The 82,789-nt window shown below is 63.5% G+C and carries 71 protein-coding genes and 2 pseudogenes; 52 read left to right on the plus strand and 21 right to left on the minus strand.

Annotation, left to right across the window (positions count from 1 at the left end; all coding sequences use genetic code 11):
* Positions 1–259 precede the first annotated feature (259 nt).
* From hsdR to JQ574_RS28195, 4 genes and pseudogenes are all read left to right on the plus strand, one after another.
* A pseudogene (gene hsdR, locus JQ574_RS28185) lies at positions 260–1,898 on the plus strand (EcoAI/FtnUII family type I restriction enzme subunit R).
* Position 1,899: 1 nt separating this feature from the next.
* Positions 1,900–2,022, plus strand: coding sequence for a hypothetical protein (locus JQ574_RS35580; protein WP_283813784.1), 123 nt, complete (start codon positions 1,900–1,902; stop codon positions 2,020–2,022).
* A 58-nt stretch (positions 2,023–2,080) separates the two neighbouring features.
* The gene (locus JQ574_RS28190) at positions 2,081–3,355 is read left to right on the plus strand and encodes an N-6 DNA methylase (RefSeq protein ID WP_249119652.1); all 1,275 of its coding nucleotides are present in this window, start codon (positions 2,081–2,083) and stop codon (positions 3,353–3,355) included.
* Positions 3,352–5,073: a restriction endonuclease subunit S gene (locus JQ574_RS28195; protein ID WP_212209959.1), complete on the plus strand. Its 1,722-nt coding sequence runs from the start codon at positions 3,352–3,354 to the stop codon at positions 5,071–5,073. Before JQ574_RS28190 ends, JQ574_RS28195 begins: the two co-directional genes overlap by 4 nt.
* A 97-nt stretch (positions 5,074–5,170) precedes the next feature.
* Here the strand turns inward: JQ574_RS28195 and JQ574_RS28200 are convergent, their stop codons facing one another.
* From JQ574_RS28200 to JQ574_RS28210, 3 genes are all read right to left on the minus strand, one after another.
* Positions 5,171–6,172: an adenosine kinase gene (locus JQ574_RS28200; RefSeq protein ID WP_212209961.1), complete on the minus strand. Its 1,002-nt coding sequence runs from the start codon at positions 6,170–6,172 to the stop codon at positions 5,171–5,173.
* Positions 6,173–6,340: 168 nt separating this feature from the next.
* On the minus strand, positions 6,341–7,411 hold the full coding sequence (locus tag JQ574_RS28205; protein ID WP_212210036.1) for a HAMP domain-containing sensor histidine kinase: 1,071 nt from the start codon (positions 7,409–7,411) through the stop codon (positions 6,341–6,343).
* A gap of 41 nt (positions 7,412–7,452) precedes the next feature.
* Complete coding sequence (locus tag JQ574_RS28210) at positions 7,453–8,241, minus strand: alpha/beta fold hydrolase (RefSeq protein ID WP_212209962.1); 789 nt, start codon at positions 8,239–8,241, stop codon at positions 7,453–7,455.
* Between the two features lie 350 nt (positions 8,242–8,591).
* Here JQ574_RS28210 and JQ574_RS28215 point away from each other — a divergent pair, with 350 nt between their 5' ends.
* The 17 genes from JQ574_RS28215 (at position 8,592) to trmB (ending at position 25,649) form a co-directional block, all read left to right on the plus strand.
* Positions 8,592–10,427 (plus strand): cation:proton antiporter, encoded by a 1,836-nt coding sequence (locus tag JQ574_RS28215; RefSeq protein ID WP_212209969.1) that lies wholly within the window; start codon positions 8,592–8,594, stop codon positions 10,425–10,427.
* Positions 10,428–10,474: 47 nt separating this feature from the next.
* On the plus strand, positions 10,475–12,034 hold the full coding sequence (murJ, locus tag JQ574_RS28220; RefSeq protein ID WP_212209971.1) for a murein biosynthesis integral membrane protein MurJ: 1,560 nt from the start codon (positions 10,475–10,477) through the stop codon (positions 12,032–12,034).
* 53 nt (positions 12,035–12,087) lie between these two features.
* A complete protein-coding gene (gene trpS / locus JQ574_RS28225) occupies positions 12,088–13,140 on the plus strand; it encodes a tryptophan--tRNA ligase (protein ID WP_212293623.1) in 1,053 nt (350 codons plus the stop codon).
* Between the two features lie 93 nt (positions 13,141–13,233).
* Positions 13,234–13,728 (plus strand): universal stress protein, encoded by a 495-nt coding sequence (locus tag JQ574_RS28230; RefSeq protein WP_192736286.1) that lies wholly within the window; start codon positions 13,234–13,236, stop codon positions 13,726–13,728.
* Between the two features lie 200 nt (positions 13,729–13,928).
* Positions 13,929–14,498, plus strand: a complete 570-nt coding sequence (locus tag JQ574_RS28235; protein WP_212209975.1) for a NifU family protein — start codon at positions 13,929–13,931, stop codon at positions 14,496–14,498.
* A 144-nt stretch (positions 14,499–14,642) separates the two neighbouring features.
* Positions 14,643–15,338 (plus strand): tRNA (adenosine(37)-N6)-threonylcarbamoyltransferase complex dimerization subunit type 1 TsaB, encoded by a 696-nt coding sequence (tsaB, locus tag JQ574_RS28240; RefSeq protein WP_212209977.1) that lies wholly within the window; start codon positions 14,643–14,645, stop codon positions 15,336–15,338.
* Positions 15,338–15,829, plus strand: a complete 492-nt coding sequence (rimI, locus tag JQ574_RS28245; RefSeq protein ID WP_212209978.1) for a ribosomal protein S18-alanine N-acetyltransferase — start codon at positions 15,338–15,340, stop codon at positions 15,827–15,829. The genes tsaB and rimI overlap by 1 nt, the downstream gene beginning before the upstream one ends.
* 50 nt (positions 15,830–15,879) lie before the next feature.
* Complete coding sequence (locus JQ574_RS28250) at positions 15,880–16,329, plus strand: Fur family transcriptional regulator (RefSeq protein ID WP_212209981.1); 450 nt, start codon at positions 15,880–15,882, stop codon at positions 16,327–16,329.
* 5 nt (positions 16,330–16,334) lie between these two features.
* Positions 16,335–17,003, plus strand: a complete 669-nt coding sequence (locus JQ574_RS28255; protein ID WP_212209982.1) for an HAD family hydrolase — start codon at positions 16,335–16,337, stop codon at positions 17,001–17,003.
* Positions 17,004–17,180: 177 nt separating this feature from the next.
* Positions 17,181–18,599 carry a tRNA (N6-isopentenyl adenosine(37)-C2)-methylthiotransferase MiaB gene (miaB, locus tag JQ574_RS28260; protein WP_249119653.1) on the plus strand — a complete coding sequence of 473 codons (1,419 nt, stop codon included), beginning with the start codon at positions 17,181–17,183 and terminating at the stop codon, positions 18,597–18,599.
* A 4-nt stretch (positions 18,600–18,603) separates the two neighbouring features.
* Positions 18,604–19,659, plus strand: coding sequence for a PhoH family protein (locus JQ574_RS28265; RefSeq protein ID WP_212209984.1), 1,056 nt, complete (start codon positions 18,604–18,606; stop codon positions 19,657–19,659).
* An 83-nt stretch (positions 19,660–19,742) separates the two neighbouring features.
* A complete protein-coding gene (gene ybeY / locus JQ574_RS28270) occupies positions 19,743–20,267 on the plus strand; it encodes an rRNA maturation RNase YbeY (RefSeq protein WP_249119654.1) in 525 nt (174 codons plus the stop codon).
* 1 nt (position 20,268) lies between these two features.
* Complete coding sequence (locus JQ574_RS28275; protein WP_249119655.1) at positions 20,269–21,384, plus strand: hemolysin family protein; 1,116 nt, start codon at positions 20,269–20,271, stop codon at positions 21,382–21,384.
* Entirely contained in the window at positions 21,381–22,991 is a 1,611-nt protein-coding gene (gene lnt, locus JQ574_RS28280) for an apolipoprotein N-acyltransferase (protein ID WP_212209990.1), read from the plus strand. Before JQ574_RS28275 ends, lnt begins: the two co-directional genes overlap by 4 nt.
* A gap of 248 nt (positions 22,992–23,239) precedes the next feature.
* Positions 23,240–23,656: a helix-turn-helix domain-containing protein gene (locus JQ574_RS28285; RefSeq protein WP_212209992.1), complete on the plus strand. Its 417-nt coding sequence runs from the start codon at positions 23,240–23,242 to the stop codon at positions 23,654–23,656.
* A 119-nt stretch (positions 23,657–23,775) separates the two neighbouring features.
* Positions 23,776–24,909 (plus strand): M20 family metallopeptidase, encoded by a 1,134-nt coding sequence (locus tag JQ574_RS28290; RefSeq protein WP_212209993.1) that lies wholly within the window; start codon positions 23,776–23,778, stop codon positions 24,907–24,909.
* Entirely contained in the window at positions 24,906–25,649 is a 744-nt protein-coding gene (gene trmB, locus JQ574_RS28295; RefSeq protein WP_212209994.1) for a tRNA (guanosine(46)-N7)-methyltransferase TrmB, read from the plus strand. Before JQ574_RS28290 ends, trmB begins: the two co-directional genes overlap by 4 nt.
* Positions 25,650–25,848: 199 nt before the next feature.
* Here the strand turns inward: trmB and JQ574_RS28300 are convergent, their stop codons facing one another.
* A complete protein-coding gene (locus JQ574_RS28300) occupies positions 25,849–26,931 on the minus strand; it encodes a DUF2336 domain-containing protein (RefSeq protein ID WP_212209995.1) in 1,083 nt (360 codons plus the stop codon).
* A gap of 336 nt (positions 26,932–27,267) precedes the next feature.
* Between JQ574_RS28300 and rimP the strand changes: the two genes are divergently transcribed.
* From rimP to JQ574_RS28345, 9 genes are all read left to right on the plus strand, one after another.
* Positions 27,268–28,044: a ribosome maturation factor RimP gene (rimP, locus tag JQ574_RS28305; RefSeq protein WP_212209996.1), complete on the plus strand. Its 777-nt coding sequence runs from the start codon at positions 27,268–27,270 to the stop codon at positions 28,042–28,044.
* A 3-nt stretch (positions 28,045–28,047) separates the two neighbouring features.
* Positions 28,048–29,661, plus strand: coding sequence for a transcription termination factor NusA (gene nusA / locus JQ574_RS28310; RefSeq protein WP_192736271.1), 1,614 nt, complete (start codon positions 28,048–28,050; stop codon positions 29,659–29,661).
* Between the two features lie 75 nt (positions 29,662–29,736).
* Positions 29,737–30,417: an RNA-binding protein gene (locus JQ574_RS28315; protein WP_212209997.1), complete on the plus strand. Its 681-nt coding sequence runs from the start codon at positions 29,737–29,739 to the stop codon at positions 30,415–30,417.
* A gap of 63 nt (positions 30,418–30,480) precedes the next feature.
* Positions 30,481–33,126, plus strand: a complete 2,646-nt coding sequence (gene infB / locus JQ574_RS28320; protein ID WP_212209998.1) for a translation initiation factor IF-2 — start codon at positions 30,481–30,483, stop codon at positions 33,124–33,126.
* 184 nt (positions 33,127–33,310) lie between these two features.
* On the plus strand, positions 33,311–33,727 hold the full coding sequence (rbfA, locus tag JQ574_RS28325; RefSeq protein WP_212209999.1) for a 30S ribosome-binding factor RbfA: 417 nt from the start codon (positions 33,311–33,313) through the stop codon (positions 33,725–33,727).
* Positions 33,724–34,863: a tRNA pseudouridine(55) synthase TruB gene (gene truB / locus JQ574_RS28330; protein WP_212210000.1), complete on the plus strand. Its 1,140-nt coding sequence runs from the start codon at positions 33,724–33,726 to the stop codon at positions 34,861–34,863. The genes rbfA and truB overlap by 4 nt, the downstream gene beginning before the upstream one ends.
* Before the next feature lie 2 nt (positions 34,864–34,865).
* Positions 34,866–35,135: a 30S ribosomal protein S15 gene (gene rpsO / locus JQ574_RS28335; protein WP_074272228.1), complete on the plus strand. Its 270-nt coding sequence runs from the start codon at positions 34,866–34,868 to the stop codon at positions 35,133–35,135.
* Positions 35,136–35,452: 317 nt separating this feature from the next.
* Positions 35,453–37,612, plus strand: a complete 2,160-nt coding sequence (pnp, locus tag JQ574_RS28340) for a polyribonucleotide nucleotidyltransferase (RefSeq protein WP_212210001.1) — start codon at positions 35,453–35,455, stop codon at positions 37,610–37,612.
* 201 nt (positions 37,613–37,813) lie between these two features.
* A complete protein-coding gene (locus tag JQ574_RS28345) occupies positions 37,814–38,566 on the plus strand; it encodes a superoxide dismutase (protein ID WP_212210002.1) in 753 nt (250 codons plus the stop codon).
* Between the two features lie 84 nt (positions 38,567–38,650).
* Here JQ574_RS28345 and katG read toward each other — a convergent pair whose 3' ends face one another.
* Entirely contained in the window at positions 38,651–40,792 is a 2,142-nt protein-coding gene (gene katG / locus JQ574_RS28350) for a catalase/peroxidase HPI (protein ID WP_212210003.1), read from the minus strand.
* 102 nt (positions 40,793–40,894) lie between these two features.
* Between katG and JQ574_RS28355 the strand changes: the two genes are divergently transcribed.
* The gene (locus tag JQ574_RS28355) at positions 40,895–41,833 is read left to right on the plus strand and encodes a LysR substrate-binding domain-containing protein (protein WP_212210004.1); all 939 of its coding nucleotides are present in this window, start codon (positions 40,895–40,897) and stop codon (positions 41,831–41,833) included.
* A 276-nt stretch (positions 41,834–42,109) separates the two neighbouring features.
* Entirely contained in the window at positions 42,110–42,706 is a 597-nt protein-coding gene (locus JQ574_RS28360) for a glutathione S-transferase family protein (RefSeq protein ID WP_212210005.1), read from the plus strand.
* 113 nt (positions 42,707–42,819) lie between these two features.
* Here JQ574_RS28360 and fabB read toward each other — a convergent pair whose 3' ends face one another.
* Positions 42,820–44,043 (minus strand): beta-ketoacyl-ACP synthase I, encoded by a 1,224-nt coding sequence (fabB, locus tag JQ574_RS28365; RefSeq protein ID WP_212210006.1) that lies wholly within the window; start codon positions 44,041–44,043, stop codon positions 42,820–42,822.
* A 79-nt stretch (positions 44,044–44,122) separates the two neighbouring features.
* On the minus strand, positions 44,123–44,650 hold the full coding sequence (gene fabA, locus JQ574_RS28370; protein ID WP_192736260.1) for a 3-hydroxyacyl-[acyl-carrier-protein] dehydratase FabA: 528 nt from the start codon (positions 44,648–44,650) through the stop codon (positions 44,123–44,125).
* Between the two features lie 383 nt (positions 44,651–45,033).
* Here fabA and irrA point away from each other — a divergent pair, with 383 nt between their 5' ends.
* Positions 45,034–45,489 carry an iron response transcriptional regulator IrrA gene (irrA, locus tag JQ574_RS28375; RefSeq protein WP_283813786.1) on the plus strand — a complete coding sequence of 152 codons (456 nt, stop codon included), beginning with the start codon at positions 45,034–45,036 and terminating at the stop codon, positions 45,487–45,489.
* A 149-nt stretch (positions 45,490–45,638) separates the two neighbouring features.
* Here the strand turns inward: irrA and JQ574_RS28380 are convergent, their stop codons facing one another.
* Positions 45,639–46,166, minus strand: a complete 528-nt coding sequence (locus JQ574_RS28380; RefSeq protein ID WP_212210007.1) for an SH3 domain-containing protein — start codon at positions 46,164–46,166, stop codon at positions 45,639–45,641.
* Positions 46,167–46,594: 428 nt separating this feature from the next.
* On the opposite strand from JQ574_RS28380, the gene JQ574_RS28385 reads away from it, so the two are divergent.
* The 3 genes from JQ574_RS28385 (at position 46,595) to JQ574_RS28395 (ending at position 48,573) form a co-directional block, all read left to right on the plus strand.
* On the plus strand, positions 46,595–47,596 hold the full coding sequence (locus JQ574_RS28385) for a D-glycerate dehydrogenase (RefSeq protein WP_212210008.1): 1,002 nt from the start codon (positions 46,595–46,597) through the stop codon (positions 47,594–47,596).
* Positions 47,597–47,616: 20 nt separating this feature from the next.
* Positions 47,617–48,288, plus strand: coding sequence for a uridine kinase (locus JQ574_RS28390; protein WP_212210009.1), 672 nt, complete (start codon positions 47,617–47,619; stop codon positions 48,286–48,288).
* A 138-nt stretch (positions 48,289–48,426) separates the two neighbouring features.
* Positions 48,427–48,573 (plus strand): bacteriocin, encoded by a 147-nt coding sequence (locus tag JQ574_RS28395; protein WP_212210010.1) that lies wholly within the window; start codon positions 48,427–48,429, stop codon positions 48,571–48,573.
* 132 nt (positions 48,574–48,705) lie between these two features.
* On the opposite strand, the gene JQ574_RS28400 is transcribed toward JQ574_RS28395, so the two are convergent.
* Positions 48,706–49,626, minus strand: coding sequence for a LysR family transcriptional regulator (locus JQ574_RS28400; protein WP_212210011.1), 921 nt, complete (start codon positions 49,624–49,626; stop codon positions 48,706–48,708).
* A gap of 121 nt (positions 49,627–49,747) precedes the next feature.
* Here JQ574_RS28400 and JQ574_RS28405 point away from each other — a divergent pair.
* The 3 genes and pseudogenes from JQ574_RS28405 (at position 49,748) to JQ574_RS28415 (ending at position 51,660) form a co-directional block, all read left to right on the plus strand.
* Positions 49,748–50,749, plus strand: a pseudogene (locus JQ574_RS28405) (aldo/keto reductase).
* A gap of 146 nt (positions 50,750–50,895) precedes the next feature.
* Positions 50,896–51,108, plus strand: coding sequence for a hypothetical protein (locus tag JQ574_RS28410; RefSeq protein ID WP_192736254.1), 213 nt, complete (start codon positions 50,896–50,898; stop codon positions 51,106–51,108).
* Positions 51,109–51,225: 117 nt separating this feature from the next.
* Complete coding sequence (locus JQ574_RS28415) at positions 51,226–51,660, plus strand: hypothetical protein (RefSeq protein WP_192736253.1); 435 nt, start codon at positions 51,226–51,228, stop codon at positions 51,658–51,660.
* Positions 51,661–51,679: 19 nt separating this feature from the next.
* On the opposite strand, the gene JQ574_RS28420 is transcribed toward JQ574_RS28415, so the two are convergent.
* Entirely contained in the window at positions 51,680–52,480 is an 801-nt protein-coding gene (locus tag JQ574_RS28420) for a molybdopterin-synthase adenylyltransferase MoeB (protein ID WP_212210012.1), read from the minus strand.
* A gap of 138 nt (positions 52,481–52,618) precedes the next feature.
* Between JQ574_RS28420 and JQ574_RS28425 the strand changes: the two genes are divergently transcribed.
* Positions 52,619–53,992 carry a serine protease gene (locus tag JQ574_RS28425; protein ID WP_212210013.1) on the plus strand — a complete coding sequence of 458 codons (1,374 nt, stop codon included), beginning with the start codon at positions 52,619–52,621 and terminating at the stop codon, positions 53,990–53,992.
* A gap of 7 nt (positions 53,993–53,999) precedes the next feature.
* On the opposite strand, the gene ggt is transcribed toward JQ574_RS28425, so the two are convergent.
* Complete coding sequence (gene ggt / locus JQ574_RS28430; RefSeq protein WP_212210014.1) at positions 54,000–55,676, minus strand: gamma-glutamyltransferase; 1,677 nt, start codon at positions 55,674–55,676, stop codon at positions 54,000–54,002.
* A 49-nt stretch (positions 55,677–55,725) separates the two neighbouring features.
* Complete coding sequence (mutM, locus tag JQ574_RS28435) at positions 55,726–56,610, minus strand: bifunctional DNA-formamidopyrimidine glycosylase/DNA-(apurinic or apyrimidinic site) lyase (protein ID WP_212210015.1); 885 nt, start codon at positions 56,608–56,610, stop codon at positions 55,726–55,728.
* A 79-nt stretch (positions 56,611–56,689) separates the two neighbouring features.
* Here mutM and ubiE point away from each other — a divergent pair, with 79 nt between their 5' ends.
* The 12 genes from ubiE to JQ574_RS28495 all read left to right on the plus strand — a co-directional run bounded on the left by ubiE (position 56,690) and on the right by JQ574_RS28495 (position 74,501).
* Positions 56,690–57,451 carry a bifunctional demethylmenaquinone methyltransferase/2-methoxy-6-polyprenyl-1,4-benzoquinol methylase UbiE gene (gene ubiE, locus JQ574_RS28440; RefSeq protein WP_212210016.1) on the plus strand — a complete coding sequence of 254 codons (762 nt, stop codon included), beginning with the start codon at positions 56,690–56,692 and terminating at the stop codon, positions 57,449–57,451.
* Positions 57,448–59,022, plus strand: a complete 1,575-nt coding sequence (gene ubiB / locus JQ574_RS28445; RefSeq protein WP_212210037.1) for a 2-polyprenylphenol 6-hydroxylase — start codon at positions 57,448–57,450, stop codon at positions 59,020–59,022. Before ubiE ends, ubiB begins: the two co-directional genes overlap by 4 nt.
* Positions 59,023–59,077: 55 nt before the next feature.
* Positions 59,078–60,541 (plus strand): bifunctional phosphopantothenoylcysteine decarboxylase/phosphopantothenate--cysteine ligase CoaBC, encoded by a 1,464-nt coding sequence (gene coaBC / locus JQ574_RS28450; protein WP_212210017.1) that lies wholly within the window; start codon positions 59,078–59,080, stop codon positions 60,539–60,541.
* A complete protein-coding gene (gene dut / locus JQ574_RS28455) occupies positions 60,538–60,996 on the plus strand; it encodes a dUTP diphosphatase (RefSeq protein WP_212210018.1) in 459 nt (152 codons plus the stop codon). The genes coaBC and dut overlap by 4 nt, the downstream gene beginning before the upstream one ends.
* Positions 60,997–61,147: 151 nt before the next feature.
* Complete coding sequence (locus JQ574_RS28460) at positions 61,148–63,667, plus strand: PAS domain-containing sensor histidine kinase (protein ID WP_212210019.1); 2,520 nt, start codon at positions 61,148–61,150, stop codon at positions 63,665–63,667.
* A complete protein-coding gene (gene tsaE / locus JQ574_RS28465; protein ID WP_212210020.1) occupies positions 63,664–65,181 on the plus strand; it encodes a tRNA (adenosine(37)-N6)-threonylcarbamoyltransferase complex ATPase subunit type 1 TsaE in 1,518 nt (505 codons plus the stop codon). Before JQ574_RS28460 ends, tsaE begins: the two co-directional genes overlap by 4 nt.
* 89 nt (positions 65,182–65,270) lie before the next feature.
* Positions 65,271–65,597, plus strand: a complete 327-nt coding sequence (locus tag JQ574_RS28470) for a PilZ domain-containing protein (RefSeq protein WP_212210021.1) — start codon at positions 65,271–65,273, stop codon at positions 65,595–65,597.
* A 124-nt stretch (positions 65,598–65,721) separates the two neighbouring features.
* The gene (locus tag JQ574_RS28475; protein WP_212210022.1) at positions 65,722–66,444 is read left to right on the plus strand and encodes a nucleotidyltransferase family protein; all 723 of its coding nucleotides are present in this window, start codon (positions 65,722–65,724) and stop codon (positions 66,442–66,444) included.
* Between the two features lie 210 nt (positions 66,445–66,654).
* Positions 66,655–69,801: a double-strand break repair protein AddB gene (gene addB / locus JQ574_RS28480; protein WP_212210023.1), complete on the plus strand. Its 3,147-nt coding sequence runs from the start codon at positions 66,655–66,657 to the stop codon at positions 69,799–69,801.
* Positions 69,795–73,325 carry a double-strand break repair helicase AddA gene (gene addA / locus JQ574_RS28485; protein ID WP_212210024.1) on the plus strand — a complete coding sequence of 1,177 codons (3,531 nt, stop codon included), beginning with the start codon at positions 69,795–69,797 and terminating at the stop codon, positions 73,323–73,325. The genes addB and addA overlap by 7 nt, the downstream gene beginning before the upstream one ends.
* Positions 73,326–73,393: 68 nt before the next feature.
* Positions 73,394–73,714 carry a thioredoxin gene (trxA, locus tag JQ574_RS28490; RefSeq protein WP_192736238.1) on the plus strand — a complete coding sequence of 107 codons (321 nt, stop codon included), beginning with the start codon at positions 73,394–73,396 and terminating at the stop codon, positions 73,712–73,714.
* A 310-nt stretch (positions 73,715–74,024) separates the two neighbouring features.
* Positions 74,025–74,501 carry a DUF2231 domain-containing protein gene (locus JQ574_RS28495; protein ID WP_212210038.1) on the plus strand — a complete coding sequence of 159 codons (477 nt, stop codon included), beginning with the start codon at positions 74,025–74,027 and terminating at the stop codon, positions 74,499–74,501.
* Here the strand turns inward: JQ574_RS28495 and JQ574_RS28500 are convergent.
* The 9 genes from JQ574_RS28500 to sppA form a co-directional block, all read right to left on the minus strand.
* Positions 74,498–75,238, minus strand: coding sequence for a metallophosphoesterase (locus JQ574_RS28500; protein WP_212384097.1), 741 nt, complete (start codon positions 75,236–75,238; stop codon positions 74,498–74,500). The genes JQ574_RS28495 and JQ574_RS28500 overlap by 4 nt on opposite strands.
* A gap of 96 nt (positions 75,239–75,334) precedes the next feature.
* Positions 75,335–76,702: a folylpolyglutamate synthase/dihydrofolate synthase family protein gene (locus tag JQ574_RS28505; protein WP_212210026.1), complete on the minus strand. Its 1,368-nt coding sequence runs from the start codon at positions 76,700–76,702 to the stop codon at positions 75,335–75,337.
* Complete coding sequence (gene accD, locus JQ574_RS28510) at positions 76,699–77,640, minus strand: acetyl-CoA carboxylase, carboxyltransferase subunit beta (protein ID WP_192736235.1); 942 nt, start codon at positions 77,638–77,640, stop codon at positions 76,699–76,701. The genes JQ574_RS28505 and accD overlap by 4 nt, the downstream gene beginning before the upstream one ends.
* Positions 77,641–77,795: 155 nt before the next feature.
* The gene (gene trpA, locus JQ574_RS28515) at positions 77,796–78,632 is read right to left on the minus strand and encodes a tryptophan synthase subunit alpha (protein WP_212210027.1); all 837 of its coding nucleotides are present in this window, start codon (positions 78,630–78,632) and stop codon (positions 77,796–77,798) included.
* The gene (gene trpB / locus JQ574_RS28520; RefSeq protein ID WP_212384098.1) at positions 78,629–79,858 is read right to left on the minus strand and encodes a tryptophan synthase subunit beta; all 1,230 of its coding nucleotides are present in this window, start codon (positions 79,856–79,858) and stop codon (positions 78,629–78,631) included. Before trpB ends, trpA begins: the two co-directional genes overlap by 4 nt.
* Positions 79,855–80,514 (minus strand): phosphoribosylanthranilate isomerase, encoded by a 660-nt coding sequence (locus JQ574_RS28525; RefSeq protein ID WP_212210029.1) that lies wholly within the window; start codon positions 80,512–80,514, stop codon positions 79,855–79,857. Before JQ574_RS28525 ends, trpB begins: the two co-directional genes overlap by 4 nt.
* 64 nt (positions 80,515–80,578) lie before the next feature.
* Positions 80,579–80,971, minus strand: coding sequence for a lipopolysaccharide assembly protein LapA domain-containing protein (locus tag JQ574_RS28530; RefSeq protein WP_212210030.1), 393 nt, complete (start codon positions 80,969–80,971; stop codon positions 80,579–80,581).
* Positions 80,972–81,124: 153 nt separating this feature from the next.
* On the minus strand, positions 81,125–81,430 hold the full coding sequence (locus JQ574_RS28535) for an integration host factor subunit beta (RefSeq protein WP_192736230.1): 306 nt from the start codon (positions 81,428–81,430) through the stop codon (positions 81,125–81,127).
* A 172-nt stretch (positions 81,431–81,602) separates the two neighbouring features.
* Positions 81,603–82,583, minus strand: a complete 981-nt coding sequence (gene sppA / locus JQ574_RS28540; protein ID WP_212210031.1) for a signal peptide peptidase SppA — start codon at positions 82,581–82,583, stop codon at positions 81,603–81,605.
* Between the last annotated feature and the right edge of the window lie 206 nt (positions 82,584–82,789).

Consider the following 82,789-nt stretch of genomic DNA (forward strand, 5'->3'; position numbering starts at 1 on the left):
GGCGCGCCCCGCGCCAGCCTTGAGGCCGGCCGATCGCCGGTTTACTTCAGCACAGTTGCTCTGAGTGGGACGGGATGCGGAGGATGTAATCGGTGATTTGGGGGTGGCGTCAAGGATTATTTCTGGAAATCGTAATTAGTCGGCGCCCCTAATCTAGGCAACTACCAACTGATGAGGCGCGGCGCTTCGCTCGCGTTGCATAGTGGGCTTGGGTCGCTATAGTGAAAACTACAAGAAGCCGTTGGGCGACAAGGGGAAAATGAACAAGCGGGGCCTCACCGAACGCGATATCTGTACAAAATTCATCCTGCCTGCCGTCAAGCGCGCGGGCTGGGACGAAATGTTGCAGGTTCGGGAGGAGGTTTACTTCACCAAAGGCCAGATCATCGTCCGCGGCAAGCTGGTGACGCGCGGAAAAGCGAAGAAGGCTGACGTCGTCCTCTATTACAAGCCGAACATCCCGATCGCATTGATCGAGGCCAAAGATAACAAGCACAGCGTCGGCGACGGCATGCAGCAGGGCCTCGACTATGCGGCGACGCTAAATGTTCCGTTCGTCTTCTCGTCGAACGGTGACGGCTTCCTGTTCCATGACCGTACAAGCGCAAGTGGTATCAAGGAATCGAACCTCGGCCTTGATGACTTTCCATCGCCCGCCGATCTCTGGGCGCGCTATTGCGCATGGAGGGGCATCAACACCGAGGCCGAACAGATCGTTCTTCAGGATTACTACGACGACGGCAGCGGAGAGGCAAAACGCTACTATCAGGTCAACGCAATCAACGCGACAATCGAAGCTATCGCCAAAGGCCAGGATCGCGTCTTGATCGTGATGGCGACCGGGAGCGGCAAAACGCGGACGGCGTTTCAGATAATCTGGCGGCTGTGGAAGGCCGGCCGCAAGAAACGCATCCTTTTTCTCGCCGATCGCAATGTGCTCATCGACCAGACGATGATGAACGACTTTCGTCCATTCGGCCCGGTAATGGCGAAGCTCTCGACCAACGCCAAGACAATCGAACGGCAGGACGGGACCGAAGTCGATTTGACCCTGGCACTCGACAGGAAGCGCCGGATCGATACCGCATTCGAGGTCTATCTTGGACTTTACCAAGCCATTACCGGACCTGAGGAGCACCAGAAGCTCTATAAGGAGTTCTCGAAGGAGTTCTTCGATCTGATTGTTATCGATGAGTGTCACCGCGGTAGCGCGGCTGCGGACTCGGCATGGCGGGAAATCCTTACCCATTTTTCCAGCGCCACGCAGCTCGGCCTTACCGCCACACCGAAAGAAACTGAGTACATTTCGAACACCGACTATTTCGGCGAGCCGGTATTCACCTATTCGCTCAAGGACGGGATCAGCGACGGGTTCCTAGCGCCGTACAAAGTCATCAAGGTTCATATTGATCGCGACGTGGAAGGCTACCGCCCGCAACTGGGCCAACTCGATCGTTCCGGCGCGGAGGTCGAGGATCGGATCTACAATGCCAGAGATTTCGACCGAACCCTGGTGCTGGATGACCGTACCAAACTAACGGCCCGGAAGATTACGGAGTTCCTCAAGGAAAGCGGCGACCGTTTCCAGAAGACCATCGTTTTCTGTGTCGATGAAGAGCACGCCGCGCGGATGCGGCATCCGCGAACGAGCCGATAACGTCAAGAAGCGAGACGTGTTCACCAAATATGGCCCGCAAGCGCGCGCCGTGCTTGACGCCTTGCTCGAAAAATACAGTGACGAAGGCGTTCTTGGTCTCGACGACACCAACGTGCTGAGGGTAACACCCTTCACCACCATGGGCAGCGTCGTTCAGCTCATCAACGCGTTCGGTGGCAAGCAGGGCTTTGAAAAGGCCGTCCGTGAACTGCAGGGCGCTCTCTATCAGGAAGTAGTTTAGGATGATCGTTCGTACCACCGTCAAATCCATCCAGGACATCATGCGCCAGGACGTCGGCGTCGATGGAGATGCGCAGCGCATCAGCCAGTTGACCTGGATGTTCTTCCTGAAGATCATCAGATGATCAGGATCAGGAACTGGAACTGACGAGAGACGGCTACCGTTCGCCGCTACCGAAGAAATTGCAATGGCGCAATTGGGCGGCGGACCCCGAGGGCATCACCGGCCAAGCACTACTTGATTTCATCAACGATGAACTTTTCCCCGCGCTCAAGGGGTTGCCGCTTTCAACAAAGCCAGGCGACCGACGTCGCGTCGTGCGCGATGTGTTCGAAGACGCCTACAACTACATGAAATCCGGCCAGTTGCTTCGGCAGGTGGTCAACAAAATCAATCAGGTCGATTTCAACAATCTCGACGAACGCCGCCACTTCGGCGAATTCTACGAACAATTGCTGAACGACCTGCAATCGGCCGGCAATGCGGGTGAATATTACACGCCGCGCGCCGTCACCGCCTTCATGGTCGACCGCATCGACCCGCGTCCCGGCGAAACCCTGTTTGATCCCGCCTGCGGCACCGGCGGCTTTCTCACCTGCGCCATCCGCCACATGGAGACGAACTACGTCAAGACGCCCAAGCAACACGAAAAAATGCAGGGCGCGTTGCGAGCGGTGGAGAAGAAGCAACTTCCGCACATGCTCTGCGTCACCAACATGCTACTGCACGGCGTCGAAGATCCGAGCTTCGTACGCCACGACAACACGCTGGCCCGACCGCTGATTTCTTGGAGCAAGGATGAGCGCGTCGATATTGTGCTCACAAATCCGCCATTCGGAGGTCGCGAGGAAGACGGCATCGAGAACAATTTCCCGACCTTCCGAACCAAGGAGACGGCCGATCTGTTCCTTGCTCTGATAGTTCGCCTGCTCAAGGCAGACGGCCGCGCCGCCGTAGTGCTGCCCGATGGCACGCTGTTCGGCGAGGGCGTCAAGACGCGGCTCAAGGAACACCTGATGGAGGAGTGCAACCTTCACACCATTGTTCGGCTGCCCAATTCGGTGTTCAAGCCTTATGCGTCTATCGGCACCAATCTCTTGTTCTTCGAGAAGGGCGCACCGACAAAAGACATCTGGTTCTACGAACACCGCGTGCCAGAAGGCCAGAAAGCCTATTCGATGACCAAGCCGATCCGGCTGGAGTATTTCCAGGACTGCATCGATTGGTGGGGTGGTAACGAGCGGAAGGGGCGCAAACAGACGCCTCAAGCATGGAGGGTGAACGCAGAGGATATTAGGGCGCGCGGCTACAACCTCGACGTCAAGAATCCGCATAGCGTGGCTGATGACCACGGCGACCCGGAAACGCTGCTGGCCGATCTGGCGAAAGCCGAGGCCGAGGCCGCGGGCTTGCGCAATCAGTTGAAAGCAATCTTGGCCGAGGCACTCGCCCGATGAATGCTAAACGCCTGTTGGCGCATTATGAGCAGATCGCCGATGCGCCGGATGCCATTGCCCACCTGCGCCGCTTCATTCTCAATTTAGCCGTGCGCGGCAAGCTCGTGCAGCAAGACTCGACCGAGGAGCCGGCGTCGGAATTGCTGAAGCGGATTGCGAACGAAAAAGCGCGGCTTGATCGAAAGGAGCGCACGAAGCGCGAATCGAGAAACCTCATTGACGATGCAGAGCCCGTTGTACTCCCGAAGGGATGGGCATTAGCACCGCTGGCAGACCTCGTCACAGTCCTGAATGGCCGTGCTTACAAACAGCATGAACTACTGAGTGCCGGCATGCCCGTTCTTCGCGTGGGCAATCTGTTTACGTCGGATCGTTGGTATTACTCAACTCTGCAGCTAGAGGAAGACAAGTATTGTGACAAGGGCGATCTGATTTTTGCTTGGTCGGCCTCGTTCGGCCCATTCATTTGGAGTGGTGAGAAGGTCATCTACCACTATCATATTTGGAAGCTTCCGCTTCATAGCGAAGCCGACCTCAACAAGCTCTATCTATACAACTTTCTTCTTCAAAAGACGCGCGAGATCAAAGAGGCTGGTCACGGCATTTCGATGATCCACATGACAAAGGAGAAGATGGAACTAATTCAAGTTCCGCTCCCACCTCTAGCCGAGCAACACCGCATCGTCGCCAAGATCGATGAGTTGATGGCGTTGTGCGATCAGCTGGAGGCGGCGCGGGCAACCCGCGAGGCGGTGCGCGACAGACTAGCGGCGGCGAGCCTCGTCCGCCTCAACGCGCCGGAGTGCGAAACTTTTCAAGTAGACGGCCGCTTCGCCCTCGACGTGCTCCCCGCCCTAACCGCGCGTCCCGACCAGATAAAGCTACTCCGCCAAACCATCCTCAACCTCGCCGTTCGCGGCAAACTCGTGACGCGGAATGCGGAGGACGAACCCGCGGCGGAATTGGTGAAGCGAATCGCGAAGGAGAAGTTACGGCTGCTTAACGCGGGTGAGATCAAGAAAGAGAAGGCAGTTGATCTGATTACGAGTGAGAATCAGCCATTTGATCTTCCGCAAGAATGGTCGTGGGTGCGCCTTGATTCTCTCTCGCGGCTGATCACTAAGGGGTCATCTCCGAAGTGGCAGGGCGTCGACTACGTGAACGCTGATGAAGGAATTCTCTTCATCACCAGTGAAAATGTCGGGAACCAGCAGCTTAGGAAATTGGATGATCTGAAGTATGTCGAAAGCCGCTTTCGCGATATCGAACCAAGATCAATGTTGAAGCGTGGCGACATTCTGATGAATTTAGTCGGCGCTTCCATTGGGCGTACCGCGGTTTATGATTTGGATTTGGAGGCAAACATCAACCAAGCAGTAGCACTAGTCCGCTTGGTCGAAATTTCAGAAGGACCATTGGTTCGGTATCTCCTACAATACTTCAACTCGCCAGCGGCGATTGACTTTATGCTCGGTTCGCGGGTCATCACCGCACAACCAAATATGAGTCTGGCCGATGCGAGAAAGTTTCCAATTCCCCTCCCACCCCTCGCGGAACAACACCGTATCGTCGCCAAGGTCGATACGCTGATGGCTCTGTGCGACCAGCTGGAGGCGAGCCTCGCCGCCACCGCCGCCACTCGCCGCCGCCTGCTCGAGGCGCTGCTGGCCGAAGCCCTAGCGCCGACGGAGGCTCGCAAATACGAAGCTGCAGAATGAACTACCCGCTCAAGTTTGCCGATTAGACGTCCAAGACGCGGATGCCCGGGTCAAGCCCGGGCATGACGGGCTGAGAGGTCACGGCCTCCTAGAAAGCCTAAACCGGCAACCCGTTCTTCTGCGCCAATTCCTTCAGCGAAACCTGCGGCCTTGCGCCGATGTGCTGGATCACCTCAGCCGCCGCGAGGGCGCCGAGGCGGCCGGAATTTTCGTGGCCGGCATTGCGGACGAGGCCGAACAGGAAACCGGCGGCGAACAGATCGCCGGCGCCTGTCGTGTCGACGAGTTTCGTGATCGGGAAGGCCGGCACCGCGACGACGCCGTCCCTGGACGCCACGACGCAGCCCTTCTCGCTGCGGGTGACGATGCCGAGTTTGGTGTCGGCGCGCAGTTGTTTTAGCGCGGCATCGAAATCCGAAGTTTCGTACAGGGATTGCAGTTCGGCCTCGTTGGCGAACACCAGGTCGACGGTGCCCTTGCGCATCAGGTCGAGAAATTCGTCGCGGTAACGGCCGACGCAGAACGAATCCGACAGGGTCAGCGCGACCTGACGGCCGGCGCCATGGGCGATGGTCGCCGCCTTGACGAAGGCTTCCTTGGCGTTTTTGGGATCCCAGAGATAGCCTTCGAGATAGATGATGCTGGAGGCCGCAATCTGCGCCGCGTCGATATCGTCGGGCATCAATTCCTGCGCCGCACCGAGATAGGTGTTCATGGTGCGCTCGCCGTCCGGCGTCACCAGGATGTAGGAACAGCCGGTTGCGGGGCCGCCGCTTGCCGCTTTGGTTTCGAATGCGACGCCGGCGGCGCGGATGTCATGGGTGTAGAGGCCGCCGATCTGATCGTCGCGCACCTTGCCGACATAGGCGGCGCGCGCGCCGAGATTGGCGATGCCGACGATGGTGTTGGCGGCCGATCCCCCGGACATTTCGGTGGCCGGGCCCATATCGGCGTAGATCGCCGTGGCACGCGCCTCGTCGATCAGCGCCATGCCGCCCTTGGTCATGCCATGGCGGCCGAGAAAGGCCTCGTCGGTCTGCACCAGCACGTCGAAAATCGCATTGCCGATCCCGAGAACGTCATATTTTGCGTCGGCCATCTCACCGTCCTGTTGCAGCCATCATGAAGGGCGGGGCCTATCACGGCTGGCGCAAGGCGTGAACCCATAAATGGCGTGAATCGATAGATTCAGGTGGGCCGGCCGATATCCGCTTTGCACGATAAGAGGGCCGTATCCGCCGGGAAGTCAGGCCGCCAACGAAGGGCGCTATCGCAGCGGCATGACAAAGGTGAAGCGGGTTTCCTCCGCCGTCGATGTCACGTTAAGCGAACCCTCGTGCGCCTTTGCGATCTGCGACGCGATGTGCAGGCCGAGGCCAAGGCCCTGCCGGCTGGCGCGAACCTCGCCGCGGAAGAACGGCTCAAACAGCTTCTCCATTGCGGCCTCGGGTATCGGCTCGCCGCCGTTGGCGACCGACAATTTGAACAGCCCGTCCTCCGTCACCGCGCGGACGCGCACCGGCTCGTTGGTCGCGCCGTGGCTGAGCGCGTTGCCGACCAGATTGGAAACCAGCTGTCCAATCCGGATTCGATCGCAATTGACGGGAGCGTCGATGGCATAGACGGCTTCGATCTGGCGCCCCGGCGACGACAGCCGCAATTCGTCGATCACCTGATGCAGCATCTGTTCCACGGGTGCGTTGGCATTGCGGGCCAGGACAATGCCGCCGCCGAGCCGCCCTCGCGCAAAATCGAGCACGTTGTCGATCAGCCCGGCCATCCGCATCACGGTGGTCTCCAGCATCGCCAGGATCTGGTGCTGCTTTTCCGTGGTCGCGTCCCGTCCCAGAATGCGCGCGCCGGCGCTGATCGATGCCAGCGGGTTGCGCAGGTCATGCCCCAGCACCGCGATGAACTGCTCGCGCAATTCGGAATTCTCACGCTCGCGCGCAAGGCCCGTGGCGGCCATGTCGCGCGCTTCCAGAAGCCCCCGCTCATATAGTCTTCGATCGACGGCCTTGATCAGGGCAATGCGCGTGAACAGGGTCTTTCCGCCGGCATCCCGGCCATCGGTGGCGCTCGCAATCATCTGCAGATGCTCGCCGCTTGCTGTCACCATGTCGATGGCGAAGCCGTCGAAGAAGCCCTGCATCCTGAGCAGCGGCGCGATGTGGGTTTCGTAGTAGATGCGGCCCGCCATGTTGAGGAAGCCAGAGAGCGGCTTGCCGATCATTTGATCTGATGTGTGGCCCGTCCAGCCAAGCAGCGTCCGGTTCACACGCGCGATACGGCCGTTGGTCAGCAGCGTGACATAGCCGCAGGGGGCATTGTCGAACATGTCCTCGAAATCATCGATGCGGGGACTGTCCACCGCGCCACTCAGACGAACGTCTTCATGGCGGCGATCACTTCGTCGGGAGCGCTCAAATTGGGGCAATGCCCGGTAGCCTCCAGTATGATGAATTCGCTGCCCGGAATGCCGCGGTGAACAAACTCTCCAACCTCCTTCGCGGCGATGATGTCCTCGCTGCATTGTAATATCAGCGTTGGAATATCGACCTTGGCCAGGTCGGCACGATTGTCCGATTTGAAGGTGACGCGGGCGAACGCCTTGGCGATTTCGGGATCGGTTCGGCAGAAGCTGTTGGTCAGCTCTTCGCCGAGTTCAGGGCGATCCGGATTGCCCATGATCGCCGGCGCCATCTGGGCCGACCATCCCATGTGGTTGGAATCAAGAAACTGCAGTAGTTCCTCGATCTGCTGTTCGCTGAATCCGCCGACGTAACCGTCGTCGTCCATGTACCGGGCGGAAGGTCCGACCATGACAAGCTTGCCAAACATGCCGGGCGCCTTCTGCACCGCCAGCGCGCCGATCATGCTGCTCACCGAGTGCCCGACGAAAACGGCATCCTTCATCCCGAGTTCGCGGCCGATCTCGACGACGTCGTCGGCATAGCCCGCAAGCGTCGCATATTTCGATTTGTCGTAGGCCTTGAGGTCGGAGCCGCCGGCGCCGACGTGATCGAACAGCACGGTCTTGAAATCTTCCGCGAAGGCCGGCTCCACAAACCGCCACATGTTCTGGTCGCAGCCAAAACCGTGGGCGAAGACCATCGCCTTCTCACCCGTCCCGCGGACGCGGACGTTATTTCGTGCAACGACGCTCATATCCTGCACCCGTCTGCCATTCGCCGCGAGGCTATCACCATTGCTTCCGCGCGCGCCACTCACCCCGGCGGACAGCAATCGAATGAGTTCGCGCTGGATTGCATGGAACCCGAGACCCCTGACGTAAATGCTGTTGGACGCCCGGTGCCCGATCGTCACAAGGTCAGCCAGCGGTCGTAACCCCATACAACTTCAGATCGGCAGGCCGATGTCCGCTTTGAAGCGCCGGGCTGACTCAATGCCGGACCAGCGCCATTGCCGCCGGTTGTCTCACCCAGCCCTGACTTGCACATGCACACCCCATTTGATCCAGTACGGCGAGCGCATCGGACCAGCGCAGGGAGCAATGAGTGGCCGCGCAGTTCAACATCGATGCCTATAGCGACGCGCTCGTCCTGCTGGGGACGGCCGGCATTGTCGTTCCCATGGTGCGCCGCTTTGGGTTTAGCCCCGTGCTCGGCTTTCTGGCCGCGGGCGCGCTGCTCGGCCCGCTCGGACTGGGCTCGCTGATCCACGCGTTCCCGTTCTTGTACTGGCTTACCGTCGTGGATGCCAAGAACGTGGCCGGGATCGCCGAACTCGGCGTCGTCTTCCTGCTGTTTCTCATTGGCCTCGAGCTGTCCTACGAACGTTTGAAGGCGCTGCGCCGCCTGGTGTTCGGCCTCGGCAGCCTGCAGTTCATCCTGACGACGGCCGTGATCGCCGGCATCGCGGCCCTGTTCGGCAACCCCTCCGCCGTATCGATCATCCTCGGCGCCTGCCTTGCGTTATCCTCGACCGCGATCGTCATCGAGGTGCTTTCCAACCAGGGCCGGCTTGGCACCACGGCAGGCCGAACCAGCTTCGCCATTCTGCTGGCGCAGGATCTGGCGGTCATTCCGGTCCTGGTCTTCATCTCCATCCTGGGCAAAGGCTCGGGCAGTTCGGTCGTGACCAGCCTCGCGCTCGCGCTGGTCAATGCCACCGTCGCCGTTGTCGCGATGGTCATCCTCGGACGTCTGTTGCTGCGGCCGCTGTTTCGGCTGGTCGCCGCCACCGGCGCCAGCGAATTGTTCGTCGCCGCCACCCTGTTCGTCATTATCGGCACCGGCGTCGCCGCCGCCATGGCGGGCCTTTCCATGGCGCTGGGCGCCTTCATCGCCGGGTTGCTGCTCGCCGAGACGGAATTCCGCAAGGCCATCGAAACAACCATCGGCCCTTTCAAGGGACTGCTGCTCGGCTTCTTTTTCTTTACCGTCGGCATGAACATCGACGTGCGCGAAATCGCACGCGAACCATTCTGGCTTGTTGCCTCCGTCATCGGCCTGATCGCCATCAAGGCCGTCCTGCTCACCGGCCTCGCCCGGACCTTTCGACTGCCCTGGCATGCGGCGATCGAAACCGGTCTGCTGCTGGGCCCCGGCGGCGAGTTCGCGTTCGTCGGCATCGGCCTTGCCACCTCGCTCGGCCTGATCAGCGCCAATGTGTCGAGCTTCACGCTCGCGGTGACATCGATCACGATGGCGCTGATTCCGGTGCTGGCCCTGGTCGCACGGCGGCTGGCGCCGAAGTTTCGCGAGCCCAAGGCGCTGGATCCCGAGCTCAGCGTTGCCCCGAGTGGAGGCGCCGGACACGCCATCGTCATCGGGCACGGCCGGGTCGGTGAGGTCGTCTGCTCCCTGCTCGGCCGGCACAGCTGTACCTATCTCGCCGTCGACAACGACGCCGATGCGGTCCCGGCCCAGCGCAGGAGTGGGCGCGAGGTCTATTACGGCGACGCGACAGACCCGGAATTTCTCAAGAGCTGCGGCGTGATGAAGGCAAAGGCCGTCATCGTAACGGTGGCCGCCAAGGACGCGATCGACGAAATCGTTCGTCAGGTACGCGCGCTGAGGGCGGATATCGTCATCGTCTCGCGCGCCCGCGATGCCGACCATGCACGCCACCTTTACGCGATCGGCGTTACCGACGCCGTGCCCGAAACCATCGAAGCCAGCCTGCAGCTGTCGGAAGCGGCGCTGATCGGACTGGAGCAGGCGATCGGACCGGTGATCGCCTCCATCCACGAGAAGCGCGATGAATTCCGGCGCGAGCTGCAGCAGGCGGCGGCAAAGAGCCCTGCCGAAACCACCCGTGCGATCCGCCCGAAAAGCTTTCGATCGCCCAGGACAAGGCAAGACCATCGCGGGCAAGCGCAGCCTGATTGAGGGCAGGCGGTAGCGCCAGCACGCCCAACCGCTGCTATAGAGACGCGATGATCCGCTCCTTCCTCACGGTATCGACGGGAACGCTGGCCTCGCGCCTGCTCGGATTCGCGCGCGATTCGCTGGTCGCAGCGCTGCTCGGCGCCGGCGCTGTCGCGGATGCGTTCCTGGCAGCCTTTCAACTGGTCAATGTGATCAGGCGCCTGCTTTCCGAAGGCGGGCTGAACGCGGCGCTGGTGCCGGCGTGGCTGCGCGTGCGCGAGACCAGTGGCGCGGTGGCGGCGGCCGCCTATGCGGGCCGCGTGCTCGGCACCGTCACGGCGGCGCTCTTCGTCGCCACCCTGCTGCTCGGATTGCTGATGCCATTCGTGATCATGGCGCTGGCGCCGGGATTTTCCGGCCATCAGACGCTGCAGCTTGCCGTCGACAATGCCCGCCTGATGCTGCCCTACCTCGCCTTTGCCGGGCCGGTGACGGTGATGATGGCGCTCTTGAACGCGCAAGGCCGTTTTGCGCTCACCGCGTTCTCGCCGCTGCTGTTCAATATCGCGTTGATCGCGGTCATGGCCGTGCTGCTGGCGTCGCGGCCAGGTGCCGTACTTGCCGCACAGATCCTCGCCGCCACCGTCGGCGTCGCCGGCCTGCTGCAATTGTCCATTCTGGTGCTGCGGCGTGGCGGAAACATCGCAACGCCGCTGCGGGTCTCGTTCGATGCGGAAATCCGCGGCTTTCTCGGCAAGGCGATCCCCGGCATGATCGCGAGCAGCACACCGCAATTACTGATGGTCGCTGGCGCGATCGTCGCCTCGTCATCACCCTCGGCGGTGTCGTGGCTCTATTTCGCCAACCGCCTGGTCGAGCTGCCGCTCGGCATCGTTGGCGTCGCCATGGGCACGGTGCTGATTCCGGAAATGACGCGCGCCCTGCGCGGCAAGGATCAGGCCGCGGTCGCGCATGCGCAATCGCGCGGCCTCGAACTTGCGGTCGGACTGGCGCTGCCGGCGATGCTGGGGCTGATCGTGCTGAGCGAGCCTGTCGTGCGCATGCTGTTCGAACACGGCGCCTTCACCGCGGATGACACCGCCGCGACGGCGCGCGCGCTGATGTGGCTGGCGCTTGGGCTACCCGCCAATGTGCTGGTCAAGGCGCTGTCGCCGGCGTTCTTTGCGCGCGAGGACACGCTGACGCCGCTGCTCGCGACGCTTTGGGGCGTGGTGTTTGCCATCCTCCTTTCCGTCCTGCTCGGCCACTGGTTCGGCGCCAGCGGCATCGCCGCCAGTCTCGCGATCGGGGCATGGAGCACCGCCTTCAGCCTGATCCGCAGGGGCGGCGAAACCTTTGGATTTTCGATCGACGCCGCCGCGCGGCGGCGGCTGCCCGGCATCCTTGCCGCCGCGCTGGCGATGGGCGCCGCCTTGTGGCTGGCGACGCGGTTCATGCCGGCCTTAGCGCCGGATGCCCACGGCCTGGTGCAGGCGATCATCCTGCTCCTCGTGATTGTCGGGGGTATTGCGACTTACGGCCTGTTTTTGCGGCTTTTCGGCATCACCGGATGGCGCGAGACGGTTAACGCGATCCGGCAAACCAAGCCCGCCGACTTGCGCGACTAAGCCTTAAATGGCAAACGAGCGCGCCAAACCGACAATTCGCAGGAAGCATTACCATGGCCATGGTTGAACGGGTTTTTTCAGGCGTCCAGCCGACGGGCAATCTGCATCTCGGCAATTACCTCGGCGCGTTCGTCAACTTCGTGAAGCTGCAGGAAACGCATAACTGCATCTATTGCGTCGTCGACATGCACGCGATCACGCAAGGGGTCGACGTCTGGGGCGGCCCGGCCGAACTGACGCGCTGCACCCGCGAGGTGACCGCGGCCTTTATTGCGTCCGGCATCGATCCGAAAAAGCATATCGTATTCAACCAGAGCCAGGTCACCGGTCATGCCGAACTGGCGTGGATCTTCAATTGCGTGGCGCGGATGGGCTGGCTCAACCGCATGACGCAGTTCAAGGACAAGGCCGGCAAGGATCGCGAGGCGGCCTCGGTCGGGCTTTACGATTATCCGGTGCTGATGGCCGCCGACATTCTGGTCTATCGCGCCACCCACGTGCCGGTCGGCGAGGACCAGAAGCAGCACCTCGAACTCTCCCGCGACATCGCGCAGAAGTTCAACAACGACTTCGGCGACTCGATCCGCGGCCATGGCTTTGGCGACGGATTGTTCTTTCCGCTGCCCGAGCCCGTGATCACCGGGCCCGCGACGCGGGTGATGAGCCTGCGCGACGGCACCAAGAAAATGTCGAAGTCGGACTCATCGGACAATTCGCGGATCAACCTGACCGACGACGCCGAGACCATCGCGGCGAAGATCCGCAAGGCCAAGACCGATCCGGAACCGTTGCCATCGGAGGAAAAGGGGCTGGAAGGCCGGCCGGAGGCCGACAATCTCGTCGGCATCTATGCGGGGCTGTCCGGCCTCAGCAAAGCCCAGGTGCTGGCCGAGTTCGGCGGCGGGCAGTTCTCCAACTTCAAGAACGCGCTGGTGGAACTTTGCGTCACCAAACTCGCGCCGATCGCCTCGGAAATGAAACGGCTGGTCGCCAACCCTGACCATGTCGATTCGATCCTGATCGACGGCGCCGAGCGCGCCGAGGCGATCGCCGCCGAAACCATGAAAGCCGCCAAGGACATCGTCGGCTTCATCCGCAAGCGGTAGTATCTGGCGTGATCACAGGATTTGCGACGGCGCTTGTCTGACACGGCTGCGCCGTGGCAGCATGCGTCGGTTTGGCGCAGCACCGGGACATGCATGACCACCCAGCGACGAAGCTACGAGACGGGTCACAAGCCAAAATGTCTTGTCATCGTTGACGACACCGCGGAGTGGGACCGCGCGGTCTACTATGCCAGCCGCTGGGCGATCCGGGTCGGCGGCGGCGTGGTGATGCTGCGCATCATCGAGATCGAGGACCAGAACCAGCAATGGCTGGGGGTCGCCGACATCATGCGCGCCGAAGCCGAGGACGCCGCCAATGAGGCGCTCGACCGCGCCTCCGGCCGGGCCAACGGCATTGCCGCGATCACGCCGGAGCGGGTGATTCGCGAGGGCAATCCGACCGAGCAGATCCTCGACGTGATCGACAAGGACGTCGATATCTCGATGCTGGTGCTGGCGGCCAATCCGGGCGCCGAAGGCCCCGGCCCGCTGATCGCCATGATCGCACAGGCCGCCGGCTCGTTCCCGATCCCGGTCACCATCGTCTCCGGCGACCTCAAGGACGCCGAAATCGACGCGCTTTCCTGAGCGAAATGAGGGAATTGCGCCAAGAAGGGCTGGTCTGCGCCCCTTGACCGTGCGTCGGCCGTTGCCATCTGCTAGAGCGAGGCTCTAGCTTTTTGTTTTTGACGCGTTTTCTTCACGCGAACCGGTACCCACTTCGCTCGAAAACGCTTTAGAGTAACCCCCACGCGCCGGCCTTGAACCGGCGACGCCGGAGAAATCAGATGTTTATCCAGACCGAAGCGACCCCTAACCCCGCCACCCTGAAATTCATTCCGGGCCGAACCGTGCTCGACACCGGCACGATGGAATTCGCCAACCGCGAAGCCGCCTCCCGCTCGCCGCTGGCCGAGCGGCTGTTCGACGTGCAGGGCGTCAAGAGCGTGTTCTACGGTGCCGATTTCGTCACCGTGACCAAGGACGACAGCGACTGGCAGCACCTCAAGCCGGCCATCCTCGGCGCCATCATGGAACATTATATGTCCGGCGAGCCGCTGCTGGCCGACGGCACCGCCGGCAATGACGAGGCGCTCGACGAGGAAGACGAGTTCTTCAACGAGGCCGATGCCGACACGGTGGCGACCATCAAGGATTTGATCGAGACGCGGGTGCGCCCCGCGGTCGCCAATGACGGCGGCGACATCACCTTCCGCGGCTTCAAGGACGGCGTCGTCTATCTCAACATGAAGGGCTCCTGCGCCGGCTGCCCGTCCTCGACGGCAACCCTGCAGCACGGCATCCAGAACCTGCTCAAGCACTTCGTGCCCGACGTGGTCGAAGTCCGGCCGATGTGAGCTGGCTGCGTAGGGTGGGCAAAGCGCAAGCGTGCCCACCACTGCTGATCGCGGTAAAGTACCGGTTGCCAGCAGCAGGATAAGAGGTGGGCACGGCGCGAAGTGCGCCTTTGCCCATCCTACGAAGCTGCTATAAACCTCTTCATGCTAATCCTCGCCATCGATACCGCGCTTGATGCCTGCGCTGCCGCCGTGCTCGATACCGACACGACGAAGATCATCGCGCAGGAATCGCAGGCGATGAAGCGCGGCCACGCCGAAGCCCTGATGCCGCTGATCGCGCGGGTGATGAAAACATCCTGCGTCGCGTTCACGTCACTCGACCGTGTCGCCGTGACCAAGGGGCCCGGCAGCTTTACCGGATTGCGTGTCGGCCTCTCGGCCGCCCGCGGCATTGCGCTGGCGGCCGGAAAGCCGGTGGTGGGATTGACGACGCTGACCGCTTACGCGGCGCCTTTCGTCGGCGAGAACAGCGAGCATCCGATCATTTCCGCGATCGATGCACGCCACGATCATGTGTATTTCCAGGTGGTCAGCGGCGACGGTGGTTCGCTGGTCAAGCCGAAAGTGGCGCCGATTTCAGAAGCACTCGAGGCCTCCCGCTTCGGAACGCCGCACCTGGTCGGCAACGCCGCGAAAATCCTCGCCGACCGCTGGCCATCAGATGCGCCGCCGCCGTTCAGGGTCGACGCGCAGCCGGCGCCCGATATCACCTGGGTGGCGTGGCTGGGCGCCGCGGTCAGCCCGGAAATGTCGCCGGCCAGTCCGTATTATCTGCGCGCGCCCGATGCCAAGCCGCCCAAGGACCCGCTGCCGCAAGCCTCGCAGCCGGCATCCTGATGGCCTTGCGATCCCTGTTTTCAAAATGGTGGCGCGGCGGCACCGCCGTGGTCGAACCGGCCAGCCAGCGCGACGCGGCACGGCTGGCGCAGCTGCACGGCGCCTCGTTTCACCGTGGCTGGGGTGAAGGCGAGTTCGAGGCGATGCTGACCGAACGCAACACGCTGGTTCATCGCCTCCGGCAAGGGCGCAAGGTGATCGGGTTTGCGGTCTCGCGCATGGCCGCGGACGAAGCCGAAATATTGTCGATCGCGATCGATGCCGGCGAGCGCGGCCGCGGCCTGTCGCGCAATTTGCTGCTGACCCATCTTGGCCATCTCGCCGGCCGCGGCGTGCGTTCCATCTTCCTGGAGGTGGAAGAAAACAATCAGCCGGCGCGGCGGCTGTATGAATGGGCCGGATTCGGCGTCGTTGGGCGCCGCGAACGCTATTATCAGCAACCCGGCGGGGAGCAATTGAACGCTCTTCTGATGCGGCGTGACTTGTCGTAAACTGCGCGGGGTGGCAAAACACCCTGCCCTGCTCTCTAAGGCAAGACCATATGCCCGTCCTGAAATCCCCGCCCGCGCACAAGAATACCGGCATCGAGGCACGCTGCGCCGCCACCGGCATGCGCATGACCGAGCAGCGCCGCGTCATCGCGCGGGTGCTGGCGGATTCGGTGGATCATCCCGACGTCGAGGAACTCTACCGGCGCTGCGTCGAGGTCGACGACAAGATCTCGATCTCGACCGTGTACCGCACCGTAAAGCTGTTCGAGGACGCCGGCATCATCGAGCGGCATGATTTTCGCGAGGGCCGGGCGCGCTATGAGCAGATGCCCGACAGCCATCACGATCACCTGATCAACCTGCGCGACGGCAAGGTGATCGAATTCACCTCCGAAGAAATCGAGAAGCTGCAGGCCGAGATCGCCCGCCAGCTCGGCTACAAACTGGTCGATCACCGGCTCGAACTGTATTGCGTGCCGCTGGACGAAGATAAGTCCTGAAGCACTTGCCTCCTCAGCTCATCATTTTCGATTGCGACGGCGTGCTGGTCGACAGCGAAGTCATTTCATGCCGCGCGCATGCGGAGACGCTGACGCGCCACGGCTATCCGATCACGGCGGATCAGGTGCTGCAGCGGTTCCTCGGCGTTTCCGACCGTGAAGCGCGGTTGACGATCGAGAACGAGACGGGCCGCCAACTGCCCGATGATTTCGAAGCGCAGGTCAAGACGGCCACGTTGAAATTCTATGAGGGCGATCTGCAGGCAATTCCGCATATCGGCGAAGCGATATCAGCGATCACGCTTTCCAAATGTGTGGCGTCGAGCGGAACGCCGGAAAAAATCCGCCACGGTCTCACCTGCGCCGGGCTCTACGATCTTCTGCTGCCGCATATTTTTTCCGCCACGCAGGTCAATCGCGGCAAGCCTGCCCCGGACCTGTTTCTGTTCGCGGCCGAACAGATGAATATCCGGCCGCCTCAATGCCTTGTCATCGAGGACAGCGTGGCCGGCGTCACCGGCGGCCGGGCCGCCGGGATGACCGTGCTCGGCTTTCACGGCGGCAGCCATTGCGGCCCAGGTCATGCCGAATTGCTGCGTGACGCAGGCGCTGCGGTCACTTTCGGCGATATGCGGCAATTGCCCGATCTAATTGCGCGGATTGGGGTCGATTAGGGATGGTCATTCCGGGGCGCGCGAAGCACGAACCCGGAATCTCGAGATTCCGGGCTCAATGCTGTCGCATCGCCCCGGAATGACGGCTCTAAACCGCTGGATTTTCGGCCATTCAGGCTATATTTGACCCCAGACCGGGCGCCGCATGGGCGCCGACCAACCCCGCATTCAGGTTCCATGAAGCCGCCGCGCAAGCTGCATATCAAGTCATATGGCTGCCAGATGAACGTCTACGATGCGCAGCGCATGGTGGACACGCTGGCTGGCGAAGGCTTTGTCGAGACCGACAGCGCCGAGGATGCGGATCTCGTCATCCTCAACACCTGCCATATCCGCGAGAAGGCTTCCGAAAAGGTCTACTCCGAACTCGGGCGCTTGCGTGTCGCCAAGGATGAAGCCGCGCGAAACGGCCGCGAAATGCGCATCGCGGTCGCCGGTTGCGTTGCGCAGGCCGAGGGCGAGGAGATCATCCGCCGCGCGCCGACCGTCGACGTCGTGGTCGGCCCGCAGAGCTATCATCACCTGCCGCAGCTGCTCGCCCGCGCCAAAAGCCATGGCCGCGCGCTGGAGACCGAATTCCCGGTCGAGGACAAGTTCGGCTTTCTGCCGCCGCCGAAGCCCGCGGCGATCCGCGCGCGCGGCATCTCGTCGTTCGTCACCGTGCAGGAAGGCTGCGACAAGTTCTGCACCTTCTGCGTGGTGCCTTACACGCGTGGTGCGGAAGTCTCCCGGCCAGTTGCAAAAATCATCGACGACGTGATGCGGCTCGCCGACAATGGCGTGCGCGAGATCACGCTGATCGGGCAGAACGTCAATGCCTATCACGGCGAAGGCCCGGACGGACGAACCTGGCCGCTTGGCAGGCTGCTCACTCGCCTCGCCGAAATCCCCGGCATCGCGCGCCTGCGCTATTCGACCAGCCATCCCCGAGACGTCGATGATTCGCTACTGGAAGCGCATCGCGACCTGCCCGAACTGATGCCGTTCGTGCATCTGCCGGTACAATCGGGCTCCGACCGCATTCTGGCTGCCATGAACCGGAAGCATACCGCCGATGATTACCGCCGCGTCATCGACCGATTTCGCGCCAGCCGCCAAGATATTGCATTTTCATCGGATTTTATCGTCGGCTTCCCCGGCGAAACCGAGGGAGAATTTGCCGCCACCCTCGCGCTTGTCACGCAAATCGGGTACGCTGGGGCTTATTCGTTCAAATATTCGCCGCGGCCCGGCACGCCGGCGGCGGACATGCGGGAGACGGTGTCAGCGGCAGAAATGGACGAGCGATTGGGGCGGCTTCAGGAATTGATCGACAGCCAGCAATCGGCCTTCAACAAGGCCATGATTGGCAAGACTGTCGATGTGCTGTTCGAACGCGCGGCCCGCAACCCCGGCCAGATCGTCGGCCGCACCGCCTATCTGCAGCCCGCGCATGTGATGGCATCACCGGATATCATCGGAAAAGTGCTGCCGGTCGCCATCGACAGCCTGGAGCGCTACAGCCTGCTCGGCGAACTCGCTGGCGCCTCCGCGCGACCCACTTTATCGACGCTTTCACCCATGACCGATTCTTCTCAAGTAAACGCGGGAGCCTGAACCCTTGCCAAAAAGCGCATCGGATTCACCTTCGCTTGCTCCCAGCCGCAAATTTGATCGCGACATGCAAATACCGCCCGAAACCCAAGTCGTCATCGACTTCGACGACAACCGCGCCGCTTCCGCGCTGGTCGGCCCTTACGGGCAGAATCTCGCGCTGATCGAACGCCGGCTTGGCGTCGTCGTGGATTCGCGCGGCAATCACATCACCATCGCCGGGTCGCGCGACGGCTGCGACGCCGCACGGCGCGTCCTCGAAACGCTCTACGCCCAGGCGGTGTTGGGACAGGATCTGGCGCAGGGCGACGTCGAAGGCGCCATCCGCGCCGTGATCGCGCAGGGATCGCTGTTTGAATTCGACCCCAAGGCCGCCAAGAACGCCTTCGAGACCATCAATCTGCGCAAGCGCCCGGTGCGGGCGCGCACCGCCGCGCAGGATTCCTACATCCGCGCGCTGAAACGCAGCGAGATGGTGTTCGGCGTCGGCCCGGCCGGCACCGGCAAGACCTGGCTTGCAGTGGCGCATGCCGCGCAATTGTTCGAGCGCAAGGAAGTCGATCGCATCATCCTGACGCGGCCCGCGGTCGAAGCCGGCGAACGGCTCGGCTTCCTGCCCGGCGACCTCCGCGAAAAAGTCGATCCCTATCTGCGGCCGATCTACGACGCGCTGTATGATCTGATGGATGCGCGCGTCGTCGAGCGCGCGCTGCAGGGCGGCGAAATCGAGATCGCGCCGCTCGCCTTCATGCGCGGCCGCACGCTGACCAACGCCGTCATCATCCTGGACGAGGCGCAGAACACCACCTCGATGCAGATGAAGATGTTCCTGACCCGGCTTGGCGAGAACAGCCGCATGATCATCACCGGCGACCCCTCGCAGGTCGACCTGCCGAATGGCCAGACCTCGGGACTTGCCGAGGCCGTCAAGCTGCTCGACGGCGTCGAGGGGATCGCGCAGGTGAAGTTCACCGCCGAAGACGTCATCCGCCATGAACTGGTGGCGCGGATCGTCGCCGCCTATGAGGGCTTGCCGCAAAAACCGGCGACCGGCAGATCCTGATGGCCAGACCTTTGGCTTTGGGCCCGCAGCAGGCGGGCCCGGGCCGCAACCTAAATGCTGGACTGCAAAACCCTGGAACGAAATTGTCTTCCGTCCACCCCGTAACCGAAGTCCTCGTGGTCGCCGATTGCTGGCAGACCGAGCCCGACGCCGAGGCGGTGATCCATCGCGCCATCAACGCCGCCGCTGAAATCGCCGATGCCGATGTCGGCGAAGCGGAACTGGCAGTCATGCTGACCGACGATTCCGGGATTCGAACCCTGAACAGCAATTGGCGCGGCATCGACAAGCCGACCAATGTGCTATCGTTTCCGGCGTTGCAGCCGACCGGTGCGGGAACGCCCGACGATGCACCGCGCATGCTCGGCGATATCGCCATCGCCTATGAGACGACGCGCAAAGAGGCCGACGACGAACAAAAACCGTTCGATCACCATCTCAGCCATCTTGCGGTGCACGGGTTCCTGCATCTGATCGGCTACGATCACGAAAAAGACGACGACGCCGAAGCCATGGAGAGTCTCGAGCAGGAGATCCTCGCGCAGCTCGGCATTCCGGATCCGTATGCGGATCGCGATCCCCATGCGGACCGGGAGCGGATGGACTGACATGCCGGACTCCGACCCTACCCACGACAATCCGCGCAACATGCCCAACCTTCCGGCCGTGGTGCAGGAAGGCGAGGTGCTGCGCCCGACAGCGGAGAACTGGCTGACGCGCGCGATCCGCACGCTGTTCGGCTGGAAGCCGGGATCGGTCCGCGCCGATCTGCAGGTCGTGCTCGATGCCTCGACGCCGGACGAGGTGGGCTTTTCCGCCATCGAGCGCACCATGCTGCGCAATATCCTCGGGCTGCACGAACGGCGCATCGCCGACGTGATGGTGCATCGCGCCGACATCGTCGCGGTCAAGCGCGACATCCCGCTCGGCGAATTGATGAGCCTGTTCGAAAGCGCGGCGCATTCGCGCCTCGTCGTCTACAACGAAACCCTCGACGACCCCGAGGGCATCGTGCACATCCGCGACCTCCTGGCGTTCATGACCGCGAAGGCGCGCATCGGCGACACCACCAAGGCCAAGCGCAAGAAACCTTTCCCCGCGGGCCTCGATATGCGCGCGGTCGATCTGGCGCAGCCGCTGGCGGACGCCAACATCATCCGCAAGCTGCTCTTCGTGCCGCCGTCGATGCGGGCGATCGACCTTCTGGCGCAGATGCAGGCCTCGCGCATCCATCTGGCGCTGGTGGTCGACGAATATGGCGGCACCGACGGGCTGGTGTCGATCGAGGACATCGTCGAACAGATCGTCGGCGAAATCGACGACGAACATGACAGCGACGAGCCGCCGGCGATCGTGCGGCAGGCGGACAATTCATTCATCGCCGATGCCCGCGCCAGCCTCGAGGACGCCCGCTCGGTGATCAGCGAGGATTTCATTGCCGGCGAGGACGAAGAGGTCGCAACCCTTGGCGGCTATCTGGTGTCACAGGTCGGCCGCCTGCCGCTACGCGGCGAGATCATTTCAGGCCCCGGCAATTACGAAATCGAAGTGCTCGACGCCGATCCACGGCGGGTCAAGCGGCTGCGCATTGCCGTCCGCAAGGAACGGCCCGCCCCCCGCACGCAGCGCGAAAGCCGGCGCCGCGAAGCTGCGCCCGACCCCAATGCGCCGCAGGCCAATGACAACGCGCCGCCATCGTCCAGCGATGGAGCCGGCTCGCAGTGATTCCCGCCAGCAAACTTCGCACCGCCGGTCTTGCGATCATCCTGGCCTGGGGATGGAAGCGCGCGGCCCTTGCGCTGGTGGCCGGCGCATTGTCGGCGCTGGCGATGGCGCCATTCAATGCATGGCCGGTGCTGTTCCTGACCTTTCCGGTCGCGGTCTGGCTGATCGACGGCGCCGGTGCGGGGCGATGGCGCGGCGTGCCGGCGGCCGCGATGTCGGGCTTCTGGTTCGGGCTCGGCTATTTCGTCGTCGGACTTTACTGGATCGGTTACGCCTTCCTGGTCGATGCGCCAACGTTCGCCTGGCTGATGCCGTTCGCGGTGCTGGGCCTGCCGGCCTATCTCGCGCTGTTCACCGCGGCAGCCTTTGCGCTGGCGCGCCTGCTCTGGACCCGCGACGCTTCGCGCCTGCTCGCGCTCGCGATCAGCCTGACGATAACGGAGTGGCTGCGCGGCCATCTGCTGTCGGGATTTCCCTGGAATTCGTTCGGCTACGCGCTGTCGGAGCCGCTGGCGCTGGCCCAGACGGCATCGCTGATCGGGCTGTGGGGGATGACGTTCCTCACGGTGGCGATCTTCGCAAGCCCGGCGGTCCTGATCGATGGCACCTCGCGGGGGCGAAAACCCTGGCTCGCGCCGGCGGCGGCGCTCGGCCTGCTCGCTGTCATGGCCGTGTTCGGCGCCATCAGGCTGTCGCTGCAGCCGACCGTGCTGACAAAGGTCAAGCTGCGCATCATGCAGCCCAATCTGCAGCAGGACGTCAAATTCAATTACGCCGCCAAGGCGGAGGTGATGCAGAAGTATCTGACACTGTCCGATCGGGCTTCGGGGCCCCAATCGACCGGCGTCAGCGACGCAAACATTTTGATCTGGCCGGAATCGGCGTTCCCGTTCTTTTTGACCCGCGAAGCCGATGCGATGGCGCAGATCGCCGACCTGCTGCCGAGGGGGACCGTGCTGATCACCGGCTCGGTGCGTGCGCCCGACCTCCCGCCGGGCGTGCGAGTGACGCGCGCCTACAACTCGATATATACGATCGACCATGACGGCAGCGTGCTGTCGGTCTACGACAAGCTGCATCTGGTGCCGTTCGGCGAATATCTGCCGTTCCAGGGCCTGATGGAAAAACTCGGCTTCGTGCAGTTGACGAGGGTCCAGGGCGGGTTCATCCCGGGCACCCGCCGCCGCGCCATGGAAATACCGAACGCGCCGCGCGCTCTGCCCCTGATTTGCTATGAGGCGGTATTCCCCGGAGATATAACGACAGGGGACGAGCGCCCGGGCTGGATCATCAACGTCACCAATGACGGCTGGTTTGGAATTTCGACCGGTCCCTATCAGCATCTGCAGCAGGCGCGCCTGCGCGCCATCGAAGAAGGCCTGCCCGTTGTTCGTGCAGCCAACACCGGCATTTCAGCCGTGATCGATCCGTCGGGGCGCATTGTCGCACGGCTCGGCCTTGGTATTGAAGGCGTGCTGGACGCCAACCTGCCAACGGCTTTGTCGCCGACGATTTACGCGCGGCTTAGAGACATTCCAGCGGGCATGATGGTGGCTGTTGCGTTGCTGCTGGTCGCCCGGCGCCGCTTTGCGAGGCGAAAAGCCTAAAGTTTTGCATACTGCCGGTGTTGCGGTCGCCGCAAAAACTCAACCTGCGCCAATCCACTAACTAGTTGACAGACCGACCGCGTAATTCGCATTCTGGGTTCCGCAACCAAAAACAAGAACCAGTCAGTTCATTGCTCAAATTGTCCGCAGTTCAACCCGATCCTCCGAGCAGGATTTGACGGTACCGGCGCCTGAGGCATACTCCGCTATGCCTCATTCCCCGGCGCGCAATCCCAGGAGTGTTGGAGATGTCCACCAAAGCGCCAGACCCTGTTGACAAATATGTCGGCAGCCGCGTTCGCATGCGACGCATCATGCTGGGCATGAGCCAGGAAAAACTCGGCGAGGCATTGGGCCTCACCTTCCAGCAGGTTCAGAAATACGAGAAGGGCACCAACCGGGTCGGCGCCAGCCGCCTGCAGCGGATCTCGGAAATCTTGCAGGTACCGGTTTCGTTTTTGTTCGACGGCGGGCCGAGCGGTGCTGTTAATGCCGATGGCTTCAGCGAATCCGGTTCGCCCGCCTACGTTGCCGACTTTCTCGCCACTTCCGAAGGCCTGTCGCTGACGCGGGCATTTACGCGCATCACCGACGCCAAAATGCGCCGCAGTATCGTCGAACTGGTCGAACAGATCGCCGCGCGCGAAGGCCCCGACCAGCGCTGATTCAGCTGCCATCACCGGATGTTCCGATTGACGCGCCCGCCGGCGCGAGCGCATGACATTGGCTGAAATTGCTTGGACCGAAAATCCTTGGCCCGAAATTCCTTGAAGGCAAAGCGCTGATGACCGGAACCACCGCCAATCCGTTTGATTCCAGTTCGATCCTCGACGGCATCCGCCGCTGGGTCGAAATCGAGACGCCGACCGAGGTGCCCGCACAGGTCAACAAGCTCGCCGACCTCGTCACTGACGGCTACCACGACCTGCCCGCGACCGTTGAGCGGATCGCAGGAAAGGACGGATGCGGCGATCATGTGGTCGCGCGTTCGTCATGGGGGCAGGACGCGCCGGGCATCCTAGTGCTGAGCCATCTCGATACCGTGCATCCCTTGGGATTCATCGAGCGGCTGCCGTTCAAGATCGAGGGCGACAGCGTCTTCGGTCCCGGCATTTATGACATGAAGGGCGGCGCCTATCTCGCCTACCATGCCTTTCGCCAGATTTGTGCGGACGGCGCGCGATCGCCGCTCGGCATCACCCAGATGTTCGTCTCCGATGAAGAAATCGGCAGCCCGACGTCGCGTGCCCTGATCGAGACGGAGGGGCGCAAGGCCAAGTATGTGCTGGTGACCGAGCCTGCCCGCGACGGCGGCAAAATCGTCACCGGACGCAAGGGCGTCGCGCGCTTCGAAGTCTTCATCAAGGGCGTGCCGTCGCATGCCGGCACGCGGCCAGAGGACGGCCGCAGCGCCATCCGCGAACTCGGCAACGTCATTCAGACGCTGGAGGCGATGAACGACCTCAAGCGTGGCGTGTCCGTCAATGTCGGCGTCGTCAGGGGCGGCACCAAGCCAAACGTGATCGCAGAGGAGGCCTATGCCGAAGTCGACATGCGCGTGCCTGGCATTGCCGAATCCGACGAGCTGGTGCCCAGGATCCTCGGCCTGAAATCACGCACCGAGGGCGTCAGCGTCACCGTCACCGGCGAACTGAATCGCCCGCCTTACGAAAAGAGCAACGCCGGTGCGGCGCTTTATGAGCACGCCAAAACGCTGGCGGCCGAAATCGGTTTCGATCTGGTCGACACCTTCACCGGCGGCGGCAGCGACGGCAATTTCACCGCGCCCCACACGGCGACGCTCGACGGCCTCGGGGTCGACGGCAAGGGCGCGCATACCCATTACGAGCAGATGTACATCTCCTCGATCGAGCCGAGGGCGCGGCTGCTGCACCGGCTGTACCAGACGCTGCGATGACGGTCTCACCCCGCGACATCGGCGATCGCGACGCGCCGCCGGATGACGGCGCCGCCGCGCATGCGCACGGCTCGTTCTTCGGCCGCCGCAAGGGCCACAAGCTGCGCATCCATCAGGCCGACCTGATCGACAATCTGCTGCCGCATCTGGCGCTGGATATCGGAAGCCCCGCGCCCGATGATCTCACCGACATCTTCGAGTCGAAGCCCGATGCTGTCAGGCTGGAAATCGGATTCGGCGGCGGCGAACATCTGATTGCCGAAGCGCAGGCGTTTCCCGATATCGGGTTCATCGGCTGCGAGCCCTATGTCAACGGCATGGCGAAAATCCTGACGCAGATCGAAGCCCACAACATCGGCAATATCAGGCTTTACGCCGGCGACGCCGCCGAATTGCTGGCATGGGCGCCGCCGCGATCTCTGGCGCGGATCGATCTGATCCATCCCGATCCCTGGCCGAAGCGCCGGCACTGGAAGCGGCGCTTCGTGCAGGACGCCACGGTGGCCGCGATGGCCCGCATCCTCAAGCCCGGGGCTGAATTTCGCTTCGTCAGCGACATCGACGATTACTGCGCATGGACGCTGGCGCATCTGCTGCGTTCGCCGGATTTTTCCTGGATGGCGGAACGTGCCGCCGACTGGCGCGAGCCGTGGAGCGGCTACACGATGACGCGCTACGGCCGGAAGGCCGAGCGCGAGGGACGTGTTGCGGCGTATTTGAGGTTTCGGCGGGTGGGTTAGGCCCGAGCAGTCAGATTTCGTCATGGCCGGGCATAGCCGTCTGAAGGACGGCGTCGCTTGCGCTCGCCTATGTCCCGGCCATCCACGTCTTGCCCATATAAGGAAGACGTGGATGCCCGGCAGTGCAGACAAGTGTACGTAGTCTGCACAAGGCAGACTACTATGGCCGGGCATGACGGCTAGGTAGTTGCAGGAAAACTCAAACCGTCGAACGGGTTTTCCAGAAGCCGACGACACGCTCGGCGGTCGTGGGCATCAGGCGCGCGAAATTCATGCGCGCGCTTTCGATATCGGCTGATGACGCCGTCCGGTTCGGACCCAGCCGGAGCAGGATCAGTGCGCGCACGGTGGCCCATTCGAGGCCGACCGCCTTGCCGGCGATCAGGATCGGATCGTAGCGGTCGCCGGCAATCAGCCGGTCGAGGGTCGTGATCTTCACGCCGGTCATCGCCGCCAGCGCGGCGACGGATTCCTCGTATTTGTTTGCCTTGGCGAAGTTGAGCAGCGCACTTTCGACCAGTTGGCCGTCGCGATGCAGTGCGAGGATCGTGCGCTGCGCCGCCTCGAAGTCGCGGCCGCTGTCTGTTCGTTCGACAGCGCCGGAGATTTCGTTGATCGCCCGCTTGATCGCCACCTGCCGCGCCGGCTTGACGACTGTGAACAGGCGGCGGCGGACCACATCGATCGTTCCGGCCAAAAGGTCTTTCAGTTGTTCGGCGGAGAGATCGTCGCGCTGGCCGATTTTGAGCGTCAGCACGCCGTCCTGGCCGGCGCGCTTGATCAAGGTCGAATAGCCGTCCGACGAGAACGCCGCACCGGCATTGCCCGCCGTGCGCCTGACGACATCGCGGTCGCCGCGCCGCACGATGACATCGGTAAGATCGGGAGAGAGCGTCGGCCGATCCGACATCGCCAGCAGATGGCCCTGGCCCTTCACGCTGGCGATTTCGACCAGGATGTTTTCGTCGATGACAGGCGAGCGCCGCAGCAGCGGGCCCGCGATGGCAATTTCGTCCTCATGGGCGAGCTGCCCGACCAGCCCGCGCGGCGCGTTGACAAGCAGCGACAGCCGCTCGGCGAGCTCGGCCCGCGCGGCAAGGTCGGCATGGGGGACCAGGCTGCTCAATACGCCGTCGAACAGATCGACGTGATCGGCGCCGAAATTGGCGGCCCCCTGCAGGAATAATTCACTGATCCGGCGCGCGGCATCGGCGCGGCGCTTGGGATCGCCGCCCCTGACGATGTCGTCCAGTCCTGGGATCAGCGTTGTCGCTGGCGTCATAAACCTATCCAAACCGGCCGAATTGGCTGGTTTTCGGCAATCTAGGTACCGTTCGTGAATGAAGGGTTAGGCTTTGGCCCGCTCGGTCAGGACTCAAAATCTCCCTTAACGGGGCGTGCAAGGCCTTGCCGGATTGCGGAAAAACCGCTATATCCGCCGCAACTTATGGTTCTCATACGATCGCGTATTGAGAGTGGGCCCTTCGGGACCCGCTCTTTTTTATTACCTGAACGAGCCCAGCCCAGAAGGGCCTCACGGCACGGTTCAGGGAACCGGCCGGATCCGGGTTAGACCCGGCCTAACCTCATGTAAGTAAAGACGCTTTTGATCCTGGACATGACCGAGCCAACTGCTGTTTCAGAGGATCTTGACCTGCTCGCCGAGCCGCGGCTCGTGGTCGAGCCGGGCGTCGCCGCGCGGGTTTCCGCCGTGGCAGGGCCGGTATTGCAGGGCATGGGCTACCGGCTGGTGCGGATCAAGATTTCCGGCGAGGCCGGCTGCACGGTCCAGATCATGGCCGAGCGGCCCGACGGCACCATGCAGATCGAGGATTGCGAGGCGATTTCGCGTGCGCTGTCGCCGGTGCTGGACGTCGCCGACCCGATCGAGCGCGCCTATCGGCTGGAAATCTCATCGCCCGGCATCGATCGTCCGCTGGTGCGCCGTTCGGACTTCGAACGCTATGTCGGTCATCTCGTGAAGATCGAGATGGCGCTCGCCCATCAGGGCCGCAAGCGCTTTCGTGGTACGCTGCAGGGCGTCGAGGGCGATGCGGTGCGGCTTCATCGCGATGACATCCGCGCGGACGAAGATGCCGACGTGCTGCTGGTGATGGAAGACATCGCCGACGCCCGCCTGGTTCTCACCGACGAGCTGATCGCGGAATCGATGCGGCGCGGCAAGGCCGCCGAGCGCGAGTTGCGCCAGAATCTCGGGCTCGAGCCGCCGCCCCCGCCGCACGCCAAGAAAAGCGATCCGGCCAAGAGCAACAAGCCGAAGCCCAAGACACTGAGCAAGCCGCTGAAGAAGCCGTTACCGAAGAATACCAAGAAACATCGCCTCGCCGCGCAAGGTTTGCCCGGCGGCGAATTCGATCCCACCGAAGGAGACTGAGCCATGGCAGCTGTCAGCGCCAATAAACTCGAACTGCTGCAGATCGCAGACGCGGTTGCCCGCGAAAAGTCGATCGACCGCGGCATCGTGATCGCGGCGATGGAAGACGCCATCGCGAAAGCGGCCCGCGCCCGCTACGGCAGCGAGACCGACGTTCACGCCGAGATCGACGCCAAGAAGGGCGAGCTGCGGCTGTCGCGCCACATGCTGGTCGTCGACGTGGTGGAGAATTCGTCGAACCAGATTTCGCTGGCCGATGCGCAGCGCGCCAATCCGGGCGCCCAGGTCGGCGACACCATCGCCGACACCCTGCCGCCGCTGGAATATGGCCGCATCGCCGCCCAGTCCGCCAAGCAGGTGATCGTGCAGAAGGTGCGCGAGGCCGAGCGCGACCGGCAGTACCAGGAATTCAAGGACCGCATCGGCGACATCGTCAACGGCATCGTCAAGCGCGTCGAATATGGCAGCGTGATCGTCGATCTCGGCCGCGGCGAAGCCATCGTGCGCCGCGACGAGATGCTGCCGCGTGAAGTGTTCCGCAACGGCGACCGCGTCCGCGCCTACATCTTCGACGTCCGCCGCGAAACCCGCGGGCCGCAGATCTTCCTGTCCCGCACCCATCCGCAGTTCATGGCAAAGCTATTCGCGCAGGAAGTGCCGGAAATCTATGACGGCATCGTCGAGATCAAGGCGGTGGCCCGCGATCCCGGCTCGCGCGCCAAAATCGGCGTTATTTCGCGGGATTCCTCGGTCGATCCGGTCGGCGCCTGCGTCGGTATGCGCGGTTCGCGCGTGCAGGCGGTGGTGAACGAACTGCAGGGCGAGAAGATCGACATCATTCCGTGGTCGCCCGATATTGCGACCTTCGTCGTCAACGCGCTGGCGCCCGCCGAAGTCGCCAAGGTCGTGATCGACGAAGACCGCGAGCGCATCGAGGTCGTGGTGCCCGACACCAACAACCAGCTGTCGCTGGCGATCGGCCGCCGCGGACAGAACGTGCGGCTCGCTTCGCAGCTGACCGGCTGGGACATCGACATCCTCACCGAGCAGGAAGAATCCGAGCGCCGTCAGGCCGATTTCGAGAATTCGACGCGGGTGTTCATGGAAGCGCTGAATGTCGACGAAGTGGTCGGCCAGCTGCTGGCGTCGGAAGGTTTCACCTCGGTCGAGGAACTCGCGCTGGTCGACGTCAAGGAACTCGCCGGCATCGAGGGCTTCGACGAGGAGACCGCCAACGAACTGCAGAGCCGTGCAAAAGAATACCTGGAACAGCTCGAGACCGAGCTGGAAAACAAACGCAAGGAACTCGGTGTGGATGACGCTTTGAAGACAGTACCCGGCGTGACCTCGAAGATGCTGGTCAAGTTCGGCGAGAACGACATCAAGTCGGTCGAGGATCTGGCCGGTTGCGCCACCGACGATCTGGTTGGCTGGACCGAGCGCAAGGAAGGCGCCGAGCCGACCAAGTTCCCCGGCATTCTCGACGCCAACGAAATCTCGCGCGACGATGCCGAGCGCATGATCATGCAGGCCCGCGTCATCGCCGGCTGGATCACCGAGGCCGATCTTGCCAAGCAGTCCGAGGCGGCGGAAGCCACCGAAGACCAGACGGCGTAACGCGCGTGTTCCGCAAAAGTGGACACCGGTTTTGCGCCAAGAACTCGCGCAAGTGGTAAAGGAGATGCCCCGCGCATGCTCGCCATGGTTGACCCCGATCTCGACAACGGACCGCGGACCGACAGGTCCGCGACGATGCGGATGTGCGCGGTCACCCGTGAGGTGCGCCCGATCGACGAACTGATCCGGTTCGTGGTCTCGCCCCAGGGCGAGGTCGTTCCGGATCTGAAGCGCAAGCTTCCCGGCCGCGGCCTGTGGGTCTTGGCATCGCGCCGGACCGTTGCGGAAGCGGTGCGGCGTAACCAATTTAGCAGGGGTTTCAAGCGCGACATCCGGGCCGCCGCGACCCTCCCCGCCGACACCGAGGCTTTGCTGGTTCGAAGCTGCACCGAGGCGCTGGCGATGGTCGCCAAGGCCGGCCAGGTCGTCTCCGGTTTCAGCAAGGTCGAGGGCGCGCTCCGGGGCGGGGAGGCCCAGGCCCTGATCCACGCTTCCGACGGGGCGGTCGACGGAATCCGCAAATTGGACGCGATCGCGCGGCAAAAGCGCGGAAATGCGGATGAATCGGCGGAATTTCCGATCGTCAATGTTCTGACGTCGGCAGAATTGGATTTGGCACTGGGGCGGTCAAATGTGATACATGCTGCCCTGCTCGCGGGCCCGGCGAGCAAGACGTTCCTGTCGCGCTGCCAGATCCTGGTCCGATACCGGATGGCCGATGACGACAAGACCGAAGGAAGCGGCCAGAAATTCTGACTAACAAGACTTGCTTTAACGACTGTGCGAATGCGCACAACGCAACAAGATTAGGACTGCTGAATGGTTGATACCAAAACGCCTGGCGACAAGACTTTGAGTGTCCCGACCAAGACCTTGACGCTCAAGCCACGCGTCGAGACGGGCACCGTACGCCAGAGCTTCAGCCATGGCCGGACCAAGCAGGTCGTGGTCGAGAAGCGCGGCAAGCGCCGCCTCGGCGGCGACGCGCCCGCCGGCGAAACCCATGCGCCCGAACCTGTCGTCGCCAAGCCGGCGCCGGTCGTCGCCAAGGCGCCAAGCCGTCCCTCCGCGCCAGCCGCACCCCGCGCCGGTTCCGGCGTGGTGCTGCGCACGCTGACCGAGGATGAACGCTCCGCGCGCGCCAGCGCCTTGGCCGATGCCAAGGTCCGTGACATCGAGGAACGTCGTCTCGCCGAAGAAGAAGCCAAGCGCCGCGCAAGCCGCGAGGGCATCGAGCAGGCCGAGCGCGAAGCCGCCGAAGCGCGCCGCAAGGCCGAGGAAGAACGTCACCGCATCGAAGAGGAAGCCAAGCGCAAGGCGGAAAGCGAAGCCAAGAAGCGATTTGGCGAAGCCGAAGCCAAGACCGCAACGACGACCGCACCCGGCACCACCACCACCGCGCGTCCCGCGGCCCGGCCGACGGCTTCGGCAGTGCCGCCCGCGCGCGCGCCGGGCGTCGCCGCCGACGCTTCCGATGAGGATGAAGGTCCGCGCCAGATCCGCCGTGGCCCCGGCGGCGCCATGCGCCCCGCCGTGCCGCCGAAGACGACCCACAAGCCCGGACCGCAAAAGGAACGCGGCCGCCTGACGCTGGTCACCGCCCTGGACGCCGACAATGTGCGCGAGCGTTCGATTGCCTCGTTCCGCCGCCGCACCCAGCGCCTGAAGGGGCATGCCTCGAACGAGCCGAAGGAAAAGATCATCCGCGAAGTGGTGATCCCGGAAGCCATCAATATCCAGGAACTCGCCAACCGCATGTCGGAACGCGCGGTCGACGTCATCCGTTTGCTGATGAAGCAGGGCGCGATGCACAAGATCACCGACGTGATCGACGCCGACACCGCGCAGCTGATCGCCGAGGAATTGGGCCATACCGTCAAGCGCGTGGCCGCGTCCGACGTCGAAGAGGGTCTGTTCGACATCGTCGACGATTCCACCGACACCGAACCGCGTTCGCCGGTCGTGACCGTGATGGGCCATGTCGACCACGGCAAGACCTCGCTGCTCGACGCGCTCCGCCATGCCAACGTGGTTTCGGGCGAAGCCGGCGGCATCACCCAGCATATCGGCGCCTATCAGGTGACCTCGCCGGAAAGCGGCAAGAAGATCACCTTCATCGATACGCCCGGCCACGCCGCGTTCACCGCGATGCGTGCGCGCGGCGCCAAGGTCACCGATATCGTGATCCTGGTGGTGGCGGCCGATGACGGCGTCATGCCGCAGACCATCGAGGCGATCAACCACGCCAAGGCGGCGAAGGTTCCGATGATCATCGCGATCAACAAGATCGACAAGCCCGACGCCAAGCCGGAGCGCGTGCGCACCGAGCTGTTGCAGCACGAGGTTCAGGTCGAGTCGTTCGGCGGTGAAGTCGTCGACGTCGAGGTGTCAGCCAAGAACAAGACCAATCTCGACAAGCTGCTGGAAATGATCGCGCTGCAGGCCGAACTGCTCGACCTCAAGACCAACGCGGAACGTCCCGCCGAAGGCACCGTGATCGAAGCCCGGCTCGACCGCGGCCGGGGTCCGGTTGCGACCGTGCTGGTGCAGCGCGGAACCCTGCGCATCGGCGACATCATCGTGGCCGGCGCCGAAATGGGCCGCGTCCGCGCCCTTATCAACGATCAGGGCGTGAACATCGATGAGGCCGGACCTTCGGTGCCGGTCGAGGTGCTCGGCTTCAACGGCCCGCCGGAAGCCGGCGACCGCCTCGCGGTGGTCGAGAACGAAGCCCGCGCCCGCCAGGTCACGAGCTATCGCGCCCACCAGAAGCGCGAAAACGCGGCGGCCTCGATTTCCGGCATGCGCGGTTCGCTCGAACAGATGATGTCGCAGCTCAAGACGTCGGGCCGCAAGGAATTCCCGCTGATCATCAAGGCCGACGTGCAAGGTTCGCTCGAAGCCATCCTGGGATCGCTGGAAAAGCTCGGCACCGACGAAGTTGCCGCTCGGATCCTGCATGCCGGCGTCGGCGGCATCTCCGAATCCGACGTAACGCTGGCGGAAGGTTTCAACGCCGCCATCATCGGCTTCTCGGTTCGCGCCAACAAGGAAGCGGCGGCTGCGGCCAAGCGCAACGGCATCGAGATCCGCTATTACAACATCATCTACGATCTGGTCGACGACATCAAAAAGGCGATGTCCGGCCTGCTCGCGCCGACGCTGCGCGAAACCATGCTGGGCAACGCGCAGATCCTGGAAGTGTTCAACATTTCCAAGGTCGGCAAGGTCGCCGGCTGCCGTGTCACCGACGGTACCGTGGAACGCGGCGCCAATGTGCGCCTCATTCGCGACAACGTCGTTGTGCATGAAGGCAAGCTCTCGACGCTGAAGCGCTTCAAGGATGAAGTGAAGGAAGTGCAATCCGGTCAGGAATGCGGCATGGCGTTCGAGAATTACGGCGACATGCGTGTCGGCGATGTTATCGAGTGTTATCGCGTGGAGACGATCCAGCGGAGCCTGTAAGTCTGAACCTTACGGCTTCGTCGGAAGACACTGTACTAGTTCGACGGCATGCCCGGTCAAAAGCGCGAAGCTAAGTCTTCGCATTTATGTTCCGGGCATCCACGTCCCTGAGAATTCAGCAGCAAGAAAGACGTCGATGGCCGGGAATAGCCCGGCCATCACCAATTATTTTCGAGAGACGGCCATGCCCCGCCACCACAGCAAGAGTTCCGCCCCCGGCGGCTCGCAACGCCAATTGCGCGTCGGCGAAACCGTGCGCCATGCGGTCGCCGATATTCTGTCGCAAGGTAGCGTGCATGACCCCGATCTCGAGGGTCACATCATCACGGTTCCGGAGGTGCGCATGTCACCGGACCTGAAGCTTGCAACCGTCTATGTGATGCCGCTCGGCGGACGCGACACCGATGTCGTGCTCGCGGCGCTCGCGCGCAACAAGAAATTCCTGCGCGGCGAGATCGCGCACCGCGTTAACTTAAAGTTTGCGCCTGATCTTCGCTTTCGCGTCGACGAACGATTCGATGAAGCGGAACGGATCGAGAAATTACTGAGAACACCTGCGGTGCAAAGAGACCTCGCACCCGATTCGGACGACAAGGGATGATTGTGACCACCGCCAACAGCGTGATCGATTCGCAAAATGCCGAATCGCACGACGCTGAAAAAAATATTTTTACCGAAGCCCGCAACGACGGCAACAGCCGCGTTGGCGAAGAGGCACGTCGCGGCAATAACGATCCGCGTCAGAAGCATCAGGGCAAGCAACGCCAGAACAATCAGCCGCGCCGCGACAAGCGCGACGTCCATGGCTGGGTGATCCTCGACAAGCCGATCGGCATGACCTCGACACACGCGGTGGCGGTGCTCAAGCGCCTGTTCCAGGCCAAGCGTGCCGGCCATGCCGGTACCCTCGACCCGCTGGCCTCCGGCGGCCTGCCGATCGCGCTCGGCGAAGCCACCAAGACGGTCCCGTTCGTGATGGACGGCCGCAAGCGCTACCGCTTCACCGTGAGCTGGGGCGAGGAACGCGACACCGACGACACCGAGGGCCGGGCGACCAGGACCAGCGATCTCAGGCCTTCTGCCGATTCCATCCGGGCGCTGCTGCCGCAATTCACCGGCCTGATCGAGCAGATCCCGCCGCAATATTCCGCGATCAAGGTCCAGGGCGAGCGGGCCTATGATCTGGCCAGAGACGGCGAAACCGTCGAACTGAAGCCGCGGCCGGTCGAGATTCACGAATTAACCCTTGTAGAACATGGAGATAACGGCCAATCCGTGTTCGAGGCCGAGTGCGGCAAGGGAACCTATGTCCGGGCGCTGGCCCGCGATATCGGCCGGATTCTAGGCTGTTTCGGCCATATCAGCGCCTTGCGGCGGACCCTGGTCGGTCCATTCCGCGAAGCGGACATGATTCCGCTGGAACAGTTGGAGGCTTTGTGTAATAGAGCCGCGTCGGGCGAGGGCAGCCTCGCCGACGCGCTTTTGCCCGTTGAGACCGCGCTGGACGACATCCCGGCACTGGCCGTCACACGGGCTGATGCGGCAAGGCTCCACCGGGGCCAGGCCGTTTTGTTGCGCGGACGGGATGCGCCCAATTGTAGCGGCACAGTCTATGTCACGGTGGCAGGCCGGCTTCTGGCCCTCGCCGAAATTGGCAATGGCGAACTCATCCCCAAGCGTGTGTTCAACCTGACCGGACTGACTGCCAGTTCCGGTCGTAACGATGAGAAAGTTTGACGATGTCGATTACCGCCGAACGCAAAGCGGAAGTCATCAAGACGAATGCCAACAAGGCCGGCGACACCGGCTCGCCGGAGGTTCAGGTTGCGATCCTGTCGGAACGCATCAACAACCTCACCGGGCACTTCAAATCCCACGTGAAGGACAATCATTCGCGCCGGGGTCTTTTGAAGATGGTCGCCACGCGCCGCTCCCTGCTTGATTATATCAAGCGGAAGGACGAGGCGCGCTACAAGGCGCTGCTCGAAAAGCACAACATTCGTCGTTGACATAAGAGAGTACGCGCGCGCCTGTTGCGCGCGTTTTCGTATGGTCTTCCGGAAGAAACCCGGACTCCGGATTTTCGGAGACGATCATGCGCAAGGGCATGATGAAACGCATGTCCAATAGACGTCCAGCAGCAATCCGGCCGCTGGGCAGGGCAAGGTGCCCGGACTACCGAGAGGATGGACGCCATCCGAAATATAGAGACCATGGCAGGATCGCCGGATGCTGATCAATTGTTGCGATCAGTGTCTCGCAATCTTGCGCATGGTCTTTGTGTTTCAGGCGTCCCTGCTTTCGCGAAACCATGAAAGAAATCGAAATGTTCAATACGCATTCAGTCGAGATCGACTGGGGTGGACGTCCCCTCAAGCTTGAAACCGGAAAGATCGCCCGTCAGGCCGACGGCGCCGTGCTCGCGACCTATGGCGAGACCGTCGTGCTCGCCACCGTGGTTGCCGCCAAGGCGCCGCGCGAAGGCGTCGACTTCCTGCCGCTGACCGTCGACTACCAGGAAAAGACCTACGCCGCGGGCCGCATCCCCGGCGGCTATTTCAAGCGCGAGGGCCGGCCGACCGAAAAGGAGACGCTGGTCTCCCGCCTGATCGACCGTCCGATCCGTCCGCTGTTCGTCGACGGCTGGCGCAACGAAACCCAGGTCATCGTCACCGTGCTGTCGCATGACATGGAGAATGATCCCGACATTCTGGCGCTGGTCGCCGCCTCCGCGGCGCTGACGATCTCGGGCGCGCCGTTCAAGGGCCCGATCGGTGCGGCCCGCGTCGGCTTTGCCAACGACGAATATGTGCTCAACCCGACGCTCGACGAAATGCTCGAGACCCAGCTCGATCTGGTCGTCGCCGGCACCGCCGACGCCGTGCTGATGGTGGAATCGGAAGCCAAGGAACTCAACGAAGACATCATGCTCGGTGCGGTGATGTTCGGACACCGGCACTTCCAGCCGGTGATCAAGGCGATCATCGAGCTCGCCGAGAAGGCCGCGAAAGAGCCGCGCGAAGTCAAGGTCGTCGACGAGAGCGCGCTCGAGAAGGAAATGCTCGGCCTGATCGAGCAGGAGCTGCGCTCGGCCTATGCGATTCCGATCAAGCAGGACCGCTACGCCGCCGTCGGCAAGGCCAAGGAAAAGGTGATGGCTCACTACTTCCCGGAAGGGCAGGAGCCGCAATACGACAAGCTGCGCATCGCCGGCGTGTTCAAGGAACTCGAATCCAAGATCGTTCGCTGGAACATCCTCGACACCGGCAAGCGCATCGACGGCCGCGATTCCAAGACCGTCCGCAGCATCATCGCCGAAGTCGGCGTGCTGCCGCGCGCCCACGGTTCGGCGCTGTTCACCCGCGGTGAAACCCAGGCGATGGTGGTGACCACGCTCGGCACCGGCGAGGACGAGCAGTACATCGACTCGCTGTCAGGAACCTACAAGGAGCAGTTCCTGCTGCACTACAACTTCCCTCCCTACTCGGTCGGTGAAACCGGTCGCCTCGGCGGCACCAAGCGCCGCGAAATCGGCCACGGCAAGCTCGCCTGGCGCGCGATCCATCCGGTCCTGCCGCCGCACCACGAATTCCCCTACACGGTGCGCGTGGTTTCCGAGATCACCGAATCCAACGGATCGTCGTCGATGGCGTCGGTCTGCGGCGCCTCGCTGGCGCTGATGGATGCGGGCGTTCCCCTGAAGCGGCCGACCGCGGGTATCGCGATGGGCCTGATCCTGGAAGGTTCGCGCTTTGCCGTTCTGTCCGACATTCTCGGTGACGAGGATCATCTCGGCGACATGGACTTCAAGGTGGCCGGCACCGACCAGGGCATCACCTCGCTGCAGATGGACATCAAGATCGAGGGCATCACCGAGGAGATCATGAAGGTCGCACTCGGCCAGGCCAAGGATGGGCGTATCCACATCCTCGGCGAAATGTCGAAGGCGCTCACCAATGCCCGCGCCGAGCTCGGCGAATACGCGCCGCGCATCGAGACCTTCAAGATCCCGACCGACAAGATCCGTGAAGTGATCGGCACCGGCGGCAAGGTGATCCGCGAGATCGTCGAGAAGACCGGCGCCAAGGTCAACATCGAGGACGACGGCACCGTGAAGGTCGCTTCCAACGACGGCGAAGCCATGAAGGCCGCGATCAAGTGGATCAAGTCGATCGCCTCCGATCCGGAGATCGGTCAGATCTACGAAGGCACCGTGGTCAAGGTGATGGAGTTCGGCGCGTTCGTGAACTTCTTCGGCGCCAAGGACGGCCTCGTCCACATCAGCCAGCTCGCTTCGGCGCGGGTGCAGAAGACCTCCGACGTCGTCAAGGAAGGCGACAAGGTCAAGGTCAAGCTGCTCGGCTTCGACGATCGCGGCAAGACGCGGCTGTCGATGAAGGTGGTCGATCAGGCGACCGGCGAGGACCTCGAAGCCAAGCAGAAGGCGGCGGAAGCCTCGGCGCCCCGCGAAGCGGCCGGCGAGTAAGCGCTTCGCCATCGAAAATCAGGAAGGGCGGCTGCAAAGCCGCCCTTTTTATTTGCCGCAGATGTGATCGTGCGCTCTTACGCCGCAGCGCCGAACCCATTTAAAATGGAAACCGGAATGGGGCTGACTTCGCAGCTGGAAGCTGGACCCGTTACAATCGTCCGAATCGAGCAAGCAGGCTCGTCACGCAGGGAGAGACTTATGTCCGCACTTTCGCGCCGTCATTTTTTCAGCGCCGCCGCCGGCTTCGTAGCCGTCGCGGCGGCACCGCGTGTCGTCTTTGCCCAGGCCGCCGCACCGGCACCTGCGGCTGCCCCGGCCGCGGCAGGTCCGTTCACGCTGCCGCCGCTCCCTTACGCCTTCAACGCGCTTGAGCCGCATATCGATGCCAAGACCATGGAAATCCACCATGGCCGGCACCATGCCGCTTACGTCAACAATCTGAACACCCTCGCCAAGACCAATGCGCAGCTCGGCACCAGCAAGGTGACGGACATCCTCGGCAATCTGAACGCCCTGAACGACGACATCAAATTCGGCGTGCGCAACAATCTCGGCGGCCATGCCAACCACACCATGTTCTGGGAAATCATGGCGCCGGGCGGCGGCAAGCCGGAAGGCGAGGTGCTGGCCGCGATCGACAAGGACCTCGGCGGCATGGAAAAATTCCAGAACGACTTCAACGCCGCCGGCGGACGCCAGTTCGGCTCCGGCTGGGTGTTCGTGACCGTTGCCAAGGACGGCAAGCTTGCGATCGAAACCCGCCCGAACCAGGACAGTCCGATCATGGACGGTAAGCGCGCGCTGCTCGGCAACGACGTCTGGGAGCACGCCTATTATCTCAACTACCAGAACCGCCGCGCCGATTATCTCAAGGCGTGGTGGAACACGGTGAACTGGGCCAAGATCGCCGAGCGCTATGCCGCGGCGAAGGCAGGTACGCTCGGCGTTTGATCGCGCGCTTCGTGCCGAAAGCGAAAGGGCGGCTCTTGAGCCGCCCTTTTTTGTCAGTGCTGCGTTCGTGCAGTGCTCGGGTGATCAGAACCGATCGAGGTTCATCACCTTGGTCCAGGCGGCGGCGAAGTCCTTGGCGAACTTCTCCTTGGAGTCCGCGCACGCATAGACCTCGGCGAAGGCCCGAAGCTGCGAATGCGAACCGAAGATCAGGTCGACGCGGGTGGCGGTCCACTTGACCGCCTTGGTCTTGCGGTCGCGGCCCTCGTACAGATTTTCGCTCGACGGCTGCCACTCCGTGCTCATGCTGAGCAGATTGACGAAGAAATCGTTCGTCAATGTCCCCACCTTGCTGGTGAAAACGCCATGCTTGGAGCCCCCGGCATTCGCGCCGAGGACGCGCAGGCCGCCGACCAGCGCCGTCATCTCGGGCCCCGTCAGCCGCAGCAATTGCGCACGGTCAATCAGCGCTTCCTCGAACTCCATGAACTGATGCCGCTTGGTGTTGACATAATTGCGGAAGCCGTCGGCACGCGGTTCGAGCGGAGCAAAGGATGCGACGTCGGTCTGATCCTGCGACGCATCCATGCGCCCCGGCGTGAAAGGCACCGTGACGTCGACGCCGGCGTCCTTGGCGGCTTTTTCAACCGCAGCCGAGCCGCCGAGAACGATCAGGTCGGCAAGCGAAACCTTCTTGCCGAATTCCTTCTGGATCGCCTCCAGCTTCTGCAGCACCGTGTTCAGCTCGGCCGGCTGGTTGACCTCCCAGTCCTTCTGGGGGCTGAGACGAATGCGCGCGCCATTGGCGCCGCCGCGCTTGTCGGAGCCGCGGAACGTCGATGCCGACGCCCATGCGGTCGAAACCAGCTGCGACACCGACAGGCCCGAGCTGAGAATCTTGGTCTTCAGCGTGGCGATATCAGCATCGCCGATCAGCGGATGATCCACCGCCGGGATCGGGTCCTGCCAGATCAGCGTTTCCTTCGGCACCAGCGGGCCGAGATAGCGCGCGACCGGGCCCATGTCACGGTGCGTGAGCTTGAACCAGGCACGCGCGAACGCATCCGCGAACTGGTCCGGGTTTTCGTGGAAGCGCCGTGAGATCTTCTCGTAAGCCGGGTCGAAGCGCAGCGACAGGTCGGTGGTCAGCATGGTCGGCACATGCTTCTTCGATGCGTCGTAGGCGTCCGGAATCGTGGCTTCGGCGCCTTTCGCCTTCCACTGCTTGGCGCCGGCCGGGCTCTTGGTCAGTTCCCATTCGTTCTCGAACAGGTTCTTGAAGAAGAGATTGCTCCACTTCGTCGGCGTCTGCGTCCAGGTGACTTCCGGACCGCCGGTGATGGTGTCGGCGCCGATGCCGGTGCCGTGCTTGCTCTTCCACCCCAAACCCTGATCCTCGAGCGCGCCGCTTTCCGGGTCGGAGCCCACCAGCGACGGATCGCCGGCGCCGTGGGTCTTGCCGAAGGAGTGGCCGCCGGCAATCAGGGCTACGGTTTCTTCGTCGTTCATGGCCATGCGGAAGAACGTTTCGCGGATGTCTTTCGCCGCCGCGAGCGGATCCGGGTTGCCGTTAGGGCCTTCCGGATTGACGTAGATGAGACCCATCTGCACGGCGCCGAGCGGCTCGGAGAGTTCGCGTTCGCCGCTGTAGCGTTCGTCGCCCAGCCAGGTGCCCTCAGGGCCCCAGAACAGTTCCTCCGGCTCCCAGACATCGGCGCGGCCGCCGGCGAAGCCGAACGTCTTGAAGCCCATCGATTCGAGCGCGACGTTGCCGGCGAGAACCATCAGGTCGGCCCACGAGATCTTGCGGCCGTATTTCTGCTTGATCGGCCACAGCAGCCGGCGCGCCTTGTCGAGGTTGGCGTTGTCAGGCCAGCTGTTCAGCGGCGCGAAGCGCTGCTGACCGGCCCCGGCGCCGCCGCGGCCGTCCGTGATGCGGTAGGTGCCGGCGCTGTGCCACGCCAGGCGGATCATCAGACCGCCATAGTGACCGAAATCGGCCGGCCACCATTCCTGCGATTCCGTCATCAAAGCGGTCAGGTCCTTGACCACGGCATTGAGGTCGAGGGTCTTGAATTCCTTGGCGTAATCGAACGCCTCGCCCATCGGATCGGACAGAGCCGAATTGCGGTGGAGCAACGAAACGTCCAGCGCGTCCGGCCACCAATCGCGGTTCGAGTGTCCGCGTTTTCCGCCCGAGAACGGGCATTTTGTTTTGTCGTCCATGATTGCCTCCTAAGGGCCGCTTCCTGAAGATTGGAAGCACTCTAAGAGCCACTTTCCATCAGTGGAAGTTGATTTTAATGATCGAACCGATAAGATATTCTGATGATCCAGATGACGCTCAGGCAGCTTCGTTATTTTGATGCGCTGGCCCGTCACGGCCATTTCGGGCGCGCGGCGGAAGCCTGCTCGATCTCGCAGCCCGCCCTGTCGATGCAAATCAAGGAAATGGAGCAAGCGCTCGGCGGCGCGCTGCTGGAACGCAGCGCGCGACAAATCACGCTGACGAAATTCGGCGAGGAGATCGTCCAGCGTGTCCGCGACATCCTGCGCTCGGTCGATGAACTCGGCGATTTCGCGCGCGCGGCACAGGACCGGCTTGCCGGCCGGCTGCGCATCGGCATGATCCCGACCATCGCGCCCTATCTGTTGCCGAAAGTGATCGAGAACCTCGCGCGCATGCATCCGGAACTCGACATCCACGTGCGCGAGACGCTGACGCCGAAGCTGATCAAGGAAGTGACCGAAGGCCGGCTCGATACGGCGATCGTGGCATTGCCGGTATCCGAGCCATCGCTGACCGAGGTCGCCTGCTTTTCCGAGAACTTCCTCTTGGTGCGGCCGGGCGAGGACGAGGGCACGCCGGTGCCGAGCCACGAGACGCTGCGCGAGATGCGGCTATTGCTGCTCGAAGAGGGACATTGTTTCCGCGACCAGGCGCTGTCGTTCTGCAACATGCAGTCGCCGCCGCGCGAGGTGCTGGATGCAAGCTCGCTGTCCACGCTCGTTCAGATGGTCGGCGCCGGCATCGGCGTCACCCTGATTCCGGAAATGGCGGTCACGGTGGAAACCCGCTCGGCACAGGTCTCGGTCGCGCGGTTCTCTAATCCGCAACCGTCGCGAACCATCGGCATGGTGTGGCGCAAGACAAGCCCGCTGGCCGCACAGCTGCAGCAAATCTCGGAAGTGGTGTGCCTCGCCGCCGACGCCCTGCGCGAACAGCGCAAGGCGAAACCCTCGCCGCGAACATCGCGGGCGCGATAAGCGAAGGCCTCACAGCCGCGCCTTATTTTTTGCTAGCCCATATATTTTGCCAGCCTTGCCTCCTGCTGCCCAACTACCCCAAAGACAATTGAGCAGGGTGGCAGCTGGCTCTCCGCGATTCGCTCGGGATCGCCGGCCAGTCGACCGCACGAAATAAAGTTGACCAATATATCGCTTGACGTTGAACCGTTCGTCCTAGGCGTAGTGCGTTGCCAATTCGAGTCAGACGCGCAATGAAGGTGGCATTGTCCGCCTCCGCCGATGAAAGGTTCCGCCATGATGCAGCTCTATTGGTCGCCCCGCTCGCGTTCGTTTTCCTCGCTGTGGCTGTTCGAAGAGACCGGGCAACCCTATGAACGCGTGCTGACGGACATCTCGACCGGCGCACAGCGTAAGCTCGAATATCTGGCGATCAATCCGATGGGCAAGGTGCCGGCGCTCCGGGATGGCGAGGCCACGCTTGCCGAAGCCGCCGCGATCGCGGCCTATGTCGCCGAGCGCTATCCGGAAGCGAAGCTGGCGCCGCCGCTCGGAGATCCGCTGCGCGCAAAGTATCTCTACTGGCTGTTCTTCAGCCCCGGTTGTATCGAACCTGCGATCGTGCAGCTCGCGACCAAGATCGAAATGAATCCGGTCGCGGCCGGCTGGGGCGATTCGCAACGCGTGATCGACGTGCTCGACAACGCGCTGGAGAAAGGTCCATGGATCCTCGGCGACAATTTTTCCGCAGCCGACATCATCATTGGCTCCGGGCTGAATTTCGCCGTGCGGCTGTTCAAGATGGTGCCGTCGCGGCCGTCGTTCGACGCCTATATCGATCGATGCGCGGCGCGCCCGGCGTTCCAGCGTGCAGAGAAGATCGCTGCCGGATAGGCCCAACTGTCGTCACCCGCGAAAGCGGGTGACCCAGTATTGCAGAGATATCGGTAATTGAATCGAGAAGCCGCGGCGTACTGGATGCCCCCGCTTTCGCGGGGCATCACAAATCACGCATCCATGCGCTTGAATACCAGCGTGGCGTTGGTGCCGCCGAAACCGAACGAGTTCGACAGCACGGTGCCGAGCTTGGCGTTGTCGATGCGCTTGCGCACGATCGGCATGTCGGCAAACACCGGGTCGAGCTCGGTGATGTTGGCGCTCTCGCAGACAAAACCGTTGTTCATCATCAGCAGCGAATAGATCGCTTCCTGAACGCCGGTGGCGCCGAGCGAATGGCCGGTCAGCGCCTTGGTCGCCGAGATCGGCGGGCATTTTTCGCCGGTGCCGAACACCTTGCGGATCGCCTCGATCTCGGGCGGATCGCCGGCGGGCGTCGAGGTGGCGTGCGGATTGATATAGTCGATCGGCGTCTTCACGGTCTCCATCGCCATCCGCATGCAGCGCTCGGCGCCTTCGCCCGAGGGCGCCACCATGTCGTAGCCGTCAGACGTCGCGCCATAGCCAACCACTTCGGCGTAGATGCGCGCGCCGCGCGCCTTGGCGTGTTCGAGCTCTTCCAGCACCACCACGCCGGCGCCGCCCGCAATGACGAAGCCGTCGCGGCTGACGTCATAGGGACGCGACGCGGTGGCGGGCGTGGCGTTGTATTTCGAGGACATCGCGCCCATGGCGTCGAACAGCACCGACAGCGACCAGTCGAGTTCCTCGCAGCCGCCGGCGAAGATCACATCCTGCTTGCCGATCTGGATCGTCTCATAGGCATTGCCGATGCAATGGTTGGAGGTCGCGCAGGCCGACGAGATCGAATAGTTCACGCCCTTGATCTTGAACCAGGTCGCCAGCGTGGCTGAGGCGGTCGACGACATCGCCTTCGGCACCGCGAACGGCCCCACGCGTTTGGGCCCTTTGGTCCGGGTGATATCGGCCGCTTCGACGATGGTGCGCGCGGACGGGCCGCCGGAGCCCATGATGATGCCGGTACGGACGTCGGAAACTTCGGTCGGGCTGAGACCGGCATCCTGGATCGCCTGCTCCATCGCGATGTGATTCCACGCCGCGCCCTCGCCGAGGAAGCGCATCGCGCGCCGGTCGATGACATCGGCGGGATTGAGGGACGGAGCGCCCTGCACCTGCGATCGGAAGCCGAGCTCGGCGTATTTTTCCGAGCGCGTGATCCCGGATTTCGCCTCATGAAGGCTCGCAAGCACTTCCTGGGTGTTATTTCCGATGGATGAGACGATGCCCATCCCCGTGATGACAACCCGCCTCATGATCGCCTCGTCCTGTCGTTTGCGTTTTGTGTGATAGCCGCCATCAAACCGAATGCCGCCTCATTGGAGAGCGGGTAACTTACGCTCCCGGCAATGCGGCACCCTGCTTTAACAGCCCCACCCTCAGATCCTTCGCGCGATAGATAATCTCGCCGTCGGCCGAAAGCCAGCCGTCGGCGATACCCAGCCAGAGCTTTAAACGCATCACACGCTTGATATCGACGTTGTACACAATCTTGCGGACGTTCGGCATCACTTGACCGGAGAACTTCAGTTCGCCGAGGCCCAACGCCCGGCCGCGGCCCTCGCCGCCAGTCCAGCCGAGATAAAAGCCGACCATCTGCCACAGCGCGTCGAGGCCGAGACAGCCCGGCATCACCGGATCGCCTTTGAAATGGCAGCCGAAGAACCAGAGATCCGGGTTCACGTCGAGTTCGGCGCGAACGATGCCCTTGCCGTATTCCCCGCCGGTTTCGGAAATTTCGGTGATGCGATCGAACATCAGCATCGGCGGCAGCGGCAATTGCGCATTTCCCGGGCCGAATAGTTCGCCACGGCCGCACGCCAGCAAATCCTCGTATTCGTAACCGCCGCGGCGATCCAGCATCGTTTCAGCCTCTCTCAGATGTCCCGATGAGCGCTTTCGAGCGAACCGGATCGGTTTCCCGCGGAAGAATGTCTGTTCCCGCAAATTGGCGCTACTTAGGGTGCCACCGGCAAATGTCCCTGCCGAATATGCATATGTGGTCCGCGCGCTCTGTAACATAGGCATTGGCGGGCGGCAAAGCACTGGATACGGGCTAAAAACACCATATCCCATCGTGGGTTCCGCCTTAACCTTGGGATCGTTCTAGTTGCGAAAAACTTGCATCTAAAGGATTTCCTTTTATATTGGGCAAGAATATTGCCCAAGTTTGTCAGCGTGGTACCGAAGTGGAAATGAACGACCAGGTCTCGACTGTGAACGATGACGCCGCTGACTTAGCTGCGATGGATCCGGCCGCCCGTGCCGCCGGACATCAACCGGCGTTGACCGGCTGTCCCTGGCATGACGTCAATGAAATGCTGCAAGCTGCCGGCCTGCGGCCGACCCGCCAGCGCATGGCGCTCGGCTGGCTGCTGTTCGGCAAGGGCGCGCGGCATCTGACCGCTGAAATGCTGTACGAGGAAGCGACGCTGGCCAAGGTGCCGGTCTCGCTCGCCACCGTCTACAACACGCTCAACCAGCTCACCGATGCCGGCCTGCTGCGCCAGGTCAGCGTTGACGGCACCAAGACCTATTTCGACACCAACGTGACGGCGCATCACCACTTCTATCTCGAGAACAATCACGAGCTGGTCGACATTCCCGATCCGCATCTGGTGCTGTCGCGGATGCCCGACGTGCCCGAAGGCTACGAGATCGCCCGCGTCGACATGGTCGTGCGGCTGCGCAAGAAGCGCTAACTGTCGTCCCGGCGAAGGCCGGGACCCATAACCACAAATGTTTGTTGTTGAGGGAAGGCGTCTGGTTGACTGCCTTATCGAAGGGCCGCGGCGTATGGGTCCCGGCCTTCGCCGGGACGACGTAAGAGTTTATTGCTCGACGCCTTAACTCAATCCACCTTCTCGTCGGCGTAGACGCCCCACAGCCGCTGCTGTTCGATCCAGCCGTCAAATCCGTTGCCGATCACGCGGCACCAGCCGGCGGCGCATTTCTTGACTTGGGCGACGACGCCGGCCTGCAGGCGCGCGGCGACCGCGCTGGACGGATCGGCGCGATCGTAGAGTGGCGCGAGTTCGTCCTTGGTCTTCATGGTGACGACGGCGGTGCGGCGGCCCGACAACAGGGAGTGATAGACCCAGCCCTCGGCGCCTTCGGAATCGCGCACCCGGCGCCAGTTCTCGAATTCAGCTGTTATTTCGACCGGCAGACCGGAGCGGGTGTAGACCCAGGCGACGTCGTTGTCCTTGGTCGGACCGGCTCTGACGTTCACATGATCGGATTTGAGGCTGACATAACGCGGCAGCGGGAGGCCGCTGGTGGTAGAGCCCGCTTCCTTGGCTGAAAAACCTGTGCTGACCGACGCACCCAGCATGCACCCTGCCAGCACTGCCATCGAACAGAAACGCCCCAACGCCATCAACTCGTCTCCTGCCGAAAACCTCAACTCGAATTCTTCGAGTTGAAACAATCCACTCAACGCCCGAAACCCAAGACCCTTAAGCCCAAGACCCTTAGACTTGAGTCCCCCATTGCCCGCCTTGGTCGCAACTCGGATTGTCGTTCCCGAGGGGTTCTTGTCTTGGCCCGGCCTTCTGCTAGAGAGGACGGAACGCTTGAGAACCAGAACGGCCGAATTTCCCTGATTACCTTGACCCTTCCCTTGGCAACCCCGAGGTAAGGATCGGGGAACCCAGGGGAGCGCTAAGGAAACCCAAGGAAACGACCAGGTAGCCGTTCGAACCGCGCAGCGAGTGCAGTGTCGAACAACCAGGTTAATGAGGCCTCAACGGCGAAGCTTCTGACTCGTCAAAGGTTGGGCGAGCCATTGCCTCATGAGAGCAGGACATGTCGGTTAAGAAAAAGCCTCTCGTCGTCGTCACCCGCAAACTCCCGGACTCGATCGAGACCCGGATGCGCGAACTGTTCGATGCGCGGTTAAATCTCGACGATACGCCGATGACGCCGGAACAGATCGCCGAGGCGGTCCGTACCGCCGACGTGCTGGTGCCGACCGTGACCGACCTGGTCAACGAGGAAATCCTCAAGCAGCCCGACTGCAAGCTGCGGATGATCGCCAATTTCGGCAATGGCGTCGACAATATCGACGTCACGGCGGCGCATGCGCGCGGCATCACTGTAACCAACACGCCGAAGGTTTTGACCGAAGACACCGCCGACATGACCATGGCACTGATTCTCGCGGTGCCGCGGCGGCTGATCGAGGGCGCCTCTATCCTCACCGACGGCAAGAACTGGCCGGGCTGGTCGCCGACCTGGATGCTCGGTCATCGCATCGGCGGCAAACGCCTCGGCATCATCGGCATGGGCCGCATCGGCCAGGCAGTGGCGCGCCGGGCGCGCGCCTTCGGCCTGCAGATCCACTATCACAACCGCCGCCCCGTCGCACCCATGATCGCCGACGAATTGGGCGCGACCTATTGGGAAAGCCTCGACCAGATGCTGGCGCGGATGGACATCATCTCGGTGAACTGTCCGCACACCCCGGCGACATTCCACCTGCTGTCGGCGCGGCGCTTAAAACTGATCCGGAAAGAGGCCTATATCGTCAACACCGCGCGCGGCGAGGTGATCGACGAGGATACGCTGATCAAGCTGATCGAAGCCGGCGACATCGGCGGCGCCGCCCTCGACGTCTATGAGCATGAGCCCGCCGTCAATCCAAAACTGGTTCGGCTGGCCAGGGCCGGCAAGGTCACGCTGCTGCCGCACATGGGCTCGGCCACGATCGAGGGCCGCGTCGAGATGGGCGAGAAGGTGATCATCAATATCAGGACCTTCCTCGACAACCACAAGCCGCCGGACCGCGTGCTGCCCAGCATGCTGTGAACCAACACAGCGAGGATGATGTGAGCGAAGCCCACGCATCCCTGCTGGACCGTCTCGCCGCCACCATCGTCGCACGGCATCCCACGCGGATTATCCGCGTCGCGATCGATGGTGTCGATGGCGCGGGCAAGACCACGCTGGCGGATGTGCTGGCGCCGCTCGTGGCAGCACAAAGCCGCCCGACGATCCGCGCCTCCGTCGACGATTTCCATCATCCCCGCGCCGTCCGTTATGCGCGGGGGCGGTACTCGCCGGATGGCTTTTATCTCGACTCATACGACTACGATTCATTTCGGACGTTGTTGCTCGATCCCTTGAGCCCCGGCGGCTCCGGTCGATACGTCGCAAGGCGTTTTGATCTCGACAACGACCGGCCGTTCGAGCCGGTCACGCAGCAAGCGTCGCCAACCGCCGCGCTGATCGTTGACGGCATCTTCCTGCACCGCCCCGAGCTTCGGGCCTATTGGGATCTCTCGATATTTCTGAAGGTCGACTTCAATGTTTCCGTGCCGCGCGGCGCGCAGCGCGGTGCGGATTTTGGCGCGTCCGATCCGGCTTCGCCGTCCAACCAGCGCTATGTCGGCGGCCAGCAGCGATATCTGAGCGAGTGCAATCCGGAACAACGTGCCGCGATCGTGATCGGCTACAACGACCTGCGCGAGCCGCAGATATTGAAGTGGCCACGGGCGTAGGCCGGCGCTCTGCCCGCCCCGGACATGCCGTTTCAGCCTGTCACCCGGGGAACAGCGCTGTGGTCCGGTCTCAGACATTCTCCAAATCACAGGAAACGAACGCTGTTGTCGCGCTCATCTGCCAGATGGAGAACTGCCATGAATACCCAGAATGCTCAGATCGATGTGCTTTCCGACGAAGAACTCACCGCCGTCTCGGGTGGCAAGGACCGGGTTCAAGTGACCAAGGAGCAGTATGAACAGATCCTCGAGGTCAAGTTCATGTTCGCCAGCCTGAAGAAGTAAGTCCGTAAGTCCGAATGCACTGAGCGGATTAGTAAGACGCAGTCCTCCGCCTTGGAAAATACGAGTACGGCGGATCAGGCCTCATGGCCGGTCCGCCGGACTTGTAAAATACGTAACTCCCTCGCGCGGAAGCTACGCCGTCTTTTCTTTACGTCTCTCGCGCTTGCGCCATTCCCCGACAAACGAGACGAACGCGCCTAGCGCCGGCGGCGGCTGGCGGCGGCTCGGGTAATACAGAAACGGTCCGGGAAACGGCGCGCACCAGTCGTCGAGCACGCTGACCAGCGCACCAGATTTGATGCCAAAGCGTACATAACCTTCAAACGTCAACCAGAAGCCGATCCCATCATGGACGGCGCGCAGCGCGAGGCCGAGATAGGTCGCGACCAGTTTTGCCGGCGGCGAAACCACCACGATACGCCCCGCCTTCTCGAATTCCCAATCCAGCATGGCGCCGCTGCCGAAGCGGGTGCGGATGCAGGCGTGATCGAGCAGGTCCTTTGGCTGCATCGGCTTGCCGTGCCGCGCCACATATTCCTTCGACGCCACCACCGCGTAGCGCTGCGGCGCCCCGAGCGAAACCGCAATCATGTCCTGCGCCAAATGCTCGCCGTAGCGCACGCCGGCGTCGAAACCGCCGGCGACGATATCGACGAATGCACTCTCGCCAACGATCTCCAGTTCAACTTGCGGATATTTTGCGAGGAACGGCGCGACCATCGGCGCCAGCACCAGATCGATCGCCGGCGGCGGCGCATTGATCCGCAAGCGCCCCGACGGCACGCCGCGCAGACCGCGCACCTGATCCAGGGCGTCGCCGACATCCGACATCGCCGGCCCGACCCGGGCCAGCAGCAGCTCGCCGGCTTCGGTTAGCGCAACACTGCGGGTGGTGCGGTTCATCAGGCGGACGCCAAGCCGCTCCTCCATGTCGCGTAGCCGCTGGCTGAGACTCGAGACGGAGACGCGCTGCTCGATCGCGGCGCGCCGGAAATTCCTGGTGCGCGCCACGGCGACGAACGCATCGAGATCGCGGAGGTCAAAATCCTGCATTGTTCGGTATACTGAACAAGCTATTAAGTATTGTCCAGCTTATCGCTGTAATCGCGATCGGCCATACCAGCCTCGTCAACCCGGCGCCGGAATCCCCGCCGCCAATACGAGGAGAGCCACCATGGAACACCGCAAACTCGGCAAAACCGGCCCCGACGTCGCCGCCGTCGGTCTCGGCTGCATGGGCATGTCGGACTTTTATGGTCCGGCCGACAGGGGCGAGAGCATCGCGACCATCCACGCCGCGCTCGACGCCGGCATCACCCTGATCGACACCGGTGATTTCTATGGCATGGGCCACAATGAAATGCTGATCCGCGAAGCGCTCGCCGGCCGCAACCGCGACGATGTGTAGATCAGCGTCAAGTTCGGCGCGCTACGCGATCCGGCGCGTGGCTTCATCGGCATCGACTGCCGCCCCGCAGCGGTGAAGAATTTCATCGCCTATTCGCTGCAGCGGCTCGGCGTCGATCACATCGACATCTACCGGCCGGCGCGGCTCGATCCGGCGGTGCCGATCGAAGACACGATCGTCGCGATCGCCGACATGATCAAGGCCGGCTATGTCAGGCATATCGGCCTGTCCGAAGTCGGCTCCGACACCATCCGCCGCGCCCATGCCGTGCATCCGATCGCCGATCTGCAGATCGAATATTCGCTGATCTCGCGCGGCATCGAGGCCGACATCCTGCCGACCTGCCGCGAACTCGGTATCGGCATCACGGCTTATGGCGTGCTGTCGCGCGGCCTGATCAGCGGACACTGGTCGAAAGATAAGTCCGGCGCGCAGGACTTCCGGCAGATGACCCCACGCTTCCAGGGCGCCAATCTCGACGCCAATCTGGCGTTGGTCGAGCCGCTGCGCGCGGTCGCCGCCGAACTCGGCGTATCGGTGGCGCAGGTCGCGATTTCCTGGGTCGCGGCGCAGGGCAATGACATCGTGCCGCTGGTCGGCGCCCGCCGCCGCGACCGCCTGACCGAGGCGCTCGGCGCGCTCGATGTGAGGCTTTCCGCGGCGCATCTGGACAAGCTCGCGAAGGCATTCCCGCCGGATGCAGCCGCCGGCACGCGTTATGCGGCGGAGCAAATGGCGCATCTGGACAGCGAGAAGAAGCGGGCCTGAACGCAACCGCACGAGTTCCTCGCGCCCCCACTCGCCGGCGCGCGAGGGTTCCGTGAGCAAAATCACGGTAACTCATCCAACCTGTCCCTAGCCTCCTGTAGCAGCCGAAGCGGATGGCCCCTTCGTCTCGCGACAGGAGAAGACAGATGAAGAAGTCCGACATTAACGCAGTCGAGCCTGCGAAGCCCGCGCTCGAAGCACCGGTCCAGCTCACCCCGGAACAGCTTGAAATCGTCGCAGCCGGTTTCAGGGCTGCGATCAACCGCGGATCGCTGGGCGATATCATCAAGGATATCACCATCTTCGGCAGATTTCCGACGCCGACGATGCCGGTACCCACAAAGACGGTTCTATTCTGAGTCGATCAAGAGACGAGATGGCGTTCGGCGCGTCGTGCGTCGGACGCCATCCCGGACGCCTTTTCATTTCAGGATAGACGCAGCTCACCCGGCACGCGCAGCGAGATAGAGGGATTCATGTCCAAGGATTTAAAGAAGCAGATCGACTGCCCGAGTTCGCAGGCGACCGACGAGGGCGCCCGAATCTTTGGCGTAATCACCGGTACGCCGGAGCAGCACCGGGTCGGATATCTCACCGAGACCGTGCCAATCTCCGAACAGGTCCTTGCCCTTGCGGGAGATGCCAAGCCCACGGAACTGTTCCGCATCGCGGCACCCTGCGCGGGCGCCAGCGGCGGCTGCAAGCATTTCAAGGGCAACACCTGCAGCTTGGCCAAACGGATCGTTGAAGGCGTCCCGGCTGTCGTGAACGCGCTTCCCGCCTGCGAGATTCGCCCCACCTGCCGCTGGTTCCGTCAGGAAGGCAAAGAGGCCTGCTTCCGTTGCCCGCAGGTCATGACGGACAAATCAAACGCGTCTGACTACGAGAAGCAGATTGCCGACATCGACTGACGGCGGATGCCGCCAGTCCTCACCGGTGCGCACTTAGATCAGTGATCGTGGGCGCATCACCATTGAGCGGGTTGGCCGGATCGCGCCGGTAGCGCAGGGTTTCGAACCGCATCGCGCGGGCGTCCACCATCACCAGCCGTCCGACCAGGCTGTCGCCGAAGCCGACGATCTCGCGAATCGCTTCCAGCGCCATCATCGATCCCAGCATGCCCGCGAGCGCGCCCATCACGCCGGCCTCGGCGCAGGCCGGCACCGTGCCCGGCGGCGGCGCCTCTGCAAACAGACAGCGATAGGTCGGATTGAACTCGCCGTCAGCGCCCCGTTCATGGGCGCGGATCGTGGTCAGCGATCCGTCGAACTGACCGAGCGCCGCCGTGATCAGCGGCTTGGCCGCGAGGAAGCAGGCGTCGGAAACAAGATAGCGGGTTTCGAAATTGTCAGACCCGTCGAGCACCAGATCATAACCGCCGATCAGCGACATCGCGTTGCCAGCATCGAGGCGCACCGCATGCGCCTCGAAGTTGACATGCGGGTTGAGCGCGTCGATCTGCTGCGCGGCACTATCGACCTTGCGCTTGCCAATATCGGGCGTCGTGTGGATGATCTGGCGCTGCAGGTTGGACAGCGAGACAATATCGTCGTCGACCACGCCGAGCGTGCCGATGCCGGCGGCGGCGAGATACATCAGGACCGGGGCGCCGAGACCGCCGGCGCCGATCACCAGCACGGACGCCTCCTTCAGGGCGGTCTGGCCGGGGCCGCCGACCTCGCGCAGCACGATGTGGCGGGCATAGCGTTCGAGTTCGTCGGCGGTCAGCATCGTCGATCTATTCCCATGCGCCGTTCCGTGAACCGGAGCGCGGTTGTTGCTGACCAAGCAGATGTGCTTAATTGACCCGAGGTCAATGATCGCTCCAATATTCCCTCCCGATTCCCTCAGTCTTCCCTGGGATTTGTCATGAGATCGGTGTTTTCAGCAACATTGATGGTCTCGGCCACCATTTTCGCGAGCCTGGGATCGTCAGCTCAGGCCCAGTTGGCGCCGCCGTCGACGGCCGGCGCCAAGCCGAAGCCGGTCACGACGGTGCCGATCCGGCCCGCGCTGCAAAAGCCCGAGGAGACCGCCAACGCGATGTCGCAGGCCGAACGACTGGCGCTGCAATCCGACCTCGCCTGGGTTGGCCAGTACAATGGCGCGATCACCGGCGATGTCAGCGAGCGCATGGTCAAGGCGATCAAGGAATTCCAGAAGAGCCGCGGGGCCAAGGAGACCGGCGTGCTCAATCCGCAGGAGCGCGGCATCCTCGCCGACACCGCCAGGAAGCGACAGGAAAATGTCGGCTGGAAGATCGTCACCGATCCCCTCACCGGCGTGCGGCTCGGCATTCCCTCCAAGCTTGTGCCGCAGCAGGCCAGCGATGCCAACGGCACCAAATGGACGTCACCGACCGGAACCATTCAGATTCAACTGGCGCGGCGCAAGGAAGCGACCCCCACCACGGCCAAGCTCGCCGAGCTGGAAAAGAAGGAAGCCCAGCGCAAGATCGATTACACGGTGGTGAAGCCGGATTTCTTCGTGCTGTCCGGCCTGCAAGGTCTGAAGAAGTTCTATGTGCGCGGCACCTTCAAGGGCGATGAGGTCCGCATCCTTACCATCCTCTACGACCAGGCCACGGAAAACACCGTGGAGCCAGTGGTGATCGCGATGTCGAGCGCATTCAACGCGTTTCCAACCGGCCCGCAGGTCGCAGGCCCCCCGCCGCGCAAGACCGTGGAATATGGCACCGGCGTCGTGGTCAGCGACGACGGCGCGATCATCGCCGACCGCCAGATCACCGACGGCTGCGTCGCGGTCACGATCGCCGGCTTCGGCAATGCCGACCGTGTGGCCGAGGACAAGGAGCACGATCTCGCTTTGCTGCGCATCTATGGCGCGCGCGGACTGAAGCCGCTCAATCTCGCGAGCCCGGCCTCGAAGACGGCGCTCGACCTGACCGGCATTGCCGATCCGCAGAACCAGGGCGGCGGCGGTGCCGTCAGCAGCGTCAAGGCCTCGGTCGCGCAGCTTGGCGGCAACAGCGACGTCGCGTTGTCGCCGCCGCCCGCGCTCGGCTTTTCCGGTGCGGCCGCGCTCGACGGCGACGGCAAATTCGCCGGCATCGCGCTGCTGAAGCCGGTGGTCGTCGCAGGACCGGCGAATGGCGCCGCGCAGGCGGTGCTGGTGACATCAGATGCCGTGCGCGATTTCCTCAAGGCCAATGGCGTCACCGGCGCCAGCGGATCACCGGACGCAAAAGCATCCGTGGTGCGCGTGATCTGCGTGAGGAAGTAAACCTAATTTACGCCAGCCCGAACCTCACACCGGCGCGCGCGAGGCCGCCCGCGATGCCGATCGGTGTGCCGTCGGCTCGCCAGCAGGCTGCGCCCGACATCCGGCCGTCGTCATGAAACTGGATTGCGTTCATGCCACCGGCCACCGTCGGCACCGCCTGCACTCGGTGACCCATGGCTGTGAGTTTGGCGCGAACGCTTTCCGGCACCGCCGATTCCACCTCAAGCGCATTGCCCTCGGTCCAGACCCGCGGCGCCTCGACGGCTTCCTGCAGGCTCATGCCATGGTCGATCAGATTGATCAGCGCCTGCATCGCGCTCGGAAAGATCCGCTTTCCGCCGGGCAGGCCGAGCGCATAGACCAGCTTGCCGTCGCGCAGCGCCATCATTGGCGACATCGAGGTGGTGACGCGCTTGCCCGGCGCCAGCGACAGCGCATGACCGGGCCGGGGATCGTAGAGGTTCATGTAATTGTTCGGCACGGCGCCAAGACCGGGGATCATGATCTTGGCGCCGAACAGATTGTTGATGGTCTGCGTGGTCGCGACCACGTTGCCACACGCATCCGCCGCCGTCATATGCGTGGTGTGCGCGCCTTCGAGCTGCGCGACACGGGCGCTCCATGGCTGCGCGCGGTCCGCATCGACCGCGCGGCGGCGCTCCGCGGCATAGGCCTTCGACGTCAGCCGTTCCACCGGTACGTTGACGAAATCCGGATCGCCGCTCGCCGCTGCGCGGTCGGCGAATGCGATCTTCAGCACTTCGGCGAGGTAGTGGATCGTTTCCGCCGAGCCGAACCCAAGTCGGGCGATATCGTAGCCTTCGAGAATGTTGAGCATCTGCGCGATGTGCACGCCGGAGGCCGCGGGCGGCGGTGGCCCCATAATTTGCCAGCCGCGATAGTCGGCGCGGATTGGCTGGCGCTCGACGGTCCTGTAGGTGGTGAGGTCTTCACGGCTGATGAAGCCGCCGTTCGCCTTCATGTAATCGACCAGGATATCGCCGAGCGGCCCCTGATACAGCGCCGCTGCGCCATGCTGCGAAATGTACGTCAGCGTTTCCGCATATTCCGATTGCACCACCCGCTCGCCGGGTTTCAGCGGCGTCCCCTTCGGCAGAAAAACCGCCGAAATCGCCTTGTCCTTCAGCATCTCAGCCGCGCTGTCGCTGATGCATTCGTGCAGATAGGGCGTCGCGGCATAGCCCCGCGCGGCGTGCTTGATTGCCGGCTGCATCACATCGGCAAGGCTCATGGTGCCGAATCGTTGCAGCGTCTCGCACCAGGCCTTCAGCGAGCCCGGTGTTGCGACCGCTTTCGGGCCGTTGAGGTTTTCGCTGCCGACGGTATCGAACACGTCATGCGCCGAACCCGGCTTTGATCTGTAGGTGTCGGGACGAACCGAAAGCGGCACGGAACTCTGGCCATCGATGAAGCGATGGCTGCCATCCGCAAGCCTGATATGCGCCATGCCGCCGCCGATGATGCCGACCATCATCGGCTCGACCACCGTCAGCGTGAACAGCGTCGCAATCGCCGCATCGATGGCGTTGCCGCCGGCCGCCAGCATCTCGGCTCCCGCGCTCGAGGCCAGCGGATGATTGCTCACCACCATGCCGCGGCTGGAAGTCGCCGGCTGCTTCTGACATTGAAAAGTGGTGGCCGCGCGATCCCGCCAGTTAGTCATGGTGTTTCCTGTTTCTTTGTTGTTGTACGGCAGGGGCGCGTGGCGCGTTTTACTTCTGGCATTTCGGGCACCAGAAGGTCGAGCGGCCGTTCTGGACGAAGCGCCGCACGATGCCGCCGCAGCGCGCGGTCTGGCATTTCTCGCCTTCGCGGTCATAGACCTGGAACGAGTGCTGGAAATAACCGAGCTCGCCTGAGGTCTGGCGATGGTCGCTGATCGAGGAACCACCGGCCTTGATCGCCTGGTTCAAGACATCGTGGATCGAGCCGACCAGGCGCTTGGCGTGTTCGGTCGGTTCGGCCTTCTTCGTCGCCAGGGTTGCGGCGAGCCGGCGCGGCGACAGATGGGCGCGATAGAGCGCTTCGCAGACATAGATATTGCCAAGTCCCGCCACCACGCGCTGGTCGAGCAAAGCGGCCTTCAGGCTGGTCTTCTTGTTGTGGCAGGATTGCGCGAGCATCAACGCGTCAAATTCATTGCCGAGCGGTTCGGGACCGAGCCCTTTCAGCAGCGGCTCATCCTCCAGCGCGTTGCGGGCGATAATCTTCATGTAACCGAAGCGGCGCGGGTCGTTGAACACGACAGAGGCGCCCGATGACATGTGGAACACGACATGATCATGGGCGCGGTCTTCGCTGCGCGGGAGATGGAATTGGCCGGGTGTATTCTTGCTGCCGCCGTTTTCCAGCACGCGAAACGAGCCGGACATGCCCAGGTGCATCAGCAGCACGTCGCCCGAGGTCAGGTCCGCCATCAGATATTTGGCGCGGCGGCCAAGGCCGGTCACGGTCTGGCCCTCCAGCCGCGCGATAAAGTCTTTTTGAAAGGGAAACCGCAGATCTTTCCGCCGGGCTTCCGCCTTGACGATTTTGGCCCCCTCCATGGCGGGTTGCAGGCCGCGGCGGACGGTCTCAACTTCGGGTAATTCAGGCATGCAGGTATTCACCTTATGAAGGTGACGTGATAGCGCCATTGCGGCGGGCGCGCTATGGTCAGGCCATGGAGATAAGTTGATGGATCGGCCGGACCAAACGACGCATTTTGGCTTCAGGGACGTCCCCCTTGGGGACAAGCAGACGCTGGTGAACGACGTGTTTCACAGCGTGGCGTCGCGCTATGATTTGATGAACGATCTGATGTCGGCGGGCCTGCACCGGGCCTGGAAAGACATCATGATCAACAAGCTCAATCCGCCGAAGGGCGATGCGCCGTTCGCACTGCTGGATGTTGCCGGCGGCACCGGCGACATCGCGTTCCGCGCCGCCAAGGCGGCAGGCACGGGCTTCCACGCCACGGTCTGCGACATCAATACCGAGATGCTCGGCGTCGGCCGCAACCGTGCATTGGCGCGGCATCTCGACCAGCAGGTTTCGTTCGTCGAGGGCAATGCCGAGGCGCTGGAATTTCCGGATCGCACGTTCGACGCCTATACGATCGCGTTCGGCATCCGCAACGTGCCGCGGATCGATGCCGCGCTGAAGGAAGCCTATCGCGTGCTCAGACCCGGCAGCAGATTCCTGTGCCTGGAATTCTCCACCGTCGATGTGCCCGGGCTCGACCGGCTCTATGACTTTTTCTCGTTCAAGGTGATCCCGCCGCTCGGCCGCGCCGTGACCGGCGACGCCGAGTCCTACCAATACCTCGTTGAATCGATCCGGAAATTTCCGAGACCCAACGCCTTTGCCGAGATGATCAGCGCCGCCGGCTTTTCGCGGGTGAAATGGGAAAGCCTGTCCGGCGGTATCGTGGCGCTGCATTCGGGCTGGCGTTTGTGATTTCTGCGGCGACCCACATCGCGCGGCTCGTCCGCGCCGGCTTTGTGTTCGCACGCGAGGGCGTGTTCGGCGTGGTCGATCCGAGCCTGGTGCCGCCACCCGGGCAACTGGCGCTCAAACTGGCGCGGATCATCGAGCGGCCCGGCGCCAAATCCGGCCCGCGGCTGTCGCGGGCGCTGACCCGGCTTGGTCCCGCCTATCTCAAGCTCGGACAATTTCTCGCAACACGGCCCGACGTGGTCGGCGTCGCGATGGCGCGCGACCTGGAAGCCCTGCAAGACCGGCTGCCGCCGTTTTCACAGATCGAGGCCGAGGCCGTCATTGCGACATCGCTGGAACGCCCTGTGGCGCAGGCGTTTGCGAGCCTCGGGCCGTCGGTCGCCGCAGCTTCGATCGCGCAGGTGCATCGCGGCGAAGTCGCACGCGATGGCGTTCGTAAATCGGTCGCTGTCAAGGTGCTACGCCCCAATGTCGCCATGCGTTTCCGCCGCGACCTCGCTGATTTCTTCTTTGTCGCGCACAATGCCGAAGCGCATTCGGCTGAAGCGCGCCGGCTGCGGCTGATCGAGGTCATCAACACGATGTCGCGCTCGGTCGCGATGGAGATGGACTTGCGGCTGGAAGCGGCCGCGATGTCCGAGATGGCGGAAAATACGCGCGACGATCCGGATTTCCGCGTGCCGGCCGTGGATTGGGACCGCACCACCCACAACGTGCTGACGATGGAGTGGATCGACGGCATCGCGCTCAACGACCACGCGCGCCTCGCACAAGCGCAGGTCGACCTGCCCGATCTCGGGCGCAAGGTGATCCAGAGTTTCCTGCGCCACGCGCTGCGCGACGGCTTCTTCCATGCCGACATGCACCCCGGTAATCTGTTCCTGGATGACACCGGCCGGCTGGTCGCCGTCGATTTCGGCATCATGGGCCGGCTTGGCCCGAAGGAGCGGCGCTTCCTCGCCGAAATTCTTCTGGGCTTCATCACACGCGACTATCGCCGCGTCGCCGAGGTGCATTTCGAGGCCGGCTATGTGCCGGGCCATCACTCGGTGGAGAATTTCGCGCAGGCGATCCGCGCCATCGGCGAGCCGATCCACAACCGCATCGCCGAAGACATCTCGATGGCGAAGCTCCTGACCTTGCTGCTCGAGGTCACCGGGCTGTTCGACATGCAGACCCGCCCCGAACTGATCCTGCTGCAAAAGACCATGGTGGTGGTCGAAGGGGTGGCGCGCGGTTTCGATCCCAAGCTCGATATCTGGACGGTCGCCGATCCCGTTGTGCGCGAATGGATCGAGCGCAATCTCGGACCCATAGGCCGCATCCAGGGCGCGGTGTCCGGCGCGGGCGATCTTGGCCGCGTGCTGACGGGCCTGCCGGCCATCGCCACGCGCTCGGTGGCGGTGCTGGAGCAACTGGAGAAGATGACCCGGGAGGGCGTCACGCTGTCGCCGGAGACGATTGCGGCGCTGGGCAGGGCCGAGGGGCGCAAGAGCCGCTGGCGCACCGTGGCGCTCTGGATCATCGCGGCGACCTTCATCGGGATTCTAGTGGCCGTCCGGCAAATATGATTGCAATGCATGCATCCTATGCTAGCATTGACATCATGCCTGCCTGGAGCGACCCATGGCCAGCCTCACCATCCGAAAGCTCGACGACGCCGTAAAGGCCTATTTGCGGCTGCGATCCGCCGGCAACGGCCGTTCCGTGGAAGAGGAAGTCCGGGTCATCCTGGGCGAACTCATCCAGGGCCGCCCCGATTTTCCCGGCTCGCCGTCTGCCTCCATGGCGTCGCCTGCGGAAGCCTCCGCGCGCGCGCCGGCGATCGCCGATGCGGCCAATCAGGCCAGCGTCACGCTGATCATCGGTGGCGGCATCGCCGCCTTCAAATCGCTCGAACTGATCCGGCGGCTGAAGGAGCGGCGCATCGAGGTGCGCTGCGTGCTGACCAAGGCGGCGCAGCAATTCGTCACGCCGCTGTCGGCGAGCGCGCTGTCGCATGAGCGCGTCTATACCGACCTGTTCGACCCCGGCAGCGAATTCGACGCCGGTCACATCCGCCTGGCGCGTGAATGCGATCTGATCGTGGTCGCACCGGCGACGGCCGACCTGATGGCGAAGATGGCGCATGGCCATGCCGACGATCTCGCCAGCGCTATCCTGCTGGCTGCCGACAAGCCGATCCTGCTGGCGCCGGCGATGAACCCCTTGATGTGGAACAACGCCGCCACCCGCCGTAACGTGCTGCAGCTGCGGCGCGACGGGGTCACCATGATCGGCCCCAATGCCGGCGAGATGGCCGAAACCAACGAGGCCGGCGTCGGACGGATGTCCGAGGCCGTGGAAATTGCCGCTGCCGCCGTAGACATCCTGCGCCCGCCGCGCCCGCGTCCGCTATTGGGAAAACGCGTGCTGATAACAGCGGGCCCGACCCATGAGCCGATCGATCCGGTGCGCTATATCGCCAACCGCTCGTCGGGCAAGCAGGGGTTTGCGATCGCCGCCGCGGCGCAGGCCGCGGGCGCCGACGTGACGCTGGTGTCCGGCCCGGTGGACTTGCGCGATCCCGCAGGGGTGACGGTGATCCGGGTCGAATCGGCGCGCGACATGCTGCACCGGGTCGAGGCCGCATTGCCGGCGGATATCGCGATCTTCGCCGCCGCCGTGGCCGACTGGCGCGTCGCCAATGAGGGCGAGCAGAAATTGAAGAAGACATCGGCCGGCATGCCGCCGCTGCAGCTGGTCGAAAATCCCGACATCCTGGCTACGATTTCAAAAATGAAGGACAAGCGGCCGCCGCTGGTGATCGGCTTCGCCGCCGAGACCGAGCATCTGATCGAAAATGCCAAAGCCAAGATCGCGCGCAAGGGCTGCGACTGGATCGTCGCCAATGACGTGTCGCCGGCAACCGGCGTGATGGGCGGCGACCGCAACACCGTGCACCTGCTGCAGCGCGCCGGCAAAGAAATCGGCGCCGGTAACATTGCAGTGGACAATATTGAAGTGGACTCCTGGCCGGTCATGACGAAAGAACAGGTCGCGACCGAACTGGTGGCGCGGATCGCAAAATCACTGGAGAAGAATTCGTGAGCGCAACGGTCAAGGTCGACATCATGCAATTGCCGCACGCCGAGGGCCTGGCGCTGCCGGCCTATCAGAGCGCGGACGCCGCGGGGCTGGATCTGCTGGCGGCGGTGCCGGCGGAAACGCCGCTGATCCTCACCCCGGGCAAATATGCGATGGTGCCCACCGGCCTTGCCATCGCCTTGCCCAGGGGATTCGAGGCACAGGTGCGGCCGCGCTCGGGGCTGGCGGCAAAGCACGGCGTCACCGTCCTCAATACGCCCGGCACGGTGGATGCGGATTATCGCGGCGAGATCAACGTGATCCTGATCAACCATGGCGAGGCGCCGTTCCCGATCCGGCGCGGCGAACGCATCGCGCAGATGGTGATCGCGCCGGTCACGCAGGCGCAACTGGTCCAGGTCGACACGCTATCGACCACGGACCGCGGCGCCGGCGGTTTCGGCTCGACCGGGCGCTGAGCGGGAGCGTTATCCGCCCATTTTTGCACAGCCAGATTCACGTTCACGGTCTGGACTCTTACCCACGGAGTCACGTTGGGGATACTCTCACTCGATTCGTGCACGGCGGGGGTTAGCGCCGGGCCTGAAGTCGTGCGTTCTGGGGCAAATCATGTCGGGCGTAGTCGCGGCGATGCGTCGAAACCTGCTGTCGTGCACCTCACTGGCACGTCACGGCATGATTGCGCTCGCCTCTGCTTTATCCCTCGTATCGGAACCGGCCTTGGCCGGCGATTTACCGCTCTCCGAGGTGATTTCGGCCTGGCTCGACCTCAATCAGCAGGAATTCGCGGTCCTGACCACGGCATTGTCGCTGCTCGGCTTTACCGTCGTGGCGGCGATCCTGCTGATGCGCACCCGCGTCAAGGCGACCCGCACCGAGGTCCGCCTGCGCCAGGACATCGCCGATCTGCAGGTGCAGGCCGACCGCTTGCGGGCGCTGCTGTTCGCCGAGCCGCAAGTTCTGATCTCCTGGGCCGCAGGCGACAGCCGGCCCCAGATCAGCGGTGACACCGCGCTGTTGATCTCGCAGGAAGCGTTGCAAAATTCACCGCAGCGGATCCTCGCCTTTGGAACCTGGTTGCCCCCGGAACCGGCGCTGCAGATGGACCATGCCGTCGATGCGTTGCGCGAGGCCGGGGAAGGCTTTCTGCTCAACCTCTCGACCTCGAACGGCCGCGCGATCGAGGCGATGGGCCGCGCCATCGGTGGCCAAGCCGTTGTTCGGATTCGCGAACTTGGCGGGTTGCGCCGCGAACTCGCCGAATCCAACCTGCGCTACAAGACGCTGCAGGAAGAGACCGAGCTGCTGCGTGACTTCGCCGCGGCTGCGCCCTGGCCGATCTGGGCCAAGAGCCCCGAGGGCAATCTGCGCTACGCCAATACGGCCTATGTGCGAGCGACCGAAGGAACCAGCGTCGCCGATGTCGTCCGTCGCAACCTCGAACTTTTGGAAACCGACCAGCGCACCGACATGAGCCGGACCTTGAACGACAGTTCCAGCTTCAGCGCGCGGCTGCCGATCGTCGTCAGCGGCGAACGACGGATCTATGACGTGCAGGCCTTGAAGCTTGGCGGCGGCAGCGCCGGCATCGCGATCGACGCCAGCGAGGCGACCCAGCTGCGCGCCGCGCTGCAGCGGATGGTGGAGGCGCATCGCCGTACCCTCGACCAATTGTCGTCGGGGGTTGCGGTATTCGACGCCCAGCGCCGGCTCGCCTTCTACAACGAATCCTACCGCCGGCTGTGGGGCCTCGATCAGACCTTCCTCGACGGCCAGCCCGACGATTCCAGTGTGCTCGACCGGCTGCGCGCCACGCGCAAACTCCCGGAGCAGCCGGACTTCCGGGCCTGGAAAGCCAAGCTGCACGAGGCCTATCGCGCGGTCGAGCCGGAGACCTACACCTGGTTCCTGCCCGACGGCCGCGCGGTCAGCGTCGTCACCACGCCGAACCTCGAAGGCGGCGTCACCTATTTGTTCGACAATGTCACCGAAAGCCTCGATCTGGCGCGGCGGTTCGACGGGCTGACGAGGGTGCAGCACGAGACGCTCAGCAATCTCGCCGAAGCGGTCGCGGTGTTCGGCAGCAATGGCCGGGTGGAACTGTTCAATCCCGCCTTCGCCAAGATCTGGAAGCTGTCGGAAGAGCAGCTGCGCGAGCAGCCCCACATCGAGACCGTGGAAACCTGGTGCAAGCCGCTGTTCGACGACGCCCTGACCTGGCGCGCATTGCGCGAGGCGATTACCGCGATCGGCAACCGGGCGCAGGTGGCGCTGAAGCTCGAGCGCAAGGACGGCAGCGTGCTGACCTGCATGACCATGCCGTTGCCGGACGGCGCCACCATGCTGACCTTCCAGGACATCACCGACACCGAGAATGTCGAGCGCGCGCTGCGCGAACGCAACGAGGCGCTCGAGACCGCCGACCAGATGAAGGTCGATTTCGTCCACCACGTGTCCTACGAGCTGCGCGCCCCGCTCACCACCATCATCGGCTTCGCGCACTTCCTGAGCGATCCCTCGACCGGTCCGCTGACGCCAAAGCAGGCCGAGTATCTCGACTACGTCACCAAATCCACCAACGCGCTGCTGGCGCTGACCAACAACATCCTCGATCTCGCCACCATCGACGCCGGCGCCATGAAGCTCGAGCTCGGCCCGGTCAACATCGCCAAAGCCATCGAGCAGGCCAGAGAAGGCATTCAGGACCGGCTCGCCACCGACCGCATCGAACTCAGGGTCGACATCGATCCCAGCATCGGCGACTTCACCGGCGACGAACGCCGCGTGGTGCAGGTGCTCTATAATCTGCTCGCCAATGCCGTCGGCTTCTCGCCGCATGATGCAACCGTCAGCATCAGCGCGCGGCGCAACGAGCATCGCGTCATCTTCACCGTCACAGATTCCGGTCCGGGTATCCCGCCCGACGTCAAGGACAAGGTGTTCGACTGGTTCGAGAGCCATTCCAACGGCTCGCGGCACCGCGGCGCAGGGCTTGGTCTGTCGCTGGTGCGCTCCTTTGTCGAACTGCACGGCGGCAAGGTGCGGGTCGATTCGGAGCTCGGCAAGGGCACGACGGTCACGTGCGACTTTCCGATCGACCAGAACGCCCACCGCAACGCCGCCGAATGACCGTATCAGCGACATTCTCGGTGGCGCTCGCGAACGAGACCGCGACCGCGCAACTGATGGCCGATCTTGCGTTGCTGGTTGGCCCGGGCGATGTGATCACGCTGTCGGGCGATCTCGGCGCCGGCAAGACATCCGCGGCGCGGGCGATGATCCGCTATCTCTCCAGCGACGAGACGCTGGAAGTGCCGAGCCCGACATTCACGCTGGCGCAAAGCTATGACCAGCCGTTTCCGATCGTTCATGCCGATCTCTATCGCATCAACGATGCGAGCGAGTTGGAGGAAATCGGCCTGTCGCCGCTGCCTGAGGGCGCGCTGGCGCTGATCGAATGGCCGGAGCGCGCAGCCGACGCGCTGCCGGACGACCGCATCGACATCGCCTTCAGCCATCGTCCCGCGCTCGGATCCAGCGCGCGCGCCGCCGAGTTTACCGGCTATGGCAAGGCGGCGGCGCAGGTCGAAAGGCTCAAGGCGCTGCGCCAGTTCCTCGATACCTCAGGCTTTATGGGAGCGCAACGCGAGCGCATGCCGGGCGATGCCTCGACGCGCTCCTATGCGCGGCTGCATCTGGACGGCACCGCCATCCTGATGAATTCGCCGAAGCGGCCGGACGGCCCGGCGATCTATGACGGAAAGTCCTACAGCGCCGCCGTGCATCTGGCCGAAGACGTCAAGCCGTTCGTCGCCATCGCCAATGGCTTGCGCGAACGCGGCTTCTCGGCGCCGGCTATCCGCCACCAAGACCTCGATGCCGGTTTCCTGATCACCGAGGATTTCGGCCACGCCGGCATCGTCGAAGGCGATCCGCCGCAGCCGATCGTGGAGCGCTACGAGGCCGCGACCGACATGCTGGCGGCGCTGCATCGCGAGCCGCTGCCGGACATCCTGCTGCTGACCTTGCAATCGACCCACGCCATTCCCGTATTCGACACCGAAGCGTGGCTGGTCGAGATGGGGCTGATGCTCGAATGGTACATGCCCGATCGCGGCGTCGAGCCAAGCCAGAAGCTGCGCGACGAATTCGTCGCGATGTGGCGGGACCTCTTGAAGAAACCGTCGGCCGCGCCACGAACCTGGGTGATCCGGGACTTCCATTCCCCCAACATCATCTGGCTCGATGATCGTTCCGGAATCCTGCGGGTCGGCATCATCGATTTCCAGGACGCCGTACTGGGACCTGCCGCCTATGACCTGGTGTCGCTGTTGCAGGACGCGCGGATCGACGTGCCCGAGGCGCTCGAGCTGACGCTGCTGACCCGCTACATCAAGGCGCGGCGCGTAGCCGACAGCAACTTCGATCCGGCCAGCTTCGCCGAGCTATACGCCATCATGTCGGCGCAGCGGAATACCCGCCTGCTCGGCACGTTCGCGCGGCTCAACGGGCGCGACGGCAAGCCGCAATATCTGCGCCATCAGCCGCGGATCTGGACCTATCTTACTCGTTCATTGGCCCACCCGGCCCTGGCGGGTTTTCGCGAATGGTACGCCGCCAACGTGCCGCCGCCGGTCGCCTGATTTACCACTTGTTAGCCAACCCGGCTCTAATCTGGCGAAGCCTATGCTCCGTGCGTGCGAGCGGCTGCTTCAAATCCGGGAATACGGCGATGGCGACATCAGAACGGCGCAAGGGAGATCGCGTCACATTCGAGCGCGGTTATCCGGCGCATATGATGGGCATCGACGGCACCTGGCGGCGCGAATGCGTGATGGAAGACGTCTCCGAGACCGGCGCCAAGCTGACGGTGGAAGGCTCCGTCGAGGGTCTGCACCTGAAGGAATTCTTCCTGCTGCTGTCGTCCACGGGACTGGCCTACCGCCGCTGCGAACTGGCCTGGGTCAATGGCGACCAGATCGGCGTCAATTTCCTGAAGCAGGGCGACAAGAAGAAAAAGACGGCCGGCAAGCGCGGCGCGGAGACCGCCGGAGCATGAGTCCCGCCGCGCCAGCGTCGTCTTACAGTCGTCATCTGCAATGACTATGGCCTCACAGTCGCTGGATCAGCCGAATCACCGTGATATGATCCGAAGCGCTGATCCGTTTCGAGAAATTCCATAAATGTCCGTCACGCCAAAGAAAGCCATGGTCCTCGCCGCCGGTCTCGGCCTGCGGATGCGCCCGTTGACCGATCACATGCCAAAGCCGCTGGTGCGCGTGATGGGCCAGCCGCTGCTCGATCACGTGCTGGACAAGCTGGCTGCCGCCGGCGTCAGCGAAGCCGTGGTCAACGTGCATTACCTGCCCGACCAGATCATCGAGCACACCGCCTCCCGGACCCGCCCCCGCATTACCATCTCCGATGAACGCGATCAGGTGCTCGGCACCGGCGGCGCCGTCGTGAAGGCCCTGCCCTTGCTCGGCAACGAGCCGTTCTTCCATCTCAACGCCGACACCATGTGGATCGACGGCGTGCGGCCCAATCTGACGCGGCTGGCCGAGACCTTCGATCCCGCGCGCATGGATATACTGCTGTTGATGGCGCCGACCACCAGCAGCATCGGTTACAGCGGCCGCGGCGATTACTCGATGCTGCCGGACGGCGCGCTGCGCAAGCGGCGTGAACATCAGGTGGTGCCGTTCGTCTACGCCGGCGCCGCGATCATGTCGCCGTCGCTGTTTGCAGGTGCGCCCGCGGGCGAGTTCTCGCTGACGAAATTGTTCGACCAGGCCAATGAGCAGGAGCGGCTGTTCGGCCTGCGGCTCGACGGCGTCTGGATGCATGTCGGAACCCCCGACGCGGTGCAGGCCGCGGAAGAGGCGTATCTGGAGAGCGTGGCGTAACTCACCCTCGTCGTCCCGGCGAAGGCCGGGACCCATAACCACAAGCTTTTGTGGTTATGCGAGGCGGTCGCATCCACTTTCGGCAAATCGATAGGCCGCGGCGTATGGTCCCGGCCTTCGCCGGGACGACGTGGAGAGTTGGTCACCAGCACACCCATGACCATTGAGCCATCACTCCCTATATTGCGCTGACCTCGAATCAGGCAGCCCATGCGCGTTTTCAGCGTTCCCGTATCCGTGCCGCTTCTGCGCACCGTCATATCGGCGTTGGTCGACGGCCGGCTCGTCGATGGATTCGAGGCGCGCCACAATCCGCTGAACCTGGCGCAGGCGACGCTCTATCTGCCGACCCGACGCGCCGGCCGGATGGCGCGGGAAATCTTCCTCGACGAGATGAAGACGGATGCTGCGATCCTGCCGCGCATCGTAGCGCTCGGCGATATCGACGAGGACGAACTAGCGTTCGCCGAAGGCTCCGAACAATTCGGCGGCGTGGCCCCGCTCGACATTCCGCCGCGGCTCGGCGAACTCGAGCGGCGGCTGACGCTGGCCCATCTGGTGGCGGCGTGGGCCAAAACGCCGGTCTCCGCGCCGCTGGTGATCGGCGGCCCGGCCTCGACGCTGGCACTGGCGGGCGATCTGGCGCGATTGATGGACGACATGGTCACCCGCGGCGTCGACTGGAATGCGCTCGACAAACTGGTGCCGGACCAGCTCGATCGATACTGGCAGCATTCGCTGGAATTCCTGCGCATCGCGCGCAAGGCGTGGCCGCAGCATTTGCACGAAATCGGACGGATCGAACCGGCGGCGCGACGCGACCTTCTGATCGACGCCGAAGCCGCGCGCCTGACTGCGCACCACAAGGGCCCGGTGATCGCGGCCGGTTCGACCGGATCGATGCCCGCGACCGCAAAATTCCTGAACGTTGTCGCCAGGCTCAAACTGGGCGCGGTGGTGCTGCCGGGGTTAGATACCGATCTCGATGACGCGGCCTGGCAGACCATCGGTGGCGTGCGCGACGCGCAGGGCAAATTCTCCACGCCGCCGGCCTCGAACCATCCGCAATTCGCCATGCAAGGGCTCTTGAACCGGTTCGGTATCAAGCGCCGCGACGTCGAGATTTTGGGCACGCCCGCGCCTGATGGCCGCGACGTGCTGGTTTCCGAGACGATGCGGCCATCGACCGCAACCGAGCAATGGCATGACCGGCTGGAGCAGCCGGATATTGCCGCAAGGATTTCGGGCGGCATGAAAAACCTCGCGGTGGTCGCCGCGCCCAATCCGGAGATGGAGGCGCTGGCGATCGCAGTGGCGATGCGCGAAGCGCGGCATCTGGGCAAATCGGCCGCGCTGGTGACGCCGGACCGTGCGCTGGCGCGGCGGGTGATGGCCGCACTCGGCCGCTGGAACCTCCAATTCGACGATTCCAGCGGCGATGCGCTGATGGACACGTCCGCCGGCATCTTTGCCCGGCTGGTGGCAGAGACGGCGGCCAAGGGGCTGGAGCCGCCGACCTTGCTGGCGCTGATGAAGCATCCGCTGTTTCGGCTGGGCGACGCGCATGCTGCGCTGAAGCATGCCATCGAGGTGCTGGAACTGGCGCTGCTGCGCGGCACACGGCCGCCAGCGGGCAGCGGCGGGCTGGCGCGGGACTTTGACCGTTTTCGCACCGAACTCAGGAAGCTCAGGGGTAGCGAGACATCCTCGCTCCACGCTTCCGAGCAACGCGCCAAATTGCGCGACGAAGATCTCGACCAGGCGCAAGCGCTCATTGCTGCTCTCCAGAAAGCGTTGTCACCGCTGGAAAGCATGGCGTCATCGAGAACGTACGATTTCGCTGAACTGGCGCATCGCCACCGTGAGGTGCTGATCGCACTGTCTTCCGATCAGAACGGCATCGTCATCGTGTTCGAGGGCGCCCAGGGATCGGCGCTGGCCTCGGCTTTTGAAGATCTCCTGGACGAGCAGAAGCCCAGCGGGCTGATGGTGCAGCTCGGCGATTATCCCGAATTGTTCCAGACCGCCTTCGCCGACCGCATGGTGCGGCGGCCGGAATCGGCGAGCGCGCATCTGCACATCTACGGCCAGCTCGAAGCCCGATTGACCGAATCCGATCGCGTCGTTCTGGGCGGGCTGGTCGAAGGCGTCTGGCCGCCGTCACCGCGGATCGATCCGTGGTTGAGCCGGCCGATGCGGCATGAACTCGGCCTCGACCTGCCGGAGCGGCGCATCGGGCTATCGGCGCATGACTTCGCGCAACTGCTCGGCCACACCGACGTGATCCTGACCCATTCGGCGAAAGTCGGCGGCGCGCCGGCGGTGGCCTCGCGCTTCCTGCACCGCCTGGAGGCCGTCGCCGGCGAACAACGCTGGAAGCAAGCCACGCGAGCCGGTGAGGATTACGTCCGCTTCGCCGCCGAACTCGACCGGCCGGCCAAGATTGAGCCGATCCCGCAGCCTGCGCCAAAGCCGCCGCGTGAGACACGCCCATTGAAATTGTCAGTGACGGCGATCGAGGACTGGCTGCGCGATCCCTACACGATCTATGCAAAGTATATTTTGCGGCTCGACCCGCTCGATCCCGTCGACATGCCGCTGTCAGCGGCTGATCGCGGCTCGGCGATCCATGAGGCGCTCGGCGAATTCACCAAGACCTTCGCCGATGCGCTGCCTCCCCAACCTGCGCTCGCGCTACGCGGCATCGGCGAGAAATTCTTTGCGCCGCTGATGGAGCGCCCCGAGGCGCGGGCGCTGTGGTGGCCGCGCTTTCAGCGCATCGCCGCATGGTTCGCGGAATGGGAACTGGCGCGGCGCGATCACATCGCGAGGATCGATGCCGAGATCCGGGGAGAGATCGGGATCCCGCTCGAAAACGCGCGAACTTTCATCCTCTCCGCCCGCGCCGATCGCATCGAGCAGCGCCAGGACGGTCGCTTCGCGATCCTCGACTACAAGACCGGACAGCCGCCGACGGGAAAGCAGGTGCGCATGGGGCTGTCGCCGCAGCTCACGCTCGAAGCCGCGATCCTGCGCGAAGGTGGCTTCAAGGATATCGGTGCCGATTCGTCCGTCGCCGAACTCGCCTATGTCAGGCTCAGCGGCAACAATCCGCCGGGCGAGCACCGTTCGCTGGAGCTGAAGATCAGGAACAACGACACGCCGCAGCCGCCGGACGAGGCGGCGGATTATGCGCGGCTGGAGCTGGAAAAATTGATCCGCAAATTCGAGGACGAGAACCAGGCCTACACCTCGTTGAACCTGTCGATGTGGTCGAACCGCTACGGCGCCTATGACGATCTCGCCCGGATCAAGGAATGGTCCGCAGCCGGTGGATTGGGGATCGAGGAATGGTGAAGGCTCCCCGCGCAATTCCCCCCAATGTGCGCGACACCCAGGCGCGCGCGTCCGATCCGGCGGCGTCCTCGTTCGTGTCGGCCAATGCCGGCTCGGGCAAGACGCATGTGCTGGTGCAGCGCGTGATCCGGCTGCTGCTTGGCGGCGTGGCGCCGGAGAAAATCCTCTGCATCACTTTTACAAAAGCCGCCGCCGCCAATATGGCCGAGCGGGTGTTCTCGACGCTCGGCCATTGGGTGACGCTCGACGATGCTTCGCTGGATGCCGCGATCAGGGAAGCGGGAATTGCGAACCCCAATGCAAAATTGCGAAAGTCGGCGCGGCAGCTCTTTGCTTGCGCGCTGGAGACGCCGGGCGGACTGAAAGTGCAGACCATCCACGCGCTGTGCACGCGGCTGCTGCAGCAGTTCCCGTTCGAGGCCAACGTGCCGGCGCGTTTCGCTGTGCTCGACGACCGCGACCAGAACGAGATGATGGAGCGCGCCAACCTCGCGGTGCTGCTGGAGGCCTCGCACAATCCTGAAAGCGCGACGGGGCGCGCGCTGATGACGGCGATGGCGAGCGCGGCCGACGTTACTTTCAAGGATGTCGTGCGCGAGGCGTGCCTCAGCCGCGATCATTTCATGGCGTGGACGGATCTTGCCGGCAGCGCGCAGGCCGCCGCCGCACAGGTCAACGCGGCGCTTGGCATCGTTCCTGGTGACGGGATCGATGCCGTCGAGCGCGAGATCATCGATGGCCCGAACCTGCCGCGATCGCGCTGGGAAGAGATCGCGACGATCCTGGACACCGGCAGCAAAACCGACCAGGGACAAGCGACGCAGTTTCGCGGGGCGCTGGCTTTTTCCGGCGCGGCGCAGGTGGACGAGTATCTGTCCGTATTCCTCACCGACACCGAGCGCACGCTCCGCAAATCGGTAGTGACGAAGAATTTCGTGCGAGACAATCCGGCCGTTGGCCGTCTGTTCGAATCCGAAATCGTTCGCATCACTCCACTGATCGAGCGCCGTCGCGCCATAATTGCCCGCGACCGCACCGAGGCGCTGCTGCACATCGCAACCGCGGCGGCCGCGAATTACCGCCGCGAGAAGCTGGAACGCGGCCTGCTGGATTATGACGACCTGATCGACAAGACGCTGGCGATGCTCGATCGCGTTTCCTCCGGCTGGGTACACTACAAGCTCGACCGCGGCGTCGATCATGTGCTGATCGACGAGGCGCAGGACACAAGTCCGCGGCAATGGGACATCGTCGCGCACATCATTTCCGAATTCACCTCGGGCGCCGGGGCGCGCGACGGCGTGACGCGCACCGTGTTCGCGGTCGGCGACGAAAAGCAGTCGATCTTTTCGTTCCAGGGCGCAGCTCCCCGCGAATTCGACCTGCGCCGCCGGGCATTGAAGAAGAAATTCGAGGATGCCGGGCTGAAATTCGACCCGGTCTCGTTCAACTATTCATTCCGTTCGGGACCGGCGATCCTGCACTCTGTCGACCACGTCTTTCGCGAGCAGGACATCTACCGCAGCATCCATGCGGTCGATAATGGCTACCCGATCCACTATTCGCTCGAAGACGCAGGTCCCAGCCTGATCGATCTCTGGGAGCTGGCTGTCGCCGACGACAAGCAGGACCTTGAGGGTTGGCGCGCGCCGTTCGACGGCGTCTCGGTAACCAGCCCCGAGGTGAAGCTGGCCCGCCGGATTCAGGCCGAGATCAAATCGCTGGTAGAGAGCGGTACCATGACCGGCAGCAGCGGTAGCCGACGCCCGCTGCGCTATGGCGACATGCTGGTGCTGGTGCGGCGCCGCGGCAACGCGTTCGATGCCGTGATCCAGGCGCTGAAACACGCCAACGTTCCCGTTGCGGGCGCCGACCGGCTGAAGCTGACCGAGCACATCGCGGTCATCGACCTCATGAACCTCGCCGATGCGCTGCTGCTGCCGCAGGACGATCTGGCGTTAGCCGTGGCGCTGAAAAGCCCGCTGTTCGGCCTTAACGACGACGATCTGTTCAAGCTGGCCTGGCAGCGCAGGGGATCGCTGCGCCACGCATTGTCAGCGCACGCGGCGGCGGACGAGCGGTTCACGAGGGCACTGAAGCGGCTCGAACAATGCGAACGCCGCTTCGTGAGCGAAACGCCGTTCGCGTTCTATGCCTGGCTGCTCGGCGGCGATGGCGGCCGTGCGCGCATCCTGCGCAGGCTCGGCCATGAAGCCAATGACGCGCTCGATGAATTTTTGGAACTGGCGGTGAACTATGAGCGCAAGGCACCGGCCTCGCTGCAGGGGTTCATGGCGTGGCTGCGCGCGGCCGATACCGAGGTGAAGCGCGACATGGAAATCTCGCGCGACGAAGTCCGTGTCATGACCGTGCACGGCGCCAAGGGACTTGAGGCCTCCGTCGTGTTCCTGGTCGACACCACGACATCGCCTGCGGATACCCAGCGGTTGAAGCTGATCCATCTGCCGCAGGGCAATGCTGGCCCGCATGGTCCCGGCATCGTGGTCTGGGCCGGACGGAAGGCCGAAGACCCTTCGGCCATCGTCAATGCGCGCGCGGCGATGATCGGCGATACCGAGGATGAATACCGCCGCCTGCTCTATGTCGCAATGACGCGCGCCGCCGACCGGTTGATCGTTGGCGGCTGCATGCCCGGCAACATGAATTCCGTGCGCAAATTTTCCTGGTACGATCTGATCACCAAGGGCCTCGCCACTTCCGAGCTGCAACTCCAGGAAATCCAGACACCGAACGGCGTCGTGAAGCGTTATGCGCGGCCCGATGATGTTGCGCCCGCGGATGGCCCGGCGGCTGAACCTTCACGCCAAACGCCGACCGAGCTGCCATCCTGGCTTCAGCAACCGGCGCCATCAGAGGCGGCCGCCGAAAGCCTGCTGCGCCCGTCCGATCCCGCTGACGACGACAGCCATCCGGTCCGGTCAGGCGAATCGATCCTCGCCCGCGCCAGGGCGCTCAAGCGCGGCACGCTGGTGCACCGGTTGCTGCAGTCGCTGCCCGATATCGCCGCCGAGCGCCGCCGCGAGGCCGCGCTGTCGTACCTCGCCCGCAACGCCGATGGTTGGACCGAGGACGAACGGCTCACGCTGGCGGAAAAAGCGCTCGCGCTGATCGCGGATGCGCGCTTTGCGCACGCCTTTGCGCCGGGCAGCCAGGCCGAGGTCTCGATCGTGGGCCGGCTCGACCGGCCCGGGCAGCGGCCGGCGCTGGTTTCCGGGCAGATCGACCGGCTGGTGGTGACGGAATGGGAGGTCTTGATCGTCGATTACAAGACCAACCACGCCCCGCCCAAGCTGGCTGCCGAGGCTCCCCGGGGCTATGTCCGCCAGCTCGCGCTCTACCGGGCGGTACTGGCCAAACTTTATCCCCAGCTACCGGTCCGGGCCGCGCTGCTTTGGACCGAAACGCCTGATTTGATGGAGATTTCCGCCCCCGCGCTGGACGCGGCGCTGGCATCCTATCATCTCGACGTGACCGCGCTTGACCCGGCAAGATCGCGTTCATAGGTTTGCCCATATCCTGACGGGCGCGATTCTCATCCGCGCCGCTGTTTCCAACCGAACGAGGTATTCCCATGGCCGTTGGCAAGGTTTCTGACGCCGATTTCGAAGCCGAAGTGCTCAACGCGACCGGGCCGGTGGTCGTGGATTTCTGGGCAGAATGGTGCGGCCCCTGCCGCATGATCGCGCCTGCGCTCGACGAGATTTCCGGCGCGATGGGTGACAAGGTCAAGATCGTGAAGCTGAACGTCGACGAGAGCCCGAAAACGGCCTCGAAATACGGCGTGATGTCGATCCCGACCCTGATGATCTTCAAGGGCGGCGAGATGGCCTCCCGCCAGGTCGGCGCCGCGCCGAAGGCGAAGCTGCAGCAGTGGATCACTGCCGCGGTCTGATCTGTTTCGATTTAGCTATTTTTCCGAAACGGCCGGCTCATCGCCGGCCGTTTGCGTTGAGGTGCTGGCATGTCTCGCGTTTGAAGGGCCATCGCCATTGCCCTCCGCGCACCCGACCGCTACCGCCATCCCCGCGCGCCATGGTGCCCGCTGAAGCTGCTCAAATGAAGCTGGCTTCGCCCCGGCATCGAAAGATATATGCCCGAATTTCACGATATTGACGCAGCGCACGCGCGCATAGCCGACGCGATATAGGAACTCGCGCGACAAGCCTCCGTTGAAGGAACAGTTGCTACTTCAGGAGGCATTTATGACGAACCCCAAATCGACCGCCCAGATTGCAGGGCACCCTATTCATCCCATGCTCATTCCATTTCCGGTCGCCTGTTTCGTTCTGGCTTTTGTTTCGGACGTGGCGTTCTGGAGAACTTCGAACGACTTCTGGGCGTCAGCTTCGCTCTGGCTGCTCGGCGTCGGCCTGATCATGGCGGTGCTTGCCGCCATCGTCGGCGTAATCGATCTGATGGGAGACGATCGCATCCGCAATCTCAACGACGCATGGCTGCACGCCGGCGGCAACGTGGTGGCGGTATTGATCGAGCTCTACAACTGGTATTCCCGCTACGAGCAGGGCACATCGGCCATTGTCCCGACGGGGGTGATCCTGTCCTTCATCGTCGTGTTGATTCTGCTGTTCACGGGATGGAAGGGTTGGGAAATGGTCTATCGCGAGCACGTCGGCGTGTCCGACGAAGTCGGCCCAACGCAGACGACAAGATTGACCTAACGGATCCACCCCGTCGCCAGCGCGCTGGCCAGCTCAAACTGGCCGTTCTGCCGCGCCAGCGCCGCCATTGCCTCATGGTCGTAGGGCACATGGCGAAACGTCGCGCGCCACGATCCGTCAACCAGTTCGAGGATCGCGTAGCGCGCATCCGGCGTGCCGGCTTCGATCACATGCGGGAACGGATGGGTGTCGCGATAGCCGGGCGAGCCGACGCTGCCGGGATTGACGATTCTGCGCCCATCGCCAAGCCGGACGGTGCGCGCGACATGGGTGTGGGCGCAGAGGATCAGCGGCTGCGTGATTCCTTCGGCTTGCTTCTCGATCGCATCGAGCGAGGCCATGCAAACGGTGCCGTCGGCAAGCACGGTCTCCAGCCAATAGACCTCGTCATGCGCCGGCGTCGCGTGGCAGAGAAACACCTGGTCGCAATAGACGCGCGTCGGCGGCAGCGCGCGCAGCCAATCGAGATGCGACTTGTCTAGTTGCGCATGGGCCGGCCGGTCCCAGGAACCCATCTTCTCCAGCGGCCGGTCTATCAGGTATCGGTCATGATTGCCGAGCACGTGCACGGCATCGAGCGCGATCAAGGCATCCATCGTGCGCCGCGCGTCGAGCGGGCCGCTCGCCATGTCGCCGAGATTGACGATCTCTTTGATACCCTGCGCGCGGATGTCGGCGATGACAGCTTCCAGCGCGAGATAATTTCCGTGCACATCGGCAATCGCGGCAAAGCGCATGGTCTTTCCAGTCCAGTCGAGGTCTACGTGCCCCGGATCGGCCCCGGCTCTGCGGAGCGGCGTTACACGCTGCACCGCGGTCCGGGACACGAGGGGTTATGCAGGCGGCGTGCCATTACGCGCCAGCACGTGGCCCGCGAGGTAGAGCGATCCGGTGATCAGGATGCGTGGCGGCACTTCGTAAGCAAGTTTCGACAGCGCCTGAAGCGCGGCTTCGACGCTGGCGGCGTTCTCCACGCGCATGCCCAGGGCGCGGGCGGCATCCGCCAGCCGGTCCGGCGGCATCGACGCCGCCATGGCCATCGAGCTCGCATCGTCGCGACCGGGGATTGGCACCGCCATGATATGGCGCGTCAGCCCGGCGAAATTGGCGAGGAACGCGTCGGCGTCCTTGTTGGCCATCATGCCTGTTATGACGACCAGCGGACGCGACACCCTCTCCTCCAGATCGCCCAGCGCGGCTGCGGCGACGCGCCCGCCTTCGGCATTGTGCCCGCCATCGAGCCAGATCTCGCACCCCTGCGGGCCCTGCTCGACCAGCGCACCGGAAACCAGCCGCTGCATCCGCGCCGGCCATTCGGCGTTGACGATGCCGGCCTCGAAATGGGGCATGCCGATCTTGAAGGCGTCGAGCGCACGCAAGGTCGCGATCGCAAGCCCGGCATTGTCGAACTGATGCCGGCCGAACAGTTTTGGCGCCACCAGATCCATCAGGCCGCGATCGTCCTGATAGACCAGCCGGCCGCGCTCGACGCTGACATGCCATTGCTGGCCGGCCGCATGCAGCGGTGCGCGCATGCGGCGCGCCTGCGCCTCGATCACATCAAGCGCTTCCGGCGCCTGCTCGGCACAAATCACCGGCGCATTGCGCTTGATGATGGCGGCTTTCTCACCGGCAATCTCGGTCAGCGAATTACCGAGGAATTCCGTATGATCCATGCTGACCGGCGCTATCACGCACGCGAGCGGCGCGTCGATCACATTGGTGGCGTCCAGCCGTCCGCCGAGGCCGACTTCCAGCAGCACGACATCGGCCGGATGCTGTGCAAACAGACAAAACGCCGTCGCGGTCTCGATCTCGAAAATCGTGATCGGATCGCCCGCGTTGGCGCGCTCGCAATGCCCGAGCACGGCGCACAATTCATCGTCATCGACCAGCACGCCACCACCGCTGCGGCCAAGACGAAAACATTCGTTGAGCCGCACCAGATAGGGCGAGGTGTAGACGTGAACGCGCAGGCCGGCGGCTTCCAGGATCGCGCGCAGATAGGCAATGGTGGAACCCTTGCCGTTGGTACCGGCGACGTGGATCACCGGCGGCAATTTGCGTTCGGGATGGTCGAGCCGCGCCAGCAGGGCCTGCATGCGATCGAGGCTGAGATCGATTCGGCTGGGATGGAGCGTCGACAGCTGCGCGATCAATTCGTCGAGCGAGGGCTGCGGTCTGGCGGCGGGTGCGTTCACGCGTGCGGTGCAGCCGGCACCGCTTCCGGCGCCGAGACGATCTGGGCCGGGTCGGTGACCTGCGGCACGGCTTTCGACGCAACATCAGGCGCCGGCGACTTCGTCAGCAGCCGGCACAGCCGCGCCAGGGTGGGGCGCATTTCGTGGCGGTGCACCACCATGTCGACCATGCCATGGTCGCGCAGATATTCGGCGCGCTGGAAACCTTCCGGCAGTTTCTCGCGGATGGTCTGTTCGATGACGCGCGCGCCGGCGAATCCGATCAGCGCGCCGGGCTCGGCGATCTGCACGTCGCCCAGCATGGCGTAGGACGCGGTGACACCGCCGGTGGTCGGGTTGGTCAGCACGACGATGTAGGGCAGTTTTGCTTCGCGCAGCATCTGCACGCCGACGGTGGTGCGCGGCATCTGCATCAGCGACAAAATACCTTCCTGCATCCGCGCGCCGCCGGAGGCCGCGAACACGATGAACGGCGATTTCTTTTCGACCGCGAGCTCGAGCCCACGCACGATCGCTTCGCCTGCGGCCATGCCGAGCGAACCGCCCATGAAATCGAAATCCTGCACGGCCACGACGACGCCGGCGCCTTCGAGCTTGCCGTAGCCGACCTTGATGGCGTCGTTCAATCCGGTCTTGGCGCGGGCATCCTTGATGCGGTCGGCATATTTACGCTCGTCGCGAAACTTCAGCGGATCGGCGGTCACGTCAGGCAGCGCGATGTCGTACCAGGTCTCGTTGTCGAAGATCGACTTTAGCCGCGCCACCGCGCCCATGCGCATGTGATAGTTCGAGCCGGGAATGACGAACTGGTTGGCCTCGACGTCCTTGTAGAACACGAGCTGCCCGGAATCCGGGCACTTGATCCACAGATTCTCCGGCGTCTCGCGGCGCAGGATGCTGCGGATCTTCGGCCGGACGACGTTGGTGAGCCAATTCATGTTTCGCTCCGAAATGCGGTTGGACGCATCGACTTTATATTCTGACGCGTTTTCTTCACGCGAACCGGAAGTCCAAAACGCTACGCTCGAATATATGGCGGCCCGGGTTCAGCCCGGCAAGCCGCATATAACGCCTAGTTGCACGCAATTATGGCTTATTCCGCAGCCTGTTTGGCTCCCCGGACGCCCTGCGCCAGGGCGGTAACGAGATCGGCAACGGCGGCGACCGATTTACCGGTTGCCCGCCCCTCGGCGTCGAGAGTGCCGCGCAAAGCATCGACCAGCGCGGTGCCGACCACCGCTCCGTTGGCCCGCTCGGCGATTGCACGTGCGGCATCCGGGGTGCGAATGCCGAAGCCGACGCAAACCGGCAGCCTGGTGTGCCGCTTGATCCGGGCCACCGCTTCCCCCACCACGTTGGAATCCGCACTCGCGCTGCCGGTGATGCCCGTGATCGAGACGTAGTAGACGAAGCCGGAGGTGTTCGCGAGCACCGCCGGCAGCCGCTTGTCGTCGGTGGTCGGCGTCGCGAGACGAATGAAATTAAGACCGGCCTTCATCGCCGGCAGGCATAGTTCGTCGTCTTCTTCCGGCGGCAGGTCGACAATGATCAGACCATCGACGCCGGCGGTCTTTGCGTCGGCGAGAAACTTGTCGACGCCATAGATGTAGATCGGATTGTAGTATCCCATCAGCACCAGCGGCGTGACGTCATCGTCCTTACGAAAGTCACGCACCATCCCCAGCGTCTTCTTCAGGGTCATGCCGGCCTTCAGCGCGCGCAACCCCGCCGCCTGGATCGACGGCCCATCTGCCATCGGATCGGTAAAGGGCACGCCGAGCTCGATGATGTCAGCGCCCGCCTTCGGCAGCGCCTTGATGATCTCGAGCGAGGTCGTCGGATCGGGATCGCCCGCCATCACGTAGGTAACGAAGGCCGAGCGGCCTTGCTTGGCGAGCTCGGTAAACCGCGCGTCGATACGGGTACTCACTTCTTCTCACCCTTCAAGAATTCGGCGACCTGCGGGATGTCCTTGTCGCCGCGGCCCGAGAGATTGACGACCATCAAGTGATCCCTCGGCCGCTTCGGCGCGAGCTCCACGACCTTGGCGATGGCGTGTGCCGATTCCAGCGCGGGGATGATGCCTTCCAGCCGCGACAGCAATTGGAACGCGGCGAGCGCCTCGTCGTCGGTTGCGCTGAGATAGGTGACCCGGCCGTTCTCATAGAGCCAGGAATGCTCCGGCCCGATGCCGGGGTAATCCAGTCCCGCCGAGATCGAATGCGCGTCCTGGATCTGGCCGTCATCGTCCATCAACAAATAGGTGCGGTTGCCATGCAGCACGCCGGCCCGGCCGCCGGCGATCGAGGCCGCATGCAGCTGGGTCAGGCCATGGCCCGCGGCCTCGACGCCGAAAATCTCGACCGAGGGATCGTCGAGGAACGGATGAAACAGCCCCATCGCATTGGAGCCGCCGCCGATGCAGGCGACCAGCGAATCCGGCAGCCGGCCCTCGACCTCCTGCATCTGCTCGCGGGTTTCGTCGCCGATCACGCACTGGAAATCGCGCACCATCATCGGATAGGGATGCGGCCCCGCGATCGTGCCGATGCAGTAGAAGGTGTTGTGCACATTGGTGACCCAGTCGCGCAGCGCCTCGTTCATCGCGTCCTTCAACGTGCGCGTCCCTGATTGGACCGGGATCACCTTGGCGCCGAGCATTTCCATGCGGAACACGTTGGGCGCCTGACGCGCGACGTCGACCGCGCCCATATAGACGATGCATTCCAGCCCGAACCGCGCACACAGCGTCGCAGTAGCGACGCCGTGCTGGCCCGCGCCAGTCTCGGCGATGATGCGCTTCTTGCCCATCCGGCGCGCGACCATGATCTGGCCGAGCACGTTGTTGACCTTGTGCGAGCCGGTGTGGTTGAGCTCCTCGCGCTTGAAATAGACTTTTGCGCCGCCGAGATGCTCGGTTAGGCGCTCGGCGAAGTACAGCGGCGACGGCCGGCCGACATAGTGCTTGAGAAAGCCCTTCATTTCCGCAGCGAACGACGGATCGGCCTTGGCCGCGGCGTAGGCCTTCTCCAGATCCAGGATCAGCGGCATCAGCGTTTCGGCGACGAAGCGGCCACCGAAATTGCCGAAATGCCCGCGCTCGTCGGGGCCGGTGCGGAAGGAGTTTGGCAGGGAGTTTGGCTGACCTGGATTCATCGGACCATCAATTCTTCGGTGGCGCGCGCGGCGCGGATAAAATCGCGGATCAAGTCGGGATCCTTGACGCCGGGCGAACGCTCGACACCCGAGGACACATCGACGCCGCCCGCGCGCGTGACGCGAACGGCTTCGGCAATGTTGGCGGCGTGAAGCCCGCCCGAGACCATGAACGGCAGTTCGAGATCGAGCTTCTCAAGCAGGTGCCAGTCGAACACGGCCCCTAACCCGCCAGGGCGGGTGGCTTCCTTCGGCGCACGGGCATCAAACAGGATGCGGTCGGCGACCGCAGCATAGCCCGCGAGCGGCACCAGATCGGCCGTGGTCTCGACCGGTAGCGCCTTCATCAGCGGCAGGCCGAATTTCACCTTGATGTCGCGCAGCCGCGCGGTGGTTTCCTTGCCGTGCAATTGCAACATGTCCGGCCGGAGAGTCTCGACGATATTCTCGAGCGTCGCGTCGTCGGCATCGACCGTGAGCGCCACCTTGACGGCGCGGCCCTTGGCCTGCTTGCCGAGTTCCCGTGCGCTCTCAAGGCCGAGGTGGCGCGGCGACGGGGGGAAGAACACGAACCCGACCATATCAGCGCCGGCCCCGAGCGCGACGTCGAGCGTCTCGCGCGTGGACAGGCCGCAAATTTTGACGAGCAGGGACATGGTCTCTCGGGCGCGGCTTTCAAGCCGCCAAGCGCGGGTTGGAACGGGGCTGTTTGGGCGGGTTCTACAACGTCGCGCCCTGCTTGTCTCGCCCGGCTGCCCCGTAAATGCCGCGCGGCGCCGGTGCGGCAAGCTGCGGCACGCCGCCCCGGGAGACCGCCGCCGCGGCGCGCAGATCGGCTATTTCCGACCGCGCCCGCCGGGCCTCGGCCTCGTGCTGGCGTGCGGCGCGGCGCCAGCGGCGCTGGCGGAACCAGGTCGCCATGCCGCCCGCCGCGACCCCCAAGATTGCTACCACAATGATCACGACGAACAGCGGCATCGACACCGCGACCGCCGGATTGACGGAATCGAACGGATCGAACGATACCGTCACCGAATGACGGTTGGCGACCGCAAAGACGATGAAGATGACACCTAGGGGAATGACGACCAGCGCCGAGAAGAATTTTCGCATGACCATCTCTCGCAGTGCGGACTCTCGAAGCAGCTGATATCGGCGGGCACGTGTCCCGCAACGCGGCACCCGATCGTCAGAACCCGGTGGGGTCCTTTACGTGACGCGCTTCTTCACGCGAACCGGGGTCCACTTCGCCTGAAAACGCTATGGTTACGCGCCGGCCTCGGGCGAACCGCCCTCGCGGTTCAGCCGCTCACGCATTTCCTTGCCCGTCTTGAAAAACGGGACGCTCTTCTGATCGACCGGCACATGCGCGCCGGTGCGCGGATTGCGTCCTGCGCGGGCTGGACGATGCTTGACCGAGAACGCGCCGAAACCGCGGAGCTCGACACGGTCGCCGCGCGCCAAGGCAGCGACGATCTCATCGAGAATCGCGTTCACAATGTTCTCCACATCCCGCTGATAAAGATGCGGGTTGTGCTCGGCGATGCGCTGAACAAGTTCGGATTTGATCATCGAGACTGGGGTCCACTGTCGTGCGGACTTCCATTTCCGTGAAAATGCCTTGAACTGTCAAGACGCTAAATCGATTTAGAGCGACGCGAAATGACGTGACAAATGGCCCGGAAAGGGATTGTCGCAACACCCGCAATGCGGGAGGACCGCGCCAAACCTCGCCTGCGCGGCTTCAATTAGAGGCCGCGGGCCGCCACAGTGCCAGCATACCGTCCAGTGCCAGCTGGTCGACAGCTCCTGTGACACCAGCCTGCTCGACCTGACGCGCGATCACGCTCAGGCCGAGTGCATCGAAGCTGACGGACGCGACTGCGCGCAGGAAAGTCATGTCGCCGAACCGCGGGGTCAGCTTGAAATCGCGCACCGGCAGATCGCTCTTGATCTTCTTCTCGGCGACCAGCCATGCCACCGCGGTTTTCTCGTCGCCGAGCTGATCGACCAGCTTCAGCTCGACCGCCTGGCGGCCGGTGAACACGCGTCCGTCCGCGACTTTTTCGAGCAACGCCTCGTCCATGCCGCGCCGCGCCTTCACGAGACCGCGGAACCAGGCGTAAGAGTCCTTCACCAGCGCGTCGAGCGCCGCCCGCGCCTCGGGGCTGGTTGGCTCAAAGCCGTTCGGTGCCGCCTTGAGCGGCGAGGATTTCACTTCCTCGACCTTGACGCCGACGGTCTTCATCAACTCGGTGAAATTCGGAAATTGAAACAGTACGCCGATCGAGCCGACCAATGAACTCTGCTGGGCGATGATGTGATCGGCCGCAAGCGCCCCGATGTAACCGCCCGAGGCGGCCAACCCTTCGACCACCACGACCAGCGGCTTCTTGGCCTTCAGCCGCGTCAGCGCATCGTAAAGCTGCTCGGAGCCGGCGGTGGTGCCACCCGGCGAATTGATGTGCACGATGACGGCGGCGGCCGACGATTTCTCCAGCCGCTCCAGCGCCTCGACGCGTTGCTGATCACTGCGAATGAGGCCCTCGATATTGACGCGGGCAATCGAGCCGGACACCGCCAGCTGCGAGCGGCCGGCGGGTGTCGCGAGCACACCGACGACAACGACCGCGGCAAGCACGACCACGGCCGCCACCAGGCGCCAGAAAGTCAGCTTGCGGCGTATCCTGCGGCGATCGACGATCACGTCCGAATCGAGCGACATCGAAATTCTCCTGAGGTCAGCAGCGCGTTTTGCCTTCGCAGCGTCACCAGCACGTTATCCAATTACATCAATTGCGATGCAATATGAAGAAAACAAGGCCCGGTTTGTCGTCCCGGCGAAGGCCCTAGGGCATGCACACATCTGATGTCGGGGATTCCCGAATCGGCATTTTGTGTGATTCATATTGTGACACTTCGGCTTTGGCA

Source organism: Bradyrhizobium sp. AUGA SZCCT0158 (assembly GCF_018130065.1).
Taxonomy (GTDB): Bacteria; Pseudomonadota; Alphaproteobacteria; order Rhizobiales; family Xanthobacteraceae; genus Bradyrhizobium.

Bases quoted from the DNA above. Each gene is read 5' to 3' on its own strand.
- JQ574_RS35580 (WP_283813784.1), top strand. From the start codon at position 1,900: ATGATCGTTCGTACCACCGTCAAATCCATCCAGGACATCATGCGCCAG.
- JQ574_RS28195 (WP_212209959.1), top strand. From the start codon at position 3,352: ATGAATGCTAAACGCCTGTTGGCGCATTATGAGCAGATCGCCGATGCG.
- JQ574_RS28200 (WP_212209961.1), bottom strand. From the start codon at position 6,172: ATGGCCGACGCAAAATATGACGTTCTCGGGATCGGCAATGCGATTTTC.
- JQ574_RS28205 (WP_212210036.1), bottom strand. From the start codon at position 7,411: ATGTTCGACAATGCCCCCTGCGGCTATGTCACGCTGCTGACCAACGGC.
- JQ574_RS28210 (WP_212209962.1), bottom strand. From the start codon at position 8,241: ATGAGCGTCGTTGCACGAAATAACGTCCGCGTCCGCGGGACGGGTGAG.
- murJ (WP_212209971.1), top strand. From the start codon at position 10,475: ATGATCCGCTCCTTCCTCACGGTATCGACGGGAACGCTGGCCTCGCGC.
- trpS (WP_212293623.1), top strand. From the start codon at position 12,088: ATGGCCATGGTTGAACGGGTTTTTTCAGGCGTCCAGCCGACGGGCAAT.
- JQ574_RS28230 (WP_192736286.1), top strand. From the start codon at position 13,234: ATGACCACCCAGCGACGAAGCTACGAGACGGGTCACAAGCCAAAATGT.
- JQ574_RS28235 (WP_212209975.1), top strand. From the start codon at position 13,929: ATGTTTATCCAGACCGAAGCGACCCCTAACCCCGCCACCCTGAAATTC.
- tsaB (WP_212209977.1), top strand. From the start codon at position 14,643: ATGCTAATCCTCGCCATCGATACCGCGCTTGATGCCTGCGCTGCCGCC.
- rimI (WP_212209978.1), top strand. From the start codon at position 15,338: ATGGCCTTGCGATCCCTGTTTTCAAAATGGTGGCGCGGCGGCACCGCC.
- JQ574_RS28250 (WP_212209981.1), top strand. From the start codon at position 15,880: ATGCCCGTCCTGAAATCCCCGCCCGCGCACAAGAATACCGGCATCGAG.
- miaB (WP_249119653.1), top strand. From the start codon at position 17,181: ATGAAGCCGCCGCGCAAGCTGCATATCAAGTCATATGGCTGCCAGATG.
- JQ574_RS28275 (WP_249119655.1), top strand. From the start codon at position 20,269: ATGCCGGACTCCGACCCTACCCACGACAATCCGCGCAACATGCCCAAC.
- JQ574_RS28285 (WP_212209992.1), top strand. From the start codon at position 23,240: ATGTCCACCAAAGCGCCAGACCCTGTTGACAAATATGTCGGCAGCCGC.
- JQ574_RS28290 (WP_212209993.1), top strand. From the start codon at position 23,776: ATGACCGGAACCACCGCCAATCCGTTTGATTCCAGTTCGATCCTCGAC.
- trmB (WP_212209994.1), top strand. From the start codon at position 24,906: ATGACGGTCTCACCCCGCGACATCGGCGATCGCGACGCGCCGCCGGAT.
- JQ574_RS28300 (WP_212209995.1), bottom strand. From the start codon at position 26,931: ATGACGCCAGCGACAACGCTGATCCCAGGACTGGACGACATCGTCAGG.
- rimP (WP_212209996.1), top strand. From the start codon at position 27,268: ATGACCGAGCCAACTGCTGTTTCAGAGGATCTTGACCTGCTCGCCGAG.
- nusA (WP_192736271.1), top strand. From the start codon at position 28,048: ATGGCAGCTGTCAGCGCCAATAAACTCGAACTGCTGCAGATCGCAGAC.
- JQ574_RS28315 (WP_212209997.1), top strand. From the start codon at position 29,737: ATGCTCGCCATGGTTGACCCCGATCTCGACAACGGACCGCGGACCGAC.
- infB (WP_212209998.1), top strand. From the start codon at position 30,481: ATGGTTGATACCAAAACGCCTGGCGACAAGACTTTGAGTGTCCCGACC.
- rbfA (WP_212209999.1), top strand. From the start codon at position 33,311: ATGCCCCGCCACCACAGCAAGAGTTCCGCCCCCGGCGGCTCGCAACGC.
- truB (WP_212210000.1), top strand. From the start codon at position 33,724: ATGATTGTGACCACCGCCAACAGCGTGATCGATTCGCAAAATGCCGAA.
- rpsO (WP_074272228.1), top strand. From the start codon at position 34,866: ATGTCGATTACCGCCGAACGCAAAGCGGAAGTCATCAAGACGAATGCC.
- pnp (WP_212210001.1), top strand. From the start codon at position 35,453: ATGTTCAATACGCATTCAGTCGAGATCGACTGGGGTGGACGTCCCCTC.
- JQ574_RS28345 (WP_212210002.1), top strand. From the start codon at position 37,814: ATGTCCGCACTTTCGCGCCGTCATTTTTTCAGCGCCGCCGCCGGCTTC.
- katG (WP_212210003.1), bottom strand. From the start codon at position 40,792: ATGGACGACAAAACAAAATGCCCGTTCTCGGGCGGAAAACGCGGACAC.
- JQ574_RS28355 (WP_212210004.1), top strand. From the start codon at position 40,895: ATGATCCAGATGACGCTCAGGCAGCTTCGTTATTTTGATGCGCTGGCC.
- JQ574_RS28360 (WP_212210005.1), top strand. From the start codon at position 42,110: ATGATGCAGCTCTATTGGTCGCCCCGCTCGCGTTCGTTTTCCTCGCTG.
- fabB (WP_212210006.1), bottom strand. From the start codon at position 44,043: ATGAGGCGGGTTGTCATCACGGGGATGGGCATCGTCTCATCCATCGGA.
- fabA (WP_192736260.1), bottom strand. From the start codon at position 44,650: ATGCTGGATCGCCGCGGCGGTTACGAATACGAGGATTTGCTGGCGTGC.
- irrA (WP_283813786.1), top strand. From the start codon at position 45,034: ATGGATCCGGCCGCCCGTGCCGCCGGACATCAACCGGCGTTGACCGGC.
- JQ574_RS28380 (WP_212210007.1), bottom strand. From the start codon at position 46,166: ATGGCGTTGGGGCGTTTCTGTTCGATGGCAGTGCTGGCAGGGTGCATG.
- JQ574_RS28385 (WP_212210008.1), top strand. From the start codon at position 46,595: ATGTCGGTTAAGAAAAAGCCTCTCGTCGTCGTCACCCGCAAACTCCCG.
- JQ574_RS28395 (WP_212210010.1), top strand. From the start codon at position 48,427: ATGAATACCCAGAATGCTCAGATCGATGTGCTTTCCGACGAAGAACTC.
- JQ574_RS28400 (WP_212210011.1), bottom strand. From the start codon at position 49,626: ATGCAGGATTTTGACCTCCGCGATCTCGATGCGTTCGTCGCCGTGGCG.
- JQ574_RS28410 (WP_192736254.1), top strand. From the start codon at position 50,896: ATGAAGAAGTCCGACATTAACGCAGTCGAGCCTGCGAAGCCCGCGCTC.
- JQ574_RS28415 (WP_192736253.1), top strand. From the start codon at position 51,226: ATGTCCAAGGATTTAAAGAAGCAGATCGACTGCCCGAGTTCGCAGGCG.
- JQ574_RS28420 (WP_212210012.1), bottom strand. From the start codon at position 52,480: ATGCTGACCGCCGACGAACTCGAACGCTATGCCCGCCACATCGTGCTG.
- JQ574_RS28425 (WP_212210013.1), top strand. From the start codon at position 52,619: ATGAGATCGGTGTTTTCAGCAACATTGATGGTCTCGGCCACCATTTTC.
- ggt (WP_212210014.1), bottom strand. From the start codon at position 55,676: ATGACTAACTGGCGGGATCGCGCGGCCACCACTTTTCAATGTCAGAAG.
- mutM (WP_212210015.1), bottom strand. From the start codon at position 56,610: ATGCCTGAATTACCCGAAGTTGAGACCGTCCGCCGCGGCCTGCAACCC.
- ubiE (WP_212210016.1), top strand. From the start codon at position 56,690: ATGGATCGGCCGGACCAAACGACGCATTTTGGCTTCAGGGACGTCCCC.
- coaBC (WP_212210017.1), top strand. From the start codon at position 59,078: ATGGCCAGCCTCACCATCCGAAAGCTCGACGACGCCGTAAAGGCCTAT.
- JQ574_RS28460 (WP_212210019.1), top strand. From the start codon at position 61,148: ATGTCGGGCGTAGTCGCGGCGATGCGTCGAAACCTGCTGTCGTGCACC.
- tsaE (WP_212210020.1), top strand. From the start codon at position 63,664: ATGACCGTATCAGCGACATTCTCGGTGGCGCTCGCGAACGAGACCGCG.
- JQ574_RS28470 (WP_212210021.1), top strand. From the start codon at position 65,271: ATGGCGACATCAGAACGGCGCAAGGGAGATCGCGTCACATTCGAGCGC.
- JQ574_RS28475 (WP_212210022.1), top strand. From the start codon at position 65,722: ATGTCCGTCACGCCAAAGAAAGCCATGGTCCTCGCCGCCGGTCTCGGC.
- addB (WP_212210023.1), top strand. From the start codon at position 66,655: ATGCGCGTTTTCAGCGTTCCCGTATCCGTGCCGCTTCTGCGCACCGTC.
- addA (WP_212210024.1), top strand. From the start codon at position 69,795: ATGGTGAAGGCTCCCCGCGCAATTCCCCCCAATGTGCGCGACACCCAG.
- trxA (WP_192736238.1), top strand. From the start codon at position 73,394: ATGGCCGTTGGCAAGGTTTCTGACGCCGATTTCGAAGCCGAAGTGCTC.
- JQ574_RS28495 (WP_212210038.1), top strand. From the start codon at position 74,025: ATGACGAACCCCAAATCGACCGCCCAGATTGCAGGGCACCCTATTCAT.
- JQ574_RS28500 (WP_212384097.1), bottom strand. From the start codon at position 75,238: ATGCGCTTTGCCGCGATTGCCGATGTGCACGGAAATTATCTCGCGCTG.
- accD (WP_192736235.1), bottom strand. From the start codon at position 77,640: ATGAATTGGCTCACCAACGTCGTCCGGCCGAAGATCCGCAGCATCCTG.
- trpB (WP_212384098.1), bottom strand. From the start codon at position 79,858: ATGAATCCAGGTCAGCCAAACTCCCTGCCAAACTCCTTCCGCACCGGC.
- JQ574_RS28525 (WP_212210029.1), bottom strand. From the start codon at position 80,514: ATGTCCCTGCTCGTCAAAATTTGCGGCCTGTCCACGCGCGAGACGCTC.
- JQ574_RS28530 (WP_212210030.1), bottom strand. From the start codon at position 80,971: ATGCGAAAATTCTTCTCGGCGCTGGTCGTCATTCCCCTAGGTGTCATC.
- JQ574_RS28535 (WP_192736230.1), bottom strand. From the start codon at position 81,430: ATGATCAAATCCGAACTTGTTCAGCGCATCGCCGAGCACAACCCGCAT.
- sppA (WP_212210031.1), bottom strand. From the start codon at position 82,583: ATGTCGCTCGATTCGGACGTGATCGTCGATCGCCGCAGGATACGCCGC.